100 protein-coding genes, 2 tRNA genes and 1 riboswitch (1 of these 103 running past the window's edge) are annotated in these 115343 nt (G+C 63.7%); of the genes, 59 read left to right on the top strand and 43 right to left on the bottom strand.

Annotation, left to right across the window (positions count from 1 at the left end; all coding sequences use genetic code 11):
* Positions 1-187: the beginning of an iron-sulfur cluster carrier protein ApbC gene (gene apbC / locus AAV94_RS05875; protein ID WP_046741388.1), read on the bottom strand. 899 nt of this gene lie to the left of the window's left edge; only the first 187 of its 1086 coding nucleotides appear in the window; it begins with the start codon at positions 185-187; its stop codon lies off the left edge, out of view.
* 210 nt (positions 188-397) lie between these two features.
* Between apbC and AAV94_RS05870 the strand changes: the two genes are divergently transcribed.
* Together AAV94_RS05870 and AAV94_RS05865 are read left to right on the top strand one after the other, a co-directional pair.
* On the top strand, positions 398-988 hold the full coding sequence (locus tag AAV94_RS05870; protein ID WP_046741387.1) for a restriction endonuclease: 591 nt from the start codon (positions 398-400) through the stop codon (positions 986-988).
* A gap of 134 nt (positions 989-1122) precedes the next feature.
* Positions 1123-2076: an aldo/keto reductase gene (locus AAV94_RS05865; protein ID WP_046741386.1), complete on the top strand. Its 954-nt coding sequence runs from the start codon at positions 1123-1125 to the stop codon at positions 2074-2076.
* 24 nt (positions 2077-2100) lie between these two features.
* Here AAV94_RS05865 and AAV94_RS05860 read toward each other — a convergent pair whose 3' ends face one another.
* Together AAV94_RS05860 and AAV94_RS05855 are read right to left on the bottom strand one after the other, a co-directional pair.
* Positions 2101-3465: a 3-deoxy-D-manno-octulosonic acid transferase gene (locus tag AAV94_RS05860; protein WP_331396793.1), complete on the bottom strand. Its 1365-nt coding sequence runs from the start codon at positions 3463-3465 to the stop codon at positions 2101-2103.
* A gap of 6 nt (positions 3466-3471) precedes the next feature.
* The gene (locus tag AAV94_RS05855) at positions 3472-4857 is read right to left on the bottom strand and encodes a phosphomannomutase/phosphoglucomutase (protein WP_046741440.1); all 1386 of its coding nucleotides are present in this window, start codon (positions 4855-4857) and stop codon (positions 3472-3474) included.
* 204 nt (positions 4858-5061) lie between these two features.
* Between AAV94_RS05855 and fumC the strand changes: the two genes are divergently transcribed.
* Entirely contained in the window at positions 5062-6450 is a 1389-nt protein-coding gene (fumC, locus tag AAV94_RS05850) for a class II fumarate hydratase (protein WP_046741439.1), read from the top strand.
* Between the two features lie 137 nt (positions 6451-6587).
* Here fumC and AAV94_RS05845 read toward each other — a convergent pair whose 3' ends face one another.
* Both AAV94_RS05845 and AAV94_RS05840 read right to left on the bottom strand, forming a co-directional pair.
* Complete coding sequence (locus AAV94_RS05845) at positions 6588-7076, bottom strand: peroxiredoxin (protein WP_046741385.1); 489 nt, start codon at positions 7074-7076, stop codon at positions 6588-6590.
* A 517-nt stretch (positions 7077-7593) separates the two neighbouring features.
* Entirely contained in the window at positions 7594-7971 is a 378-nt protein-coding gene (locus tag AAV94_RS05840; protein ID WP_046741384.1) for an Mth938-like domain-containing protein, read from the bottom strand.
* A gap of 136 nt (positions 7972-8107) precedes the next feature.
* Here AAV94_RS05840 and AAV94_RS05835 point away from each other — a divergent pair, with 136 nt between their 5' ends.
* From AAV94_RS05835 to AAV94_RS05810, 6 genes are all read left to right on the top strand, one after another.
* Positions 8108-9406, top strand: a complete 1299-nt coding sequence (locus AAV94_RS05835; RefSeq protein ID WP_046741383.1) for a pyridoxal phosphate-dependent aminotransferase — start codon at positions 8108-8110, stop codon at positions 9404-9406.
* A gap of 60 nt (positions 9407-9466) precedes the next feature.
* Complete coding sequence (locus AAV94_RS05830; protein WP_046741382.1) at positions 9467-10813, top strand: homoserine dehydrogenase; 1347 nt, start codon at positions 9467-9469, stop codon at positions 10811-10813.
* 14 nt (positions 10814-10827) lie between these two features.
* A complete protein-coding gene (locus tag AAV94_RS05825) occupies positions 10828-11553 on the top strand; it encodes a hypothetical protein (RefSeq protein ID WP_046741381.1) in 726 nt (241 codons plus the stop codon).
* Between the two features lie 106 nt (positions 11554-11659).
* Positions 11660-13105 carry a threonine synthase gene (gene thrC / locus AAV94_RS05820; RefSeq protein WP_046741380.1) on the top strand — a complete coding sequence of 482 codons (1446 nt, stop codon included), beginning with the start codon at positions 11660-11662 and terminating at the stop codon, positions 13103-13105.
* A 615-nt stretch (positions 13106-13720) separates the two neighbouring features.
* Complete coding sequence (locus AAV94_RS05815; protein ID WP_046741438.1) at positions 13721-14773, top strand: carboxynorspermidine decarboxylase; 1053 nt, start codon at positions 13721-13723, stop codon at positions 14771-14773.
* 77 nt (positions 14774-14850) lie between these two features.
* Positions 14851-16119: a saccharopine dehydrogenase family protein gene (locus AAV94_RS05810; protein ID WP_046741379.1), complete on the top strand. Its 1269-nt coding sequence runs from the start codon at positions 14851-14853 to the stop codon at positions 16117-16119.
* Positions 16120-16269: 150 nt separating this feature from the next.
* On the opposite strand, the gene AAV94_RS05805 is transcribed toward AAV94_RS05810, so the two are convergent.
* Positions 16270-16356, bottom strand: a tRNA-Leu gene (locus AAV94_RS05805).
* 170 nt (positions 16357-16526) lie between these two features.
* Positions 16527-16613, bottom strand: a tRNA-Leu gene (locus AAV94_RS05800).
* A gap of 43 nt (positions 16614-16656) precedes the next feature.
* On the opposite strand from AAV94_RS05800, the gene rnr reads away from it, so the two are divergent.
* Positions 16657-18981: a ribonuclease R gene (rnr, locus tag AAV94_RS05795; protein WP_231731254.1), complete on the top strand. Its 2325-nt coding sequence runs from the start codon at positions 16657-16659 to the stop codon at positions 18979-18981.
* 67 nt (positions 18982-19048) lie between these two features.
* Here the strand turns inward: rnr and AAV94_RS05790 are convergent, their stop codons facing one another.
* The gene (locus AAV94_RS05790) at positions 19049-19759 is read right to left on the bottom strand and encodes a glutathione S-transferase N-terminal domain-containing protein (RefSeq protein ID WP_197408017.1); all 711 of its coding nucleotides are present in this window, start codon (positions 19757-19759) and stop codon (positions 19049-19051) included.
* Positions 19760-19947: 188 nt separating this feature from the next.
* The gene (locus tag AAV94_RS05785; RefSeq protein WP_046741377.1) at positions 19948-20970 is read right to left on the bottom strand and encodes a microcin C ABC transporter permease YejB; all 1023 of its coding nucleotides are present in this window, start codon (positions 20968-20970) and stop codon (positions 19948-19950) included.
* 298 nt (positions 20971-21268) lie between these two features.
* Here AAV94_RS05785 and AAV94_RS05780 point away from each other — a divergent pair, with 298 nt between their 5' ends.
* From AAV94_RS05780 to AAV94_RS05765, 4 genes are all read left to right on the top strand, one after another.
* On the top strand, positions 21269-22297 hold the full coding sequence (locus AAV94_RS05780; RefSeq protein WP_046741376.1) for an amino acid ABC transporter substrate-binding protein: 1029 nt from the start codon (positions 21269-21271) through the stop codon (positions 22295-22297).
* A 215-nt stretch (positions 22298-22512) separates the two neighbouring features.
* Positions 22513-23697, top strand: a complete 1185-nt coding sequence (locus AAV94_RS05775; RefSeq protein WP_046741375.1) for an amino acid ABC transporter permease — start codon at positions 22513-22515, stop codon at positions 23695-23697.
* A gap of 13 nt (positions 23698-23710) precedes the next feature.
* Entirely contained in the window at positions 23711-24838 is a 1128-nt protein-coding gene (locus tag AAV94_RS05770) for an amino acid ABC transporter permease (protein ID WP_046741374.1), read from the top strand.
* A 35-nt stretch (positions 24839-24873) separates the two neighbouring features.
* Positions 24874-25641 (top strand): amino acid ABC transporter ATP-binding protein, encoded by a 768-nt coding sequence (locus tag AAV94_RS05765; RefSeq protein WP_046741373.1) that lies wholly within the window; start codon positions 24874-24876, stop codon positions 25639-25641.
* Between the two features lie 16 nt (positions 25642-25657).
* On the opposite strand, the gene AAV94_RS05760 is transcribed toward AAV94_RS05765, so the two are convergent.
* The gene (locus AAV94_RS05760; RefSeq protein ID WP_046741436.1) at positions 25658-26914 is read right to left on the bottom strand and encodes an MFS transporter; all 1257 of its coding nucleotides are present in this window, start codon (positions 26912-26914) and stop codon (positions 25658-25660) included.
* Between the two features lie 409 nt (positions 26915-27323).
* On the opposite strand from AAV94_RS05760, the gene AAV94_RS05755 reads away from it, so the two are divergent.
* Positions 27324-28031, top strand: coding sequence for a protein-L-isoaspartate O-methyltransferase family protein (locus AAV94_RS05755; RefSeq protein ID WP_046741372.1), 708 nt, complete (start codon positions 27324-27326; stop codon positions 28029-28031).
* 37 nt (positions 28032-28068) lie between these two features.
* Here AAV94_RS05755 and AAV94_RS05750 read toward each other — a convergent pair whose 3' ends face one another.
* The 6 genes from AAV94_RS05750 to AAV94_RS05725 all read right to left on the bottom strand — a co-directional run bounded on the left by AAV94_RS05750 (position 28069) and on the right by AAV94_RS05725 (position 34532).
* Complete coding sequence (locus AAV94_RS05750) at positions 28069-28866, bottom strand: 3'-5' exonuclease (protein WP_052754932.1); 798 nt, start codon at positions 28864-28866, stop codon at positions 28069-28071.
* A gap of 43 nt (positions 28867-28909) precedes the next feature.
* Complete coding sequence (locus AAV94_RS05745) at positions 28910-30844, bottom strand: DUF294 nucleotidyltransferase-like domain-containing protein (protein WP_046741371.1); 1935 nt, start codon at positions 30842-30844, stop codon at positions 28910-28912.
* A gap of 53 nt (positions 30845-30897) precedes the next feature.
* Positions 30898-31215: a pyrimidine/purine nucleoside phosphorylase gene (gene ppnP, locus AAV94_RS05740; protein WP_046741370.1), complete on the bottom strand. Its 318-nt coding sequence runs from the start codon at positions 31213-31215 to the stop codon at positions 30898-30900.
* An 85-nt stretch (positions 31216-31300) separates the two neighbouring features.
* Positions 31301-32578, bottom strand: coding sequence for an acyl-CoA dehydrogenase family protein (locus AAV94_RS05735; protein WP_046741369.1), 1278 nt, complete (start codon positions 32576-32578; stop codon positions 31301-31303).
* Positions 32579-32656: 78 nt separating this feature from the next.
* Positions 32657-33754, bottom strand: a complete 1098-nt coding sequence (locus tag AAV94_RS05730; RefSeq protein WP_046741368.1) for a phosphotransferase — start codon at positions 33752-33754, stop codon at positions 32657-32659.
* A 58-nt stretch (positions 33755-33812) separates the two neighbouring features.
* Complete coding sequence (locus AAV94_RS05725; RefSeq protein WP_046741367.1) at positions 33813-34532, bottom strand: Crp/Fnr family transcriptional regulator; 720 nt, start codon at positions 34530-34532, stop codon at positions 33813-33815.
* Positions 34533-34729: 197 nt separating this feature from the next.
* On the opposite strand from AAV94_RS05725, the gene AAV94_RS05720 reads away from it, so the two are divergent.
* Positions 34730-35836, top strand: coding sequence for a 3-deoxy-7-phosphoheptulonate synthase (locus AAV94_RS05720; RefSeq protein WP_046741366.1), 1107 nt, complete (start codon positions 34730-34732; stop codon positions 35834-35836).
* Between the two features lie 76 nt (positions 35837-35912).
* Here the strand turns inward: AAV94_RS05720 and AAV94_RS05715 are convergent, their stop codons facing one another.
* A complete protein-coding gene (locus AAV94_RS05715; RefSeq protein WP_046741365.1) occupies positions 35913-36098 on the bottom strand; it encodes a YqaE/Pmp3 family membrane protein in 186 nt (61 codons plus the stop codon).
* Between the two features lie 141 nt (positions 36099-36239).
* Between AAV94_RS05715 and purH the strand changes: the two genes are divergently transcribed.
* From purH to ybiB, 7 genes are all read left to right on the top strand, one after another.
* On the top strand, positions 36240-37847 hold the full coding sequence (gene purH, locus AAV94_RS05710) for a bifunctional phosphoribosylaminoimidazolecarboxamide formyltransferase/IMP cyclohydrolase (protein WP_197408016.1): 1608 nt from the start codon (positions 36240-36242) through the stop codon (positions 37845-37847).
* A gap of 223 nt (positions 37848-38070) precedes the next feature.
* Positions 38071-38886, top strand: coding sequence for a formate/nitrite transporter family protein (locus AAV94_RS05705; protein ID WP_046741364.1), 816 nt, complete (start codon positions 38071-38073; stop codon positions 38884-38886).
* A gap of 51 nt (positions 38887-38937) precedes the next feature.
* On the top strand, positions 38938-39726 hold the full coding sequence (gene cobA, locus AAV94_RS05700) for a uroporphyrinogen-III C-methyltransferase (RefSeq protein WP_046741363.1): 789 nt from the start codon (positions 38938-38940) through the stop codon (positions 39724-39726).
* Between the two features lie 25 nt (positions 39727-39751).
* Positions 39752-41017 carry a nitrate regulatory protein gene (locus tag AAV94_RS05695; RefSeq protein ID WP_046741362.1) on the top strand — a complete coding sequence of 422 codons (1266 nt, stop codon included), beginning with the start codon at positions 39752-39754 and terminating at the stop codon, positions 41015-41017.
* A gap of 319 nt (positions 41018-41336) precedes the next feature.
* The gene (nirB, locus tag AAV94_RS05690; protein ID WP_046741361.1) at positions 41337-43898 is read left to right on the top strand and encodes a nitrite reductase large subunit NirB; all 2562 of its coding nucleotides are present in this window, start codon (positions 41337-41339) and stop codon (positions 43896-43898) included.
* 4 nt (positions 43899-43902) lie between these two features.
* Entirely contained in the window at positions 43903-44286 is a 384-nt protein-coding gene (gene nirD, locus AAV94_RS05685) for a nitrite reductase small subunit NirD (protein ID WP_084824765.1), read from the top strand.
* 283 nt (positions 44287-44569) lie between these two features.
* The gene (gene ybiB, locus AAV94_RS05680; RefSeq protein WP_046741360.1) at positions 44570-45487 is read left to right on the top strand and encodes a DNA-binding protein YbiB; all 918 of its coding nucleotides are present in this window, start codon (positions 44570-44572) and stop codon (positions 45485-45487) included.
* Positions 45488-45826: 339 nt separating this feature from the next.
* Here the strand turns inward: ybiB and AAV94_RS05675 are convergent, their stop codons facing one another.
* Positions 45827-48127 (bottom strand): arginine/lysine/ornithine decarboxylase, encoded by a 2301-nt coding sequence (locus AAV94_RS05675; RefSeq protein WP_084824764.1) that lies wholly within the window; start codon positions 48125-48127, stop codon positions 45827-45829.
* Positions 48128-48373: 246 nt separating this feature from the next.
* On the opposite strand from AAV94_RS05675, the gene AAV94_RS05670 reads away from it, so the two are divergent.
* A complete protein-coding gene (locus AAV94_RS05670) occupies positions 48374-49186 on the top strand; it encodes a tyrosine-protein phosphatase (protein ID WP_046741359.1) in 813 nt (270 codons plus the stop codon).
* On the opposite strand, the gene AAV94_RS05665 is transcribed toward AAV94_RS05670, so the two are convergent.
* Positions 49161-50357 carry a sugar transporter gene (locus tag AAV94_RS05665; protein ID WP_046741358.1) on the bottom strand — a complete coding sequence of 399 codons (1197 nt, stop codon included), beginning with the start codon at positions 50355-50357 and terminating at the stop codon, positions 49161-49163. The two genes, AAV94_RS05670 and AAV94_RS05665, sit on opposite strands and share 26 nt — an antisense overlap.
* A gap of 214 nt (positions 50358-50571) precedes the next feature.
* Between AAV94_RS05665 and AAV94_RS05660 the strand changes: the two genes are divergently transcribed.
* The 6 genes from AAV94_RS05660 to dusA all read left to right on the top strand — a co-directional run bounded on the left by AAV94_RS05660 (position 50572) and on the right by dusA (position 56809).
* Positions 50572-51360, top strand: a complete 789-nt coding sequence (locus tag AAV94_RS05660; protein WP_046741431.1) for a YggS family pyridoxal phosphate-dependent enzyme — start codon at positions 50572-50574, stop codon at positions 51358-51360.
* Between the two features lie 122 nt (positions 51361-51482).
* A complete protein-coding gene (locus AAV94_RS05655) occupies positions 51483-51947 on the top strand; it encodes a PTS sugar transporter subunit IIA (protein WP_046741357.1) in 465 nt (154 codons plus the stop codon).
* Entirely contained in the window at positions 51916-52185 is a 270-nt protein-coding gene (locus tag AAV94_RS05650; protein ID WP_046741356.1) for an HPr family phosphocarrier protein, read from the top strand. Before AAV94_RS05655 ends, AAV94_RS05650 begins: the two co-directional genes overlap by 32 nt.
* 72 nt (positions 52186-52257) lie before the next feature.
* Positions 52258-54126: a phosphoenolpyruvate--protein phosphotransferase gene (ptsP, locus tag AAV94_RS05645; protein WP_046741430.1), complete on the top strand. Its 1869-nt coding sequence runs from the start codon at positions 52258-52260 to the stop codon at positions 54124-54126.
* Positions 54127-54171: 45 nt separating this feature from the next.
* Positions 54172-55689 (top strand): phospholipase D-like domain-containing protein, encoded by a 1518-nt coding sequence (locus AAV94_RS05640; protein WP_046741355.1) that lies wholly within the window; start codon positions 54172-54174, stop codon positions 55687-55689.
* Positions 55690-55870: 181 nt separating this feature from the next.
* Positions 55871-56809 carry a tRNA dihydrouridine(20/20a) synthase DusA gene (dusA, locus tag AAV94_RS05635; protein WP_231731252.1) on the top strand — a complete coding sequence of 313 codons (939 nt, stop codon included), beginning with the start codon at positions 55871-55873 and terminating at the stop codon, positions 56807-56809.
* Positions 56810-56885: 76 nt separating this feature from the next.
* Here dusA and dxs read toward each other — a convergent pair whose 3' ends face one another.
* The 3 genes from dxs to xseB form a co-directional block, all read right to left on the bottom strand.
* Positions 56886-58793 carry a 1-deoxy-D-xylulose-5-phosphate synthase gene (gene dxs / locus AAV94_RS05630; RefSeq protein ID WP_046741353.1) on the bottom strand — a complete coding sequence of 636 codons (1908 nt, stop codon included), beginning with the start codon at positions 58791-58793 and terminating at the stop codon, positions 56886-56888.
* A gap of 101 nt (positions 58794-58894) precedes the next feature.
* A complete protein-coding gene (locus AAV94_RS05625) occupies positions 58895-59818 on the bottom strand; it encodes a polyprenyl synthetase family protein (protein ID WP_046741429.1) in 924 nt (307 codons plus the stop codon).
* A gap of 235 nt (positions 59819-60053) precedes the next feature.
* Positions 60054-60290, bottom strand: a complete 237-nt coding sequence (gene xseB / locus AAV94_RS05620) for an exodeoxyribonuclease VII small subunit (protein WP_046741352.1) — start codon at positions 60288-60290, stop codon at positions 60054-60056.
* A 404-nt stretch (positions 60291-60694) separates the two neighbouring features.
* Between xseB and AAV94_RS05615 the strand changes: the two genes are divergently transcribed.
* The 7 genes from AAV94_RS05615 to AAV94_RS05580 all read left to right on the top strand — a co-directional run bounded on the left by AAV94_RS05615 (position 60695) and on the right by AAV94_RS05580 (position 72513).
* Positions 60695-61828 (top strand): aromatic ring-hydroxylating oxygenase subunit alpha, encoded by a 1134-nt coding sequence (locus AAV94_RS05615; RefSeq protein WP_046741351.1) that lies wholly within the window; start codon positions 60695-60697, stop codon positions 61826-61828.
* Positions 61829-61969: 141 nt separating this feature from the next.
* Positions 61970-62662: a Bax inhibitor-1 family protein gene (locus AAV94_RS05610; protein WP_046741350.1), complete on the top strand. Its 693-nt coding sequence runs from the start codon at positions 61970-61972 to the stop codon at positions 62660-62662.
* Positions 62663-62879: 217 nt separating this feature from the next.
* On the top strand, positions 62880-63743 hold the full coding sequence (gene pdxY, locus AAV94_RS05605) for a pyridoxal kinase PdxY (RefSeq protein WP_046741428.1): 864 nt from the start codon (positions 62880-62882) through the stop codon (positions 63741-63743).
* 290 nt (positions 63744-64033) lie between these two features.
* On the top strand, positions 64034-65161 hold the full coding sequence (gene asd, locus AAV94_RS05600; protein WP_046741349.1) for an aspartate-semialdehyde dehydrogenase: 1128 nt from the start codon (positions 64034-64036) through the stop codon (positions 65159-65161).
* 284 nt (positions 65162-65445) lie between these two features.
* The gene (locus AAV94_RS05595; protein ID WP_084824762.1) at positions 65446-67866 is read left to right on the top strand and encodes a membrane-bound PQQ-dependent dehydrogenase, glucose/quinate/shikimate family; all 2421 of its coding nucleotides are present in this window, start codon (positions 65446-65448) and stop codon (positions 67864-67866) included.
* A gap of 345 nt (positions 67867-68211) precedes the next feature.
* Positions 68212-70632, top strand: coding sequence for a FepA family TonB-dependent siderophore receptor (locus AAV94_RS05590; protein WP_269430761.1), 2421 nt, complete (start codon positions 68212-68214; stop codon positions 70630-70632).
* Between the two features lie 522 nt (positions 70633-71154).
* Positions 71155-72513: a class I SAM-dependent methyltransferase gene (locus tag AAV94_RS05580; RefSeq protein WP_052754931.1), complete on the top strand. Its 1359-nt coding sequence runs from the start codon at positions 71155-71157 to the stop codon at positions 72511-72513.
* A 14-nt stretch (positions 72514-72527) separates the two neighbouring features.
* On the opposite strand, the gene aroC is transcribed toward AAV94_RS05580, so the two are convergent.
* Together aroC and AAV94_RS05570 are read right to left on the bottom strand one after the other, a co-directional pair.
* Positions 72528-73607, bottom strand: coding sequence for a chorismate synthase (gene aroC / locus AAV94_RS05575; RefSeq protein WP_046741345.1), 1080 nt, complete (start codon positions 73605-73607; stop codon positions 72528-72530).
* A 51-nt stretch (positions 73608-73658) separates the two neighbouring features.
* On the bottom strand, positions 73659-74159 hold the full coding sequence (locus AAV94_RS05570; protein WP_046741426.1) for a TspO/MBR family protein: 501 nt from the start codon (positions 74157-74159) through the stop codon (positions 73659-73661).
* A gap of 266 nt (positions 74160-74425) precedes the next feature.
* On the opposite strand from AAV94_RS05570, the gene AAV94_RS05565 reads away from it, so the two are divergent.
* The 8 genes from AAV94_RS05565 to AAV94_RS05530 all read left to right on the top strand — a co-directional run bounded on the left by AAV94_RS05565 (position 74426) and on the right by AAV94_RS05530 (position 81817).
* The gene (locus AAV94_RS05565) at positions 74426-75622 is read left to right on the top strand and encodes an amino acid aminotransferase (protein WP_046741344.1); all 1197 of its coding nucleotides are present in this window, start codon (positions 74426-74428) and stop codon (positions 75620-75622) included.
* A gap of 134 nt (positions 75623-75756) precedes the next feature.
* Positions 75757-75896, top strand: a riboswitch (S-adenosyl-L-homocysteine riboswitch).
* A 106-nt stretch (positions 75897-76002) separates the two neighbouring features.
* Positions 76003-77454, top strand: coding sequence for an adenosylhomocysteinase (gene ahcY / locus AAV94_RS05560; protein WP_046741343.1), 1452 nt, complete (start codon positions 76003-76005; stop codon positions 77452-77454).
* A gap of 124 nt (positions 77455-77578) precedes the next feature.
* Positions 77579-77926 (top strand): phage holin family protein, encoded by a 348-nt coding sequence (locus tag AAV94_RS05555; protein ID WP_407927307.1) that lies wholly within the window; start codon positions 77579-77581, stop codon positions 77924-77926.
* Between the two features lie 12 nt (positions 77927-77938).
* A complete protein-coding gene (locus AAV94_RS05550) occupies positions 77939-78715 on the top strand; it encodes a TlyA family RNA methyltransferase (RefSeq protein ID WP_046741342.1) in 777 nt (258 codons plus the stop codon).
* Between the two features lie 70 nt (positions 78716-78785).
* Entirely contained in the window at positions 78786-79658 is an 873-nt protein-coding gene (gene metF / locus AAV94_RS05545) for a methylenetetrahydrofolate reductase [NAD(P)H] (protein WP_046741424.1), read from the top strand.
* Positions 79655-80332, top strand: coding sequence for a septal ring lytic transglycosylase RlpA family protein (locus AAV94_RS05540; RefSeq protein ID WP_052754930.1), 678 nt, complete (start codon positions 79655-79657; stop codon positions 80330-80332). The genes metF and AAV94_RS05540 overlap by 4 nt, the downstream gene beginning before the upstream one ends.
* Positions 80333-80441: 109 nt before the next feature.
* On the top strand, positions 80442-81533 hold the full coding sequence (gene dusB, locus AAV94_RS05535; RefSeq protein ID WP_231731250.1) for a tRNA dihydrouridine synthase DusB: 1092 nt from the start codon (positions 80442-80444) through the stop codon (positions 81531-81533).
* A gap of 23 nt (positions 81534-81556) precedes the next feature.
* Entirely contained in the window at positions 81557-81817 is a 261-nt protein-coding gene (locus tag AAV94_RS05530; RefSeq protein WP_407927306.1) for a Fis family transcriptional regulator, read from the top strand.
* Between the two features lie 109 nt (positions 81818-81926).
* On the opposite strand, the gene AAV94_RS05525 is transcribed toward AAV94_RS05530, so the two are convergent.
* The gene (locus tag AAV94_RS05525) at positions 81927-82148 is read right to left on the bottom strand and encodes a glycine zipper 2TM domain-containing protein (RefSeq protein ID WP_046741341.1); all 222 of its coding nucleotides are present in this window, start codon (positions 82146-82148) and stop codon (positions 81927-81929) included.
* 263 nt (positions 82149-82411) lie between these two features.
* Between AAV94_RS05525 and AAV94_RS05520 the strand changes: the two genes are divergently transcribed.
* The 7 genes from AAV94_RS05520 (at position 82412) to AAV94_RS05490 (ending at position 89195) form a co-directional block, all read left to right on the top strand.
* Complete coding sequence (locus tag AAV94_RS05520) at positions 82412-83413, top strand: TRAP transporter substrate-binding protein (protein WP_046741340.1); 1002 nt, start codon at positions 82412-82414, stop codon at positions 83411-83413.
* A 211-nt stretch (positions 83414-83624) separates the two neighbouring features.
* Complete coding sequence (locus AAV94_RS05515; RefSeq protein ID WP_046741339.1) at positions 83625-84131, top strand: TRAP transporter small permease; 507 nt, start codon at positions 83625-83627, stop codon at positions 84129-84131.
* A 37-nt stretch (positions 84132-84168) separates the two neighbouring features.
* Complete coding sequence (locus AAV94_RS05510) at positions 84169-85443, top strand: TRAP transporter large permease (protein WP_046741338.1); 1275 nt, start codon at positions 84169-84171, stop codon at positions 85441-85443.
* Between the two features lie 2 nt (positions 85444-85445).
* Positions 85446-86201: a leucyl/phenylalanyl-tRNA--protein transferase gene (aat, locus tag AAV94_RS05505; protein ID WP_046741337.1), complete on the top strand. Its 756-nt coding sequence runs from the start codon at positions 85446-85448 to the stop codon at positions 86199-86201.
* 128 nt (positions 86202-86329) lie between these two features.
* A complete protein-coding gene (locus AAV94_RS05500; RefSeq protein ID WP_046741420.1) occupies positions 86330-87079 on the top strand; it encodes an arginyltransferase in 750 nt (249 codons plus the stop codon).
* A 136-nt stretch (positions 87080-87215) separates the two neighbouring features.
* Positions 87216-88007: an IclR family transcriptional regulator gene (locus AAV94_RS05495; protein ID WP_046741336.1), complete on the top strand. Its 792-nt coding sequence runs from the start codon at positions 87216-87218 to the stop codon at positions 88005-88007.
* Positions 88008-88016: 9 nt separating this feature from the next.
* Positions 88017-89195: a hypothetical protein gene (locus AAV94_RS05490; RefSeq protein ID WP_046741335.1), complete on the top strand. Its 1179-nt coding sequence runs from the start codon at positions 88017-88019 to the stop codon at positions 89193-89195.
* A gap of 186 nt (positions 89196-89381) precedes the next feature.
* On the opposite strand, the gene ppk1 is transcribed toward AAV94_RS05490, so the two are convergent.
* A complete protein-coding gene (gene ppk1, locus AAV94_RS05485; RefSeq protein WP_052754929.1) occupies positions 89382-91730 on the bottom strand; it encodes a polyphosphate kinase 1 in 2349 nt (782 codons plus the stop codon).
* A gap of 244 nt (positions 91731-91974) precedes the next feature.
* Between ppk1 and AAV94_RS05480 the strand changes: the two genes are divergently transcribed.
* Positions 91975-92331 carry a hypothetical protein gene (locus AAV94_RS05480; protein ID WP_052754928.1) on the top strand — a complete coding sequence of 119 codons (357 nt, stop codon included), beginning with the start codon at positions 91975-91977 and terminating at the stop codon, positions 92329-92331.
* A gap of 27 nt (positions 92332-92358) precedes the next feature.
* A complete protein-coding gene (locus tag AAV94_RS05475; RefSeq protein WP_046741334.1) occupies positions 92359-93531 on the top strand; it encodes an alpha-hydroxy acid oxidase in 1173 nt (390 codons plus the stop codon).
* A gap of 8 nt (positions 93532-93539) precedes the next feature.
* Here AAV94_RS05475 and AAV94_RS05470 read toward each other — a convergent pair whose 3' ends face one another.
* Genes AAV94_RS05470 through AAV94_RS05445 form a run of 6 tightly spaced genes read right to left on the bottom strand, consistent with a single transcriptional unit; the run spans position 93540 to position 99575 of the window.
* Positions 93540-94589, bottom strand: coding sequence for an adenosine deaminase (locus AAV94_RS05470; RefSeq protein ID WP_046741333.1), 1050 nt, complete (start codon positions 94587-94589; stop codon positions 93540-93542).
* Positions 94590-94648: 59 nt separating this feature from the next.
* Positions 94649-95398 carry a 5-formyltetrahydrofolate cyclo-ligase gene (locus AAV94_RS05465; RefSeq protein ID WP_046741332.1) on the bottom strand — a complete coding sequence of 250 codons (750 nt, stop codon included), beginning with the start codon at positions 95396-95398 and terminating at the stop codon, positions 94649-94651.
* A 44-nt stretch (positions 95399-95442) separates the two neighbouring features.
* Positions 95443-97014 carry an ABC transporter permease gene (locus AAV94_RS05460; RefSeq protein WP_046741331.1) on the bottom strand — a complete coding sequence of 524 codons (1572 nt, stop codon included), beginning with the start codon at positions 97012-97014 and terminating at the stop codon, positions 95443-95445.
* Complete coding sequence (locus AAV94_RS05455; RefSeq protein ID WP_052754927.1) at positions 97011-97799, bottom strand: ABC transporter ATP-binding protein; 789 nt, start codon at positions 97797-97799, stop codon at positions 97011-97013. The genes AAV94_RS05460 and AAV94_RS05455 overlap by 4 nt, the downstream gene beginning before the upstream one ends.
* A gap of 7 nt (positions 97800-97806) precedes the next feature.
* A complete protein-coding gene (locus AAV94_RS05450; RefSeq protein ID WP_046741330.1) occupies positions 97807-98778 on the bottom strand; it encodes an ABC transporter substrate-binding protein in 972 nt (323 codons plus the stop codon).
* 11 nt (positions 98779-98789) lie between these two features.
* Positions 98790-99575 (bottom strand): 5-formyltetrahydrofolate cyclo-ligase, encoded by a 786-nt coding sequence (locus AAV94_RS05445; protein ID WP_046741416.1) that lies wholly within the window; start codon positions 99573-99575, stop codon positions 98790-98792.
* Positions 99576-99716: 141 nt separating this feature from the next.
* Between AAV94_RS05445 and AAV94_RS05440 the strand changes: the two genes are divergently transcribed.
* Positions 99717-100562: a MurR/RpiR family transcriptional regulator gene (locus AAV94_RS05440; protein WP_046741329.1), complete on the top strand. Its 846-nt coding sequence runs from the start codon at positions 99717-99719 to the stop codon at positions 100560-100562.
* A gap of 49 nt (positions 100563-100611) precedes the next feature.
* Here AAV94_RS05440 and AAV94_RS05435 read toward each other — a convergent pair whose 3' ends face one another.
* The 9 genes from AAV94_RS05435 to leuB form a co-directional block, all read right to left on the bottom strand.
* A complete protein-coding gene (locus AAV94_RS05435; protein WP_052754926.1) occupies positions 100612-101319 on the bottom strand; it encodes an ABC-type transport auxiliary lipoprotein family protein in 708 nt (235 codons plus the stop codon).
* A gap of 79 nt (positions 101320-101398) precedes the next feature.
* A complete protein-coding gene (locus tag AAV94_RS05430) occupies positions 101399-102361 on the bottom strand; it encodes an MlaD family protein (RefSeq protein ID WP_046741328.1) in 963 nt (320 codons plus the stop codon).
* A gap of 12 nt (positions 102362-102373) precedes the next feature.
* On the bottom strand, positions 102374-103201 hold the full coding sequence (locus tag AAV94_RS05425; RefSeq protein WP_046741327.1) for an ABC transporter ATP-binding protein: 828 nt from the start codon (positions 103199-103201) through the stop codon (positions 102374-102376).
* 1 nt (position 103202) lies between these two features.
* On the bottom strand, positions 103203-104342 hold the full coding sequence (locus tag AAV94_RS05420) for an MlaE family ABC transporter permease (protein WP_407927305.1): 1140 nt from the start codon (positions 104340-104342) through the stop codon (positions 103203-103205).
* Between the two features lie 580 nt (positions 104343-104922).
* Positions 104923-106242, bottom strand: coding sequence for a histidinol dehydrogenase (hisD, locus tag AAV94_RS05415; protein WP_046741325.1), 1320 nt, complete (start codon positions 106240-106242; stop codon positions 104923-104925).
* 12 nt (positions 106243-106254) lie between these two features.
* Positions 106255-106905, bottom strand: a complete 651-nt coding sequence (gene hisG / locus AAV94_RS05410; RefSeq protein WP_046741324.1) for an ATP phosphoribosyltransferase — start codon at positions 106903-106905, stop codon at positions 106255-106257.
* A gap of 73 nt (positions 106906-106978) precedes the next feature.
* The gene (locus tag AAV94_RS05405) at positions 106979-107944 is read right to left on the bottom strand and encodes a LysR family transcriptional regulator (protein ID WP_046741323.1); all 966 of its coding nucleotides are present in this window, start codon (positions 107942-107944) and stop codon (positions 106979-106981) included.
* 7 nt (positions 107945-107951) lie between these two features.
* Positions 107952-108596 carry an exopolysaccharide biosynthesis protein gene (locus AAV94_RS05400; RefSeq protein WP_231731248.1) on the bottom strand — a complete coding sequence of 215 codons (645 nt, stop codon included), beginning with the start codon at positions 108594-108596 and terminating at the stop codon, positions 107952-107954.
* Between the two features lie 63 nt (positions 108597-108659).
* The gene (gene leuB / locus AAV94_RS05395) at positions 108660-109727 is read right to left on the bottom strand and encodes a 3-isopropylmalate dehydrogenase (RefSeq protein ID WP_046741322.1); all 1068 of its coding nucleotides are present in this window, start codon (positions 109725-109727) and stop codon (positions 108660-108662) included.
* A gap of 315 nt (positions 109728-110042) precedes the next feature.
* Here leuB and AAV94_RS05390 point away from each other — a divergent pair, with 315 nt between their 5' ends.
* The 4 genes from AAV94_RS05390 to murA all read left to right on the top strand — a co-directional run bounded on the left by AAV94_RS05390 (position 110043) and on the right by murA (position 113451).
* Positions 110043-110987 carry an ABC transporter ATP-binding protein gene (locus tag AAV94_RS05390; RefSeq protein ID WP_046741321.1) on the top strand — a complete coding sequence of 315 codons (945 nt, stop codon included), beginning with the start codon at positions 110043-110045 and terminating at the stop codon, positions 110985-110987.
* 23 nt (positions 110988-111010) lie between these two features.
* Positions 111011-111790, top strand: coding sequence for an ABC transporter permease (locus AAV94_RS05385; protein ID WP_046741320.1), 780 nt, complete (start codon positions 111011-111013; stop codon positions 111788-111790).
* A 100-nt stretch (positions 111791-111890) separates the two neighbouring features.
* Positions 111891-112136, top strand: coding sequence for a BolA family protein (locus tag AAV94_RS05380; RefSeq protein ID WP_046741319.1), 246 nt, complete (start codon positions 111891-111893; stop codon positions 112134-112136).
* Positions 112137-112158: 22 nt separating this feature from the next.
* On the top strand, positions 112159-113451 hold the full coding sequence (gene murA / locus AAV94_RS05375; RefSeq protein WP_046741318.1) for a UDP-N-acetylglucosamine 1-carboxyvinyltransferase: 1293 nt from the start codon (positions 112159-112161) through the stop codon (positions 113449-113451).
* A gap of 50 nt (positions 113452-113501) precedes the next feature.
* On the opposite strand, the gene AAV94_RS05370 is transcribed toward murA, so the two are convergent.
* Both AAV94_RS05370 and AAV94_RS05365 read right to left on the bottom strand, forming a co-directional pair.
* Positions 113502-113912: a DoxX family protein gene (locus AAV94_RS05370; protein WP_046741317.1), complete on the bottom strand. Its 411-nt coding sequence runs from the start codon at positions 113910-113912 to the stop codon at positions 113502-113504.
* 212 nt (positions 113913-114124) lie between these two features.
* Positions 114125-115275 (bottom strand): IS3 family transposase gene (locus AAV94_RS05365; RefSeq protein WP_407927304.1). Its coding sequence is split into 2 segments (ribosomal slippage): positions 114125-115029 and positions 115029-115275, totalling 1152 coding nucleotides; the frame shifts between segments, so codons are not numbered across the junction.
* Positions 115276-115343 lie beyond the last annotated feature (68 nt).

The following is a 115343-nucleotide window of genomic DNA, read 5'->3' as shown; positions in this document are numbered from 1 at the left end:
CCTCCTGAAGCTGCGTCTGCCACTGCGGCTGCAGGGACTGCGCGGCATAGGGGACCTTGAGCTGCAGCCTTGCGTTGTGCGCATGCACTTCCAGCCCTACCAAACGCTTGGTATCCACCAACGGATCACCGGTAAAAATATCTCTTACACTCGCGAGTTCCGCGAGCAAAGCCTGCTGCTCTGGCATCGTCTACCACTAGTTGAATGAAAAAAAGAAGATGGCCCGTGCTGCCCTGCGGATCTCTGACCGGATGGGCTGGCCGACTCCGCGCCAGCTTGCAGCGGCGAGCCTGTGGCGCTGTGCTGCCTACTCAGGCGCTGCTGTGGCCCATTGCACGAGAATACATCGGCGCACGTTCATTGCAGCCAGCGCCGCACCAACGAGACTTCCAACGCCGTGAAATTCACCATTCCCCGCCATTCGCTCTTTGGCCTGCTGCTGCGTTCGCCGTGGTGGGTCAGCATTATGCTGGCGCTGGCCATTTCTGCACTGCTGGCAGCGTTAATACCGCGCGAATATGTGTTCTTTGCCATTGTCGGCACCTTCCCGCTTTTCGTTGTGGGACTGATTGCCGCCTGGCGCCAGCTGCGCACGCCCAGCGACGAGAAACGCGCCGCCGCGCTGGAGCAGGCCCGTCAGATGAACTGGGAGCAGTTCCAGAAGGCCCTGCGCGACAGCTGGCGCATCCACGGGGTGCACATCACTGCTGCCGAGCACCCTGGCGCGGACTGGCGCATCGCCCGGGAAGGCCGCTACACCCTGGTACATGCGCGGCGCTGGAAGGCATCGGTGCACGGACTGGAGCCACTGCGCCAGCTGGCCGCGGCCATGGACGCCGAGGAGATCGGCCAGGGCCTGTACATCGCCACAGGCGGTGAACTCAGCCCACCGGCACAGCGCTTTGCGCGCGAACACAACATCCAGATCTGGCTGGGCGATGCGCTGTCGCTGTTCCTGCTGGGAAAAATGCCTGCCGACGAGCTGTAGGCGCAGCCCGCCATCCTCCGCCCCTCCCCCCCTGCACGTTGGCCGCTGCCCTTCGGGAAACGCGGCGTTACAAGGCCCGCTGATCGATCAGGCTAGACTGTCTGACCTTTGATCAACACATCAGGAGGGCATACATGTTTGAAATGCGCACACTCGGAGCCAGTGGCCTGACGGTCTCGCCACTTTGTTTTGGCGGCAATGTCTTCGGCTGGACGGCGGACGAACGCATGTCGCACCGACTGCTCGATGCTTTCGTGGATGCCGGCTTCAACTTTGTCGACACGGCAGACATCTATTCCAACTGGGTACCCGGCAACCAAGGGGGTGAATCGGAAGTAATTCTCGGCAAGTGGCTCAAGACAGGCCCCCGCGAGCGCATCGTCCTTGCCACCAAGGGTGGCAAGTCAATGGGCCAAGGCAAGGCTGGCTTAAGTGCGCGCTATCTGCGCGAGGCAGTCGATGCGTCCCTCCTGCGGCTGCAGACCGACTATATCGACCTCTACTACACGCATGAGGATGACCCTGCGGTGCCGCTGGAGGAAACGCTGGGCGCCTTGCAGGACCTGGTTAACGCAGGCAAGCTCCGCGCCTACGGCGCATCCAACTACAGCGGCAGTCGCCTGCTGGAGGCAGGCAAGGTCGCCCAGCAAATGGGTATCCCGGGCTTTACGGTACTGCAACCCGAGTACAACCTCTACGACCGTCAGGCGTACGAGACCGACCTTGCGCCCGCCGTCAAGCAACTGGGGCTGGCCGTTGCTCCCTACTATGCGCTGGCCTCCGGTTTTCTTAGCGGCAAGTACCGCAGCGCGGCAGATGCAGCAAAAAGCCCACGCGGGCCGGCGGTAGTGGAGCGCTACCTCAACGAGCGCGGCCGCATCATCCTGGAAAAGCTCGACGAAATCGCCGACCGTTATGTGGCCAAACCCTCCCAGGTCGCGATTGCGTGGCTGCTGCGTCAACCCTCCGTGGCATCGGCGATTGTCAGTGCCAGCACGCCTGAACAACTGGATGAGCTGCTTTTTGCGGCAAGGCTCAAGCTTGACCCGGATGCGGTGCAGGAGTTGAGCATGGCCAGCGCTTACTGATTGCCCACCACGCGGTGGCGGGCATCATGCGCGCTCCAGCGCCCGCGCAATGGCGTCGACCGTCCTGCCCAAGGCGCCTTGATGGCTGACTGCGAAACTTGCGGCGCATGCGCGCATGGCGGCTAGGCGTTCGCCATCAGCCACGAGCGCCTGTGCGGTATCCACGGCCTGGCGCATATCCGCAACGCGCAGGGCACTGCCGCAGTGCTCGGCGTCCTGCGCCGCCTGTGCGAAGTTGAAGGTATGCGGGCCCATCACCACAGGGCAGCCGCAGGCGCAGGCTTCAATCAGATTCTGCCCGCCCAGTGGCAGGAAGGAGCCGCCCAGCAGCGCCACATCCGCCATGGCGTAGTACAGCGCCATCTCGCCCATCGAGTCGCCCAGCCAAATTGACCCATCCGTGGTCGGCGCATCCTGCCAGGCACTGCGCCTGGAGACCGCAAAACCGGCCTGCACGCAAAGCTGCGCAACCGCATCGAACCGCTGGGGATGACGCGGCACCACCAGCCACTGGATACCCTCCCTGCGCGTGCGCGCCTGCAACGCGGCCAGCCACTGGGCCTCTTCCCCATCACGACTGCTGGCGAGCATGACGATGGCGCGGCCGGTCTCGCCCTTGAACGCACCGGCCCATTGGCGTCCCTGCTGCACCTGCAGGGGATCGGGGCGGGCGTCGAACTTGATGTTGCCGCTCACCTGTCGCACCGGCGCGCCGACGGCGCGCAGACGCGTCGCATCTGCCTCCGACTGCGCCAGCACAGCGTCCAGGTGCCGGTAGGCGGGTCCCATCAGCCAGCGCGCCCGCGCAATGCGCTGGGCCGAGCGGGCGTTGAGTCGGGCATTGACCAGCCAGAGCGGCAGCCCACGACGCGCGCAGGCCTCCACCATGTTCGGCCAGACCTCTGTTTCCATCAGCAGGCCCAGCTGAGGCTGGAAATGCTCGAGAAAGCGGCGCACGGCACCAGGCGTGTCCCACGGCAGCCAGGTCTGCGCATCGCCCGCGCGCAAATGTCGGGTAGCCTCCTGCCAGCCGGTCGCGGTGCCGCTGGTCAGCACGAACCGGACTGCCGGAATGCGCTCGCGCAACGCCGCAATCAATGCCCCTGCGGCGCGGGTCTCACCAAGCGACACCGCGTGCAGCCACACCACGGGGTGGGCCGGATCGCCACGCTGCACAGTGGCTGTAGCGCCATAGCGCGCAAAGCGCTCGGGCAACGCATGGCCATAGCCGCTTTCTGCGCGCGCACGCCGGCGCAGCTTGCGCCGATACAGCGGCTGCACCAGCCACATGGCCGAGCTGTAGAAGGCCAGCGCGGCCCGCTCGATGCCAGTGAGGCGGCGCGCACGCCGCGAGCCAGTCGCGTCGGCGGCCTGAGCAGGATCGGCCATGCCGCGTCAGTGCGCTGCGGCCGCCACCTGCGCGTCAGGCTTGACGCTGCGCACCAGCGCAAGAAACTGCGCCTGGATGCGCTGCAGTGCCTCGGGCGTCTGCCCCTCGAATCGCAGTACCAGGACCGGGGTGGTGTTGGAGGCGCGTACTAGGCCAAAGCCATCGGGCCAGTCCACCCGCAAACCATCGATGGTGCAGACCTTGGCCGGCGCGTCGAACCGCGCGCGCTCAACCAGCTGGGCGACCAGCGCGTGGGGCTCGCCTTCGGCGCAGGCGATATTCATCTCCGGCGTGCTGTGGCTGCTGGGCAGGTCGTTCAGAACGACCGAGACGTCCGCGCTGCGACTGAGGATCTCCAGCAGCCGGCAGGCCGCATAGGTGCCGTCATCGAAGCCGTACCAGCGCTCCTTGAAGAAGATGTGCCCGCTCATCTCCCCACCCAGGGGCGCATCGGTCTCGCGCATGCGCGCCTTGATGAGCGAATGCCCAGTCTTGTACATCACGGGCTTGCCGCCCGCTGCCTCGATGGCTGGCGCCAGCTGCTGCGTGCACTTGACATCGTAGATGATTTCACCGCCCGGAACGCGCGAGAGCACATCCCTGGCAAACAGCATGATCTGCCGGTCGGGGAAGATGTTCTTGCCATCCTTGGTGACGATGCCAAGGCGGTCGCCGTCGCCATCGAACGCTAGGCCAAGCTCCGCATCGCTGTCGCGCAACGCGGCGATGAGGTCCTGCAGGTTTTCCGGCTTGCTGGGATCGGGGTGGTGGTTGGGAAAGTTGCCGTCAACGTCCGTGAACAGCTCGGTGACCTCGCAGCCGATGGCGCGCAGCACCTGCGGCGCGCTGGCGCCAGCCACGCCGTTGCCGGCATCGACAATGACCTTGATGGGGCGCGCCAGCCGGATGTCCGAGGCAATGCGCTGCAGATATTGCGGAAACACGTCCAGCTGCCGCACGCGCCCTGGCGCGCTGGCCTGCTGCCAGCCATCGGTCTCGATCAACGTGCGCAGCTGCTGGATTTCCTCGCCGTAAATGGCCTTGCCGGCCAGCACCATTTTGAAGCCGTTGTAGTCCCTGGGATTGTGGCTGCCGGTAATCTGGATGCCGCTGCGCGTATGGGTGGCTGCGGCAAAGTACAGCATCGGTGTGGTCACCATCCCGATGTCCAGCACGTCAACCCCCACATCCGTCAGACCGGCAATCAGCGCCGCGGACAGTTGCGGGCCGCTCAACCGACCATCGCGACCAACGGCGACTTCCCGCTCGCCTTGTTGCAGCGCCACCGTGCCAAAGGCGCGCCCCAGCGCACGGGCAATGTCTGGCGTCAGCGTGGTGGGCACGATGCCGCGGATGTCATAAGCCTTGAAGATCGAAGCGGAAACTTGCACGCAAACTCCTGAGTTGTTGCCGTCGCGGCGATTGTATGCGTGTGCGCCACATGCGTTGACGCGCGCCATCACCCGATGATGGATACCGACTAGAATGAATGGGAATTATTTTCAGCGTCTCACTTACGCGCGAATGCTGCTGCGCCGCCTGATGGTTGCAGCATGCTGGCTGCGTTTTTTAGTTTCACTTCTTACAGCATTGCCATGACTCAAACCCGCACGGAAAAGGACACTTTCGGCCCCATCGAAGTTCCAGCTGACAAACTCTGGGGCGCGCAAACGCAGCGTTCGCTGCAGAACTTCAACATCTCCGGCGAGAGGCAGCCGCGCGAGATCATCCGCGCGTTGGCGCAGGTCAAGCGCGCCTCTGCAACGGTCAACCACGCGCTGGGGCTGCTGGACGAGCAAAAGGCGCAGGCCATTATCGCTGCCGCGCAGGAAGTCATCGACGGCAAGCATGATGACGAGTTCCCGCTGGTAGTCTGGCAGACCGGCTCGGGCACGCAGACCAATATGAACCTCAACGAGGTCATTGCTAATCGCGCCAGCGAGTTGCTGGGTGGCGTGCGCGGCGAAGGCCGCCTGGTGCACCCCAACGACGATGTGAACAAGAGCCAGTCGTCCAACGATGTGTTTCCTACCGCTGCGCATGTCGCTGCGGTCGATGCGCTGACCAACCGGTTGTTGCCGGCGATCGACACGCTCAGACAGACGCTGGCGCAGAAGTCCGAGGCGTTCGATGACATCGTCAAGATCGGCCGCACCCATTTGCAAGACGCCACGCCGCTGACGCTGGGCCAGGAAATCTCCGGCTGGGTTGCGCAGCTTGAGCATGGCAAGAAGCACGTGCAGGATGCCCAGCCCCACCTGTGCGAGCTGGCGCTGGGCGGAACTGCCGTCGGTACCGGCCTGAATGCGCCCAAGGGTTACGCGCAAGCCGTTGCCGAGGAGCTGGCAAATATCACCGGCCTGCCCTTCGTGACAGCTCCCAACAAGTTCGAGGCGCTGGCATCGCAAGACGCGCTGGTGCATGCCCATGGCGCGCTCAAGACGCTGGCGGCCAGTCTCAACAAGATCGCCAACGATGTCCGCTGGCTCGCCAGCGGCCCGCGCAGCGGCATTGGCGAAATCAGCATCCCTGAAAACGAGCCCGGCTCATCGATCATGCCTGGCAAGGTCAACCCCACGCAAAGTGAGGCCCTGACCATGCTGGCCGCGCAGGTGATGGGCAATGACGTGGCCATCAACATCGGCGGCATGTCCGGCAACTTCGAGCTGAACGTGTTCCGCCCCCTGGTGGCACACAATTTCCTGCAGAGCGTGCGCCTGCTGGCCGACGGCATGCTCAGCTTCAACAACAACTGCGCAGTGGGCATTGCGCCCAACCGCGAGCGTATCCGGGAACTGGTCAGCAACTCGCTGATGCTGGTGACGGCGCTCAATCCGCACATCGGCTATGACAAGGCCGCCTTCATCGCCAAGAAGGCCCACAAGGAAGGCACGACACTGCGCGAGGCGGCTATCGCCTCCGGTTACCTGACCGCCGAGCAGTTCGACCAGTGGGTGGTGCCGGAGAAGATGATCGGACGTTGAGCGCGACGCACATGCAAGCATGGCTTGCATGGCTGCACACCATGCGCCAGACGACAAAAAGGAGCACGTGATGTGCTCCTTTTTGTGTGTGCCTGCGCCCAATTTGCGATCGGCGCCGGCTGACTCTGCAACAGCGCTCAGGCGACCTGCTTCTCCGCATTCTTGAGGGCCTTGACCGCCTTGAGCACTTCATCCACATGCCCGGGCACCTTCAGGCCACGCCATTCCTGCGCCAGCGTGCCGTCCGGCGCAACAAGGAAGGTGCTGCGCTCGATGCCCTTGACCTTCTTGCCGTACATGATCTTGTTCTTCACGACACCGAACATGTGGCACATCTTCTCCTCGGTATCGGCAATGAGCTCGAACGGCAGATCCAGCTTCTCCTTGAAGGCCTCGTGCGACTTCATGTTGTCGCGCGACACTCCAAATACCACCGCGCCGAGCTTGACAAACTTGTCGTACTTGTCTCGAAACTGCATCGCTTCGGTCGTGCAACCGGGCGTGTTGTCCTTCGGGTAGAAATAAAGAACAAGGATCTGGCCGAGGTGAGAAGTGTTGGTGACAGTGACTCCGCCGGTTGCGCAGGCTTCAAACTCGGGCAGTGGTTTGTTGACAACGATCGCCATGTTTTCAGGGTCTCTCAATCTAATGTGTCGTTGAAAAATGTCGAACCTGGCGCGAAAGTTCAAAAAACGCTTGACAACGCGAAACCGGCGCTCAAAGATGCGCACTGCCTCACCAGGATAGGCGAGAAGCGCCCATTGGCACAGGCTTTCTGATCTCTCGCTGCAGCAGTCGCTACACACTGCGCCGCCAGTCAACACCTTCTGCCCTGTTGCGCAATACATATTGCATATTCCCGGATAAAACCGGCCTCTAGACCATGCAGCGCTTTCGGCGTTGAGCGGGCGGTATTGCTAGTTGCAGGCCCGGCGCAATTGCCGATTATACTTGATTCGCATTTTCCAATCACGGCGTCGGCTTTGAGCCAGCCAGTGTGCGATGGCGCAAGCGCGGTGGCGCTCCATCTCTCGACCTGTTCCGGTTGTTTTCGTGCGCTGCGCAGCACCTGCGGCATGCGCCTGCATCTCCCTCGCCTGGCACGCCAACACGGCGCGTGCGCGGGCCGTGGTGAATAGATTCTCAGCGCTCGACGATCAGTGCTGCTACCACCTTGCGCCCTTCTCCTGCGAGCACGTTGAAGGTGCGGCAGGCGGCGGCGGTGTCCATGGACTCCAGACCGACCTGCATCGCCATGAAGGGGCGTAGCCACGCTGCCGGCGGAAACCGCGTGCGCTTGCCGCTGCCCAGCAGCACGACCTGCGCAGAGCGGGCCACCACCGCCAGATCCGCCATCTGCTGCTGCGTCAGCGCCTCGAAGCTGCTGCAAGCCCAGACGTGGTGCTCCCCGTCACTGGTCAGCAGCACGCTCTGCTCGTAGCGATGCTCGGGCAGTTGCAACCAGCCCTCGCCGTAGGCGATGATGGAGGTCGGTTGCGGAGTATCAGCTTGAAGTTTCATGGCGCGGCCTGCATTGGCGGCCGGCTGATTGGGAAGTCGCCGGCAACTGTGGTCAAATTATAGGTTTTGCGATTTGCCTGCGGGTGCAGCTACAAATTGCCTTTTGCCCATTGCACTTTTCAGCCCGAGGTTTGCCATGAAGCCCATCCACAAGTCCGCCAAGCTGGCGCACGTTCTCTACGACATTCGCGGTCCGATCGTCGAGCAGGCGCGTCGCATGGAGGAGGAAGGCCAGAAGATCATCAAGCTCAACATCGGCAATCTGGCGGCATTCGGCTTCGATGCGCCAGAGGAAGTGCAGCAGGACATGATCCGCAACCTGCCCGCCTCGGCCGGCTACTCCGACAGCAAGGGCATCTTCGCTGCCCGCAAGGCGGTGATGCACGAGACGCAGCGCCAGGGGATTGTCGGCGTCACGCTTGATGACATCTATCTGGGCAACGGTGCCAGTGAGCTGATCGCCATGGCCACCAACGCCCTGCTTGACGATGGCGATGAACTGCTGCTGCCCGCGCCGGACTACCCGTTGTGGACGGCAGTGACCAACCTCTCTGGCGGCACGCCCGTGCATTACCGCTGCGACGAAAGCAACAACTGGGCCCCTGACCTGGAGGACATCCGCGCCAAGATCACGCCGCGTACCAAGGGCATCGTCGTCATCAACCCCAACAATCCCACTGGCGTGATCTATCCGCTGGAAACCCTGGTGGCCATCGTCGAGCTGGCCCGCGAGCACAACCTAGTGTTGCTGGCCGACGAGGTCTACGACAAGGTGCTCTACGACGGCAACACCCACATCGCGCTGGCGAGTCTGTCTACCGATGTGCTGACGCTGACCTTCAACTCCCTGTCCAAGAGCTACCGCTCCTGCGGCTATCGCGCCGGCTGGATGATCGTCTCCGGCGACAAGGCCAACGCGCGCGACTACATCGAGGGGCTGGATATGCTGGCCAACATGAAGCTGTGCTCGAATGTGCCGGGCCAGTGGGCCATCCAGACCGCGCTGGGCGGTTATCAGAGCATCAACGAGCTCACCTGCGAGGGCGGGCGCCTGCGCCGCCAGCGCGATCTGGCCTACGAGATGATCACCGCCATCCCGGGCGTGAGCTGCGTCAAGCCTCAGGCGACGCTGTACATGTTTCCCAAGCTCGATCGCGAGATGTACCCGATCGAGGATGACCGCTTGTTCTTTCTCGAGCTGCTCAAGGAAACGCGGGTGATGCTGGTGCAGGGCACGGGCTTCAACTGGCCGGACCCCGACCATTTCCGCATCGTCTTTCTGCCGCACGAGCCGGATCTGCGCGAAGCCATCGAGCGCATTGCGCGCTTTCTCAAGACGGTGCGCGAACGGACCCAGCGCGCGCGGGCGCTGGCCACACCGGCCAATGTGCAACCGCTCAAACGCCCTGCCACCAAGGCAGCCGGCAACGCCTGAGACCCCGCACACGCGATCATCCGGCCTGCCTCAACGCTTTTCTTCCGACCTCTCTCGACCATGACCAACATCCGAATTGGCCTTCTCGGCATCGGCACCGTCGGTGCCGGCACATTTCAGGTACTCAAGCGTAATCAGCAGGAAATCAGCCGCCGGGCCGGACGCGGCATCGACATTGCCGTCGTCGCGGACCTGAACGCCGAGCGAGCCCGCCAGATCGTCGGCGACGACGTTGAGGTCGTTTCGGACGCCCGCAGCGTGGTGGCACGCCCGGACATCGACGTGGTCATCGAACTCATCGGCGGCTACGGGATTGCGCGGGAGCTGGTGCTGGCGGCCATTGAGAGCGGCAAGCATGTGGTCACGGCCAACAAGGCGCTGCTGGCCGTGCACGGCACCGAGATCTTCGCGGCCGCCGCGCGCAAGGGCGTCATCGTCGCCTACGAGGCCGCCGTCGCCGGAGGCATCCCGATTGTCAAGGCATTGCGTGAAGGGCTGGTGGCCAACCGCGTGCAGTGGGTGGCCGGCATCATCAACGGCACCACCAACTTCATCCTCTCGGAAATGCGCGACAAGGGGCTGGACTTCCAGGCCGTGCTCAAGCAGGCGCAGCAGCTGGGCTATGCCGAGGCCGACCCGACCTTCGATATCGAGGGCATTGACGCCGCGCACAAGATCACCCTGCTCAGCGCCATTGCCTTTGGCATACCGGTGCAGTTTGACAAGGCCTACGTCGAGGGCATCACCGCGCTGCATCGCCCGGACATCCGCTATGCCGAGCAGCTTGGCTACCGCATCAAGCTGCTGGGCGTTGCCAAGCGCACCGAACGCGGCGTCGAACTGCGCGTGCACCCCACGCTGATTCCGGCCAAACGCCTGATCGCCAGTGTTGAAGGCGCCATGAACGCGGTCGTCGTCAAAGGTGATGCCGTCGGCACCACGCTCTACTACGGCCAGGGGGCTGGCGCCGAACCCACGGCCAGCGCAGTGATTGCCGATCTGGTCGACATCGCCCGCCTGCAAGGCGCCGATGCCAGCCATCAGGTGCCGGCGCTCGCCTACCATCACGATTGTCAACCCGCAGAGGCGCCGCCACCTGTGCTGCCGATGGAGGACGTCGTCACCAGCTACTACCTGCGCGCGCGGGTCGCTGATCAGGCGGGCGTGCTGGCCACCATCACCAGCCTGCTGGCCGATGCAGGCATCAGCGTCGATGCACTGCTGCAGCGCGAGGCCGACGAAGTCACCGATTTCAGCGAAGGCCAGGCCAGCCAGCCCCAGACCGACCTGATCATCCTTACGCACGAAACCCGCGAAGGTACCTTCAACGCCGCACTGGAGAAGATTCAGCAGCTGCCCAGCGTGCTGGGCAGCATCGTGCGCATCCGCAAGGAAGAGCTGGACTGAAGAGGCCTGGCCGCATGACCGCCAACCCAGTGCCGCAACGCCACTCCGGGCAAGAAGAGATCAGCGCCTTTCCCTGCATGGAGGCGACCTCGGGCCTGCGACCGCTGCAGCTTGTCCTGCAAACGGGCTTCTGGTGCCTGATAATGCTGTGTACGGTCGGCGCTGGCATCAGCATCCTGATGGTGACGCTGGAAAGGCCTGACCTGTCGGCAGGAATGGTGCTGCTGATGGTCACGCTCTCGGCACTGTGTTTTGGCATCAGCTATGCCGTCGTGAAAATGGCCCGCAAAGCGTTCAAGCGTCGCTGCGTCAGTGTGGCGGTCGACGCACTGGGGTTGCATCGCCGCCTTGCCGACGGACACGTCGAGACCATCCGCTACAGCGATTTGCGGCCCGCGCCAGCCAGTGCCTATGACGTCTACATACAGACCGTTTACCGCAGGCCGTCGCGACTGAAGGTCCATATGGCGCAGCCAGGCCGTGCGCTTGCGCAGCCACACACGGTCAACTGTGCCCTCGACTTCAGGTTTACCATGAATCGCCTGACCCTGATCGGCCATTTCATCCGGGGCATCAGGACTTTTCGCCCCGAACTGCGCATCAGTGATACCGTCTACACCCATTTTTTTATTGACCCGCAAAGCCACCAGCCGCTTTACCGTCAACGGTTTATCTCCTACTGCATTGCGTGCACAGCAACGCTGGGGATCATGATGTTGATCATCTTCCTCACCAGCTAAGCCGTCAGGTTGCGCCACCATTATTCGTGTTGGAGACAGCCCTTTTCATTGACTGCACCGGTGAAGGTATCGGCCTCGCCGGCACTTTATCCCGCTCCTACCTGCCATGCGCTATCTCTCGACCCGCGGCCATGCCGACCCCAAACGCTTCAGCGACATCCTGCTCGAAGGGCTGGCGCCCGACGGCGGGCTGTACCTGCCGGAACACTATCCGCAGATAAAGACCCAACTGCCCCAACTGCGGCGCATCTACCGCGAGCAGGGCTACGCCGCGCTGGCGCACGCCCTGCTCTCGCTCTACATCGATGACATTCCCGCGACAGACCTGCGCGCGATCTGCGAGAAGACCTACACCAAGGCCGTATTCGGCACGCAAGCCATTACGCCGGTGCGCCAGCTTGAACCGGGCCTGTGGCTGCAGGGCCTGTCCAACGGCCCGACGCTGGCCTTCAAGGACATGGCCATGCAGCTGCTGGGCAACCTGTTCGAGTACGAACTGGCGCGCCGCGGCAGCGTGCTCAACATCCTGGGCGCCACATCGGGCGACACCGGCAGTGCCGCCGAATACGCCATGCGCGGCAAGCGCGGCGTGCGCGTATTCATGCTCAGCCCGCACGGGCGCATGAGCCCGTTCCAGCAGGCCCAGATGTTCAGCCTGCAGGACCCCAACATCCACAACATCGCCATCGAAGGAGTCTTCGACGACTGCCAGGACATCGTCAAGGCCGTGAGCAACGACCTGGCGTTCAAGCAGCAGTTTCACATCGGCACGGTCAACTCCATCAACTGGGCGCGACTGCTGGCGCAGGTGGTGTACTACTTTGCCGGCTACTTCCAGGTCACGGACAGCGACGCGCAGCGCGTGTCGTTCACGGTGCCAAGCGGCAACTTCGGCAATGTCTGCGCCGGCCATGTCGCGCGCCAGATGGGCCTGCCGATTGCGGAGCTGGTCGTGGCCACCAACGAAAACGATGTGCTCGACGAGTTCTTCCGCACGGGCATCTACCGCCCGCGCAGCGCCGCCGATACGCTGGAGACCTCCAGCCCGTCGATGGACATTTCCAAGGCCAGCAACTTCGAGCGCTTCGTCTTTGACCTGCTGGATCGCGATGCGAATGCACTGCGCACGCTGTTTGCGCAAACGCTGCCGACTCAGGGCTATTTCGACCTGAGCGGCGATGCGCGCTTTCAGCAATGTAGAAGCCGCTTCGGATTTACCAGCGGCGCCAGCACCCATGCCGACCGGCTTGCCACCATCCGCGATGTCTGGCAGCAGCATGGGCAAGAGATCGATCCACACACCGCCGATGGCGTCAAGGTCGCACGCGCGCACCGCAGTGGCGATGCCGCCGCAGTGCCAATGATCGTGCTCGAGACGGCGCTGCCTGTGAAGTTCAGCGCCACGCTGGTCGAGGCGCTGGGCCACGAGCCCGCACGCCCTGCTCGGTTTGACGGCATCGAGAGCCTGCCCAAGCGCGTGACGGTGATGCCCGCTGACGTGCAGGCCGTCAAGAATCTCATTGCCCAGCAGGCAGGCGCCGACACGGCATGAGTCACACCTGCGCGCAGTCTCGCTGCGGCGCCCGCAGCCCATGGCACGTGTCCATCACCGTCATCAGGCTGTCACGCAGGCACTGTAGGCGCAGGCTATAATCGCCCCCTCAATCCAAAATCGTTCTGCCCAGGCTGTGGTCTGGCAGTTCCTTGGTTGGTCGCAACCCCTTCCCCCATTACGAGGTTGATGAATCGCCATGACTTTTGCCTTGACCCCCGTCTATGGTTGCGCATGCCAGACTCCGGCACTGCGCAATGCCCGCGCCTATCGCATTCACCGCGCGCTGATCGTCTGGTAAACCACTTGGCGCGTCCACAGCATTCGTTTGACCGCGCCATTGCCCGGTTACGCTGATCGGCGGCCCTGCTGCCGATCAGGCTTCCAGGCATCCATTGGATGCCAGCCCCGACCGATTTCCCCAACCGGCACGTTAGAAGTGCTGCCGCGCAGCTGCATGGCCGCATGCACCCACATGTGACGTCAGTCGAAGCCAGCGGCACGCCAACGCGCCGGAACTTGGTTTTTTGTACAGGAGCCACCGAATTGCCCCCTGCCTCCGCCGAACTTGCCACACCCTACTACTGCATTGACGAGCAGGCGCTACTCGCGAACATGCAGCGCATCGAGCGCGTGCGTGCGCTCTCGGGCGCCAAGGCGCTGCTGGCGCTCAAGTGCTTTGCTACATGGTCAGTGTTCCCGTTGATGCGCCAATACCTCGACGGCACCACCTCCTCGTCGCTATACGAAGTCAAGCTGGGGCATCAGAAGTTCGGTGGGGAGACACACGCCTACAGCGTCGCCTTCGCCGACCATGAAATCGACGAGGTGCTGCAGCACAGCGACAAGATCATCTTCAACTCGCTGGGGCAGCTCACGCGCTTTGCGGACAAGACACGCGCTGCCGGCAAGCCCATGGGCCTGCGCGTCAATCCGGGCACCAGCAACTCGCCCTATTTGCTTGCTGACCCCGCCCGGCCTCACAGCCGCCTGGGCGAAGCCGACCCTGCCAGAATCGAGGAAGTGATCGAGCAGCTCAGTGGACTGATGTTTCACAACAACTGCGAGAACCGCAGTTTCGAGAGCTTCGATGCCATGCTGGGCCAGATCGAGCAGCGCTTTGGCCACCTGCTGGCCCGGGTGCAGTGGGTCAGCCTGGGCGGCGGCATCCACTTCGCCGAGCCCGGCTACCCACTGGAGGCTCTGGCTGCACGGCTGAAGGCGTTTGCGCAGCAGTACAACGTACAGGTCTATCTGGAGCCGGGTGAGGCCGCCGTCGCTGGCGCGGCAACGCTGGAAGTCTCCGTGCTGGACGTTGGCTTCAATGGCAAGCCGTTGGCCATCGTCGACAGCTCCACCGAGGCGCACATGCTGGATCTGCTGGTCTATGACCTGCCCGCGCGCATCGTGCCCGATGCGGGGCCGCACAGCTACCTGGTCTGCGGCAAGACCTGCCTGGCCGGCGATATCTTCGGCGAGTTCCGCTTCGCCGAGCCGCTGCAGGTTGGCGACCGCATCAGCATCCAGGATGCCGCAGGCTACACGATGGTGAAGAAAAACTGGTTCAACGGCGTGGCCATGCCCGCCATCGTGGTGCGACGCCTTGACGGCCATCTGGAAGTCGTACGGCAATTCGGGTTTGATGACTACGTCAACAGTCTTTCGTAGGCGCTAGCGTTATCTCTCGCTTGCGCGATGTTTGCCGCAGTATCGCGGTGCTTTTCTTACAGGGGGCTTTGTGCGAAATGAAGAAAAATGTCTTGATTATCGGCGCTGGTGGAGTTGGGCAGGTAGTGGCACATAAGTGTGCCCAGCACAATCGCCTGCTCGGCGACATCCATATCGCCTCACGCAACATCAACAAGTGCCTGGCCATCATCGACAGCATCCACGAAAAGGGCGCACTGCAAAACCGCAAGGGCGTGCTCAAGGCCCATCGGCTTGATGCGATGGACACGCACGCCACGCGCGAGCTGATCGAAGCCACGGGCGCGCAGATCGTCATCAACGTCGGCCATGCGTTCGTGAACATGTCGGTGCTGCAGGCCTGCATCGAGACCGGCGCAGCCTACATCGACACGGCCATTCACGAAGATCCCACCAAGATCTGCGAGACCCCGCCCTGGTACGCCAACTACGAGTGGAAGCGCAAAGCCCTCTGTGCAGAAAAAGGCGTCACGGCAATCCTGGGCTGCGGGTTCGACCCCGGCGTCGTCAATGCCTACGCGGCGCTGGCGGTGCGGGAGTATTTCGACCAGGTTGACTCCATCGATATCATCGACATCAATGCGGGCAGCCACGGCAAGTACTTTGCCACCAATTTCAATCCGGAGATCAACTTCCGCGAGTTCACCGGACAGGTGTGGTCCTGGCAGGATGGGCAATGGAAGTCCAACAAGATGTTCGAGGTCAAGCGCACCGACGACCTGCCAGTGGTTGGCCAGCAAACGGCCTACCTGACAGGGCATGACGAGCTGCACTCGCTGTCACAGCATCTGGATGTGCCCAACATCCGTTTCTGGATGGGCTTTGGCGAGCACTACATCAACGTCTTTACGGTGTTGCGCAACCTCGGCCTGCTGTCGGAAAAACCAGTCCGGCTGGATAACGGCCAGGAGGTGGTGCCACTGCAGTTGGTCAAGGCCGTGCTGCCCGACCCTGCCTCGCTGGCCCCCAGCTACGTCGGCAAGACCTGCATCGGCAACATTGTCAAGGGCACCAAGGATGGCAAGCCACGCGAGGTGTTCGTCTACAACGTCGCCGACCATGTCGAGGCCTATGCCGAAGTGGGCAGCCAGGGCATCTCGTACACTGCAGGCATTCCCGCTGCCGCAGCGGCGATCCTGATCGCCCAGGGCGTCTGGGACGTGCGCAAGATGGTCAACGTCGAGGAGCTGCCCTATCAGCCGTTCATCAACCTGATGAACGACATCGGGCTGCCCACGCAGATCCGTGAAAACGGCGAGGATGCACTGGTTTCCTTCAGCGACGAGGCACTGGCCGCGGCTGCCTGACGGATGACGCCAGCTGCATTGCAGCGCCCCGCCGGAGCCGATCCCCGCAATCTGCGGCGATCGGCTTTTTCACACCTGCCCCGCTGCGGACAAATGCAGTAAAAAACAAAAGGCCGCTTGAAAACAAGCGGCCTGCTGTTATATGTCAATTGGTGCCCAGGAGAGGACTCGAACCTCCACGGAGTTGCCCCCGCTAGCACCTGAAGCTAGTGCGTCTACCAATTCCGCCACCTGGGCACTTCAGGAAAGCGCGTATTGTAGCGGATATTTTTTGCCGCAAAGGAATTCGCGCACCTGCATTGAAAAAATAATCACGCTCCCGGCGCCAGTATGGCGCATCTGGGATGCCTTCGCAAAAAACGACAAAGCCGCCAACGCGGGCGGCTTTCTTCGTTAAACTCCGACTGTGGTGCCCAGGAGAGGACTCGAACCTCCACGGAGTTGCCCCCGCTAGCACCTGAAGCTAGTGCGTCTACCAATTCCGCCACCTGGGCACTTCAGGAAAGCGCGAATTCTAATGCAAAAAATGGACAACCATTGAATAAATCAAGCCTCATGCAAGAAATCACCGGCCTGGTGCAAGGCCGCCGCGAGGGACACGGTTTCATCACGCCGGACGACGGCTCCGACGACATCTACCTGCCACCGAGTGAAATGCACCATCTTGTGCACCGTGACCGCGTGCGCGCACGCATTGTTCGGCTGGACCGGCGTGGTCGCCCCGAAGCGCAGGTGCTGGAAATTCTCGAGCGCCAGACCAAGACCATCATCGGTCGGCTGCTGCAGGAAAACGGCGTCTGGCTGGTCGCGCCGGAAGACAAGCGCTATGGCCAGGATGTGCTGGTGCCGCCCAATGCCACCGCGCATGCCAAGACGGGCCAGATCGTCGTCGTCGAACTCACCGAGCCGCCCACGCTGCATGGCCAGCCGGTCGGGCGCATTGTCGAGGTACTCGGCGAGACGGACGATGCCGGCATGGAAATCGAAATTGCCGTGCGCAAGTACGAAGTGCCGCACGCCTTCTCGCCTGCCTGCGAAAAGGCGGCCGCCAAACTGCCCAGCACGGTGCGGCCCGCCGACCGCAGGGGCCGTGTCGACCTGCGCGACGTGCCGCTGCTGACCATCGATGGCGAGGACGCACGCGACTTCGACGATGCCGTCTACTGCGAGCCTGCGCGCGTAGGCCGGGGCAAGGGCTGGCGTCTGCTGGTGGCCATTGCCGACGTCAGCCATTACGTCAAATCGGGCGATGCCATCGATGGCGACGCCTTCGAGCGCGCCACCAGCATCTACTTTCCGCGCCGCGTTATTCCGATGCTGCCGGAAAAGCTCTCCAACGGCCTGTGCTCGCTCAATCCCGGCGTGGATCGACTGTGTATGGTGTGCGACATGCTGATCACAGCCAAGGGTCAGGTGCACGCCTACCAGTTCTATCCGGCCGTCATGCACAGCCATGCGCGCATGACCTATCAGCAGGTGGCCGACATCCTCGCCAACACCCGCGGCCCGCTGGCGTTGCAATACAGCGCCCTGCTGCCCGAATTCCTGCACCTGCACGGGGTCTATCAGGCGTTGCTGACCGCGCGCAAGGCACGCGGTGCGGTGGACTTCGAGACCACCGAGACGCAGATCCTTTGCGACGACAACGGACGCATCGCGCAGATTGTGCCGCGCGCACGCACCGAAGCGCACAAGCTGATCGAGGAATGCATGCTGGCGGCCAACGTCTGCAGCGCCGAATTCCTGCAGGCCAGCGGCCATCCGGCGCTGTACCGCGTCCACGAAGGCCCCACCCCCGAGCGGCAGAACACACTGCGCGCCTACCTCAAGGCGCTGGGTCTGAACCTAACGATCGGCGATGACCCCAAGCCACAGGACTTCCAGGCGATTGCCGAAGCCACCAAGGACCGCCCAGACGCCCAGCAAATCCACTCGATGCTGCTGCGCTCAATGCAGCAGGCCATCTACACCCCGCACAACAGCGGCCACTTCGGGCTGGCCTTCGAGGCCTACACCCACTTCACCAGTCCCATCCGTCGCTATCCCGATCTGCTGGTACACCGCGTCATCAAGGCGGTACTCAGCGATGGGCATTACCGCCTGCCGGCCGTCCCCGACGCCGGCCCTGCCACCGAGCAGTTCCGCAAGAAACTCGCCGCCAAGGTGGCTGCGCCCGAGCGCATGGGCAGTGACGATGCGCCATCCGCCACCGACAAGCGGCGCTCTCGCCGCGGCAGCAAACCGTCCGACCAGGCCGAACTGCAGGCTTGGGAGGCTGCCGGCCTGCACTGCAGCGCCAACGAGCGCCGCGCGGACGAGGCCAGCCGCGACGTCGAGTCCTGGCTCAAATGCATGTACATGCGCGAGCACCTCGGCGAGGTGTTTGCCGGCACCGTCACGGCTGTCACCTCTTTCGGGCTGTTCGTCACGCTGGACGCGATGTACGTCGAAGGGCTGGTACATATCACCGAGCTGGGGGGCGAATACTTCCGCTACGACGAGGCCCGCCAGGAACTGCGCGGCGAGCGCACCGGCACGCGGTACGCCGTCGGCTCGCGGCTGCAGATCCAGGTCAGCCGCGTGGATCTTGATGCACGCAACATCGATTTTGTGCCTGCGCGCGACGAGTTGGAGCGCGACACCGGCGAGGCCTCGGCAGCATCTGGCAACGGGCGCCACAATGGCAAAAACGGCCGCAACAGCAAGAGCAGCCAGCGCCGTGGGGGCACTCCCTCGGCGCGCACGCACAGCGAAGCAACGCCCTCCGCAGCCAGTGTCGAGCACAAGGGCAGCGCTGGCGGCAAGCCTGCCCAGACCAGCCCGTCAACGCCGACGCCGCGCCGCAAGGGCCGCAGGCGCTGAACCTCCGCCCAAGGGCGGTAGGCATCGCGCCGCCCTGGGCTGCGCCGCGCTAGGCGGCGTTACACGCTCAGGCCGGCACGGCCAACCCCTTCTGCACCGCAGGGCGCGCCTCGAAGGCAGCCAGCACCCGCTGCACTTCCCGAAAATCGTTATAGCCAACCAGTTCGGCCGCGCCGTAAAAGCCTACTAGATTGCGCACCCACGGCAGCACAGCGATATCGGCAATCGAGTACGCCTCCTCGCCCTGGCCCAGCAGCCAGTCGTGCCCGGCAAGTTGCCGGTCCAGCACGCCGAGGAGGCGGCGCGACTCCTTGGCGTAGCGTTCGCGCGGGCGGGGATCGGCAATCTCCCGGCCAGCAAACTTGTGGAAGAAGCCCAGCTGACCGAACATGGGCCCTACGCCCCCCATCTGCCACATCAGCCATTGCAGGGCCCGGTAGCGGTCCGCCGCATCACTTGGCAAAAGACGGCCCGTCTTGTCCGCCAGATACACCAGGATGGCGCCGGTCTCGAACAGTCCCAGCGGCTGTCCGCCGGGACCGTCCGGATCGATGATCGCCGGAATCTTGTTGTTGGGGTTGAGTGAGAGGAATTCGGGTGTGAACTGGTCTCCTGCCATGATGTCGATCTTGTGCGCTTCGTAGGGCAGGCCCAGCTCTTCCAACGCAATCGAAACCTTCACGCCATTGGGCGTAGCCAGCGAATACAACTGGATGCGGTCGGGATGACGGGGCGAGCATTTGCGGGTAATCGGGAACTCGTCCAGTGGATGCGTCATGGAAATATGCCTTCTATTCTTTGGAAACTTCATCACGATGGCGCCGTGCAAGCGCTGCGATACTCCAGCCCCACAGCGTCGACGGTTGCACCGCATCGGTCAGTGCAGACTAGCAACCGGAACCTTTGACACCGTGCCATGCACGGCAAAGATTAGTCGGCTTTCAATGCCCTTGCCAGGCGCAGCCTTCAGTCGAATCTGACCCGTGGGTCCACCCAGACATAGCACAGGTCGCTGACCAACTTGGTCAGCAGGCCGATCAGGGTGAACAGGTAGAGCGTGCCTAGCACCACGGGGTAATCGCGGCGAATGATGCTTTCATAGCCCAGCAGACCCAGGCCATCGAGCGTGAACAGCGTCTCGATGAGCAGCGAGCCAGCAAAGAACGCGCCGATGAACGCAGCAGGAAACCCCGTCACGATGGGAATCAGCGCGTTGCGAAACACGTGCCCCCACAGGACCTGGCCCTGCCCCAGCCCCTTTGCATAGGCGGTCAGGACGTACTGCTTGCGGATTTCCTCAAGAACGGCGTTCTTGGTCAGAAGCGCCGTCACCGCGAAGCTGCCTGCCACCATGGAGATCACAGGCAGCGTGAGGTGCCAGAGGTAGTCGATGATGCGCTGGCCCCACGACATCTCCTCCCAGCCCGGTGACGTCAGTCCGCGCAGCGGGAACCATTCCAACTGGCCGCCGAAAATCACCAGCAGGATGACGCCAAGCACGAATCCCGGCACTGCGTAGCCAACCAGCACCAACAAGGTCGTGACGAAATCAAAGCGGCTGCCGGCGCGCACCGCCTTGGCCACACCCAGTGGCACGGCCACCAGGTAGCTGATGAAAAAGGTCCACAGCCCCAGGCTCGCCGAGACCGGCAGCTTCTCCTTGATCAGCGTCCACACATCCTTGTTGTGCATGAAGCTGCGTCCCAGGTCAAAGCGCGCAAACTGCCCCAGCATCTGAAAGAACCGCTCGTGCGCCGGCTTGTCGAACCCATACAGCGCCTTGATCGCTTGCAGTCGCTCCTCATCAACGCCCTCGTTGCCGCGATAAGTCAGGGCTGCGCCCTCGCCGCCCAATCCGGCGCGCGACTCGGCCAGATACTGCTCGACCGGCCCCCCCGGCACGAACTGCACGATCACGAACGTGAGCAGCAGCACGCCCAGCAGCGTTGGCACCATCAGCAGCAGGCGTTTGGCAATGTAGGTAAGCATGGCAGCAATCGACGACTCAGTGCAACAACGGAGATGCAATGCATGCGGCCACATGCATGATCGATGGTGACAAGCCTAACACCATCCGTCCGCGCCGTGGCCATCCCATGCGCTGCTGTCGCCAGCATCGGCTGCCGTGAATGCCGCAGAACAGCGAATGTGAAGGATTGTCACCTGTTACCTGCCCATGCCGAACATGGCATGACGCTTGCTTGAAGTCTGCCACTTGCCACTGTCCGGCCACAGCATGGCTGGATTCGCAAGGGCTCCATTTCTTATGCAACAGGAGAGATTCTCAATGAAAGCAATCAAGACAACCGTAGCCGCCGCAGCCTTGGTCATGGGTTCGGGCATTGCAAGCCAGGCCATTGCCGGCCCGGTGCTCGATGGCGTGAAGTCCAAGGGGTACGTGCAATGCGGTGTCAGCGATGGACTACCTGGGTTCTCCTATACGGACGACGAAGGCACCTACCGCGGACTGGACGTCGATGTCTGCCGCGCTGTGGCCGCAGCGGTACTGGGCGATGCCACCAAAGTCCGCTTCAGCCCCCTGACGGCCAAGGAGCGCTTCACGGCACTGCAGTCTGGCGAAGTCGACATGCTCTCGCGCAACACGACGTGGACGAGCTCCCGCGATACCGGCATGGGCCTGACGTTCACCGGCGTGTCTTACTACGACGGCCAGGGCTTTCTGGTCAACAAGAGCCTCGGCGTCGCCAGCGCCAAGGAACTCGATGGCGCCTCCTTCTGCATTCAGGCAGGCACCACGACCGAGCTCAACCTGACGGACTATTTCCGCAGCAACGGCATGAGCTATACGCCCATCACCTACGACAAGTCGGACGAGACCGCCAAGGGGCTGGAAGCAGGCCGCTGCGACGCCCTGACCTCCGACATGTCGCAGCTGTACGCACAACGCACCAAATTGGGGAATCCGGACGATTACATCGTGCTGCCGGAAGTGATTTCCAAGGAACCACTCGGCCCGGCGGTACGCCAGGGTGATATCGAATGGTTCAACATCGTGCGCTGGGCCCTGTTTGCACAGCTCAATGCCGAGGAATTGGGCATTACCTCGGAGAACGTGGAAGAAATGGCCAAGAGCTCCACCAGCCCGGACGTGCGCCGGCTGCTCGGCGTGGAAGGGGAATTCAGCAAGGACCTGAACCTGGAGCCGAACTGGGCCGTCAACATCATCAAGCAGGTGGGCAATTACGGCGAGATGTTCGAGCGCAATGTCGGCCAGGGCAGTGAACTGAAGATCGCCCGCGGTCTGAATGCACTCTGGAATGCTGGCGGCATCCAGTACGCCCCGCCCGTGCGCTGACCGGACGGTTCTGCGCGGGGCAGCACCGAGGCGGCGCTAAACCGCCCCTGGCGCGCTGCCCGGGTCCTCCATGCACCATGCGCGGCTGCGGTGTTGTCCGGTCAACCGGATGCGCCGCAGTTGCTCGGGCATGGTCTTGCCGGCTTCGTCGTGTCCGTAAGCCACCGGCGCACGTGACGGTGGCCGTTCGTTCCACCCGACCTGCACTTCCGCCCATGTCCATTTCCTCCTCCCACCAGTCCAGCGGGCGCTCTCTCTGGACCGATCCCAAAGCCAGAGCGTGGCTGTTCCAGACTGTAGCCGTAGTGGCCGTCCTTTTCTTCGGCTGGACCATCTACCACAACACCCAGTCCAACCTCGCCAGCCGCGGCATCACGTCCGGCTTCGGTTTCCTCAGCAACACAGCCGGCTTCGGCATCCTGCAATCGCTGATCGATTACGCGCCAACGGATACGTATGGCCGCGTCTTCTGGATTGGCCTGCTCAACACTTTGCTGGTGTCGGCGCTAGGCATCGTGGCCGCTACCATCCTGGGCTTCATCATCGGGGTAGCCCGGCTTTCCACCAACTGGCTGGTACGCACGCTGGCGGCGGTCTACATCGAAATATTTCGCAACATCCCGCCGTTGCTGCAGATCTTCTTCTGGTACTTCGCCGTGCTGCGGGCCATGCCCAACCCACGCGACAGCTATGCGGTCAGCGACGTGCTGTTCCTTAACGTGCGTGGCCTGTATTTGCCCGAGCCGGTCAAGGCCGACGGTTTCATTCCCTTCGTGGTTGCCCTGCTGATTGCTGCCGTGGGCATCTTTTTTCTGCGGCGCTGGGCGCGCCAGCGCAAGGAGGCCACGGGGCAGAACTTTCCAGTGCTGTGGTGTGCGCTGGCTGCCATCGTGGGACTGCCACTGCTGAGCACACTGCTGTTCTCGGCACCATTTCACTGGAACCTGCCGCAGCTGCGCGGCTTCAACTTCGTCGGCGGCTGGGTATTGATTCCCGAACTGTTCTCGATCACGCTGGCCCTGTCCATCTATACCGCCGCTTTCATTGCCGAGACCGTGCGCTCGGGCATCCAGTCGGTCAGTCACGGCCAGACGGAGGCAGCCCGCTCGCTGGGCCTGCGTCCGGGCACCACCATGCGCCTGGTCATCATTCCGCAGGCGCTGCGCGTCATCATCCCGCCACTGACCAGCCAGTACCTGAATCTGGTGAAAAACTCGTCACTGGCTGCGGCCATCGGCTATCCCGATCTGGTTGGCCTGTTCGCAGGCACCGTGCTCAACCAGACCGGTCAGGCCATCGAGACCATCGCCATCACCATGTCTGTCTATCTCGCCATCAGCATCAGCATCTCGCTGCTGATGAATTGGTACAACAAGCGCATTGCGCTGGTCGAACGCTGAGGAAGGCGCCACCATGAGCCCACTACCCCAAGGACATCGCGGCAAGGTTCACCACTTCAAGGAGAGCCTGCCAGCGCCCCACTCCACCGTCGGCCCGTTGGCGTGGATGCGCAGCAACCTGTTTTCCAGCTGGTACAACACGCTGCTGACGCTGCTGTCGCTGTACCTGCTGTATCTGGTCATCCCGCCGCTGCTGCGCTGGGCCCTGGTTGACGCCGACCTCGCAGGCACCACCCGCGAAGATTGCGTCAGCGGCGGCGCATGCTGGGTGTTCATCAAGATGCGCTTTGCGCAGTTCATGTACGGCTTTTATCCGCAGGAGCTGCGCTGGCGCGTCGATCTGACGGTCATCCTGGCCATCGTCGCCGCCGTGCCGCTGTTTCTCAGGCAGTTCCAACGCAAGATGCTCTATGGCATCGGCTACATCGTGCTCTATCCCGTCATTGCATGGTGGCTGCTGTATGGCGGCGGCATCCTGGGCCTTGAGACCGTCCCCACCGCTCAGTGGGGTGGCCTGATGCTGACCTTGGTCATTGCCGCAGCAGGCATCACCGGAGCTATGCCACTTGGCATTCTCCTGGCACTTGGCAGGCGCTCCGACATGCCGGCCTTGCGGGTGATCTGCATCACCTTCATTGAATTCTGGCGCGGCGTGCCGCTGATCACGGTGCTGTTCATGTCATCGGTCATGCTGCCGATGTTCCTGCCAGAAGGCATGAACTTCGACAAGCTGCTGCGCGCGCTGATTGCCGTGATCCTGTTCGAGGCGGCCTACATCGCGGAGGTCGTACGCGGCGGGCTGCAGGCGCTGCCCAAGGGCCAGTATGAGGCCGCCGCCGCACTCGGTCTGGGCTACTGGCGCATGATGGGACTGGTCATCCTGCCACAGGCGCTCAAGCTGGTGATACCGGGCATCGTCAACACCTTCATCGCGCTGTTCAAGGACACCAGTCTGGTGATCATCATCGGGCTGTTCGACCTTTTCAACAGCATCCATCAGGCCACGGTCGACCCCGCCTGGCTGGGCATGTCGGTCGAAGGCTATGTGTTCGCTGCATTCGTCTTCTGGCTCTTTTGCTTTGGCATGTCCCGTTACTCGATACACCTGGAGAAAAAGCTCAACCGCGGCCACGCACGCTGACTCCCATCGCCTCGTTCAAACTAGGAACCGTTCTCATGAGCACCCAGACACACGCTGCTGAACACGCCCCCAAGGACATCATCCTGATGGAAGACGTCAACAAGTGGTACGGCGATTTCCACGTTCTCAAGGACATCAACCTCAAGGTCAGGCAAGGCGAACGCATTGTGCTGTGCGGACCTTCCGGGTCAGGCAAGTCCACCACCATCCGCTGCATCAACCGTCTGGAGGAGCACCAGAAGGGCCGCATCGTCGTCGATGACGTGGAGCTGACCAACGATCTCAAGCAGATCGAGAAAATCCGCCGCGAGGTCGGCATGGTGTTCCAGCATTTCAACCTCTTTCCCCATCTGACGGTGCTGCAGAACTGCACACTGGCACCGATGTGGGTGCGCAACCTCCCCAAGAAGGAGGCCGAGGAAATCGCCATGCATTTCCTGGAGCGCGTGCGCATTCCCGAGCAGGCGGGCAAGTACCCCGGTCAGCTCTCCGGAGGCCAGCAGCAGCGCGTGGCCATCGCCCGCTCCCTGTGCATGAAGCCGCGCATCATGCTGTTTGACGAGCCCACCTCGGCTCTGGATCCGGAGATGGTCAAGGAAGTGCTGGACACCATGGTCAGCCTGGCCGAAAGTGGCATGACCATGCTATGCGTGACCCACGAGATGGGCTTTGCGCGCACCGTCGCCGACCGCGTCATCTTCATGGACAAGGGAGAAATCGTCGAGATCGCGCCGCCCGAGCAGTTCTTCACGAATCCACAGTCCGATCGCACGATCGCCTTTCTCGGGCAGATCCTTCACTGATGCACAGCTGCGCCGGTCACGTCCGCTGAAACCGCGCCACCAGCGCCGCGCTCGCAACCAACGCCAACTGAACCAGCACCAGCCCCACCCATACTGCCTGCGGGTGGCCATGGTCCATCAGCCAGCCAAACAGCAGCGGCGCGCTGGCCTGCCCGATGTCCAGCCCGCTATAGACAACGCCATACACCCGGCCGCTGGCCTGCACCGGGGTGGACTGCTTGACCAGCATATCGCGCGACGGGCCTGCCAGCCCCGTGACAAACCCCATCAGCCCAAACACCGCGGGCACCAGCAACGTCGGCACGGGAGCGAGCGCTACCACCGCAGCAAACACTGCCGCCACAACAAAGCCGCCTGCCACGATGCGCTCGGCACGCAGCGCGCGCTGCACGAGAAAGCCGCCAACGAGCATGCCAACGGCATTGGCGACCATGTACACCGTTACGCATAATGCCACCCACGCCAGAGGCATGGCATGCAAATGCGCGGCAGCAGGACCGGCAAACGTCTGCACCACGCTCAAAACCATGGCGTAGAGGAAGAAAAACAGCATGCATATCCACACTGCAGGCAGCGCCAGAAAGCCCAGCGGCGAGGTCGCCGGCGACGGCATGACGGGCCGCACCTGCGCAGCGGGCTTCGCCCCCATCCTGCCCACGGGCAGCGCCTGAGAATCGAGCAAGCGATGGGCTGTCAACGCCATCAGCAGCACCACCGCCACCACGGCAGCTGCCGCCAGCAGGGCAACGCGCCAGCCTGCCAGCTGTGCCAGCGGCACCACCAGCACTGGCGCAAGGGCCCAGCCCAGACTGCCCGTGATGCCATGCACGCTGTAAGCGTGGCCAAGCCGACTGCTGCTGACCTTGCGATTGAGCAAGGTAAAGTCCACCGGATGGAACACGCCGTTGCCCACACCGGCCAGCACGGCAGCCGCCAGCAGCACGCCATAGGACGTCGCCGCTGCGAAGGCCAAAATCCCCAATGCCATGCAGGCCAGCCCCGCATAGAGAACCGGCCTGGGGCCCCAACGATCGACGATGAACCCCGACAGTGCCTGCATCAGGCACGAGGCAATGAAAAATACCGTCAGCACGGCACCAAGCGCAGCGTAGCTGACGCCGAAGTACGGCTGCAGCAACGGAAACAGCGGCGGCAACACCAGCTGCGTGAAGTGGCTGCTGGCATGCACCAGGCCCACAATGCCGATGACCTGGACATCCTGACGCAGGGGCGAGGAGGCGGGGTGTGCGCTGGATGCAGATACGGTGGACATGATGCAATGGCGCGGCATGTGCGCGCGGGAAGAAAACGGAACCAGCCACAGTGGCGGCTGCGCGATTATCCCCAAACCGGCCGAATCGCGCCGGCGGACATGCTCCCCGACCGGCCGTGTCGGCGCACCGTCCCTCTCAAGATTCCCGGGCCGAACAGGTTTCCGCAGCGACAAGGCGCGCACATCCTCGCGTCACCCCATGCAAGGCGAATGAAAGGCCACGCCGCCAAGCACCTGGGCAGAGGCACCGCTGCACTTGTGCACTGTGCAGTAACAGGCGGACGCCGAAAGTGCCTACAGCATCCGGAAAGCGAAGGCGTTGAAAGGACTGCGTCCAAGCACCATTAAAATCGCAAGAGCACGCCGCCATATCTTGCGGCGCCAATCCTTGGTTCAGGGAGTAACCACGATGACATTGCCACAAAACCGCCTTCAGGAATTTGTCCGTCCCGAGGATGTCGCGCGCTTTAACATGATCGAGCAGCAGATCCGCCCATGGAACGTTGACAACAGCATGGTGCTGGCGGTGCTGGCGCGCGTCAAACGGGAACGGTTCGTGCCACCGGCCTACTATTCACTGGCCTTCATGGACATCGCCGTGCCGCTGGTGCCCGAGGAACAACTGCTGGAGCGCCCGGATGCCGTCATGCTGCCGCCCAAGATTGAGGCGCGCATGCTGCAGAACCTGGATGTGCAGTCCCATGAGCGAGTCCTGCTGGTCGGTGCCGGATCGGGTCACTTCGCAGCGCTGCTGGCGGCCATGGCCCAGGAAGTCGTGGCCGTGGACATTGCGCCAGACATGGTCGCGATGGCCAGCACGAATCTGCGTGACAACGGCGTGGACAATGTCCAGGTCCTGCAACGCGACGCCGCTGTGGACGTGCCAGCCGGTGGCTTTGACGTCATCGCTCTGTCTGGCTCGGTGGCAGAGCTGCCGCAGCATCTTCTCGCCGCCCTCAACGATGGCGGACGCCTGATTGCCTGCGTGGGCGAAGATCCCATCATGCGCATACACGTCGTCACCAAGCGCGACGGTCAGTTCGACGTGCAAACGCCATGGGATTACAACCTGCCACGCCTGCAGAATTTTCCTGAAGCCAACGCATTCGAGTTCTGAGAACCTGAGTAACCGTCTTGAAAGTCAAGACGGTTACTCAGAACGCCAGCGGCGCCGTATCTCCCTGCCTGCGCTGCTTCGCCGCGGCAGCAATCACCTCGCTCCAGGTCGTCAGCCCACATGCCCTGGCACGCTGCAGTGCAATCAGCGCAAGCTCGGCGGTAGCCATCGCGTCCGCCACCGCGTCATGGCGCGCACTGTTGCCAAGACGCATGGCCTGCAGCCATGCATCCAGATCGCCCCCGCAGCGGGCATGCTCGGGCAGCAGTGCGGGCATGATATGCGCCAGATCATGCAGGCGCGGCAGCACCGCGGGCGACAAGCCTAGCCACTGGCCTGCCGCACGATGCAGCATGGCTTCGTCGAACCAGGCGTGCCAGGCCAGCCAGATTGCATCGTGCCCCCACTCCAGCAATTCCAGCAGTGCCTGGCGCGGATCGTCACCCTGTCGCAGATCCTCCTTCGTCAGGCTGTGAAACAGCTGCCCAGTAAGCGGCAACGCCGTCTCCACGTTGAGCACGCGCGCGAATGTCTTGCCCAGCACGATGCCCTGCGCCTCGATGCGGATGGCGCCTATGGAGAGCACCACATCGCGGCGACGGTTAAGTCCGGTGGTCTCCAGATCCAGCACAACGATAGGCTGCGCATCCAGGCGCTGGTCGGCAGCAGAGGCCAATGCCGGCAGCGCGGCCAGGCGCGCACGCATCTGCGCCGCATCTAGGCCTGCCGGCAATGACTGCGGCGCCAAGCCGCCGTTGTCAGCGCGGCCTGACAGCCGTGCCAGCCAGTGCTGCCACTGGCGCAGAAAACCGGTTCGTGCTCGCTTGCGTGCCATTGCTGCTCCAGATCACGCCAATCTGCGCGCTCTCAAAACCTGCTCATAGTTGGTAACGCAGCCGCAGCACATCCTGCAGACGCGCGGCTTCGACCAGAGCGCCGCGCAAAACGCGCTGCTCCAGCGTATTGAGGGTGGCCACGTCAATTCCGTTGTCCAGTGGCGCTGCGCGCAACGCCTGTTGCTGATGCTGGTGCAGGCGCAGTTGCTGCAGGTAGTTGAATGCTGTTTCACAGGCCTGCACGCGCGCGGGCGTCAGCGCGCCTTGCTGCCCCAGCAGCTGCAGGCGCCGCACCGTGGAGGCCGCGGTAATGCCATGCGCCAATGCCAGCACGCGTACGGCATCGACGAAAAGCGTGATGGCGTCCTTTTTAAGATCCAGCCGCTCCTGCCCCACCCCCATCACGTTCAGCAACTTTTTCCTGAGTCCCCCGACTGGCGGCGGCCTGCGTGCCAGCGCGTGGGTGGCCATCAATCGCTGAAAGACTGTTTCCTGCTGCACGGCATCGACCGCCAGGCGCTGCATCTGAGCGAAACCGCAGTCCTCGCCCCATACCAGCCTGGCATCGAAAAAGATGGTCGAATGCAGCACATCCTGCGCGCTGGACTCGCGCAGCATTTGCGCAAAAAAACGCTGCCACTGGAAATCGGCCCGGCACAGCGCCGGATTGCCGGCCATGATGTTGCCCGCGCACCAGTTCAGCCCCACTTCGTCCAGCGCTTGGTTGATGGCCTGTGCCAATGGCAACAATTGCGCTTGCAGGGTCTGCGCGTGCGCCTCGTTGTCAGCCCGGAAAATCAGACCGTTGTCCTGATCGGTCAGCAGCGTCTGCTCACCGCGCGCCTCGCTGCCAAACGCGATCCAGCCAAAGTCAACTTCCGGCTGGCCATGCGCTGCCAGCACGAGCTCGATCGTGCGGGCTACGGTGTGGTCGTTGAGCTGGGTGACGATACGCAGCACCTGCGCGGCGCTGCCGCCATGCGCCAGCATGGCGGCCACAAGCCGTGTCATGTCCTGCCGCGCCTGCTTGAGCGCAGGCATATCCGGTGCCGCACGGATCGCCCGCGCGAGATGCACGAGATCCAGACGCCGCAGCGCGAACAGATCACGCTCAGACACTACCGCCAACAGGCGGCCGCCTTCGACAACGCACAGATGCGAAATCTGTCTCTGCGCCATCACAAGCGTCGCATCGAACACAGTGGCCTGCGGCGACAGGCTCACGGGGTGCGGCGTCATGGCCTGCGTGATCGGCGCTTCCAGCTGCGGCTCATCGCGCACCACCACGCGCCGCAGGTCCCGCAGTGTGAAGATGCCCTGCAGCTGCATCTGCCCGTCTACGACCGCGATGCTGCTGGTGCGCTGCGCATCCATGATGCCGACCGCCTCACGAATGGTCGCACTCGGCGGGCAGGTGACCGGCTGGCGCAACACCAGTTCAGCCAGGGGCGTGTCCAGCGACTCTCCAGTACTGAGCGATTGCGTGGCGTTGGCCTGAAGCTGTGCAGCCACACGTCCAAGTAAAGTGCTGACGCCACGCAAGGCGTACTGCCGAAAGGGCTCGGACGCTTCCATCAGCCGGGCGAAATCAGCAACTGGCAACTGCAGGCAGAAGCTGTCCTCGGCTGCGGTGTAGGTACGGCGCGAAGCGCGTTCGCCAATGATGGCGGCGAAGGGAAAGCTGTCGCCAGGCAGCAGGTCCAGCGGCACGTCCGGTTCGCTGCCACTATCGCCACGTCGCGCAATGACATGGCCCTGGCGCACCACGTACCAGTGCGCCACCTTGCCATCGCCGGGCGCAAGGATGACCTGCCCCTGCGCGAAGAACACCAGGCGCGAATGCTCCAGCAGATACAGCACATGGACCGCGTCCATTTGGTCGAACGGCGGATACTGCTGCAGGAATGCCTGCAACGCCTGCAGGTTCTGCATCACCGCCTGCCTGCCCGCAGCCGTAGCGGTCCGGTTGCTTGCCATCGCCTGCCTCCTCGCCCAGAACTGACGGCGAGCGCAGTCAAGCGCCCGCAACTTCAGCCGTAATGACAAATGTAATGAAAAATTTCCGGCACTCGGATATTGAACCGGGCATTACCCGCAATCTGGAACGATTGGCCCGGCTCACAACGCAGCCAGGGGCCGCTCTCTTGAAGTTGGTACTCACATGCACCACCGACGCACTCCATCGTCTCTGGCGCGGCAGTGGCAAAGGTCAGTTGGGCCGGAAAAATCACTCCCACCGACTTGCGTTGTCCACCTGCGGTCAGCAGATCGTGGCTAACGCACTTGCCATCGAAATAGACATTGGCCTTGGTTGAGACGGAAGCAACGGGAAGGATTTCGGTAGGCATAGTGATCGGGCAAGTAAAAAGTGGCTGCGCAGAGCGCATACCCCATTGTAGTTGGCCCTGCCACCGCCATCCCTTCGGCGGCACGTCAACAACCCCGTGTCACGGGAGGCTCTGCATGGCGATCCAGTGTCTCCCCGTACTTGCCAAGTTCCCATTTTGCTATGGCATTGCGATGCACCTCGTCGGGCCCGTCGGCAAAACGCAAGGTGCGGGCATTGGCATAGTGGTAGGCGAGCGGGAAGTCCTCGCACAGGCCCCCCGCCCCATGCACCTGCATGGCCCAGTCGATCACCTGCAACGCCATGCTCGGTGCCACGACCTTGATCATCGCGATTTCGGTGCGCGCCGCCTTGTTGCCGGCCATGTCCATCATCCATGCGGCCTTGAGTGTGAGCAGGCGTGCCATGTCGATGCGGCAGCGCGCCTCTGCAATACGCTCCTGGGTCACGGTCTGCTCGGCCAGCGGCTTGCCAAACGGGGTGCGCGCCAGTGCCCGACGGCACATATATTCCAGCGCACGCTCGGCCTGGCCAATCAGGCGCATGCAGTGATGGATGCGGCCCGGCCCAAGGCGCCCCTGCGCGATCTCGAAACCGCGCCCCTCCCCAAGAAGAATGTGATCGGCCGGTACACGCACATTCTCAAACACCATTTCCATGTGGCCGTGCGGCGCGTCGTCGTAGCCAAACACCGTAAGTGGACGGAGTACCTTGACGCCCGGGGTATCTGCAGGCACGACAATCATGCTCTGCTGGGCATGACGTGGCGCCTGCGGGTCGGTCTTGCCCATGGTGATGTAGACCTGGCAGCGAGGGTCTCCGGCGCCGGAGATCCACCACTTGCGGCCATTGATGACGTAGCTGTCGCCATCGCGTTCGATGCGGGTTTCGATATTGGTCGCATCCGATGATGCGACTGCCGGTTCCGTCATCGCAAAGGCCGAGCGGATCTGCCCCTCCAGCAAGGGTTTGAGCCAGCGCTGCTTGATCGCATCACTGCCATAACGTGCCAGCGTTTCCATGTTGCCGGTATCGGGCGCGGAGCAGTTGAACACTTCCGAGGCCCAGGTCACGCGGCCCATGATCTCCGCCAGCGGCGCGTACTCCTGGTTCGTCAGTCCGGCGCCGCTGTAGCCCGACTGCTCGGCCGTATCAACGGGCAGGAACAGGTTCCACAGCCCAGCCTCACGAGCCTTGGGCTTGAGTGTCTCGATGGTCTGCAGCGGCATCCAGCGCTTACCGGCGACGGTATTGGCCTGGAGCTCCTGCTGGTAGGCGAGCTCGTTGGGGTAGATATGCGCGTCCATGAAGCGCAACAGCTTCTGCTGCAGTTCCCTGGTCCGGGCGGAATAGTCGAAATCCATGCGTACTCCTTGGTCGTGATGGGGCGGCAAATGCTGCGGGGATCGCTCGCCCAGGGACGGTGCGGGCGCGAGAAGGGTTCAGCGGCCAACGCTGCTTTGCTGGGCCTTGCGCCAAGCCATCTCCGCCAGCGGCGCGGCGTTCTCGCCCTGCAACTTGGCACGTGCGCTGCTGGCAAGCCCCTGCTCGGCGCGCTTGGCAATACCCTGCAGGATGGCAGCCAGGCGAAACATGTTGTAGGCGAGGTAGAAGTTCCAGTCTGCGGTCAGCTGCTCCACTGACGCAAAACCAGTACGTTCGCAGTAGCGGCGTATGTAACTCTGCTCATCGGGGATGCCCAGTGCGGGCAGATCCAGGTCGGCAATACCGCGGAACACCCCGCTCGGTATGTGCCAGCTCATGCAGTGATAGCTGAAGTCGGCAAACGGGTGACCGATGGTGGACAACTCCCAATCCAGCACAGCCACCACTGCCGTAGCATCGTGCGCAAACATCAGGTTGTCCATGCGATAGTCCCCATGCACGATGGCACTCAGGTCCGCATCGCTGGCCGATGCCGGAATATTGTCAGGCAGCCACTCCATCAGGCGATGCATGGCCTCGATGGGTCGCGTCTCGGAGGCCCGGTACTGCTTGCTCCAGCGCCCGATCTGGCGCTCGAAATAATTGCCGGGTCGCCCGAAATCGGCCAATCCGCTGGCACGGTAGTCGACGCTATGCAGCGCGGCGATGACGCGGTTCATCTCGTCATAGATGGCGGCACGCTCGCCCGCAGTCATTCCAGGCAACGCCTGGTCCCAGAGCACTCGCCCCTGCTTGAACTCCATGACGTAGAAGGCGCGACCGATGACCGCCTCATCCTCGCACAGTGCCAGCATGCGGGGCACCGGCACATCTGTGTCCGCCAGCGCACGCATGACGGCAAACTCACGCTCGATGGCATGGGCCGATGGCAGCAGCCTGGCGGATGGGCCAGGCTTGGAGCGCATAACGTAGCTCCGCGTCGGTGTGATGAGCTTGTAGGTCGGGTTCGACTGCCCTCCCTGGAACAGCTCCGCCGTCAAGGGTCCCTCGAAGCCCTCTAGGTTGGCAGTGAGCCAGCGTTGCAGCGCTGGCGCGTCGAAGGCGTGCTGCGTCGGCACTGCGCGGGTGCCAACGAAATGGTCAAATTCGCTCATCGCCGCTCCTGTCCACCGGTTGTCGCTCCATCCCACACGCCGACAGAAGCCAGCGTCGCTAATCCACCGCCTGCGTCACCCGCAGCAACGCGTCGCGATCGCGGATCACCAGCCCGCCCGTCTCGATGCGCAGAATGTCCTCGCGCTCCATCGCCTTGAGCTCCTGGTTGACGCGCTGGCGCGAAGCGCCCAGCAACTGGGCCAGCTCCTCCTGTGCCAGCTGCAGCCCAATGCGGATGTGGCTGCCATCGGCCAGATCGGCAATGCCGTAACTGCGCGCGAGATGGAGCAGTTGCTTGGCCAGCCGCGCGCGCAAGGGCAGCGTGTTGAGGTCCTCCACGAGCCCGAAGAGCCCCCGGATGCGTCGTGCATGCAGGCGCAAAATCGCGCGGTAGAACTCCACGTGCGTCTCCAGGATGCGAAAGAAATCGCTCTTGGAGACCTGCAGCACCGTCGTGTCGCCATGCGCATAGGCATCGTGCGTGCGCTTGTCGCCATCGAGCAGCGCCACATCGCCAAACCACACGCCCGGTTCCACATAGGTCAGGGTGATCTGCTTGCCGGTCAGCGAGGTCGAGCTCACCCGCACTGCGCCCTTGGCGCAGGCAATCCACTCCTCGGGCGTGTCGCCACGCGCGCAGATCAGGGCACCATCTTTGAAGCGTCTGACGTTGGCACATCGCAGAATGTCGTGTCGGAGTGTGGGAGAGAGGGTATTGAACCAGCGACCACCGTTGATCGCTTCACGTTCGTGCATGGTAAGAATGGGTTCGTCCATGGCCTGTCTTTTCGGTGACTGGAGAGGGGAGAGGGCGCTGCTGCAAGTGCACGCTGGAACTACAAATGATGCCCACTGGCCATGATGGCATGCCATCCTGCACTGCACCATCAGGGCATACGCGCACGCGCGTCAGACAAGCTGGAATAATTGCGCCCGTCGTTCCATTTCTCTGTCTGCACGCCAGCACTCCAACCGTGACCCCATCCAGACCCTCTTGCCTAGCGCCCGAAGCCAGCAACTCCGTTGAAGACACGCACATCAAGTCCATCCGGCCGTTGATCACCCCTGCCCTGTTGCGGGAGTGGTTGCCGGCGCCCGCAGCCACGCACGCGCTGGTCGCAGCCAGTCGCAGCGCATTGACCAATGTGCTGGAGGGCCGTGATGACCGGCTGATCGTAGTCGTCGGCCCCTGCTCCATCCACGACCATGCGCAGGCCATCGAGTACGCCACCCGGCTCAAACAACAGGCGGACGCCCTGGCCAAGGACCTGCTGGTGGTGATGCGCGTCTACTTCGAGAAGCCGCGCACCACCGTTGGCTGGAAGGGCTTCATCAACGATCCAAACATGGACGGCAGCTTTGCCATCAACGACGGACTGCAGAAGGCGCGCGCCCTGCTGCTGGAGATTCTTGCGCTGGGGCTGCCGGTCGGCACCGAGTTTCTGGATCTGCTGTCGCCGCAGTTCATCAGCGACCTGGTCAGCTGGGGCGCGATCGGCGCGCGCACAACCGAAAGCCAGAGCCACCGCCAGCTTGCCAGCGGCCTGTCATGCCCGGTCGGCTTCAAGAATGGCACGGATGGCGGCGTCAAGGTCGCAGTCGATGCCATCCTGGCTGCGCGCGCGCCGCACGCCTTCATCGGCATGACGCAGATGGGGCAGTCGGCCATCTTCGAGACCACCGGCAACCAGCGCTGCCACGTCATCCTGCGCGGTGGCAAGCAACCCAATTACAGCGCCGCCGATGTCGATGCCGCCTGCGCCCTGCTGCGCAAAGCCGGCCTGCGCGAACAGGTCATGATCGACGTCTCGCACGCCAACAGCAACAAGCAGTACTTGCGCCAGATCGATGTTGCGCAGGACGTGGCCAGCCAGATTGCCGCCGGCGATGCACGCATCACCGGCCTCATGATCGAGAGCCATCTCAACGAGGGCCGACAGGACATCGTGCCCGGGCAGCCGCTGGCCTGGGGCGTGTCAGTCACCGATGCCTGCATCAGCATGGAGCAGACGATCCCCGTGCTGCAGCAACTGGCTGACGCGGTGCGCACGCGGCGCCAGCGCAGCGGCACACAACGCTAAAAACGGCCCAGGCGCCATCTGTGCGACACCAGGCAATCGCACAGGCCGCGCCAGCTGAGAGGCACAGATGTGAGTCTTACTGGCCCAGAGAACGAATCTTCTTGTCGGTGTTGTACTGGCTCAACGCATACACCGCCCACAACGCAGCTGGCAGCCAGCCAATCAACGTAATCTGCAAAATCAGGCAGACGATGCCCGCAATCGGACGGCCAATGGTGAAAAACGCCAGAAACGGTAAAAAGATGGCAAGCAGCAAGCGCATCGAAACAATCCTCTCGAAAACAGTTCATGGTCATCGCGGACCAGGATGCAGTTTGCCACGGCCGCTGCGCGGCAGCGCGCATCTGATGAAGTTGCCCTACAACCTACAATGGCGGGTTTTCCCACCAACGCCCATTCAGCCATGGCTCTGACCGCTCTGATTTCCGTCTCTGACAAAACCGGCATTGTTGACTTCGCCCGGGCCCTTCACACGCAGCATGGCGTGCGCATTCTTTCCACTGGCGGAACCGCCAGACTGCTGGCCGAAGCCGGTATCCCGGCAACGGAAGTTGCCGAAGTCACCCAGTTTCCCGAAATGCTCGACGGGCGGGTCAAGACGCTGCACCCCAAGATTCATGGTGGACTGCTGGCGCGGCGTGACCAGCCCAGCCACATGGAAGCGCTCAAGGCGCACGGCATCGAGACCATCGATCTGCTGGTGGTCAACCTCTACCCGTTCGAGGCTACCGTGGCCAAGCCTGACGTGACGCTGGCCGAAGCCATCGAGAACATCGACATCGGCGGCCCCGCCATGGTGCGCAGCGCCGCCAAGAACTGGAAGGATGTTGGTGTCGTCACCGATGCCTCGCAATACGCGGCCGTGCTCGCAGCGCTGCAGCAGGGCGCACTGCCAACCAGGCTGCGCTTTGAACTGGCCGTGGCTGCCTTCAACCGCATCGCCCAGTATGACGCAGCCATCAGCAATTTCCTGTCTGCCCTGTCCTTCGATGACAGCCGTGCCAGCGACGAGCGCTATGCGCCCGAACGTAGCGACTTTCCAGCCCAGCTCAGCAGCAGCTTCGTCAAGCTGCAGGACCTGCGCTATGGCGAGAATCCACACCAGCAGGCGGCGTTCTACCGCGACCTGCAACCGGCACCCGGCTCGCTGGTGACGGCCGAGCAGTTGCAGGGCAAGGCCCTAAGCTACAACAACATCGCCGATTCCGATGCCGCCTGGGAATGCGTCAAGAGCTTCGACGTGCCCGCCTGCGTCATCGTCAAGCATGCCAATCCCTGCGGCGTGGCCATCGGAGCCGATCCATTGGAGGCCTACTCCAAGGCCTTCCAGACCGACCCGACCAGCGCCTTCGGCGGCATCATCGCCTTCAACCGGCCGTTGGACGGGCGCGCTGCGCAGGCCGTGGCCAAGCAGTTCGTCGAAGTGCTGATGGCACCGGACTTCAGCGCCGAAGCGCTGGAAGTCTTCCGCAGCAAGGCCAACGTGCGCCTGCTCAAGATCGCCCTGCCGCCCGGCGGCCCACGCCCATGGGACAACGGCCGCAACGCCCAGGAGGTCAAGCGCGTGGGCTCGGGCATTCTGGTGCAGAGCTCGGACAACCATGTCCTCAAAGCCAGCGACCTCAAGGTCGTGACCGAACGTCAGCCCACCGCCGAACAAATCGATGACCTGCTGTTTGCCTGGAAGGTGGCCAAGTTCGTCAAAAGCAACGCCATCGTCTTCTGCAAGAACGGCATGACCATGGGCGTAGGCGCCGGCCAGATGAGCCGGCTCGACTCGGCACGCATCGCCAGCATCAAGGCCGAGCACGCCAAGCTCAGCTTGCAGGGCACGGCCGTGGCCAGCGACGCGTTCTTTCCCTTCCGTGACGGCCTGGACGTGGTCGTCGATGCCGGCGCCAGCTGCGTCATCCAGCCCGGCGGCTCGGTGCGCGATCAGGAAGTCATCGACGCAGCCAACGAGCGCGGCGTGGTGATGGTGTTCTCGGGCGTGCGTCACTTCCTGCACTGACCCCCCAATCCGTGCACGCTGCACTGCGCTGGTGCAGTCACCTGCGCAGTGGCGGATTTTCCTTGGCATGCTTCCTGCTTGGAAAAAATGTCGGCCGCGGAGGCCGTCCTAACAAATTCATTCGTCAACTGGCAAAGGCGCCATGAACCCCGCGGGGTTCATGGCGCCTTTTGCTATCTGACGCTGCATCCTCCACCAATTCGTTGTCCGAAAGGAAACCTGCATGTCCTACATCGTCCCTGCCGAGTTCGTCACCAAAATGGTGGATGCCGGGGAGTCGAAGCTCTACATGGCCACGCGCGATGCCTTCATCCGTGCGGCGATGGCCGGTGCGATACTCGCCATCGCTGCCGTGTTTGCCATCACCGTGACGGCGCAGACGGGAATCCCGATCCTCGGCGCCGCACTGTTCCCGGTCGGTTTTTGCATGTTGTATCTGATGGGCTTTGACTTGCTCACGGGCGTGTTCATGCTTACCCCGTTGGCATGGCTGGATCGGCGTCCCGGCGTCACCGTCACGGCCATTCTCAAGCACTGGGGAATTGTCTTCGCCGGCAATTTCACCGGCGCGCTGGCCGTCGCCTTCATGATGGCTGTGACCTACACCTACGGCTTTACCAGCGATCCCGGGGACATGGGCGCGTTCATATCGCACATCGGCGAGAACCGCACGCTCGGCTATGCCGCGCATGGCGTCGGCGGATGGTTCACTATCTTCATTCGCGGCGTGCTGTGCAACTGGATGGTGTCGCTCGGCGTAGTCAGCGCCATGATCTCCACCACCGTCAGCGGCAAGGTCATCGCCATGTGGATGCCCATCATGCTGTTCTTCGGCATGGGGTTCGAGCACTCGGTGGTCAACATGTACCTGTTTCCGTCAGGAATCATGCTGGGTGGCAATTTTTCCATCATGGACTATCTGATCTGGAACGAGATTCCCGTGGTGCTAGGCAACCTGGTGGGAGGGCTCTCGATCACAGGCCTTTCGTTATACGTGACGCATCTGAAGACCGCGCCCCGCAAGCATGTGCTCGGCTGACCGCTGAACACTTGCTCGCGCTTGCCCACTTCGTGCTTGCCACATAATGCTATGCACCATATCGCAAAACCTCTGCCCGGCCACGATCAGGAGCCCGCTGTCTGGCTGGTAGGCGCAGGCCCGGGCGACCCCGAACTCTTGACCCTCAAGGCCGTGCGCATCCTGCGCGCAGCCCACGTTGTGCTGACCGACGACCTGGTCAACCCACGCGTCCTTGAACACTGCCCCCAGGCCCGCATCATCCATGTCGGCAAACGCGGCGGCTGTCGCTCAACGCCACAGGCATTCATTGAGCGTCTGATGCTGCGCTACGCGCGCCAGGGGGTGCGATTGGTGCGCCTCAAGGGCGGCGACCCATGCATATTTGGCCGAGCGGGCGAGGAAATGGCCCGCCTTGCCCGCCACGGCATTGACTGCGGCGTCGTCAATGGCATCACGGCAGGTCTGGCTGCGGCCACAGGGTGCGGCATCGCACTGACCATGCGCGGCATCACGCTGGGAGCCACGTTCCTGACCGCCCATACCGAGGACGGGCGCAGTCCCGACTGGCAGGCGCTGGTGCGCGCCGGAACAACCCTGGTCATCTACATGGGCGTCGCCACGCTGGCCAACACGCGCAGGCAGCTGCTGTCAGCCGGCATGGCAGCTGCCACCCCTGTCGCACTGATCGAGAATGCCAGCCTGCCGCAGCAGCGCCTATGCCGAACCACGCTCGCGCAGATGCAGGCCGATGCCACCGCCTTTGGGCTGCGCAGCCCAGCCATCATGATCGTCGGCGACGTTGTAGCCGCAGCACGCACGGCGCAGTCGCACGCGCCTCGCCGACGCCGGCAGGCATGACGCGATCTGCCACGGATTGGACGCCATGAACAAGACCCACGACAGAATCAGTCCGGGCGCGCTGACGCGCCAGTACATGCTCGCGGCACGCGCGCAGGAGCAACAGGCCCTTACGGAGCTGGCGCAGACCTGCGACTTCGTGGTGCTGACAGGGCAGCTCATCCACGCCCTGCAAAAGGAGCGCGGCTACTCCAACTTGCTGCTATGCCGCAGCGATGCCCAGCGTCTGCCTGCATTGGATCAACTCAGCGAAGGCGCCAGCCAAATCGAGGCACAGTGGCGCGCCATGCTCCAGCAACCAGCCCTCGCGACGCTGGGCATCTGGCGCAGTGCACGGCTGATGAACGCGATCGCGCATGCACTGTACAGGCTCGACGAGATGCCCGCCCTGCGCAGACGCGTTCGTCATCACGACATCGACGACGCGCATGCCTTCCAGCTGTTCAGCCAGAGCATTGCCAGCCTGCTCAATGCCGTTCTCGAGGCCATGGATGGTGTGACCGATCCCGACATCACACGGATGATGGTCGCCCTGCTGAATTTCATGCAAGGCAAAGAGCTGTGTGGCCAGGAACGCGCGCTGGGCGTGAGTGGCTTTGCCATGGGCAGCTTCAACAAACTGCAGCAAGCCACACTGCAAAACCTGCAGCAGGGCCAGGAGCGTTGCTTCGAAGGCTTCCAGCATTACGCGCCGACCTCGCTGCTGCAGCCATGGTCGGAGCTTCGCCAGGACGAGACCGCGCTGCAACGCATGCGCCAGCTGGTACTCGCCCCGCGCGGACCTCAGCCGCTCGACCCCAGCCTGGCAGACACCTGGTTTCATCTCTGCAGCGCGCGCATGGACGCCATGCACAGCCTCGAAGTCCGGCTTGCGGGTGTGCTGTCGGCCACCTGCCGCGAACACGCCCGCCTGCGCGGGAGAGCACCGGTTGCGAGCAGTCGGCCCGAAACGCCCGAGCCTCCCACCGCCGTGCTGTACAGCCTGCAGGGGCGCCCACTGGAATCCTCCTTGCCGGATGACGGCATCAATGCAGGCCTGTCGCGCTCGCTGCTGGATCTGCTGCAGGCCCAGGCGGCGCGCCTGCAGCAGGCAGACCAGGCACTGCTGCAGGCGCGCCGCGCACAGCAGGAACGTATTCGCATCGAACAGGCCAAGTGGCTGCTGGTGCGTCATGCGGGGCTGACAGAGTCCGCCGCCTACGAGCAGATGCAGCGCACCGCGATGGACCAACGCATGCCGCTGAGCGCTGTTGCCGAGCAATTGTTGGCCAACGCCCATCAACCAAAGTAGTGCATCCGCCCTACACCGACGCCGCAATGCACCAATTTAGTTCACGCATGGCGGCGAGGCACCGGCAGCGTTCTGCAGTTCCTGGCCCACGGCACCTCCCACATTCCGGCACAGAGTTTGCTTGACTGCCCGCATCACCTGCCCGTTTGGGCAAGTGACACAACAGCCAATCATTTGCGCTGCTGCGACGCACATCGCAGCAGCGCTTCAGGACAACGGCGTCCATTGCTCCCGGCCCCGCACCGCAGCGGCCGACAGCAATGGACGCCGTTTTGCATTTGCGCCTGCGCGAATGCCCTCATGCACAGGAACCATCACGATGAGCGACACAACGAAAATCCTGGTAATCGGCAACGGCATGGTCGGCCACTACTTTGTGCAGGAGATGGTGCGCCATCACCCTGACTTGCCCAATGCTGGCCTGCATATCACCGTACTGGGGGAGGAACCGCGCCCCGCCTATGACCGGGTGCATCTTTCGCGCTTCTTCAGTGGCACCACGGCCGAGCAGCTGTCCCTGGTAGAGCCTGGCTTCTACGATCGCCCCGGCCTGGAGCTGTGCCTTCAAGCCAGGTGCATCCGGATCGACCGTCGCCGCCGCACTGTCGCGCTGGCAGATGGCCAGACCCTGCACTACGACAAGCTAGTACTGGCAACCGGCTCCATGCCTTTCGTCCCCGCCGTGCCGGGCAAGGACCGCGCCGATTGCCTGGTCTATCGCACCATTGAAGACCTCGAAGCCATGCAGGCGGCTGGCGCGCGCTCGCGCAGTGGCGTGGTAGTGGGCGGCGGCCTGCTGGGGCTGGAATGTGCCAAGGCGCTCAGGGACATGGGGTTGCAGACGCATGTGGTCGAATTTGCCCCGCGCCTGATGGCCGTGCAGGTGGATGCCAATGGCGGCGCGGTGCTGCGCCGCAGGATCGAAGCACTGGGCCTGCAGGTCCACACCAGCCGCAACACCGTGCAAATCACCGATGGCGCGACGGCACGCCACCGCATGGTGTTTGCCGATGACACCTGGCTGGAGGCGGACATGATCGTGTTCTCCGCCGGCATCCGGCCCCGTGACGAACTGGCGCGCCAATGCGTGCTGGCCATCGGCCCGCGTGGCGGCGTCGTCATTGATGACCAATGCCGCAGCAGCGACCCCGCCATCTACGCCATCGGGGAATGTGCCAGCTGGCATGGGCAGACCTACGGACTGGTGGCGCCCGGCTACGACATGGCGCGCGTAGCCGCAGTCCATATCAGTGGCCAGGCCGATGCCGCGTTCCAAGGTGCAGACCTGTCCACCAAGCTCAAACTGATGGGGGTGGATGTCGCCAGCGTCGGCGATGCACACGGCAGCACCGCTGGCTGCCGCAGCTTTCACTTCACTGATGAGCTGCGCAACATCTACAAGAAAATTGTCGTCAGCGCCGATGGCAAAACCCTGCTCGGTGCCGTACTGGTGGGCGATGCGCAGGAGTTCGGCACCTTGCAGCAAATGGCGCGCAACGCCATGGCGCTGCCCGAGGATCCGCAATCGCTCATCCTACCTGCTGGTGATGGCAAGCCCAGGCCCGGCCTAGGCGCAAATGCGCTGCCAGACAGCGCCGTGCTGTGCTCGTGCAACAACGTCACCAAAGGCCAGATTGTCCTGGCGGTGCAGGACGGCGCCTGCACGATTGGCGCGCTCAAAGCCTGCACCAAGGCAGGCACCAGCTGTGGCGGCTGCGTGCCGCTGGTCACCCAGGTGATGAAGGCCGAAATGGCCAAGCGCGGCCTGGCCATCAACAACCACTTGTGCGAACACTTTGCCTACTCGCGCCAGGAGCTGTTTCACCTCATCCGCGTGGGTGCAATCAAAACCTTCGAGGAGCTGCTGGCCAAACACGGCAAAGGGTTGGGCTGCGACATCTGCAAACCCACTGCAGCCAGCATCTTTGCCTCCTGCTGGAACGAATTCGTGCTGAAAAAGGAGCTGGCCGGCCTGCAGGACTCCAACGACTACTTTCTCGGCAACATTCAGAAAGATGGCAGCTACTCGGTCGTGCCACGCATGCCAGGCGGCGAGGTCACGCCCGATGGGCTGATCGCGGTGGGCCGCATTGCGAAGAAGTACGGCCTCTACACCAAGATCACCGGCGGCGCACGGGTGGACATGTTCGGCGCGCGCGTCGAGCAGCTACCCCTGATCTGGGAGGAACTCATCGCGGCGGGCTTCGAGTCCGGCCACGCCTACGGCAAGTCGCTGCGCACCGTCAAAAGCTGCGTGGGGTCCACCTGGTGCCGCTACGGCGTGGACGACAGCGTCGGTCTGGCAGTGGAGCTGGAGAACCGCTACAAGGGCCTGCGTGCGCCGCACAAGATCAAGTTTGGTGTTTCCGGCTGCACGCGTGAATGCGCCGAAGCGCAAGGCAAGGACGTTGGCATCATTGCCACCGAAAGAGGCTGGAATCTCTACGTCTGCGGCAACGGCGGCATGAAGCCACGCCACGCCGAACTACTGGCCAGCGATCTGAGCAAGGCGCAACTGATTGCACTCATCGATCGCTTCCTGATGTTCTACATACGCACCGCCGACCGTCTGCAACGCACCAGCACCTGGCGCGACAACCTCGAAGGCGGTCTGGAGTATTTACAGGCTGTGCTGCTCGAAGACAGCCTGGGCCTGTGCGCTGAACTCGAAGCACAGATGCAGCATGTGGTGAACACCTATCAAGACGAATGGGAAAGCGCCATTCGCGATCCTGAAACACGCAAGCGCTTTCGCACCTTCGTCAATAGCGACGCGCAGGATGAAAACATCCGGTTTGTGCCCGAGCGCCGCCAGATCCGGCCTGCCAGACCAGAGGAAAAACATGCGACTGCCCTCGCGCAACCTGCTGTGACGAAGTAACGCCATGACCGCCGTAACCACCACACCCCCCATTCACACCGTAGCACCCGATCCCGGCACCGCCTCTGCCGGCTGGCAACCGATTTGCCCGCTGGCCGAGATCTGGCTCAACACTGGCGTGTGCGCACTGGTGCAGGGCCGTCAGATCGCCATCTTCCACCTCCCAGACGGACGTCTGTTCGCCATTGACAACTACGACCCCAAAAGCTGCGCCAACGTGCTCTCACGTGGCATCCTTGGCGACATCGCTGGCGAACCGGTGGTGGCATCGCCGATCTACAAACAACATTACCAGCTGCGCACCGGCACGTGTATGGAAGATGAGGCAATCACTCTACGCACATACACTGTGGAAGTACGCGACGGCGTGGTGTGGATAAACGTATAAGCGCCGTCCGCGACGCGCCCATAACCCCAACACGCCATACCGGATATGTTTCAGTCTGCGCCTTCGGCACTTTCCGACACGACGCATGATAAGTGGCCCCACAGCGACCCACACCGACGGCTGGCTAGTGCAGCCATAGAGGCGCAAATAGTGCGTGCTTTTGCGCAAGGCCGGACCTATCGATAGCACGACACCCGCGCTGCTGGAGTAACAAAACTGGCCTTTCATGCATTCGGCGCACCCCAACGAATCAAGGCGGCCCTGACCGCATCTTCCCCCATTCATGAGCATTCAAAAGTACATCAAGGAAATTGGTCGCGGCAGGGACGGAGCCAGAGCCCTCACGCGTGAACAAGCGACGGATCTTTTCGCACAGGTCTTAAACCGCCAAGCCACTGACCTGGAAATCGGCGCTTTCTGCGTTGCCATGCGCATAAAAGGCGAAACCGTCGCGGAGATGCATGGCTTCATGGACGCCGCCCGCGCCAGCATGGAGCTGATCGCGCCTTCCGCGTCGGGCTGCAGTACCGTGGTCATCCCCTGCTACAACGGCGCGAGAAGATACCCTGTACTTACGCCATTGCTGGCTCTGTTACTGGTGCAGCGCGGCGTGCGCGTCATCATGCACGGCGTCGTGCAGGAATCGGGGCGTACAACATCGGCACAGGTATTGGCGGCACTGGGAATTTCGCCATTGACGTCGATTGCGCAAGTATCCGATACGGGTGTCAACTTTCTACCGATTGAAGTGCTGGCACCCAGTTTGCATTGGCTGCTGCGTGTGCGCTACACCATCGGGCTTCGCAACAGTGCCCACAGCTTGGTCAAGCTGATGAATCCCTGCAGGAGACGCGCCATCGTCGTCGGCAGCTACACACATGCAGAGTACCGCGTCTTTATGGACGCCATGTATCGGCACTTGCAGTCCGATGCCATTTTGCTGCGTGGTCTGGAGGGGGAAGCAGTCGCAGACGCACGCCGCTTTCAGCAAATTGATGCCTACATAGGCGGGCAACATCGTTGCCTGCAGCAGGCCCAACAGGAGCGGATCTCTGCCATGCCCTCATGGCCAAGCGATGTTTCGGCCGGAGCCACGGCGCAATACATCCGCGAAATAGTGGCGGGCGCCCAAGTAGCGCCGCCTCCTGTGCTTGCGCAGGTGTCGCTGCTGGAGCAACTGTCGCAGCAGGTACCTGCCTGAGAACGTCCCAAAGAACACCGCACGCACCGTTCCTCTGGTAACGGGATAGTTGCTGCCTGCTCCCTGACTGCGGGTGAGGCCGTGCCGCTGCGCCACAACCGCCGCGATGATGAACAAGACCGCCGACCGCCAATGGCAATCGCGGCACCTGATCGAGCCAGGATCCGATCACCACGGCCCCTGTCCAGACCGGACACGTCGGCTATGCGCTTGACTACGACGCCATTAGCCCTGTTTTAGGCACCAGCGGCTTGCGAAAACACTGCATGCCCGCCCAACAGCGGGCTTGGCGAAGCACGCAGGACGCTCGTTAGTCACGATGTTATGCCGCGTGCCTGTTCAGTTATATGCCACGCAGTCAGCGAAGAAGCGCTTGTTGCCGTCCGCGTCCTTTTCCACGACCAGGCCGTGGATGTCGGTCTCGAAGCCCGGCAGCTGCTTGGCAAACTCGCGTGCGAACTTGAGATAGTCAACGATCTTGCGGTTGAAGACTTCACCGGGAATCAGCAACGGGATGCCCGGCGGATAGGGCGTGACCAGCCCGACGGTTATGCGGCCTTCTAAATGGTCAATTTCCACGCGCTCGGTCTTGCGGCGGGCGATGTGCGCATAGGCGTCGGCCGGGCGCATCGCAGGCGTCAGATCGGAGAGGTAGATCTCGGTAGTCAGGCGCGCAATGTCGTGCTTGGCATAGAGCTGGTGCACGTGCTGGCACAGGTCGCGCAGGCCCATCTTCTCGTAGCGACGGTGCTGCGCCGAGAATTCCGGCATCACGCGCCAGAGTGGATGGTTCTTGTCGTAATCGTCCTTGAACTGCTGCAGCGCAGTCAGCAGCGTGTTCCAGCGCCCCTTGGTGATGCCAATGGTGAACATCACGAAGAAGCTGTAGAGACCGGTTTTCTCGACCACCACGCCGTTTTCCGCCAGGTACTTGGTGACGATCGAGGCCGGCAGGCCGGTCTTGGCGAAGTTGCCGTCCAGATCCAGCCCTGGGGTGACGATGGTGGCCTTGATGGGATCAAGCATGTTGAAGCCATCGGCCAGGTTGCCAAAGCCATGCCAGCTGCTGGACGCCTTGCGGGACCGGCTGCCGTTGCCGCGGATAATCCAGTCGGCCGAGCGCCCTACCCCTTCTTCGGCCAACTTCTCGGGGCCCCAGACCTTGAACCACCAGTCGTTCTTGCCGAACTCCTCCTCGACCTTGCGCATCGCGCGTCGAAAGTCCAGTGCCTCCAGCAGGCTTTCCTCCACCAGTGCCTCGCCACCGGGCAGCTCCATCATGGCCGCGGCCACATCGCAGCTGGCGATGATGCTGTACTGCGGGCTGGTCGAGGTGTGCATCAGATAGGCCTCGTTGAACAGCGCGATGTCCAGCGCGCGTTCCTGCGAGTCCTGCACCAGCACGTGGCTGGCCTGGCTGATGCCGGCCAGCAGCTTGTGGATGGACTGCGTGGCATAGACCACGCTCTGCTTGGGCCGCGCGCGCTTCCTGCCCATGGCATGGTAGGTACCGTAGAACGGGTTGAAGGCCGCATGCGGAAGCCAGGCCTCGTCAAAGTGCAGGTTGTCGACGTAGCCATCGAGCATCTGCTTGATGGCTTCGGTGTTGTAGAGCACCCCGTCGTAGGTTGACTGCGTCAGCGTCAGCACGCGTGGCTTGATGTCCTTGACGTTGACTTCCTTGAGCAAGTCCTTCATCAGCGGGTTGGCCTTGATCTTCTTCTGGATGTTGGCCGGCTCGAACTCGCTTTTCGGGATTGGACCGATGATGCCGTAATGGTTGCGCGTGGGCTTGAGGAATACCGGGATCGCGCCGGTCATGATGATGCTGTGCAGTACCGACTTGTGACAGTTGCGGTCGACCACGACAACATCGCCCGGCGCGACATTGTGGTGCCAGACGATCTTGTTGGAGGTGCTGGTGCCGTTGGTGACAAAAAAGCAATGGTCGGCGTTGAAGATGCGCGCGGCATTGCGCTCGCTCTCGCCGATGGCGCCGTTGTGGTCGAGCAACTGGCCCAGCTCCTCCACCGCATTGCAGACATCGGCACGCAGCATGTTCTCGCCATAGAACTGGTGGTACATCTGGCCGATCGGCGACTTGAGAAATGCCACACCGCCCGAATGTCCCGGGCAGTGCCAGGAGTAGGAACCGTCCTCGGCGTAATCGAGCAGCGCCTTGAAGAACGGTGGCTGGATCGTCTCCAGGTAATTCTTCGCCTCGCGGATGATGTGCTTGGCCACGAACTCGGGCGTGTCCTCGAACATGTGGATGAAGCCGTGCAGCTCGCGCAGGATGTCGTTGGGCAGATGGCGCGCGGTCTTGGTCTCGCCGTGGATGTAGATCGGCACCTCCTCGTTGCGCCGCCGCACCTCGCCGATGAAGTCGCGCAGGCTCTGAATAACCAGTGGCTCGCTCTCATCACTGCTGGCCAGTTCCTCGTCGTCAATGGAGAGGATGAAGGCACTGGCACGGCTTTGCTGCTGCGCAAACTGGCTCAGGTCCCCATAACTGGTCACGCCAACGACTTCGAAGCCCTCCTCCTCGATCGCATGCGCCAACGCACGGATGCCAAGGCCAGAAGTGTTCTCTGACCGGTAATCCTCATCGATGATGATGATGGGAAAGCGAAATTTCATGGGGTTGCACTCCCGGCCCTGAGGCCAACGCAATGGCAAACGAGCAACCGCCCGCGCAACAGCGAACTGGGCGGGCGGTCAAAAGTCTGCGCAGTGTAAACAAATGCCCCGGCCTGCGTATGAAAAACGCGCAATCGCCCGCTCGCCGTCGCCTGTACGACACACCGTGCAGCGGTTTGGCAATACCTACATTCTGCGACGGGCAGCTGTCATACAGATGGCACCATCCCCGGTCACAATAGTGCCATGTCCTCACCTGCCGTCGACGCCCTGCAGCGCGCGCTTGCGACCGCGCCTGGCCAACCCTCCCGACACGTGCCCCTTGAGGGTGCGAGCAATTTCCGCGATCTAGGCGGCTACCGCACCGCCGCGGGCCAGCAGGTGCGCTGGCGTACGCTGTTTCGCTCGGACCGTCTCTCGGAACTGACCGCCGCGGACCAGGCCACGCTCGCGCAGCTGGCCGTGCGCCACAGCATTGACTTTCGCGGCGCTGACGAGCAGCGCACGCACGCCTACACCATTGCCACCTTGCAGCGCATCGCCATTCCCATCGAACCGCAGGTGGTGCAGGACATGCAGGCGCTGCTTGCCGCCGGCGACGCGCTCGACGCTGCCACCGCCCACCGGCTGATGCAGCAGACCTACGTCGCCTTCGTACACGAGAACACGGCGCAATACCGGCAGTTCTTTGAAGTGCTGCTGCGCCACGAGACGCCGCTGCTGTTTCACTGCACCGCCGGCAAAGACCGCACTGGCTTTGCCGCCGCCCTCCTGCTGGAACTGCTGGGCGTGCCGCGTGCCACCATTGAGGCCGATTACCTGTTGACCAATCTGCTGTATCGCCAGCCGCAGTTGCCCGACAACCATCTGCCCGCGCCGGTGCTCGACGTGCTCTGGCGGGTCCACCCGGACTTCCTGCATACCGCCTACCGCGAGATCGAACACGCATGGGGTTCGGTACAGAACTACGCTGCCGAGGCGCTGGGGCTGAACAACGCGGCGATCACCGAACTGCGTCACCGCTATCTGGACGTCACCCCTGCAACGCCCCGGCGCTGAACCCCGCGCGATAGCGGCGCAGTGCCCACAGGCTGGCGGCCAGTGCCAGCAGCGCAAACAGCGCCCCCACCAGCCCCACGTACTGCAGCCCCACGCCATCGCCGACACGGCTGCCCAGCAACGCACCCGCACCAATTCCCACATTGAACAGGCCGGAGTACAACGCCATCGCCACATCGCTGGCGTCACTGGCCAGCCCCAGCGTGCGCGCCTGCATGGCGAGCGCAAAGCACACAAACACCGCGCCCCAGACGACGGCCAGCACCAACAGCCAAAGCGGATGCAGCGCCACCGGCCACAGCAGCAGCAGGCAGACGGTCAGTGTCCCCAGCGCTCCCATCGTGAAGGCATTCGGGTGCCTCAGCCCCAGCCAGCCAAAGACCATGCTGCCCAGCAGCCCCGCGCCCCCAAACAGCAGCAGCACAACGGTAACCATATGCGCATCCTGGCGGGCAATGCCGAGAATGAATGGCTCCAGATAGCTGTAGGCCGTGAAGTGCGCCGTCACCCCGACAATCGTCAGTCCGTAGATGCTCAGCAGCGCCGGGCGCCGCAGCAATTGCGGCAGGCTGCGCAGGTCGCCACTGTGCAGGCTGGGCAAACGTGGCAGTAGCCGCAGCAGCACCAGCAGGATCAACACCGCCGCCGCGCCAATCATGGCAAAGGTCATGCGCCAGCCCAGCTGCTCGCCGATCATGCGGCCAAATGGGATGCCCAGCACCATCGCCAGCGACGTGCCCGTCGCCAGCATGCCCAGTGCCTGCCCCTTGCGGCCAGCTGGCGCAATGCGCACCACCAACGATGCCGTGATCGACCAGAACACCGCATGCGCACAGGCAATCCCCAATCGCCCCGCGACGAGCACCGCGAAATTCGGCGCTACTGCGCATACGACGTGGCTGAGCGCGAACAGCACGAACACCCACGCCAGCAACCTGCGCCGCTCGACGGCGCGCGTGGCCAGCATCAGCGGCAGCGAGGCCAGCGCCACCAGCCAGGCGTAGATCGTCAGCATCAGGCCAACCTGTGCCACTCGCATATCGAAGGAGGCGGCAATGCCGGTGAGCAGCCCGACCGGCACGAACTCCGTGGTGTTGAAAATGAAAGCGGCGGCCGACAGGGCGAGCACGCCCAGCCAGCGCGCCTGCACGCTCAGCGAGAGGTCGTTCATGGAAAATTTAAGGGTTTACCCGAATCAGGCAGGCGCGATTCTGCACCGTTTTTCAGGCAGATGTTGGGTGAGCGCGCACGCCACCATGTCCGCCACCGCACGTCCACTGGTTCCGATTACGGATAATGGCGCAAATGCTTTGGCCCTGTCACGCTTGCGCCGGCACACGACACATCCCATGCGCAAGCCGGCAGCGCTTGCCTACAGTACAACGATGACTCCGACTACGTCCCCACACTCCCCTGCAGTCACCCTAGAGACATTGCGTGCCAACATTGCCGCCATCGAACGTCGCATCGCTGCCGCCTGCGCGCGTGCAGGACGGCCTACCGATGCAGTGCGCCTGCTGCCAGTCACCAAGACGGTGGATGAAGCCACCCTGCGCCTGGCCTATGCCGCTGGTGTGCGCCAGATGGGCGAGAACAAGGCGCAAGAGGCCTATGGCAAATGGCAGGCCATGCGCGACCTCGCGGACCTGCGCTGGTGCGTGATCGGCCATCTGCAGACCAACAAGGCCAAGCTGGTGGCGCAATGCGCCGCCGAATTCCACGCACTGGACAGCCTGCGCGTGGCCGAGGCACTGGAGCGCAGGCTGCAAGCACAGGGCCGCTCGCTGGATGTGCTGGTGCAGGTCAACACCTCCGGCGAAGCGAGCAAGTTCGGCTTGCCACCACAGGACGTGCTGCCGTTCATGCGCCAGCTGCCTGCGTTTTCCGCCTTGCGCGTGCGGGGCCTGATGACACTGGCGCTGAACGCGCCCGATCCGGCGCGCGTGCGGCAATGCTTCGTACTATTGCGGCAACTGCGCACACAGCTGCAGCAGGACCTTGCATGGGGGGCGCAGCTGCACGAGCTGTCGATGGGCATGTCCGGAGACTTCGAATGGGCCATCGAGGAAGGCGCCACCATCGTGCGCATCGGCCAGGCGATCTTCGGCGCCCGGCCCGCCCCTGCGGCAGCCACCCCGCCTGCGCAAGCAGGTGATCGTCCTAGCCCCGGCTGAGATGGCCCTGGCTGCCACAGCTGCCCCCGTGCACCAGTAATCTTCCGCAGCGGACGGACACTTTATTTGCGTATGATTGGCCGCTCACCCTGAGCCCCTGAACCTGCCTTGCCACCATCTTCATGTCCGATTGCCGCATTCTCGTTGTTGCCCACGCGCCGCTGGCGGCGGCACTGAAGGCATGCGCCGTGCATGTATTCGGCGCACAGGCAGACGATGTGCTGGCGCTGGATGTGCGGCCCGAGCACGACGTCACGCACTGGCTGGCGCAGGCGCCACAGCTGCTGGGCGCCAGCCAGGCGCCGCTGCTGATCCTCACGGACGTCTTCGGCGCCACCCCGTTCAACGTGGCACGCGCGCTGGCCGACTGGAGCTGCGCGCGCGGGGTGCCTGCGCAGATGCTGACCGGCGCCAACGTGCCGATGCTGCTGCGCGCCATGACCTACCGCGATGAGAGCCTGCCCGAGCTGCTCGAGCGGGCCGAATCCGGCGCCGTGCAGGGCGTCATCCACGTCTCGCCCAAGCGGGGCGTACAACAAGCCAACCGACCCGCCCATGATCCAGGCCACCACCACCATCATCAATAAGCTCGGGCTGCATGCAAGGGCATCGGCCAAGCTCACCAAGCTGGCCAGTCGCTTTCCCTGTCAGGTCTGGATGACACGCAATGGCCGGCGCATCAATGCCAAGAGCATCATGGGCGTGATGATGCTGGCCGCCGGCAAGGGCAGCGAAGTGGTCATCGAAACCGATGGCGCACAGGAGCAGGAAGCGATGGACGCACTGCTGGCACTGATTGCCGACCGTTTCGGCGAAGAGGAATAGCCGATGTCCCCGGCGTGCCGCAGCAGTCTGTGCGGCGCACCCGTGGCACCGCGCAAACCGTTGGAGACAATCATGACGAACCAACGCATCAAGGGCATTGCCGTATCCCGCGGGATTGCCATAGGCCGCGCGATGGTACTGGGCCGTGAGGCGCTGCAGGTCAAGCACTATCTGGTAGCGCCCGCACAGGTCGAGGCGGAGCTGCAGCGCCTGCAACGCGGCTTCACCCTGGCTCTGGCCGAGCTGCGCCGCATCCAGCTGCGCATCGAGGGCGATCCCGCCTCGGCGGAGCTGCACGCCCTGCTGGACGTGCACGCCATGCTGCTGGAGGACGAGGCATTGCGCGAGGGCGCCGAGGCGGTAGTGCGTGCGCGGCGCTACAACGCCGAGTGGGCGCTGCTGCACCAGCTGGGCGAGCTGGCGCGCGAGTTCGATGCGATGGACGACAGCTACCTGCGCGAACGCAAGGCCGATCTCGAACAAATCGTCGGCTGGGTCGTGCGCTGCATGCGCATGCCCACTGACAGCCCTAGCGGAAGCACACCACCGCCCGGCCCGTTGGGGCAGGCACTGTCGGCAATGCAGCCGCCGCAGACAGCGCATGCGGATGCAGGCGACGGCGCGGCGTCCCCACCGGCTCAGCCGTTCATCGTCGTCGCCCACGACCTCGGCCCGGCGGACATGCTGCACTTTCGCCTCGATGCCTTTGCCGGCTTTGTCGCCGACACCGGAGGACAAACCTCCCACACGGCCATCGTCGCGCGCAGCATGGACATTCCCGCAGTCGTCGGCACCCGCGAGGCATCGCGGCGCATCCACCAAGATGACATGCTGATCGTCTACGCCGACGTCGGACTGGTCATCGTCAATCCTGACGCGCAGACGCTGCAGGCCTACCGCCTGCTGCAGGAGGAATTGGCACAGGTGCGCCAGCGCCAGCAGTCGCTCTTGCATACTCCGTCAGTGACCCGCGACGGCCAGGCGATTGCGCTGCTGGCCAACGTCGAACTGCCCGGCGACTGCACGGCGGCACTGCGCAGCGGCGCTGCCGGCATAGGGCTGTTTCGCAGCGAGTTTCTGTTCATGGGCAGGCACGGCGCCCTGCCCGATGAGCAGGAACAGTACACCGCCTACCGCGATGCCCTGCTTGCCATGGAGGGGCTGCCGGTGACCATCCGCACCGTGGACATCGGCGCGGACAAGGCGCTTGATGGCCATGCCGTCGCACGCCACCGTCAGGAGCACTCCGCGATGGGGCTGCGCGCCATTCGCTGGAGCCTGTCCAGCCCCGAGATGTTCCGCACCCAGTTGCGCGCCCTGCTGCGCGCCGCCGAGCACGGACCGCTGTCGATTCTCTTTCCCATGCTGGCGCAGCTGAGTGAAATCCGTCTGGTGCTGCAGCTGCTGGAGCAGGCGCGCCAGCAGCTGCGCGACGCACAGGTTTCCTTCGGGCCCGTGCGCGTGGGCGCCATGATCGAGGTGCCCGCCGCCGCACTGATGATCGAGCAGTTTCTGGAGCACTTCGACTTCGTCTCCATTGGCACCAATGACCTGACGCAGTACACCCTGGCCGTCGACCGCGCCGACGAGTCGGTGGCGCACCTGTTTGACGCCACCCATCCCGCCGTGCTGCGGCTGATTGCGCAGGTCATCGCCGCAGGTCGCTCCTGCGGCAAACCCGTCTGTCTCTGCGGCGAAATGGCAGGCGATCCGCAGCTCACGGATTTGCTGCTGGGACTGGGTCTGCAGTCGTTTTCGATGCACCCCGCGCAGCTGCTGGCCGTCAAGGAGCGCGTGCTGGCCGCGGACACTGCTGCACTGCAGGACTGGGCCCAGTCCGTGCTGCAGTCGCGTGAACCACAGTCGTTGCTGGCGCAGCACCAGAGCCCGTTGCCTGCTGCGCCCATGCCGGACGCCACGGCGCCTGCGGCGACCGACTGAGCCACCTCCCATCCGACATCCTTTATTCGCGCACTCGCACCAGCCTTGTACGCCTTACCCATTTCCATCGGCCATCTCAGCCTGATCTGCCTGGGACTGCTGCTGTATGTCGTGACCAGTCGCACCCACCATGCCCGGCGCTCATCCGGCACGGCCGTGGCCTGGGTGCTGGCGCTAGTGGCCTTCCCCTACCTGAGCATTCCGCTGTACCTGATGTTCGGCACCCGCAAGGTCACCAAACTGGTACGCAGCGACCTGCCCTGCGCCGATGCCACGCCGGCCGAGCGCGTCACGCCGGCATGGGCGCGTGACGTGCTGGCAGCCGTCCACGCACCGGCGCCGGTACGCGCCGATGCGCTGCACTTCGAGGCCGATGGCCGTGTGGCGCTGCTGGGCGTACTGGAGTTCATCGAGCGCGCTGAGCGGGAGTTACAGGTCTGCACCTTCATCCTGGCCAACGACGAGATTGGCGAGCGCGTCATGGACGCGCTGATCGTCGCGGCGCACCGCGGTGTACGCGTACGCCTGCTGGTGGATGCCATTGGCAGCCTGCGGCTGCGCAAGGCCAACATCCTGCGCCTTGAGCAGAACGGGGTGTCGCTGCGCCGCTTCATGCCGATCCTGCACAACACCGTCAAGGGCCGCGCCAACCTGCGCAACCACCGCAAGTACATGGTCGCCGATGGCTACTACGCCTGGTCGGGCGGGCGCAACTTTGCGCAGGAGTATTTCCTCGACACGCCGCTGCACCCGGCCTGGCTGGACCTGTCGTTTCAGGTGACCGGACCTTTGGCCTGCCACCTTGCCGTGCAGTTCGAGGCCGACTGGAGCCAGGCCTCCGCGCCGCTGCTGTGGGGCACGCGCAAGGTGGCCAGCGAGACGCTGGCCCACAGCACCATCGACGCCTTTTCCCGACTGCAGGAGACCTGGCATCGCGTCGCCGACACCGTGCTGACCAACGTGCTGGGCCAGGGGCCGGCCGATTCCGCCCAGCCGGGGCAGGCGCTGATTGCCGCGCCCATGGCGGACCAGACCGTGCAGCTGGTCGCCTCCGGCCCCGATCATGCCGACGACACACTGTATACGCTGCTGCTGACGGCCATCTTCCAGGCGCGCTGGCGCATCGTCGTCGTCACGCCCTACTTCGTGCCCGATGAGGCATTGGCCGCCGCCCTGACGCTGGCGGCGCGACGTGGCGTGCAGGTGGACATCTACACGCCGCGCCAGTCCAACCACCGCCTTGCCGACGTCGCCCGCATGCGCGCCATGCGTGAGGTGGCGGCCGCTGGCGCGCGCATCCATGCCATTGACACGATGTGCCACGCCAAGGTTGTGCTGGTGGACGAGGCGATGGCGCTATGCGGTTCGGCCAACCTGGACACGCGCAGCCTGTTTCTCAATTACGAACTGATGGTGGCCTTCTTCAGCCCCGAAGCCATTGAGGCTCTGCACGCCTGGGTGTGCCACATCCACACCCGCACCTCGCCCTATGCCCTGCAGCCACCGAGCGTGGCGCGTGACCTGCTCGAAGGGATCGTGCGCGCCATTGCTTTCGAGCTGTGACAGGCTGAACGCAGGCGCGTGCGGTGCCTGCCACTACAATGCCGCGCGTGTGAGCGCGTCGGCGCCGATCAAAGGGCGGCATGAGCGCCCTGCATTTTCTACATTGTCCATGCCCTCGACCAATCCCCCGTCTGACAACGCATCTGCCTTGCACAATCCCTGGCGCCTGTGCGTAGCACCCATGCTTGACTGGACGGACCGGGATTGCCGCTTTCTGCACCGGCTGCTCACGCGCCATGCGCGCCTGTATACCGAGATGATCCACGTCGGCGCACTGCTGCATGGCGATGCGGCGCGCTGGTTGCAGTTCGATGCCTGCGAACACCCGGTCGCGCTGCAGCTGGGCGGCAGCGATCCGCACGATCTCGCCAGCGCGGCTCGCTTGGCTGCGCAATGGGGCTACGACGAAGTCAATCTCAATTGCGGCTGTCCCAGTGAGCGCGTGCAGCGTGGCAGCTTCGGCGCCTGTCTGATGCGCGAGCCGCAGCTGGTGGCCGATGCCATTAAAGCCATGCGCGATGCCGTGACGATCCCGGTGACGGTCAAGCACCGCATTGGACTGGACCGCGACGAGGACTATGCGCCGGTGCGCGACTTCGTCGGCCTGCTCGCGCAGGCAGGCTGTGCGGTGTTCATCGTGCACGCCCGCAATGCCTGGCTCAAGGGCCTCAGCCCCAAGGAAAACCGCGAGGTGCCGCCGCTGCGCTACGAGGTCGTGCAGCGCCTCAAGGCCGACTTTCCCCGCCTGACCATCGTCGTCAACGGTGGCATCCGCGACAGCGCCCAGGTGCATGCCCATCTGCAGCAGGTGGACGGCGTCATGGTCGGGCGTGAGGCCTATCACAATCCATGGTGGCTCTCGCGCTGGGACGCCGAGTTCTTCGGCATGCCCGACAAGGCCCTGCGTGTCGAGGACGTGGAGCGCGCCTACGTCGACTACATGGACAGGCGCTTTCGGGAAGGCGCAGCAACCATGGGCATGGCCCGGCACATGCTGGGGTTGCGCAATGGTCAACCGGGTGCGCGCCGCTGGCGGCAGTTATGGAGTGATCACCGCCACAAGCATCTGCGTCCAAGCCAGATTCTCGCCATGCACCGCGACGGCATGACGCAGAATTGAGCTGGCACACTGGTGCGGCTGGCGGCAGCAATATGCACGCGGCGACATCCGGCAGGCCGGCGCCTGCGCCTGCGCATCACTGCCCTTGGCCTACGAAGGCGCGTATGCTCGCCTCGATGCCCGGCGCATCCAGCCCCTGCAGTGCCAGCAGTTTGGCGGGATCGCCATGGGCGATGAACACATCGGGCAGTCCCAGCTGCAGCACAGGCCTGATACAACGCAGGCGCTGCAGCGCCTCCAGCACTGCGCTGCCCGCGCCACCCATGATCGCCCCCTCCTCCACGGTTACCAGCCAGTCGTGCGACTGCGCGACGCGCTCCAGCAGCGCCTCGTCCAGCGGCTTGGCCCAGCGCATGTTCACCACCGTCGCATCCAGGGCCTCAGCGGCTTCCAGCGCGGGATACAGCAGGGTCCCGAAAGCCAGGATGGCAATGCGCGGCCCGTTCGCCTCGGTGGCGCGCTGGCGTCGGATCTCGCCCTTGCCATAAGGCAGGGGGTCAAGGCTCTCCAGCGGCGCCACGCCCACACCGGCACCGCGCGGGTAGCGCACGCAGACTGGACGATCCTGAGCATAGGCGGTCGAGAGCAGCTGCCGGCATTCGCGCTCGTCAGCCGGACAGGCCATGGCCATATTGGGAACGCAGCGCACGTAGGCGATGTCGTAGGCGCCCGCGTGCGTGGCACCATCGGCACCGACCAGGCCGGCACGGTCCAGCGCAAACACCACGGGCAGGTTCTGCAGTGCCACGTCATGGATGAGCTGATCGTAGGCACGCTGCAGGAATGTGGAATAGATCGCCACCACCGGCTTGAGCCCCTCGGTGGCCAGGCCCGCGGCAAACGTCACCGCATGCTGCTCCGCGATGCCGACGTCGTAGTAACGCTTCGGAAAGCGCTGATGGAACTCCACCATGCCCGAGCCCTCGCGCATGGCCGGCGTGATGCCGACCAGGCGCTCGTCGGCATCGGCCATGTCGCAAAGCCATTGCCCAAAGACCTGCGTGAAGGTGCGCTTGGGCGGCGTGCTGGGCTTGACGATGCCAACGGCAGGATCGAACCGGGATGGGCCATGGTAGGCAATGGGGTCGGCTTCTGCCAGCTCATAGCCCTGGCCTTTCCTGGTGACGACATGCAGAAACTGCGGCCCCTCCAGATGGCGCAGATTCTCCAGCGTCGGGATGAGGGAATCCAGGTCATGCCCATCGATCGGACCGATGTAGTTGAAGCCGAACTTCTCGAACAGGGTCGCTGGTACCACCATGCCCTTGGCCTGCTGCTCGAAGCGCTTGGCCAGCTCGAACAGCGGCGGCACGGGCTTGAGCACGCTTTTGCCGACGTTCTTGGCCGCCGCATAGAACTGGCCGCTCATGAGCTGCGCCAGGTAACGGTTGAGCGCCCCCACCGGGGGGCTGATGCTCATGTCGTTGTCGTTGAGTACAACCAGCAACTTGCCCTGCTCGGCCACGCCTGCATTGTTGAGTGCCTCGAACGCCATGCCTGCGGTCATCGCGCCGTCGCCGATGACGGCGACTGACCAGCGATCTTCGCCCTTGAGCGCGGCCGCCTGCGCCATGCCCAGCGCTGCCGAGATGCTGGTGCTGGAGTGCGCCGTGCCGAACGTGTCGTATTCACTCTCACTGCGCACCGGAAAACCGGAAAGCCCGCCGAGCTGGCGCAGCGTGGCCATGCGCTCGCGCCGCCCGGTAAGAATCTTGTGCGGATAGGTCTGATGGCCGACATCCCACACCAGCCGGTCATGCGGCGTATCGAACACGTAGTGCAGCGCGACCGTCAGCTCCACCGTGCCGAGATTCGAACTCAGATGCCCCCCTGTCTTGGCCACACTCTGCAACAGAAAGCTGCGCAGTTGCGCCGCCAACGGCTTGAGCTGCTCGCGCGGCAGACGACGCAGGTCATGCGGGCTGTCGATAGTCTTGAGCAGGCCGAACGGATCATCGTGGTGCGTGCTGTCGGTAGTCGTCATGGCTGATAGGTTTGTTCATGTTCAAGCACGGCCTGGCGCTGCACCAGCACCGATGCCCGGACCGGTCGCAAGCACAGCATCGCGGAGGAGGCACGCATGGCTTAGTGCGAGCGCTGCACGACCATGTCGGCCAGGCCCCGCAAGGGCGCACATGCCGCGTGGGAAAGGCCGCTGCGCTGCAGCGCCGCGATCGCCTGGGCATGCAGCTGCTCCGCGTAGGCGCGTGCCGACGCCACTCCCACCAGGGACACGTAGGTCGGCTTGTTGTCCGCCTCATCCTTGCCGGCAGTCTTGCCCAACGTTGCCGAGTCGGTCGTCGCATCCAGAATGTCATCCACCACCTGGAAGGCCAAGCCCAGCGCTCGCCCATAGGCAGAGAGTGCATCCAGGGTTCGGGCCGCTACGGCGGGCACGCAGTGCGCCCCCATCAGGACACTGGCATGCAGCAGCGCCCCGGTCTTGAGCTCATGCATGCGCTGCAGCGCCGCCCGGTCCATGGTCCTGCCGACATGGGCCAAATCAATGGCCTGGCCACCCGCCATGCCTGTGGGGCCCGATGCACGCGCGAGCAATCCACACAGCGCGGCCTGGACCTCAGGAACTATCGTCACGTCGCTGCCCGCTGCGGGCACCAACAGCTCGAATGCCAGGGCCTGCATGGCATCGCCTGCCAGCAAAGCCGTGGCCTCGCCAAACTGCACATGGACGGTAGGCTTGCCGCGGCGCAGCACGTCATTGTCCATACATGGCATGTCGTCGTGCACGAGCGAATAGGCGTGAATAAGCTCGACCGCGCAGGCACCGCGAATGGCCGCTGCACGCCACGCCGCAGCAGGCGAGGCCTCGCCCCACGCCACTGCCTGCTGGGCAGCCAGAACCAGCATGCCACGCAGACGCTTGCCACCACCCAGAACCGCGTATCGCATCGCGGCAGCCAGCTCCGCAGGTGCGCCAGGCGCCACGAAGGCATCCAGCGCAGATTCAATGACCCGCAGTTGCAGGCGCAGCCAGTCAGCAAACAGCACCGGCGCAGCTGCCGTCTCGCCGTGCGCGAGCGCTGGGGGTTTGGATTCAGAAGACGTCAAAACGGAAACTCTTTCAAAACTGGACTCTGCCCACCCGCACCAAGCACGCGCAAAGGAGCAGTGGCTGCAAAACTTTGCGGCATTGTAGGCAGCGGGCGCCGCCCGAGCGAGGCAGTGCGAGCGAGGCTGCATGCACCCGGCCACCACGGCAGGCCGTCAACATGCCCGACCCGGCTCACGCCTTGTCCGCCTGCGGCCTGGCCACCTCCCCCTCCAGCACAAGAATCTGCTGCTCGACCGCCTGCAGGCGGCTGCGGCAAAAAGCCAGCAGGTCGGCGCCACGCTGGTAGCCCTCCAGCAGCTGCTCCAGCGGGAGACTGCCGGCCTCGATCTGGCGAATCAGCGATTCCAGCTCCTCGACGGCTTGCTCGTAGGTGGCAGGTAAGGCTGCTTTGGCTTTCTTGGCGGGCATCGTGGCGGATATCCTGAAACGGTAAGGGGAAATGCCGGCGCCCATCAGGCAAGGCTGGCATGGCCTGAGAAAAGCAGACCGCAGCGCCGGCTCGCGCGTAAACGGTCGATTCTAATGGGCGCAGCCGGGCCATGCGCGTCAGTGCAGGCGCCGTGCCGATCCGGCTCGCCGCGGACTCCGCAACGCTGTCACTGCCGACCTTTGTGACAAATCACTGGCAGGCAGCTCAACCATTTACCTTCCGCTGCCGAGCGATTTCCACCCACTGGCTAAAATGCAGCCTCGAAACGTTAGCCGGCGATGCCTTGCGCATTGAGCCGGCTTGTTGTTTTTTTCACTGCGCCATCAGCTTCGGCGACGAAACGCGCGCCCCTGTGGGGGGTCTTTAGGTCAGGACAAACAGCATGTCTGATTTAAGTCTTCAACTGCAGCAGGCCACCAGCCAGTTACCGGTCTCCAGTTATTTCGACGAAGCGCTTTTCCGGCGCGAGATGGAGACCATCTTTCAAGCCGGGCCCCGTTATCTGGGGCATGCGTTGGCCGTTCCGGAACCGGGCGACTACTACGCCCTGCCGCAGGAGCAGCAGGGACGTGCACTGGTGCGCCAGCGCGACGGCAGCGTGGCGTTGATCTCCAACGTCTGCCGCCATCGCCAGGCAATCATGCTGCAGGGTCGTGGCAACCTGCAGCGCAACGGCAAGGGTCACGCGGCCGGCAACATCGTCTGCCCGCTGCACCGCTGGACGTACAGCGAGAACGGCGAACTGCTGGGCGCGCCGCATTTCCCACAGGATCCGTGCCTGAATCTGAACCGTTACACGCTGCGCGAATGGAACGGCCTGCTGTTCGAGGACAACGGCCGTGACATTGCAGCCGATCTGGCACGACTTGGTCCGCGCCATGCGCTCAGTTTCGAAGGCTTTGCGCTCGACCATGTGGAAATGCACGCCTGCAACTACAACTGGAAAACCTTCATTGAAGTCTATCTGGAGGACTACCACGTCGGGCCCTTCCACCCCGGTCTCGGCAACTTCGTGACCTGCGACGACCTGCGCTGGGAGTTTGGCAGGGAATACTCGGTGCAGACGGTCGGCGTGGCCAACGCACTGCAGCAGTCGGGCAGCGAGGTTTACCGCCGTTGGCATGACGTGCTGCTGCGCTACAACGAAGGCAAACTGCCGCAGCACGGCGCGATCTGGCTGACGTACTACCCGCACATCATGATCGAGTGGTACCCCCACGTGCTGACGATTTCCACGCTGCACCCCATCAGCGTGGACAAGACCATGAACGTGGTGGAGTTCTACTACCCCGAAGAGATTGTCGCGTTCGAACGCGAATTCGTGGAGGCGCAACGCGCTGCATACATGGAGACGGCCATCGAGGACGACGAAATCGGCGAGCGCATGGACGCGGGCCGCCGCGCCCTTTTCGAGCGCGGCGACAATGAGGTGGGGCCCTATCAGAGCCCGATGGAAGACGGCATGCAGCATTTTCACGAGTGGTATCGCCGCACCATGCAATACACCACGCGCTGACAGGTGGCTGACGCTCTTTTCCTGCCGATGGCGACAAGATCGGGGCAAAAACCTGATGGATCGTGGGACTTGTAAGCACGGATACACACCCCATATAGAATTTCAGGTATCCCGATTTTCACCCTACGAAGGAAGTTACGAATGAACCAACACCTAAACGCACGCGGCATGGACTATGGCGTGGTCAGTGCCGAGATGCGCAATCGCGTGTTGCGCAACTCCTACTGGCTGCTTGCCCTGTCCATGATTCCCACGGTCATTGGCGCCCTGGTTGGCTTGCAGCTCAATGCGGCAGCACTCCTGTCTGGCGGCGTGGGGCTGATTGTCTTCTTCGCCGGCGCCTTCGGTTTCATTTATGCGATCGAGAAAACCAAGAACTCGGGCGCAGGTGTAGCCGTGCTGCTGGCCTTCACCTTCTTCATGGGCATCATGCTCTCGCGCATCCTCGCCATGGTGCTGGGCATGAGCAATGGCACGCAGCTGATCATGATGGCCTTTGCCGGCACGGCCGCAGTCTTTGCCACGATGGCCACGATTGCCACCACGACCCAGCGCGATTTCTCCGGTGCCGGCAAGTGGCTGGTGACAGGCGCCATCGTCATTCTCGTGACGATGCTGCTGAACTTCTTCGTCTTCCAGTCCACTGCGCTGGTGGCAGCACTGTCGGCAGCTGCAATCGCATTGTTCAGCTTCTGGCTGATGTATGACATCAAGCGCATTGTCGATGGCGGCGAGACCAATTACATCAGCGCCACGCTGTCGCTGTACCTGAACGTCTTCAACATCTTCCAGAACCTGCTGGTGATGCTGGGCATCTTCGGCGGTGACGATTGATCGTTGCGCTGCGCGGCGCGACGCTGATGGCTCCCGGCCCCGCTTCATGCGGGGCTTTTTCGTGGCCGACTGTACCTCCTCTGCCGCCACCGATTTGCGCTGCATGCTGCGGTATTGCCGCACAATCGGCACGCGACTGCCTGCGCGCACCTGCATGTACGCCAGTGCCGCCGGTCCCCGATATCCCGCCCTTGCTCTCGTTGTCCTGATACTCGCCATGCCTCCCGTTGTTCTCTCGGTTCAATCCCATGTCGCCTACGGCCATGCCGGCAATTCCGCAGCAGTGTTTCCGTTGCAGCGCTTGGGCATTGAAGCGGTGCCGGTGCACACCGTGCAGTTCTCCAACCACACGGGATATGGCGCCTTCCGTGGTCAAGTATTCGATGCCCAGCATCTGCAGGACATCTTTGTCGGGCTGGAGGAGCGCGGAATCCTCGGGAGAATTGACGCTGTTCTCTCCGGTTACATGGGCGATGCCAGCATCGGTGACGCGATTGTTGCCATTGCCGATCGAGTGCGCCAACGCAACCCGAAGGCACGCTATCTGTGCGACCCAGTGTTTGGCGACGTCGGCCGCGGCATCTTCGTGCGGCCCGGCATTCCGGAATACCACCGCACCCATACCCTGCCCGCGGCAGACATCATCACCCCCAATCAGTTCGAATTCGAACAGCTCATGGGCGGCGCGCCTTTGCAATCCATTGCGCACACGCTGGAGGTCGCGCGGAGCTATATCAATGGCTCGGCAAAGACGGTGATCATCACCAGCGTGATGACACCCGATGTGCCATCCGGCACCCTGGCCACCCTGGCCATCACTGGCGAGCACGCCTGGACGGTCTACACCCCGGTCATCGAGCGCCAGCCGCTGCCGAACGGGATGGGTGATACCTTTTCGGCCATTTTGCTGGCCAGGCTACTGCTGGGGGAGAGTCTGCCGCATGCCCTTGCCCACGCGACATCCAGCCTGTTTGCGCTGGTCCATGCCACCTGCGATGGCAGCCGCGATCTGCCACTGGTTGCCGCCCAGGCGGAGATCGTTGCGCCGTCGCGGCCTTTCGACGTGATGGTCATCGACTGATGCTCGCAGACAGTCCCAGACAGAAACCGCTATACTCTGCGTCACTATGGCCGCGCAGCTCCTCGCTCCTCATCACACCGTCTCCGTTCGCGTTGCGGGCGGCGTACGCAGGGGCCGTCAGACTGCCTGGATATCTGCTGTAGCGGATGCTCAGGCGCGCGTTGCCATCACCACAAAGACGATTAAGGGCTGAAGCAGCTCCGGATCGTCGCGCCCGTCCTTCAACCGGCCAGACGAGCCGGGGCAGAAACAGGTTTTTCTGCAACATCTGAAGAAAGGGTAGCTCCATCATGGCAAAACTTACGGGATTGGTCGGCTGGCGTGGCATGGTCGGCTCGGTACTGCTTGACCGCATGCAGGCCGAAGGTGACTTCGACGTCATCGAGCCGGTCTTTTTCTCCACGTCCAACGCTGGTGGCCCGGCTCCCGCGCAGGCTCGCAACGAGACTACGCTGCAGGACGCCTATGACATCGAGGCGCTGCGCAAATGCGAGATCATCCTCACCTGCCAGGGTGGCGACTACACCAAGCAGGTCTACCCGCAACTGCGCGCCGCGGGCTGGCAGGGACACTGGATCGATGCCGCGTCCACTCTGCGCATGGACAAGGACGCCGTCATCGTGCTTGATCCCGTGAACATGCCGGTCATCAAGAATGCACTCGCCGCTGGCGGCAACACGTGGATTGGCGGCAACTGCACAGTCAGCTGCATGCTGATGGGCGTCGGTGCACTCTACAAGGCCGGGCTGGTGGAGTGGATGAGCACCCAGACCTACCAGGCCGCTTCCGGCGGCGGCGCGCAGCATATGCGCGAGTTGCTGACGCAATTCGGCACGCTCTATGGCGAGGTTGCCGCGCTGCTGCAAGATCCCAAGAGCGCGATTCTCGAAATCGATCGCACTGTCATTGCCAAGCAGCGTGCCCTCACCAGCGAGGAGACAAGCAACTTCCTCGTGCCGCTGGGCGGTTCGCTCATTCCGTGGATCGACTCCGATCTTGGCAATGGCACCAGTCGTGAGGAGTGGAAAGGCATGGCCGAGACCAACAAGATCCTTGGCCTTGGCGAAGCATTCGGCACCCCTGCCATTCCGGTAGACGGCTATTGCGTGCGCATCGGCGCCATGCGCTGCCACAGCCAGGCGCTGACCTTCAAGCTCAAGAAGGACGTGCCGCTTGACGAGATCGAGGAGATGCTGGCGCAGGACAACGCGTGGGTACAGGTGGTGCCCAACACCAAGGAAGCCACATTGCGCGATCTCACGCCAGTGGCCGTTACCGGCACCATGCGCATCCCGGTGGGGCGGCTGCGCAAGCTGAACATGGGGCCGGAATACCTTGGCGCCTTCACTATCGGAGACCAGCTCCTGTGGGGCGCAGCCGAGCCGCTGCGGCGCATGCTGCGCATTCTGGTGAACTGAAAGACCCGCCACGCTCGCCGACCCGGGCCACCGCAAGGTGGCCTTTTTGCGTCACGTACCCGCTGCCCCTGCGCGGCGCGAAATGGCGTATTGGCGCTCCCTCGAGGGCCGCCCGGCCAGGCGCGCCGCGCACGCCTCCGCCCGAGAAACCTGGATAGCGGCAGGGGCATGTCGTCAAAAAGTTACAGGCGTATCATGGCGCCGCTTTATGCCGGACCGTGTTTTGACCGGCACAGGGCATCAGAAAAGGCGAACCATCGCACGCTTATTTGAGGAACTTGACAATGACAACACACACATCTGGCGCTGGTGCAGCAGACAGACCGCGTTCATGGCCATTGCGCTTTTTTGGCGTGCTGCTGGCCCTGATCGGCCTGGTGCTAGCAGTCGGCGGCATTCAATTAGTCACGCTGGGAGGATCGTGGTACTACCTGCTGGCGGGTGCCGCCTTGCTGCTGTCTGGCATCTTGCTGCTGCTGCGGCACAAGCTGGGCGCATGGCTGTTTGGCATCACTGCCTTGGCCACCGTGGTCTGGGCGGTCGCCGAGGTAGGCCTGGACTTCTGGAAGTTGGTGCCCCGGCTGGCGCCTTTTCTGGTGCTCGGTTTCGTGCTGGCGTTGCTTCTGCCGCAGTTGGCAGGCATGCGCGCACGCCGCAGCGCGTATGTGCTGGCGAGCGTGCTGGGCGTGGGCCTAGTTGCCGGTGCGTTTGCGATCTTCCAGCCGCATGGGGTCATCCACACCGCTGCCGCCCCCAAACCGCTGGGGCCAGCCACGGCAACCCCGAGCGACTGGCAACACTACGGGCGCACCCCGGCCGGCACGCGATTCGCACCGTTCGATCAGATCAATCGCGACAATGTCAAACAGCTGGAGGTTGCCTGGACCTACCGCACCGGCGAGATCGCCGAAGGAGCTTCGGAGTTCCAGAACACCCCTATGCAGATCGGCGATACCGTGTTTGTCTGCACGCCGCTCAACAAGGTCGTGGCGCTCGATGCCGATACCGGGGCCGAACGCTGGAAGTTCGACCCCAAGGTCGAGGACCGCAAGACCTGGAACCGTTGCCGTGGTTTGGGCTACTACGAGCCGGCCAAGGTCAGCCAGCCTTATTCCTTTGAGGAAGATGCCGCATGGCATGCGGCCCATCCCGCCGGCAGCCCCGTGTGCGCCAGCCGTGTGGTCATGACCACCATCGATGCGCGCCTGCTGCAGATCGACGCCAAGACTGGCGAACTGTGCCAGGACTTCGGCCAGGGCGGTGTGGTCGATCTGACCGTTGGCATGGGCAAGGTGGATTACGACAACGTGCTGTGGTATTACCTTACCTCCGCGCCGACGGTCGTGGGCAACATGGTCATCATCGGCGGCTGGACGTTCGATGGCCGTTCGGTCGACGAACCCTCCGGCGTCGTTCGCGCTTTCAGTGCCGACTCCGGCGAACTGATCTGGGCCTGGGACATGGGCCAACCCGAGATCACCAAGCTGCCGCCCGAAGGCGGCTCCTACTCGCGTTCCACCCCCAATGTGTGGTCAACGCCTGCCTTCGACGAAGATCTCGGCCTGGTCTACCTACCGCTGGGCAACCAGCAACCCGACTTCTGGGGCGGCAACCGTCCGGAAACCACCGAGAAGCATTCCTCGGCCGTCGTGGCACTCGACATCCGTACCGGTCGCGAACGCTGGACTTTCCAGACCGTGCACCACGACATCTGGGACTACGACATCGCTTCGCAGCCGGCGCTCTACGACATTCCCGATGGCAAAGGGCAGACCATTCCGGCCCTGGTACAGCTGACCAAGCGCGGTCAGATATTCCTGCTTGACCGGCGCGATGGCACACCGATTGCCGAAGTCGAGGAGCGCGCGGTGCCGCAGACCGTCGCCGCTGGCGACTGGGTGGCAAAAACCCAGCCCTACTCCGTCGGCATGCCTGCCCTGGGAGCCGAGCCGCTGACCGAAGCGGACATGTGGGGCGCCACCTTCTTTGACCAACTCGTTTGCCGCATCGCATTCCGCAAGCTCAACTACGAGGGCGAATTCACCGCGCCATCGACCAAGCCGACGCTCATTTACCCGGGTTACTACGGCGGCTTCAACTGGGGCAGTGCCGCCATCGACGAGAACCGTGGCTACCTGTTCCTCAACGACATCCGCATTCCACAGGTGGTCACGTTGATTCCGCATGAGAACGTGGATGAAAGCAAGCTTGTGGCAGGCCACGGCGTGGGCAGCACCTATCCGATGCACGGCACGCCGTTCGTCATCGACCACGCGGCCTTCAACTCGCCGCTGGGCATTCCCTGCAATGCGCCGCCATGGGGCGTGTTCGCAGCCGTCGACCTCGAAAGCCGCGAGCTGATGTGGCAGGTCCCGGCCGGTACCGTCGAAGATGCGGTCGTCAACGGCATCCGGGCATCGCTGCCGGTGCCGCTGGGCATGCCAACGTTGGGCAGTGGTGTGGTGACAGCCTCTGGCCTGGTGTTCTACGGTGCGACCCAAGACTACTACATGCGCGCACTTGATGTCGCCACCGGCGAGGAGCTGTGGAAGTCCCGCATGCCCGTGGGCGGTCAGGCCACCCCGATGAGCTATGTCTCCCCCAAGACGGGCCGCCAGTACGTGGTCATGGCAGCCGGCGGCGCCCGCCAGTCGCCTGATCGCGGCGACTACGTCATCGCCTATGCCCTGCCCAAGACGCAGTGATTGGCACCCCGGGTGGGCCCCTGCCCACCCGTTGCCGAAACGGAGCAGACAACGCCACCTATCGTTGCTGCAAAAAAACATCCGGTGCGCGCCACGCTGCTTCGCACCAGCGCAGTCCACATCGCTACCTGCAGAAAAAAGGCCGCCACCAGGCGGCCTTTTTCATGGCGCCGCTTGACCCCACGCGCGCAAGGCAACCACGCCCGCACGGCGCGCCCCGGTGCCAAGGGAGCCGAGGAGCGACCGGCAGCCTTGCATGCACGTGCGCGCAGCCTGCAAGCAACGGGACGGGCGCCGCCTGCGCACGCTTGCATGGTTGGACCTGACGGCAACCAATCCGCACTCATGATGGGCGCCGCCTGCGCACGCTTGCATGGTTGTCACGCGCCGTCCAGGCTGCGTCTCGGGCATGGCGGACACCCTCTGCGGCGTAGCTTGATCGCAACAAATAGTAAAGACGAAATCTCAAATAATAGTTATTACCATTACACTAATATTTCACGATTTATCAACGGAACTTTTCTGACCGTCACTATGAACCCGTCCTCCTGCCATGCGCGCCTCTTCCGCCGTCACTTGATCGCGAGCGCCGCCGCCTGCACGTTGCTGGGCATGTCCGCACACGTTGCCGCACAAAGCACCGACTCCGAGAGTGCCGACGCTGATGCGGATTACCAGCTACAGGAAATCACCATCAGTGGCACCGCGGAAGAGCAGCTCAAGCAAGCTGTCGGCGTATCCACCATCACCAAGGAGGACATTGAGCGGCGCCCTCCCGCCAACGATCTGTCGGAACTGATCCGCACCATGCCCGGGGTGAACCTCTCGGGTGCCAGCTCTACCGGAGCATTCGGGAACCAGCGCCAGATCGACCTGCGCGGCATGGGGCCGGAAAACACCCTGATCCTGATCGACGGCAAACCCGTGCAGTCGCGCAACTCCTCCATGATGCGCCGCTCCGGTGAACGCAACACCCGCGGCGACAGCAACTGGGTGCCGGCCAATGCGGTCGAGCGCATCGAGGTGCTGCGCGGCCCCGCCGCGGCTCGCTATGGTTCAGGTGCAGCCGGCGGTGTGATCAACATCATCACCAAGCGCCCCACCAAAAAGCTGGAAGGGGAAGTCACGACCTACTTCCGCCTTCCGGAAGATGGCGATGAGGGAGATACGCGTCGCGCGGGCTTCAATCTTTCAGGCCCACTGTCGGAGACTTTTTCATTTCGCGTCTATGGCAATGTCGCCAAGACCGACCGCGACGCCGTTGACATCAATGCAGGGCATGGCTCACAGGCTGCGCCAGCAGCCGGGCGTGAAGGGGTGCGCAATCGCGACATCAATGGGCTGTTGCGCTGGGATCTGACGCCAGACCAGGTACTGGAGTTCGAGGCAGGCGTCAGCCGCCAAGGCAATATCTACAGCGGTGAACGCTTTGTGCAAGCGGACCTAAATCCCATCCAACGACAAATGGCCGACCAGGGGGCCGAGACCAACCGAATGCTGCGTCGCAACGTTGGCATTACGCATCGAGGGCGATGGGGCAGATGGGGTGACTCGCGCCTGATCTACCAATACGAAGAAACTGACCGCCGCTACGTCAACGAGGGCGCGGCTGGCTCTGTCGAGGGAGGATTCACGGACCCCATTACATGGAATAACTCGAACCTGAAAAACCATTTCCTCAACGGCGAGCTCTACATGCCGCTGACCACCGGCGCCGTCGGACACATGCTCACTGTAGGCGCGGAATACCGGCGCGAACAACTGCGCGATCCAGGTTCGCAAAACGCCAATCCTCCAGCCGGATTTGAACGCAGCGGAAACCCCGAAATCAGCGCCGACACCTGGGCCCTCTATCTGGAAGATAACATCGCCCTGACCGATGCGCTGGTGGTCACCCCCGGCTTGCGGCTGGACCACCACGACAAGTTCGGCAACAACTGGAGCCCGAGCCTGAACGCAACATACCAGTTGAATGAGCAGTGGGCCATCAACGGCGGGGTGGCACGTGCCTTCAAGGCCCCCAACCTCTACCAAAGCAACCCTGACTACTGGTATTACACGAGGGGTAACGGTTGTCCCATCGGTGTTGACAGAAATTGCTACATCCAGGGCAACCCGGACCTCGATCCGGAAACCAGCATCAACAAGGAAATTGGTCTGAGCTGGACCAACCATCAGGGCTGGGACGCCACGGTGGCCGTGTTCGACAACGACTACAAGAACAAGATTGTGGCGGACATGCCCTTTGCTCCTCCACCAGTTGGAGACGGTTATAACCGTTATCAGTGGTTCAACGCCGGCAAGGCCAAAGTGAGGGGCCTGGAAGGCAGCCTGAACGTTCCGCTACTGGGCGAGCATGGCGAGACACTCAAGCTGTTCAACAACCTGACCGTGATGGATCAGAACAAGAACAAGGATACGGGCCAGCCGCTGTCCATCATTCCCAAGTACACGCTCAACAGCACGCTCGATTGGCGCATCAATCGCGCGTGGTCCGCCGAGCTCAGCGCTACCCTCTACGGCAAACAAAAACCGCGCACCATCGGCGCGCGCGGGCAGGAGTTGACCACCGAGGGCCGCGGCTCCTACGCGCTGTTTGGCCTGCGCGCCAACTGGCAGATCTCGCGCAACCTGCGCGCCGGCTTCGGCGTGGAGAACCTGGCCGACAAACGCCTGTACCGCACCGCCAACGCCGAGGCGGCAGGGGCTGCCACCTACAACGAACCAGGTCGCGCCTACTACATCACGCTGACGGGATCCTTCTAAGAACCTGTTGACGATCTTTTCATGTACCGCGCAGTCAGGCCAAAGTGCGGCGGGCAAGGCGCCTGCCGCAGCCCAGACCGGTCCTCTGCGCAAGGCGGGCAACGCGGCCCGGTGTGCTTTTGCCCAGCTGCCCTTGGGAGTGCCTGGCCAAACGCGCGCTGCGGCGTTGCACATCCTCGTCGGGCCAGCAGAGCGACTGCGGTTTGCGCCTTGCATTGCGCATCGTCTGGTGAGGCAACGCGGTGCATTAAAACGATCGTCAACAGGTTCTAAGAGGCCATTCGGGCGCCTCCCCCCCGTGGCGCAGCCAGTGGCGCGCATGGGTTGCAACGTCTCGCCGGGCAACCTGCCCGGCTTGCGGTTTGCGCCCTGGCGCTAACTGCGCTGCGCCTGCTTGCGAAGACATGGACCTGCGTGCGCTCAAGGCCTTGCGCGCAGAAAGTTCAAGCCACTTCGGCAAATGCCGAAGTGGCTTTTATCATGGTCGCCCGCCCATCTCGATTCGCCCCGAATTATCAAGTCATGCACCGCTGCGACACCTACATCACCGATGTGCCCTACCCGGCCCATTTCCACCGGGAAATGCTGCCGGCGTGGCTTCACACCACGCTGACCGCAGCCGGGTACGCGGCGCCGACACCGAATGCCCCGTTTCGCATGCTCGAACTGGGCTGCGGCATCGGCATCAACACTCTGGTCAGCGCCGCCTGCCATCCGCAGGCCGAGACGATAGGCATCGATCTCAGCAGCCGGGAAGTGGCACAGGCACAACTTGTCGCCAGTGCCGCCGCGCTGACGAACGCCCGCTTCGAATGCGAAGACCTTCGCGACACCGCGCAGCGCGCCTTGGCACAGCCGGCCCCCGATTGCGACTACATCGTCTGCCACGGGCTCTACAGCTGGGTGGAACCCAACGTGCAGGACGCCCTTCACACCATCATCGCGCACCGGCTCAAGCCGGGTGGCATCGTCTACCTCGGCTACATGTGCCAACCGGGTTCTGCCGCGTTCGGCGCCGCGCAAAAGCTGATGCATCTGCATGCCGACCGCGCCTCCGGCGACAGTGCGCAGCGCGCCCGCAGCGCCGTGCAACTGGTGCAGGCTTTGGCCAGCGGCGGCGCCGGCTACTTCGTGGAACACCCGTCCGCACAGCGCGAAATCCAGCGCCTGACACAGGAGGACGACGCCTACCTCGCGCACGAGTTTCTCAACCGATCATGGCACGCCCACCACGTTGCCGAAGTCATGGCCCGGTTCGCGCAGTCCGATTGCGACTACACGGCAAGCGCCACACCCATCGAGAACATCGACGCAGTGTCGCTCCCGGCAGGCGTGCAGCCCATCATCGACGCCTTGCGCAGGCAAGGCGCCGGCACCCCGGAAATCGAGACGGCCAAAGACATTGCGCGCAACCAGAACCAGCGGCGTGACATCTACCAGAAACGCGAGCCGCAAGGCCATCGCGCCTGCCTCCTGTCTGCCCAACAGCATCGCCACGCCTTGCTGACCCAGCGCGTGGTGCTGCTGCCCTCGGCCGACCTGCAGCAGCTGCAAACGCGCGATCCCGCCGCAACACTGACGCTAGCGACCCGCATCGGCCCGGTGCAATTGCCACTGCACCATGTGAGACCGATGCTGCAGGCGCTGCGAGAAGGAGCGCGCACCTACGCGGAGCTCGCGCAACTTCCCAGCTACCAGGCCAACCCCGGTTTCATCAACCAGCTCCTGCAGGTGCTGGCATGGGCCGGATGGCTGCGTTTCGCGCACCACGACAACCCTGCCATGCCGGCACGCATGGCGCGCCTGACCCAGGCGTTGGAAGACCTCGTCCCCGCCTCAGTGCAGCAGCAGCTGAGCCTGTTGATGCCCCGCCCGGACTGATGCTTGCAAAGCCTTCACTCCATCGCCGGCAGACCCGCGTCGCCCATCAGGGCGCGCTGGCGCAACGCATGGTCCATCAACACCAGCGCCAGCAGTGCCTCGGCAATCGGCGCGGCGCGGATGCCCACGCACGGGTCGTGGCGCCCCTTGGTCACCACCTCGACGGGATTGCCCTCGACATCCACGGACTGGCGCGGCGTGAGAATGGAACTGGTCGGCTTGACGGCAATGCGCACATCGATGTCCTGGCCGGTGCTGATGCCACCCAGGATGCCCCCGGCGTTGTTGGTGGCAAAACCGTCTGGGGTGATGCTGTCCCCATGTTCACTGCCCAGCTGACGGGCGCTGGCAAAGCCAGCGCCGATCTCCACCCCCTTGACGGCATTGAGCCCCATCATTGCGTAGGCGATGTCCGCATCGAGCTTGTCGTAGAGTGGCTCACCCAGCCCGGCAGGCACCCCGCTGGCGATCACCCGGATCACCGCACCGCAGGAGTCCTGGCGCTTGCGCAGCGCATCCATGTACTGCTCCAGCTCCTGCGTGCGCGCTATGGGGGCGAAAAATGGATTCTGCCCAACGTATTCGAGCGATTCGAACGGAATCTCGATGCCGCCCAGCTGCGCCATGAAGCCATGGATGGCCACACCAAAGTGTTCGGCCAGCCATTTCTTGGCCACTGCGCCAGCTGCCACCGTCGGCGCCGTCAGCCGCGCCGAGGAGCGCCCACCACCGCGCGGATCGCGGATGCCGTACTTGTGCCAATAGGTGTAATCGGCATGGCCCGGGCGGAACTGCCGCGCGATTTCGCTGTAGTCCTTGCTGCGCTGGTCGGTGTTGCGAATCAGCAGGCCAATGGGCGCGCCAGTCGTGCGGCCGTCATAGACACCGGAGAGGATTTCCACGGTGTCGGGCTCGTTGCGCTGCGTGACGAAGCGACTGGTGCCAGGGCGGCGGCGATCCAACTCCTGCTGGATGTCCGCCTCGCTCAAGGTCAGCCCTGGCGGACAGCCATCAATCACACAGCCAATGGCCGGGCCGTGGGATTCACCAAAGTTGGTGACGCGAAATAGGGTTCCAAAGGTGCTGCCGCTCATAAGGCGCAGATTATCCGCGATCCGCCACCACCGCGCCCGCGCAGGGCTGCATCACAGCAGCGCCGGATTGCGCCACCAGATCGTGCCCGCCAGCACGGTGGCGAAACTCACCCAGGCCAGGTACGGCAGCAACAACACGGCGGCCAGGCGACAGGCACGGCAGAACACGGCCGCCGTCCATGCCACCAGCACGGCCAGCAGCGCCGCCAGCGCCGTTGCCTCTGCACCCCAGTGCCAGACAAAAAACAGCCAGCTCCACAACGCGTTGGCAGCCAGCTGGGCGCCGAACGCCAGCAGGCCCTGCCGCAGCCGAGCGCCCCGCGCCCTGCGCCAAAACAGCCAGCCCGACAGGGCCATCAGCACGTACAGCACCGACCAGACCGGCCCGAACAGGCTTGCAGGCGGCGCCCACAGCGGCAGATCCAGCTGCATGTAGAAGCTGCGCGCATGCACCGAGGCAAGGGCCCCGATCGCAGCGGCGACCAGCGTTACCGCAACGAACAGCAACAACGCAAGCGCCTGCGCGCCGGTGGATCTGGAGGACAACTGCATCTGGACAAACTGCCTGTGATGGATGAAAAAGGAAACCCGCCACCTGGCGCGTGGCAGCATGCATGCCGCGCGCAGGAACATGGGGACGCAAGCGCGATTGTGTCCGGAGCGGGTGCGCCGCCCTGTCAGCAAACAGGCCAAGCTGCACCGCGCCTGGGCGCGCCAGCGGCCCGTGTCCTGCAGCCTGCCGGGCAGTGGAGCCAACAAGCCTACAATAGCGCCCCGTCAATTCTTTTGCTTTCTCAACCACCGCAAGGACGTTTGCCATGTCACTGTTTTCCGCCGTCGCGCTGGCGCCCCGTGACCCGATTCTGGGCCTGAGCGAACAATTCGCCGCCGACACCAATCCCAACAAGGTCAACCTGGGTGTAGGCGTGTACTTCGACGAGAACGGCAAACTGCCCTTGCTGGACGCGGTCAGAAAGGCCGAGGCAGCGCTGCAAGCCAATCCCAAGCCACGCGGCTACCTGCCCATCGACGGCCTGGGCAGCTATGACCAGAATGTCAAGGAGCTGGTGTTTGGCAAAACCTCGGAACCCGTCACATCCGGTCGCGTCGTGACCGTCCAGGCGCTTGGTGGCACCGGCGGCCTCAAGGTGGGTGCCGATTTCCTCAAGCAGCTGCTGCCGGACTCCAAGGTGCTGATCTCCAACCCGAGCTGGGAAAACCACCGTGCCATCTTCACCCAGGCGGGTTTCGAGGTGGGCACCTACACCTACTACGACGCAGCACGCCGCGCCATCGACTTCGAGGGCCTCAAGGCCGATCTCGAGAGGGCCGAGCAAGGCACGATCGTGATCCTGCACGCATGCTGCCACAACCCTACCGGTTACGATCTGACCCCGGCGCAGTGGGACGAGATCATTGCCATCGTCAAGGCGCGCCAGCTCACGCCGTTCCTTGACATGGCCTACCAGGGCTTCTCGCAAGGATTGGCCGAGGATGGCGCAGTGGTAGGCAAGTTCGTCGCCGCCGGCCTGACCTTCCTGGTGTCTACCTCGTTTTCCAAGAGCTTCAGCCTGTACGGCGAGCGTGTCGGTGCGCTGTCCGTGCTGACGCAGGACAAGCAGGAGGCTGCACGCGTACTCAGCCAGCTCAAGGTCAAGGTGCGCACCAACTATTCCAACCCGCCCACCCATGGTGCCGCCGTGGTCTCGCATGTGCTGGCCGATGCCGAGCTGCGCGCCCTGTGGGAAGAGGAGCTTGGCGAGATGCGCACCCGCATCAAGGCCATGCGTCAGAAACTGGTCGACGGCCTGAAGGCCGCCGGCGTCAGCCAGGACGTGTCCTACATCACCACACAGGTAGGCATGTTCAGCTACTCGGGCCTGACCAAGGAGGAAATGGTGCGCCTGCGCGAGGAGTTCGGCGTCTACGGCACCGACAGCGGTCGTATCTGCGTCGCGGCGCTCAACAGCAACAACGTCGACTACGTCGCACAGGCTATCGCCAAGGTGATGTGACGGCTTCAGTCTGAAGAACCTGTTTTTCTCGGGAAAAAGCGCCTGGCTCATGCAGGCGCTTTTTTTCGCCTGCGCGCGGGCGCTGCGCCATGCAACCGGCAAGTCCCCCAATGCCGCTGCCCGTATAATCGCGCTGCTCCGAGGAGCGTTGCAGCGAACCGGTGGCCTGTTATCTGTCAGGCTGGTTTGCGAGGCTCGGACTTCATGCACGCGTGATGTGGCTTCGCCGTCTGGCGCCCGACACTCCATGCATTCGCAACGACGCTCATCCGCCCGGCGGCAGGGTGGTGGGCGCGAGGTCACGCAGTTCCACCACCTTCTGGTTTCCATCCGCCTGGCGGTTCAAGTCCCAAAGAAGCCATGAACTGAAGTTCTCTACCATGAACGCTCGCACTGATCTTCCCCTGGCCACGCACAGCGTGATCGCCAACCCCGAACTTGCCGGCTGGGGCCGCAAGGAAATCGCCATTGCGGAAACCGAAATGCCGGGCCTGATGGCCATCCGCGAAGAATACGCCGCCGCGCAGCCGCTCAAGGGCGCGCGCATTGCCGGCAGCCTGCACATGACGATCCAGACGGCCGTACTGATCGAAACGCTGCAGGCACTCGGCGCCACTGTGCGCTGGGCTTCGTGCAACATCTTCTCCACGCAGGATCACGCCGCTGCCGCCATTGCCCTGAATGCTGCCGAAGGCGGCAAGGGCACGCCCGTCTTCGCCGTCAAGGGCGAGACGCTGGAGCAGTACTGGGACTACACCCACCGCATCTTCGAATTCGGCCCCAAGGGCAGTGAGGCCGAAGGCCCGAACATGATTCTCGATGACGGCGGCGATGCCACGCTGCTGCTGCACCTGGGTAAGCGCGCCGAGCAGGATCCGTCCGTGCTGGCCCACCCCAAGAGCGAGGAAGAGCGGGTGCTGTTTGCCACCATCAAGGCCAAGCTGGCCGAGGACAGCACCTGGTACTCACGCAAGGCCGCCGGCATCATCGGCGTGACGGAGGAAACCACCACCGGCGTACACCGTCTCAATGAGATGTCCGCCAGAGGCGAGCTGCTGTTTCGGGCCATCAACGTCAATGACTCGGTCACCAAGAGCAAGTTCGACAACCTGTATGGCTGCCGTGAATCCCTGGTTGATGGCATCAAGCGCGCGACCGACGTGATGATCGCCGGCAAGATCGCCGTCGTCGCAGGCTACGGGGACGTCGGCAAGGGCTGTGCACAGGCCCTTGCCGCATTGCGCGCTCAGGTCTGGGTGACCGAAATCGATCCGATCTGCGCACTGCAGGCGGCCATGGAAGGCTATCGCGTCGTCACGATGGAGTACGCTGCCGACAAGGCCGACATCTTCGTGACCACCACCGGCAACAAGGACGTGATCCGCCACGAGCACATGGTGGCGATGAAAAACGAAACCATCGTCTGCAACATCGGCCACTTCGACAACGAGATCGACGTTGCCTCGCTGGAGCAGTACCAGTGGGAGGAGATCAAGCCGCAGGTCGACCATGTCATCTTCCCCGATGGCAAGCGCATCACCCTGCTGGCCAAGGGGCGTCTGGTCAACCTCGGCTGCGCCACCGGCCACCCCAGCTACGTGATGAGCTCCTCGTTTGCCAACCAGACGCTGGCGCAGATCGAGCTGTTCACAAAGAAGGAACAATACGAGGTCGGCAAGGTCTATGTGCTGCCCAAGCATCTGGACGAGCACGTGGCACGTCTGCAGCTGTCCAAGCTGGGCGCGCAGCTGACCGAGCTGACGGACGAGCAGGCGGCCTATATCGGCGTGCCCAAGCAAGGCCCGTACAAGCCCGACAGCTACCGCTATTGAGCGGCCGGGCCTTTCCGGCAGTGATGCCGGAGGCGGCCCTCGAATGGGCCCCGCACCTTCGCCGGCCGCCCCACGGGCGGCTCTTTCCGCAAGTCTGCCGACATGACTGACAAGGAGTCGCAAGATGATCGAACTGCTGTTGAACTGGGTGCTCAGCGCCTCCGCGCTGATGCTGGTGGCCTACATGCTGCCGGGCGTGCATGTCAGCAACTTCAAGGCGGCGCTGATCGCCGCCATCGTGGTCGGCCTCATCAACGCCCTGCTGCGGCCGGTGCTGGCGTTGCTTACGCTGCCGTTGTCGATCCTCACGCTGGGCCTGTTCTACCTGGTGCTCAACGGACTGTTGTTCTGGCTGGCGGGTTCACTGACCAAGGGCTTTCAAGTCAGCGGCTTCTGGGCCGGGCTGTTTGGCGCCATCCTGTACGGCGTGATCAACTGGGCCTTGGGCAGCATCGTCTTCTCGCTGCTGTGATCGCCTTGCTCCATGCGCGCTGATCAACGCGTCGTCGATGCTGGCCTCGCAGGCACTCGCTCCCTGGCACAGCGGCTGATCCGGGCTGGCGCAGTGGACTGGCGTCTGCCGGGCACCAGCTGGCAGCTTGTGCGCAAGAACGGCGAGACGCTGCCCGAGCCCGCGCAGCTGCGCCTGCGCGATGCCGCGCAGACCCGTTACGTCTCGCGCGGCGGTCTCAAGCTCGAGGGCGCGCTGCATGCCACGGGGCTGAACGTTGCCGGCTGGCACTGCCTGGACGTGGGCCAGTCGACTGGCGGCTTCACCGACTGCCTGCTGCAGCGCGGCGCCCGGCATGTCACCGGTGTGGATGTGGGCCACGGCCAGCTGCACCCAGCCATTGCCGGCGATGTGCGCGTACGCGCGCTGGAAGGCCTCAATGCGCGGCAACTGAGCCCGGCACTGCTGGCACCGCTGCCGCAGACCGGCTTCGATCTGATCGTTGCCGATCTCTCGTTCATCTCACTGACGCTGGTGCTGCCTGCCATGCGTGCCTGCATGGCCGCACACTCCCAGGCCCTGCTGCTGGTCAAGCCGCAGTTCGAGCTGCAGCCCGAGCAGCTGGGCAAGGGGGGCATCGTGCGTGATGCGGCGCTATATGCGCAGGTGCGCCAGCGCATTGCCTCTGCCTGCGCGCAGACGGGGCTGCAACTGCTGGACTGGTTCAACAGCCCCATCGAAGGCGGCGACGGCAATCGCGAGTTCTTCGTCTGGCTACGCCCGGGCGATGCCGGCAGTGCGCCCCCTTGACCGCCAAGCACGGACTTGCCTTTCCTCCAATCACGGCAACGGCTCCATGCCCCGTGCCACCCGATTTGCCATGACATCCAACCCCTCTCAGCCCTTTCCCCGCGTGCCGGTCAGCCTGGAATTCTTCCCCCCCAAGACGGAGACCGGCATCGAAAAACTGCGTGGCGTTCGCCAGCAGCTGTATGCGCTCAAGCCGCAGTTCTGCTCTGTGACCTATGGTGCGGGCGGCTCCACCCAGGCCGGCACCTTCGCTGCTGTCGGCGAAATTCTTGCAGAAGGCCAGCAGGCTGCCTCGCACCTGTCCTGCGTGGGCGCCACACGCGAGAAACTGCGTCAGGAGCTGGCGCAGCTGCAGGCCATGGGCGTGCGACGCGTGGTGGCACTGCGCGGCGATCTGCCCAGTGGTTACGGCATGGGTGGCGAGTTCCACTACGCCAGCGATCTGGTGGCCTTCATCCGCTCGGAGACGGGTACGCACTTTCACATCGAAGTGGCGGCCTACCCCGAGATGCATCCCCAGGCAGCCTCACCGCAAAAGGATCTGCAGGCGTTTGCCACCAAGGTCAAGGCAGGTGCGGACTCGGCCATTACCCAGTATTTCTTCAATGCCGACGCCTACCTGCGCTTCATGGACGAAATCCGTGCCATGGGCCTGGACATTCCCGTCGTGCCCGGCATCATGCCCATCATGGGTGCGACCCAGCTGCTGCGCTTTTCCGATGCCTGCGGCACGGAAGTGCCACGCTGGATTCGCACGCGCCTGCAGGCCTTTGGCGACGACACTGCATCGATCCGCGCCTTCGGGCTGGATGTGGTGACCCAGCTGTGCGAACGGCTGATGCGCGAAGGCGCACCAGCACTGCATTTCTACACCATGAATCAGAGCACGCTGGTCCTGGAGCTGGCGCGCCGCCTGCGCCTTCTGGAGGATGCACTGCCATGATCGGGCGCAGCCCCCGCGCAGCGCCCTCTGCCGCGGCAGCATGTCATCTGGCCCGCTCGGCCATTGTCGCGCTGACCATCCTGCTTGCAGCAGCCTGCACCACCCAGGGGCCACCGGAGCCCCTGCCCGAGCCGCTGGCCGCCGAGCGTGTCCTCGACCTTGAGGTCATGCCGCCTGTCTACGAACTGGTGACCCCCTCGCCCGCCATGCAGAGCATGCTCGGTCTGCGCCCCAGCGAGGAAACCATCAATGCGCGAATTATCCCCCCCCGCCTGCGCGAGAGTGATTTCAGCGTTCCACACGACCTGTTCCAGACGGGCCAGGCGTCATGGTACGGCGATCGCTTTCACGGCCGCCTCACCGCCAATGGCGAGCGCTACGACATGCATGCCATGACAGCCGCGCATCGCACTTTGCCGTTCGGCACCATGGTCTGCGTACGCGGCTTGCTCACCGGCAAAGAAGTGCTGGTACGCATCAATGATCGCGGCCCCTATTCGGGCCGCCGCATCATCGACCTCAGTCGCCGCGCTGCCGAGGAATTGGGCATGCTGGCGCAGGGTATCAAGCAGGTTGCCCTATGGATTCCCGATGAGGACAGCCCCCCGTGCGGCAACGGCAACGTCATACTGCACGGCAAGGGCGAGCCGCCACCACGCAATGGCAAGGGATGAGGACATCTTCACGTCTCCTGCAGCGCGCCGCAGTGTCGGGCACCGACCGCATCGGGCCGCGCCTGACGCAGCGACGCATGCAAAGCGTATGAACGGATTCTGACCCACGATGACAATGCAACCGGCCTGCACTGTTGCGCAGCGCGCACTGAGTCCCCTGCGCATTGGCCCCCACGTCCTGCCCAACCGGCTGTTCGTCGCGCCCATGGCTGGCGTGACGGACAGGCCTTTTCGCATCCTGTGCCGTCAGCTGGGGGCAGGCCATGCGGTCAGCGAGATGGTTACCTCTCAGCCGCATCTGTACGCCAGTCTGAAAACCTCCCGCCGCGCCAATCATGACGGTGAGCCCGGCCCGATCGCTGTGCAAATCGCGGGCACCGATGCCGCCATGATGGCCGAAGCCGCACGCTACAACATTGAACGCGGCGCGCAAATCATCGATATCAACATGGGCTGCCCGGCCAAAAAAGTCTGCAATGCATGGGCTGGCTCGGCGCTGATGCAGAACGAGCCGCTGGCCATCGCCATCGCCGAAGCGGTGGTGGCCGCATGCAGCCCCAGCGGCGTTCCTGTCACCCTCAAGATGCGCACCGGCTGGAACGCCGAGAGCAGGAATGCCGTCCGATTGGCTCGCGCGTTCGAGGCGGTGGGCGTGCAAATGCTCACCGTACACGGACGCACGCGCGAGCAGGGCTACAAAGGCCATGCCGAATACGACACCATAGCCGCCGTCAAGCAAGCCGTGCGGATTCCGGTGGTGGCCAACGGCGACATTACCGATGGTGTCAGCGCGCTGGCGGTGCTGCTGCGCACTGGCGCCGATGCCATCATGGTGGGCCGTGCCGCCCAGGGACGCCCCTGGATATTCCGTGAGATCGCTCACTACCTGACGCACGGACAGGCGCCTGCGCCTCCGGCTACCGAGGTCGTTCGCCAGGCATTGATTGCCCACCTGCACGAGCATTACGCACTGTACGGCGAATACACCGGCGTGCGCACGGCGCGCAAACATATCGCCTGGTACCTGCAGGACGTACCCGAGGGCAAGGCACTGCGCTGCGCCATCAACCAAGTGGACAGCAGCGCCGAACAGGTACGGCTGCTGGATGCCTGGCTCGCTCAACTGGCCCGGCGTCACCCGCGCTGGCCTGCTACTCAGGCGAGCGATGCAACGCAGCACCACGACGCGCTTGCGGTATAGTTGCCCATTGAACTATGGGCGCGATGGCGGGCTGCAACCGGATGACTACGAATATCGAAGATTGTGTGCGGGAAAGTTTGCGACAGTATTTCCGCGACCTGGACGGAATGGCGCCCAGCAATGTCTACGAGATGGTCATTCAGCGGGTTGAAAAGCCGGTTCTGGAAGAAATCATGGCCTGCGCGGAGGGCAACCAGTCCCGCGCGGCCCAGTGGCTGGGCTTGAATCGCAATACCTTGCGCAAAAAGCTGCTGCAGCACGGCCTACTTGATCCGCAGGCCTGAGAACCTGCGCTTGCGCCACAGTGCTCCGCTGCAACGTAGCGCCTCAGTGCATCTGGCAACCGCATCCGGTCACGCACGAGCATGCGGCTGGGGCGCTTGCGCGGGGGCGTCACTTGCCCAGCTGGTCACCAACGACGCCACCGATGGCTGCGCCCCCCACCGTTCCAAGCACGCTGCCACCACTGACGGCTGCACCGGCCACACCGCCAATTGCAGCGCCCCCGACAGTGCTGCGCTCGCGTTTGCTCATGCCATCCCACGTCGAACAGGCGGTCACGCCAAACGCCAGCGCGGTAACGGTGATGACTTGTACGGCCCTTTCTTTCAGCATCTAGGTCTCCAACACGGTTGTTGATATGCCGTCAGCTTAGCCTGCGTTTGGCATAGGGCGTGTCAGACAAGGCAACGGCCATGCAAAGACGTGTTACCAAGCTTGTCTGCGCATTTCACGCCACAAGTTGATTGAAGCGGCCCGCAATCCACAGTAAAGTCGGGGGCTTTTCACAACGCACGGACTTTGGCGTTGCGTAAAGTGCCCGGCCCCCTTCCAATACACACACAAACAGCGGTTTCCATGCCGCACAAGGAGTACAAATGCACACAATCGTTCACCGCCTCAAGCAGTGGCTCGTTCCCGGCCTGTTGGGTGCCGCATTCACTACAGCCGCACTGGTATCCACGGCGGCGAGTGCGCAGACACAAATCAAGCTGGCCTATGCGCTGTCTCAGCAATCGCACTACGGTGCCGCCGGCGAGGCGTTTGCCAGGACGCTGGAAGAAGGCAGCGGTGGCAAGTTCACGGTGCAGCAGTTTCCCAACAGCGCGCTGGGCGGCGAGCGTGAAGTGATTGAAGGACTGCAGCTTGGCACCATTGATGCCGCCGTGCTCTCCACCGGCGCCACAATGAACTTCGTGCCCAGCGCCGCGGTGTTCGACGTGCCCTTCTTGCTGCGTGACCTGGAGCATGCCCGCAAGGTGCTCGATAGCGAGATCGGCGAGAACATGCTTGCTGAATTCAGCAAGCGCGGCCTGATTGCGCTGGCCTGGGGGGAGCAGGGCTTTCGCCACCTCACCAACAATGTCCGTGAAGTCGCCACGCCAGCAGACGCCGCGGGGCTGAAGATTCGCACCACCGAAAACCAGCTGCACATTCAGGCGTTCCGGGAAATCGGCATCCTGCCCACGCCCATGGCCTGGCCCGAAGTGACCACTGCACTGCAGCAAGGCACTATTGACGGGCAGGAAAACCCACTGTCGGTGATTGTTTCGGCCAAGCTCTCGCAGCTGCAGAAGTACCTCTCGCTGACTGGCCACGTCTATGCGCCTGCAGTCATCATCGTCTCGCCCAGCGTCTACGAAGGTCTTTCCGACGAGGACAAAGCCTTGTTCCAGCAGGCTGGCAAGGCCGCTGGCCAGGCGATGCGCGCATACGTCTCGGAGGTGGAAGCCTCGGGGCTTGAGCAACTCAAGCAGGAGGGCATGATCGTTACCGAAGTGGACCGCGCGGCATTTGCCAAGGCCGTCGAGCCTGCCTACGCAGACTACAACAAACGTTTTGGCGCGGACCTGATCGAGAAGATTCGCAGCACCCAATAAATTCCATAGCTGCTCCAGACTGCGGCCGCTGCCACGGTCTGGACACACATAACGGGGCACCCTGCCCTGGGCAACACTGTCTCGCGGCTCCTAGCCTTATCCGCGCCAGCCGCCTGTGAAGCCGACTTTTGAGGCCATCCACGCACCTGCTTGGTCAGCCTTGCGCCGCACCGACTGCCGACTGTACTCCGTCACTCTTGCTACAGCCACCATGCCTTTCATCCTTCGCTTTGACCAGCTTGTGTTCCGCACGGTGTCCTGCCTTGCCCAACTGCTGCTGTGGCTGGCTGTGGCATCAGGCTTTTTCCAGGTCGTGTCCCGCTTCGTGCTGCACTCCCCGTTGGACTGGAGTGAGGTGCTCACACGCGCGGCCATCATCTGGGCGGTGATGCTCGGCACAGCCCTGGCATTTCGGCAGGGTTCGATGATTGCCGTGGAGTTCCTGCGTGAGCGCATACGCGGGCGCGCGCTGCAAGTGACCAACGCTCTCATTCACCTCGTCAGTCTGGGATTCATGGCATTTCTGGCATGGATGGGTGCACAGATGACCTATCGCGTACGCTTCCAAAGCATCGCAGGGCTGGAGGTCTCCATCTCCTGGGTCTATCTGGCCATACCGGCTGGAGCTGTGCTGGCATGCCTGGCCATCCTGCTGCGCTGGCTCTGCCCCGATGCACCCGCATCTCAAACGCCTGTGCGCAACGACGCGCAAGGCTGAACTGATGACCATCCAACGACTACAGGAATCTTGAACCATGGCCCAGCTGATGATCGTCACGATGGTGATCTTTTTTGCCCTGTCGCTGCCAGTGGCCGTGGCCATCGGCCTGTCCAGCGTCACCGGCATCGCGTATGCCGGCATCAACTGGCTGGTGATGCCGCAGCAGATCTTTGCCGCGCTGGACAAGTTTCCGCTGATGGCGATTCCGTTTTTCATTCTGGCCGGCAACCTGATGGAAGCGGGCGGCATCTCGCAACGGATGGTGAACTTTGCCAAGAGTCTGGTTGGCGGCGTGCAAGGCGGGCTGGCCATCACCTGCGTGCTGACCTGCCTGATTTTCGCGTCCGTGGCGGGCTCGTCCGTGGCCACGACGTTTGCGGTCGGGGCGATTCTGATTCCGGCCATGGTGCGCCATGGCTACCCGGCGCCTTTTGCCGCGTCGCTGCAGGCCACCTCGGCAGAGCTGGGCGTGATCATTCCTCCTTCGGTGCCGATGATTCTGTTTGCCGTCTCCACCGAAACATCCACGGGCGAGATGTTCATTGCCGGCGTGGTGCCAGGCCTGATGATTGCCGGCGTGTTGATGCTGTATGTCTGGCTGTACGCCAAGAGAACCGGCATGGGCAAGCAGGACGGCGCCGATCGCATGGCCGTGTGGCCGGCGTTCAAACGCTCTTGGCTGGCGCTGCTGATGCCCGTGATCATCCTCGGCGGCATCTATGGCGGCGTGTTCACGCCTACCGAAGCCTCGGTGGTGGCGGTGGTGTATGCGCTGCTGGTCAGCGTCTTCATCTACCGTACGCTCGGGCCGCGCTCGCTCGCGCCGGTATTTCATCGCTCTGTCGTCGGCACGGCAGTGATCATGTTCATCATCGCCAACGCCGGTGTCTTCAGCTTCCTGCTCAACCGCGCAGGCGTGCCGGACATGCTGGGCCAGTGGCTGGGCGGACTGTTCGAGAGCAAGCTGCTGTTCCTGCTGGGCGTCAACATCGCACTGTTTGTCATTGGCATGTTCATCGAGACCTCGGCCTCCATCGTCGTGCTGGCACCGCTGCTGCTGCCGGTGGCGGTGCAGTTCGGGGTCGATCCGGTGCACTTTGGCATCATCATGATCATCAATCTGGCGCTGGGCATGGTCACACCGCCGATGGGTGTGAACCTGTTTGCGGCCTGCGCCATCGCGCGCGTCTCGCTCGAACAGATGATCCGGCCGTTGCTGCCATTCGTGGCCGTGATCCTGGCCTGCCTGATGCTTGTGACCTACGTGCCAGGCATTTCGCTGTTCCTGCGTGATCTGGTCTATCGCTGAAGATGTCCGACCCTGCGCAACCGGCGTTTGCCTTTCTGCAACCAGGCGATGCCTTTCCGCCCTACGGCGCCGTCAGCGAGGCGCTTGGGCCCATTGCAGTGGGCGCAGACCTGACACCGGACACGCTGCGCGCCGCGTACCGGCGCGGCATCTTTCCCTGGTTCTCGACGCCGCCCATTCTGTGGTGGTCGCCCGACCCGCGCATGGTGCTCGAGGTGGCCAACTTCCGTCTGCATACCAGCCTGCGCAAGGAGATGGTGCGCCTGCTGCGCGCGCGCAGGCTGGCCATTCGCATCGACTCGGCCTTGCAGACGGTATTGAAGCACTGCGCCGGGGTGTATCGACCGGGCCAGGCAGGCACCTGGATCGTGCCGGAAATGCAGCAGACCTATCTGGAGTTTCACCGCGCTGGCCATGTGCACAGCGTCGAGACGTGGATTGACGGCGCATTGGCAGGCGGGCTGTATGTCGTCAACATCGGCAAGGCCGTTTTTGGCGAATCGATGTTTGCGCTGCGGCCCAATGCCTCGAAGATGGCGTTGGCTGCGCTGGTGGCGCACTGCCGTGCCCACGGTGTCGCGCTCATCGACTGCCAGCAAAACACCGCGCACCTGGCGTCGCTGGGCGCGCATGAAATCAGCCGAGCGGCATTTCTCGCGCAGCTGGCGCGCAGTGTGGACCAACCGCCACCGACATGGCAGTTCGCGCCCTGCGACTGGGCAACGCTGCACCCCGCGCTGGCGCAGGCCGCTGCCTAGCACTGCGGCGCGGACCGCAGCGGGCCCCTTGTTCATCCCACGAGCGACACCGGCGACGGCATGTCAGAATCGGGCCGTGTGAACCGGCCTGCATTTTCCGGCCTTGCTGCGGCAAAATGGGCACAGCCATGAAAGAATCTGCACGCATTCCCTTGCAGTTCTACGCAACTGCCCCCTATCCCTGCAGCTATCTGCCAGGGCGGACGGCGCGTTCGCAGGTGGCGTCACCCGGCGAGATGGTTGACAACGAGGTCTATGGCCTGCTGCTTGAGCGGGGTTTTCGCCGCAGCGGCCTGTTCACCTACCGGCCCCATTGCGATGCCTGCCAAGCCTGCGAGACCTTGCGCATCCCGGTGCAGGACTTCGTGCCCAATCGCAGCCAACGGCGCAGCTGGAAAGCTCATCGCGCGCTGCACACCCGCCTGCTGCCGCCAGTGCTGCTGCCCGAGCACTATGCGCTTTACCAGCACTACCTGCGCAGCCGCCACGCCAACGGTGGCATGGACAATGACAATCCCAGTGACTACGAGCAATTCCTGCTGCGCAGCCGTGTCCAGACGCGCCTGCTGGAATTTCGCCTGCCCCCCGATGCACAGCCGGCCGAAGGCGCTCTGCGCATGGTCAGCGTGGTCGACATCGTCGATCACGGCATCTCGGCCGTCTATACCTTCTATGACGACCGGACGGCGTCCGGGCTGGGCACCTACTCCATTCTCTGGCTGGTCGAATGGGCCAGGCAGCTGGGCCTGCCCTACGTCTATCTCGGCTATTGGATCGCCGCAAGTGCCAAGATGGCCTATAAGGCGCAGTTCCTGCCCCACGAGGTGCTGCGCCAGGGCCAGTGGCATCGCATCGAAAAACTCGCGGCGACGCGCTAAAACCTGTTCCAACCCGGTCGCAAACGAAGCAGAACCAGCCCCAACGACGCTGCCGGTCTGTGCGAAGCCGTCGGCAGCCCATATCGGCGTTAAGATCGGCCCATTCCATCCCTGTTCCTTTTGCACTGCACCACGCATGCGCCCCACCGACCCCGTCCAGCGCAAGACCCCCAGCGTCCAGGTCTTCGAACGCATGTATGCGATCCTGGACTTTCTGGCCGGGCACGCCCGCGCGGTCTCGCTCAAGGAAATCTCCGAGGCTACCGGCCTGCACCCCTCCACCACCCACCGCATCCTCAACGATCTGGTGATAGGGCGCATCGTCGAGCGGCCGGAGTCGGGTTCTTACCGCCTGGGCCTGCGCCTGCTGGAGCTTGGCAACCTGGTCAAGGCCCGGCTGAGCGTGCGCGAAGTCGCCCTGCCACTGATGCGCGAGCTGCACCGCGTCACCCAGCAGGCCATCAACCTCAGCATTCGTCAGGGCGATGAAATCGTCTACATTGAGCGCGCCTTCAGCGAGCGCTCGGGGATGCAGGTGGTGCGCGCCATCGGTGGCCATGCGCCCCTGCACCTGACCTCCACAGGCAAGCTGTTTCTCGCCGCGCAGGATCCACACTGGGTGCGCAGCTACGCCAACCGCACCGGACTGGCCGGCAACACCCGCAACAGCATCACCAAGCTCGACGTGCTTGAGCGCGAGCTGCACCGCGTGCGCCAGACCGGCGTCGCCCATGACCGGGAGGAGCTGGAGCTGGGCGTGAACTGCATCGCCGCAGGCATCTACGACGATCAGGACAAACTCATTGCAGGCCTTTCCATCTCCGCCCCCACGGGGCGGCTGGAGGACTCGTGGATTGCACGGCTGCAGGAGACGGTGCAGCAGATCTCCGCCGAGCTGGGAAATCCCAGGGCCATGGCCAAAGACTGACGGCGCCCCATGACAGGCCTGCGTTCGGGCGGCGAAAACTACCTGGACGTCTTGGCCGCGCAACGCCCCGAGCGCTCGGCGTTCTGGCTGCTGGATGCGGTGTATCGCAATCTTGAGCAGCACTACTCGCCGGCGCCGTCCGCACTGCCGGCAGTATGGCAACCGTGGTGGGATCTGCTGCAATTCTGCCTGGGTGTCAACCCGATCGCGCAGTGGCTGCGCACCGCGCCCGATGCGCTGCAGCGCATCCAGGCGCTGGCGGCGCTGGCTGGCGAGAATGCACTGGCGGACCATCTCGCGCACGCCCTGCAGGGACAGGCACTGCCCGCCATGGCCGTTACCTTCAGTCAACTGGGCGAGCAAGACCTGCACCTGCCGATCGGAGGACTGCCGCAGGATTGGCATGACGGACAGGACTGGGCGGCCTCCGATGCGGCGATCCAGCTGCAGCTCGATGGCTTCGCCCGCATCGTTGCCGACCTGCTCCTGCAGGAACGGCACGCGCTGCTCCTCCCAGCGCCTGCTCACAGGGGGTTGCCACGCCACAGCCTCCCCGGTCTGGCCCAGCCCCACGCCACAACACCTGCACAACAGATGCAACAGAGCCGCGCGGCATTTGCTGCCCTGCTGCAGCAGCCAAAGGCCCTGCAGGTGCGCACGCCGGGCCACGGGCAGCGCCACAGACTGCCTGTCACGCACCGCCTCCAGCCGGGCCTATCCGCGGAGCTGTTCGAGTTTTACCGCGTGCTGCTGCCGCAAGCTGCAGCACCTTTGCTGGCAGTAGCGCAACTGCACGATGGCGCAGACCTGTTCGTGCAGTGCGGCCCGGTCAGCGTTGCCATCGTGGGGCTGACCCTGTTTCCGGTGGGGCAGTGGTCAGCGCGCACGGCAGCGATGCACTCCTGCCTCAGCAATGAGGCCTGGCCGCAAGGCGAGCCGCCATGCTGGTGGGCGCAGAGCATCGCCTTTGCCCAGGGTGGCGCTGATGACGAGCACTGGCTGCTGGTCACCACCGGCCCGCAGGCCGGTGGCGTGACGCTGTCTGCCACCGATGCACCCCATGGCCGCGTCCGCTTCGCCAGCACCGCAGCCTTCTTCACGGCGTTGCAGCACCAGCCAGCGCGCGTGCTGGCCGCCAGTGGCCATCTGCTGTACGACTGCGCCGGCAGGCCATGCGAGCCGGTCTAAAAAAGGTCTGTCAAAATCCTGACGTCGCTCCCATGACCTGCGCCCCGGTGCTGCGCCGCGGGCCGCACGCTAGCGTTTGCGCAGCCAAAGCCATCACGACGCAGGTGACCGGGGCGGCCCGCCCGGAAAGCCACCGCCGCGACCGCTCAGGATATCGGTCAATGAGGCGCAACGCGGCGCCGCTTACTACCTGCGCTTGCGGTTGCGCGCCGCCTGCGTCAACTCGCGGGTGGAACTGCTGCGCGGGCGCGCCTTGACGGTCGGGGCGGTGCTGAAATAGTGCGCCAACATCTGTTGCGCACTGGCGCCGACAGTGTCACCTTCCAGGCGCCGGTAGGTGCCGTTTTCCAGCAGCACCCAGGCGTCCTGATCGTCCATCAGGTAGGCGACCAGGCACTCATCCATGATGCGCTGGCGCAGCGTGGCATCGGTCACCGGCCATGCCAGCTCAACACGTCGGGCCATGTTGCGATTCATCCAGTCGGCGCTGGAAAGATACAGATGCTCTTCCTCCCCGGCCTGGAAAAAGAATACGCGGGTATGTTCGAGAAAGCGCCCGACGATGGAGCGGATGCGGATGGCCCCGCCCTTGGGCGTGCTGTTGACTGCCGGCAGCACGCAGGCCGCACGCACGATCAGATCGACCTGCACCCCTTCCTGTGCCGCCACATAGACAGCCTCGGCCAGCCGCCAGTCGGTCAGCGCATTCATCTTCGCCACGATGCGTGCGGGCTTGCCCGCCTGCGCCGCGCGCTGCGCCTCGCCGATGTGCTGCATGAGGCTGTTCTGCAGCGTGAAAGGCGCCACCTGCAGGCGCTGCAGCTTGGGCAGCGGCGCCTGGCTGGCCAGCAGACTGAAAACCGCATCCATCTCGGCAGTCAGCACCTCGCTGGCAGTCAGGTAGCTGATGTCGGTGTAGAGCTTGGCCGTTCTGGGGTTGTAATTGCCGGTGGACAGGTGGCCGTAGCGCTTGAGTCCACGCGCCTCGCGGCGGGTGACCAGCAACATCTTGCCGTGCGTCTTGAGCCCGACGATGCCATAGACCACCTGCACGCCGATGGATTCCAGCGTCTCGGCCCAGTTGATGTTGTTTTCCTCGTCAAAGCGCGCCTTGAGTTCGACCACGGCGGTGACCTCCTTGCCCTTGCGCACCGCCTCGCGCAATAGCTCCATCATCACCGAGTCCGGTCCGGTGCGATAGACCGTCTGCTTGATGGCCAGCACGTCCGGGTCCTTGACGGCCTGGCGCAGAAACTCCACCACCGCATCAAAGCTCTCGAAAGGCTGGTGGATCACCACGTCCTTCTGACGGATGCGGGCAAACAGGTTCTCGCTGTTCTTGAGCGAGCGCGGCCATTGCGGAATCCAGCGCGGAAAAAGCAAATGCGGACGTTCGTCGTTGACCAGGTCGATCACCTGGCTGAGTCGCACCAGATTGACCGGCCCCTCAACCCGGTACAACGCCTGCACGGGCAAATCGAACTGCGCCAGCAGCAGGTTGACGGTGGATTCCGAGCAGCTTTTGGAGACTTCCAGCCGTGTGGCCTTGCCGAAGTGACGGTGCTGCAGCCCCTTGCGCAGCGCCGTACGCAGGTTCTGCACCTCGCCTTCGGTGACGGCCAGATCGGAATGGCGCGTGACACGAAACTGTGAGAACTCCACCACCGTGCGCCCCGGAAATATTTCGTGCAGATGTGCGCGGATCATGCTGGAAAGGCTGACCACGCCGATCTTGCCCTTGCCACCGGCCAGCGAGTCGGGCAGGCGCACAAAGCGCGGCAGCACCCTTGGCACCTTGACGATCGCCACCTCATTGCGGTTGCCAAAGGCATCCTCGCCATCGAGGCGCACGATGAAGTTCAACGACTTGTTGGCCACCTGCGGGAACGGGTGTGCAGGATCAAGCGCCACTGGCGTGAGCAATGGCCGGATTTCCCGGTCAAAGTATTCCTTGACCCAGCGGCGCTGGCCCATATTGCGCTTGCCGTGCGAGAAGATCTGGATGCCGTGTTCGGCCAGTGCCGGCAGCAACCGGCTGTTGTAGAGCTCATACTGGCGCTGCACCAGCGCGTGCGCCTTGGCGGATATGCCGGCGTAGCTCTCCACCGAGAACTCGTCGTCCTCCACGCCATCGCGCGCAGCCTCCAGGTGATCGGCCACACGCACTTCGAAGAACTCGTCAAGGTTGGAGGAAACGATGCCGAGATAGCGCAGCCGCTCAAGCACCGGCACGTCCTCGCGCTGTGCCCAGTCGAAGACCCGTTCGTTGAAGGCCAGGATGCTGTGATCCCGATCCAACCAGGGAATATTCGCAGGCCGCGCCAGATGCACGATCAGCTCGGCCTCTGCCTCGATCTGCTTGCGGTTCAGGCTCCAGGCCGAGCCGGTGCTGGTCTGCAGCGCCTTGGCCGTCTGCATGGCGCTGGCGACGCTTTCTGCATCGGCGCGGCGCAGCACCACATCATTGCTGCTGGAGACCGGCACCAGCGCACGGCCTGCCGCGGCTGGTCTGGCGGCCGCCTTGCGCGCGGCCATCTTCTTCGCGGTGGGCGCAACGTCCGCAGAAGGGGCCGCATTCGCGACGCTTGCATCAGGGGTTTTCGGATTGCGTTTACTTGGAGTTTTCTTCGGTGCCATCACGCCAACCATACAACTGTAACGGGGCAATATAGCAGCGCACAGCAGGAATTTGACGACATTATTGTGACAATGTCGGTCGGCCCGCTCGCAGCCAGCGCCCCGTCCTATAGACTTGCAGGCTTTACCTCGGAACCCGGTCATGGCCCCTGCTCCACCTGCCCCAGACGATCTGCCCTTTGCCGTCGTGCTGTGGCTGGGCGAGGAGATGCCGGCCGCGCAGCGGCGCGCCGCACAGGCTCGCTTTGCCGCCGCGCTGGTGGCAAGCCTTGGCGATGCACAGCTGGTGCTGCCTACCTACCGCGCCTACCTGCGCATCGTCGCCGCGCAGGGCACGGGCAGTGCCGAAGGCATCGACGCCGAACAGCTGCCCGATGACCAGCGCCACGTGTTCGAGAACTGGCGCATCGCCGAGCACGACGCGCTCACGGCCGTCTTCGGCCCGCACCGCCAGATGGGCGAAGCCCTCTATGAATTGCAGGACGTGCACACGTCCTGAATCGTTTTCCCTCCATCCGTCCAGACAATGACCGATCTGACCAAAATCACCTGCGTCGAAGACCTGCGCGTCATCGCCCGCCGCCGCGCGCCACGCATGTTCTACGACTATGCGGACACCGGCTCCTACACCGAATCAACCTACCGCGCCAACGAGGCCGACTTCCAGCGCATTCAGCTGCGCCAGCGTGTTGCGGTCGACATGTCCGGGCGCTCCACACGCACCCGGCTGCTGGGCAAGGAGTACGCCATGCCCGCCGCCACCGCGCCGGTCGGCCTGCTGGGCATGCAGCATGCCGACGGCGAGATCCATGCCGCGCGCGCGGCCAAGGCCATGGGCATTCCGTTCACGCTCTCGACGATGGGCATCTGCTCGCTCGAAGACGTGGCCGAAGCCACCGACCGCCACCCGTTCTGGTTCCAGCTCTACGTGATGCGCGACCGCGAATTCGCGGCCAATCTGATCGAGCGCGCGCGCGATGCCAATTGCGAGGCGCTGGTGCTGACACTGGACCTGCAGGTCATGGGCCAGCGCCACAAGGACATCAAGAACGGCCTGTCCACCCCGCCGCGCCCAACGCTGGCCAATCTGCTGAACCTGGCGACCAAGCCCCGCTGGTGCCTGGACATGCTGCGCACCAGGCGCCGCACCTTCGGCAACATCGTCGGGCACGCCAAGAACGTCACCGACGTCTCATCGCTTGCCACCTGGACGGCCGAGCAGTTCGACCCGCGCCTGAACTGGTCCGATGTCGAGCGCATCAAGCGCCAGTGGGGCGGCAAGCTCATCCTCAAGGGCATCATGGATGTCGAGGATGCCAGGCTGGCCGTTGAAAGCGGCGCCGATGCGCTGGTGGTGAGCAACCATGGCGGGCGCCAGCTCGACGGAGCACCGTCGTCCATCGCCGCGTTGCCCCCCATTGCCAACGCCGTGGGTGACAAGATCGAAGTCTGGATGGATGGCGGCATCCGCACCGGGCAGGACATGCTCAAGGCCCGCGCACTGGGCGCACGCGGCGTCATGCTGGGCCGCAGCATCGTCTACGGCCTGGCCGCAGCGGGCGAAGCGGGCGTCTACCGCGCGCTGGAGATCCTGCAAAAGGAACTGGATGTCAGCATGGCGTTCTGCGGCCACACGCACATCGATCAGGTCGGCCGGGACATCCTGATCCCCAAGTCCCTGCAGCACCTGCTGGACTGAGAACCTGTTCAGGCGGCGAAACGCGCGAAGGTCGCGTTGACCTCGTCACACCAGCGCCGCTTGGCCTGCGCATCAGCAAAACTGCCCGTGAAGCTGTTGGTGGCCAGCTGCCAGGCCTGGCGCGCGCCAAGGCCGGTGGCATCGAAGGTCTCGATGAAATTCTGGTTGAGATAGCCACCGAAATAGGCGGGATCGTCGGAGTTGATCGTGGCAACCAATCCTGCTTCCAGAAGCTGGCCGAGGTTGTGCTGGCGCAGGTCCTCAAACACGCGCAACTTGAGGTTGGAGAGCGGACATACGGTCAGCGGAATGCCCTCCTGCGCCAGCCGTCGCATCAGATCGGCGTCATGGATGCTTTGCACGCCATGGTCGATGCGCTCGACATGCAGCGCATCCAGTGCGCTCCAGACGTAGGCCGCGGGCCCCTCCTCGCCGGCATGGGCCACCAGTCGAAAGCCCAGCTGCCGGCAGCGCGCAAATACCCGCACGAACTTCTCTGGCGGATGGCCAAGCTCGCTGGAGTCCAGGCCAACGCCGATGAATTTGTCGCGCAGCGGCAGGGCCTGCTCCAGGGTCTCGAACGCCGCGTCCTCGGACAGATGCCGCAGAAAGCACAGGATCAGTGCCGCGTCGACACCCAGCTTCTCACGCGCGTCCTCGCAGGCGCGATGCAGGCCGTTGATCACCGTCGCCATCGCCACACCGCGCGCCGTGTGCGTCTGCGGATCGAAGAACAGCTCGGTGCGCCGGACGTTCTCCTCGGCGGCCTTGCGCAGATAGGCCCAGGCCATATCGTAGAAATCCTGCTCCTCAATCAGCACCGAGGCACCTGCGTAGTAGATGTCCAGAAAGCTCTGCAGATTGGTGAACGCGTAGGCGTCGCGCAAGGCCTGCACGTCCGGATAGGCCAGCGCCACGCCATTGCGCTGCGCCAGTGCGAAGATCAGTTCGGGCTCCAGCGAGCCTTCGATATGGATGTGCAGCTCCGCCTTGGGCATGGCGGCCAGCAGCTCGGGCAGCCGCTCACGAGGGATTCGGGCAAAGTCAGGCAGGGACATGGTGGATTGGAAAAACGAAGAAGAGAAAGACGCGGCGCTAGCGACTGACGGCGAAATTGCTAGAGCGGCGGCAGTTGCGGCTCCATGCGCTGCAGCTCCCGCAGCGGCGGGATGGTCGCCAGCATGGTTGGATCCAGCAGATCCCAGACGATACCGCAAGTCGGCTTATGCGGATCGGCCACCTCGATCGTACGCGTGGGCGTGAAGATCGCATCCACCACGGTATCGAACACCTCGGGGTACAGCGTCTCTGCCAGCACCTGGCAATCATGCACCACCGCCGCTGCCGGGGTTTCGGTGGTGATCTTGCCGATGCGATAGAGCATGCCCCATTCGGCATCGAAGAAGCCATGGCCCTTGCCAAAGCGCACACCGTCCTCATTGATGGCGCCGGTGCCCGTGACCATGTAGTCCACGCCGGGCAGCTCATCGCGAATCTGCGCCAGCGTCATCGGCCGGCCATGCCGCTCCATGCCGTCGAGCGTGGCGGCGTACAGCCAGCGCTCAGGCGCGATGGTGTCGGGGTCCAGCAGCCAAAAACCGCGCTTGATGGAGTAAGTCGTCATCAGAATGCGCTTGCCATCCTGCAATGCACGGTAGCGCAGCATTTCCAGGCAGTTGTCAGGCGTGATGAACACCACTTGCGCCTGCTGGTAGAAGCGGTGATTGACCAGCCGCTCAAGCGCCTGCTCGCTGCCCTGAAAGTCCGCAATGAACTCGCCGAAATCGAAGTGAAAGCGACTGTCGGCATAGGCAACCTTGCGCAATTGCCCAAACACGCGCTCGCGCACGGAACTCTTGTGATCCATAAAGGGGTCTCCAGTACAAAGGGGAAAATGGGCTGCCTGTCCCGTCAGGCCGGTGCCAGCGCAAAGCGGCGCAACAGCCGGCGCTCCGCAGCCACGGTCATCGCATGCAGGACAACTGCAACCAGCACCGCAACCACGGTCACGCTCCAGATCATGGCGTAGTCCATCTGACCACGCGACTCATTGAGCAAGTTGCCAAAACCCACGCCGGTGGCCAGCCATTCGGCAATCATCACGCCCAGAAAGGCACGCGGCGCAGCCAGGCGCGCGGCCGCGCACAGATACGGCAGGGACCAGGGCAGCGCCACATACTGCAGCCAGGCGCGCCGCCTGCCGCCGTTGGCGCGCACCAGGTCATCCAGCGTGCGCGGCACCAGTTGCAGGCCCTGCACAATCGTCACGAAGGCCGGGAAAAAGGTCACCGACACGGTGATAGCCAGCGTGCCGCCCCAATCGCGCCCGAAGATCAGCACGACCAGCGGCGCCAGTGCCACCAGCGGCATCGACTGCGTCACCAGCGACACCGGCAGCAGCGTATCGCCCAGGCCGCGCCAGAACGTCGTCACCACCGCCAGAACGAATGCGAATCCCAGACCCAGCACCATGCCCACCAACGCCGGCGGCAGCGTTTCCAGCAGCGCCATGCCAAGCACCTGCAGATGCTGTGGCGCCTGCTCAGAGGCCACCAGATGCTGCCAAAGCCCCAATGGATCGCGCAGCACCACCTCCGAAACCCCTCTTGCCCGCATCAGCCAGACGAACGCCCACCACAGCAGCACCGGCATGGCCACTGCCGCCAACAGCCAGGCCCAGTCCTGCAGGCGCCGCCGCGGTTGCGCCTGCACGCGGCCAAGCGGCACGCTCGCCGGCAGGCTGTCGCCGGCCACGCGGCGCGCCAGCAGTCCCACCGTTGCATAGGCCGCGGCGCTGATGAGCGTGGCCGTCAGGCCAATGCCCCACAGCCGCGCGGGATTGCCCCGTCCGAGCGAGCCAATCAGATACGTGCCAAGGCCCGCACTGCCACCGCTGCCGAACTCGGCCAGCAAAGACCCCAGCACGGCAGCCGGCGCCGCCGTGCGCAGACCGCTGAGCAGCGTCGGCAGGCCGCTGCGCCAGCGCACAAAGCGCATCACCGCCGCCCCGCGCCCGCCGTAGACGTGCACCAGATCGACCAGCCGCGGGTCCACCTGGGTCATGCCCAGCACCGTCGCCACCATGGTCGGGTAATACACCGACAGTGCTGCCAGCACCACGCGCGGCGTCTCGCCCGGCAGCGCGATGACCAGAATGGGCACCAGCGCGATCGTTGGCATCGCAAACAGTGTCACGTTCACGCCCGCCATCAGCCGCTCGGCACCGCGCCAGCGCACAAACGCCATGCCGCAGGCAATGGCGACGACGTTGCCGATCACGTAGCCGGCCAGCGCTGTGCGCAGCGTGCCCCACAGGTGTGCGGGGTAGTCGCCGCGGTCCGCCCACCACTGCAGCAGTACGGCGCTGGGCGCGGGCAGCGCCCCGCCTGCCACCCACTGGCCACGGCCGACCAGTTCCCAGAGCGCCAGCAGGGCCAGTAGCCCCCACCAGCGCGCGCTGCCATGGCTGCGCGGCACGCTCATGGATGCGCTCCGCCACGTTGGGCGTACAGCACCTCGGCCACCTGCTCCTCCAGCGCGCGAAACGCCGGCTCGACGAACAGCTGCGGTGCGCGCGGCCGCGCAAACGGCACGTCAATGACCGCCGCAACGCGCCCGGGATTGCCATGCATGACCACGATGCGATCGGCCAGGAACACCGCCTCGTCGATGCCGTGCGTGACCAGTACCGTGGTGGTGGGCCGCTCCAGCCAGATGCGCTGCAGCTCCAGATTCATGCTGCGGCGCAGGATCTGGTCGAGCGCGCCGAACGGCTCGTCCAGCAGCAGCACGTCCGGGCGCGTCACCAGCGCGCGGGCGATGGCCACGCGCTGGCGCATGCCGCCTGAGAGCTGTGCCGGCAGCGCCGCCTCGAACCTCTGCAGCCCCACCAACTCCACCAGTGCGGCAATGCGCGCGGCATCGCCCGCCTGGTACTGACCGGTGATGTCCAGCGGCAGCCGGATGTTCTGTGTGACCGTCCGCCACGGCAGCAGCGCCGCATCCTGGAATGCGATGCCAAGCCGTCCAGCCTTCTGCAGGCGCTCGGGATCATCTGCGGCCACCTTGACGCTGCCCGCATCCGGGCGATCGAGCCCGGCGATGAGCCGCAGCAGGGTCGACTTGCCGCAACCGGACGGCCCGATCAAGGCCGTGAAGGAGCCCGGCGCGCAGTGCAGGTTCACGTCCTGCAGCGCCACCAGCGGGGCCTGCGCGGCACGCGCAAAGTTGCGCTGCGCATGGGCGATGACAATCTCGGAGGCAGGCATGTGCAGCTCAGACTTCTGCCAGCAGGCTGGTGTCGAAATGGCTGGCATCGGCCGCCACCCCCACCGCATTGAGGGCCTGCACGCAGGCTGCGATGGCCGCATCGGTCATCGCAAAGACGCCCTGCTCGTGCGCGATCAGCGGTTTCTGCGCGTTGTTGAAGTAGACCTCGTTGGCAATGCTGCGCCCCGTGCCCTTGAACCAGCTCTGCGCAAACCGTGGCGGCCAGCCATCAACGTCACGGAAGTTCTCGTCCCAGCCCTGGCGGCTGGCGCGCAGAAAGCGCACCAGATCGTCGCGCCGCTCCTGCAGGGTTTCGCGCGTGACCACGACCACATCGTTGAACAGCGGCAGCTGGTGATCGGCCAACAGGAAGCTCACCGGCTCCTGCCCATGGCTCTGGATGGTGAACGGCACATTGGTGACGAAGTCCAGCGAGCCATCGATCTCGCCCTTGAGCAGCGGCGTCGGGTCATAGGCATAGGGCACGATGCGCACCTGTTTGCGCTCGATGCCGTTGAGCTTGAGCACGGCGTCGATGGTCAGGCGGTTGACTGGCGGCACGGCGATGGTCTTGCCGATCATGTCCGCAGGTGTACGGATGGGATTGCTTGCCAGGCTGACGATGCCAACGGGGCTCTTCTGGTACTGCGCGCCGATGATGACCAGCGGCGCCCCCTGCGCGGTGATGGCGCGAATGGCCGTCTCCACCGTGGCCAGCGCAACATCCGCGCGCCCAGACAGCAGGGAGGCTTCCGGAATGACGTCCGGCCCCCCGGGCAGATACGTCAAATCCAGCCCCTGCGCCTGGTAAAAGCCCTCCTCCAGGGCCACGAAGTAGCCGAGAAACTCTGCGTCATTGATCCAGGCGGCCTGCATCGTCAACGGACGCGCCGACTGCGCCATGGCGGCAAGCGGCAAACTGGCAGCGGCAGCCCCTGCGGCGGCGGCAGAGAGAAAGTGACGGCGGCTCAACGGCATGGAAAAACTCCTCAGGAAGATGGGTTTTGGGGGGCACTCAGACCCTGCGCCTGACGCAGTTCGCGCAAGGCCGGAGCGGCCTGAATCTGACTCTGGCTGATGCGTGCCCAGTCGATGCGGCGGGGGCGGGACTGCACGCGCGGCACCTGCAGCGTGCGCGAGGGCGTGCAGATGACGTCGACCGGAATGTCCTCCTCGGCAGGAAACAGCGGCTGCTCCAGCACCTGAACATCGTGCACCAGTGTGGCAATGGGCGTGCGCGCATCCACCAGGCCCAGTTCACCGAACAGGCGCCATTCCAGATCGAACCAGCCGTGACCGCGCCCGAACCGCACGCCCGAGGTGGCAACTGCGGCGGCACCTGTCACCACCCAGTCAAAGCGCCCCAGCGCCGCCAGTTCGGCCAGCGATACCGGCTTTGCGAAGTGCTCCAGCCCGTCGAGCCACGCGGCGTAGCGTGCCAGATCTCGTGGCACGCTGCCTGCGGGGAAATGGAAGAATCCGCGCGCCATGTCGTAACTGGAGACGACCACGCTAATGCCCGCCTCCAGGCAGCGCTGGCGCAGACCGGTCAGGCTGTTGTCCGGCGTCAGGAACACGTGCGTGGCCCGGGCAAAGTCGGGCAAGCACACCAGCCGCTCGACGGCATCGGCTGCGCCTGCGAAGTCGGGAATGAACTCGGTAAATCGCAGGTGAAAGCGCGAATCCGGCCGCGCCACCGCCGCCAGATCCTCCCAGACGCCATGGCGCAGCTGGGCATCGGCCACTTCCGTCTCGACTCGTCGTTTCTGCACCATGAGAATTGAATCAATCGTTTCCATAAATTGTATTACGGAAACTGCAGTTTCAACATCCGTCCTCCAATGCCCCTTGGGGACAGTCTCGTTGCGGCAGCTTTTGCCGCTCGAGCGCGTGTTGCTCGGCTATGCTCGCCACTCATGACAACGCGCCTGACCCTGGCCATCCAGGAACATTATGAACACCTCAGCCCCAGCGAGCGCAAGCTTGCGGCGCTGCTGCTCGACCGTGCGGAGGACCTGCTGGCCTACTCGGCGTCCGAACTGGCGGCGATGGCCGGCGTGTCCAAGGCCACGGCGGCACGACTGTTTCGCAGCCTCGGTTACAGCGATTTCAACGAGGTGCGCCTGCAGGCACGTCAGGAACGCAACCTCGCGCCAGCATTGCAGCGCCCGCCATCGCGCGCAGGCGCAGGCGGGCAGCTGGCGCAGTCCATCTCCAGCCACCTGCAAAGCGAGCAGGAAAGCCTTGCACGCACATTCGAATGGCTGCGCAGCGATCTGCTGCGCAGCGCCGCAATGACGCTTGCAAAAGCGCCGCACGTGTGGTTGCTCGGGCTGGGCGTTGACCGCGGTCTGGTGCAGTTCGTCGCCCCGCAATTTGCGCGGGTGCGGCCAGACGTGTTCGTGCTGGATGACCGGGCCGGTCAGTGGGCCGAATCGCTTGCCAACTGTGCGCCCAGGGATGCCCTGCTCATCGTGCAGACCCAACCGCGCACGCAGATGGCAGACCGGTTGATGGCGCACGCGGCCGCCTCCAGGATGGCAACGGTGGCGGTGGTGGATGTGCGCAACGTGGCCTGGGCGCGCCGCGTCGCAGGGCTGGTGCTGCCCTGCCACTGCGCCAGCGGCACGCATGCGTTCTCAGCGATGGCAGCTGCCAGCATGCTGCATCTGCTCGTGCAGCACGTGGCCCAGACATTGGGCGAGCGCAGCGTTCAGCGCATCGACATGATTGCCAACCTGCGCCGCGAGCTCGACGAATAGCCGAACGGCCCGTCACCTCGTGGTGCCTGGCGGCGGCGCCCACAGGCGATCACTCCGGGCCAACGCCACGGCCTGCCGGCAATACCGTATTCAGCCACTGGTCCAGCTGCGCGCCAAGCTGCTGCACCGCAATCGCCATCGCGCGCGTGCCGCCCGCGGCATCGGGCGTGGCGGCTGGCACACGCTGCGTGAATACCTGCTGCCCCAGCAGGCGATCGCCTCCTTCGCCCGGCGCCATTGCCGTGGCCCGCAGGCGCACCAGCGCCTCGCTCTCTTGGGCAGATACAAAGCGCTGCTCGAACTGCTCGATGTCCACCCGCAACACGAAAGGGATCTGGCCATCCGGCTGGCGCACCCGCACGCCCGGCTCCAGCACCGGCCCGCGCTGCGCCAGCTGCTGGCGCAGTTGTTGCGCCACCAGTTCCTCGACCGGACGACTCCAGCGCGCCTGCTGATAGGCACGCAGCGCATATCCATCCAGATAGGCGAAGCGATACAGCACCAGATCGCTGCTCGTGGGCAGCCCATTTGCCGTCACCTGTGCCAGCATCAATGGAGGGTGTGGTTGCTGTGGCGCCACCGCACTGGCCTGCTCGTACAGCACGCCGAAGTCGAACAGCTCCGGTGCAGGCGCTGGCGCTGGCAGTGACGCGCAGGCTGCCAATGCCAAAGCAGCGGCGCCCGATGCGATCAGACGCGTGCTGGCGCGCGTTACCGCACGTGCAAGGTTATGGGAACGAATCGTCGTGAAAGCCATCGCTGGAACTCCTGACATTGAGCTACGGTCGCGTGTGTTTAGAACCTGTTTACGATCTTTTCATGCACCGCGCAGCCAATCAGCGCCCGGGAGCGACATAGCCGGGCTCGCCAGGACCAGGTCGGGAAGTATCGGGGCCGAAGATGAACGACTGCGGATTCTGCTCGATGCCTCGCGCCAGCCGGGACAACTCGCGCATGGCCGCGCTGATGTCCTCCAGTGTGCGCTGCACGCGCGGCAATGTGGCAAGGTTGATCTCGCTGGCGGCAGCGGCAAACGAGGCGCTGGCCTCGCCCAGTTGGTCCACCGGCCCGTTCTCGGCACCGACGCGCGCCGTCAGCTGGGCGATTTCCCGCGACATGGCATCAATGCTGTTGGCGGCGCGCTCCATCGCCTGCATGTTGCTGCCAAGTCCGCGGCTGACCGCGTCGATGGTCGGACGGATCTCCTCGGCCCAGCTGCGGTTGATGTTCTCCACCAGCGATGCGGTGTTCTGCGCCGCCGCACCGATGTTGGCCAATGTCGCCACAAAAACTTCACGGTTTTGCGCATCCAGCAATGCGTTGATGCTGGCCATGGTCTGGCGCACATCGCCGATCACCTCCGGCCCCATGGCCGCCAACTGGCTGAGATTTGACGGCCGCATGGCCAGCCGCTTGTAGCCCCGCGACGATTGGCCAAGATCAGGAATCGGTCTGGGCGCATCATCAAGATCGATATAGGCCAACCCGGTCACACCCTGATAACCGAGTGATGCGTAGGTCGTCGGCTGAACCGGGGTGTCCTCACTGACGGAGATACGGATCAACACATTCCCCTCGCGTTCATCGTCAAAGCCGATGTACTCCACCCGCCCAACGGCCACCCCCTTGTAGCGCACCGGTGCCTGTGGCTGCAGGCCTGTCACGGCCTGTGGTGTGGATAGTTCATACGTCGCGTAGCTGCCGCGATCGGCCGTCAGCCACACCGCAAGAATCCCGAGCACAACGATCAGCGAGAGCACGAACACTCCCGCAGCGACGGCGTGTGACTTGTTTTCCATCTCCTGCCCCTTCTACTGTGCCGCCTGCTGCGGCAGCGGCTGCATGGCACGGCGTCCGCGCTCACCGAGAAAAAAGGTCTCGATGAACGGATGCTTGAACTGCACCACCTCTTCAGGCGTGCCAACGACAATGACTTTCTTTTCCGCCAGCACGGCCACGCGCGTGCTGAGCGCATAGAGCGTATCCAGATCGTGCGTGACCATGATCACAGTCAGGCCCAGTTCGCGCTGCACGTCAAGCAGCAATGCACAGAACTCATCGGATCCCAGTGGGTCCAGGCCCGCCGTCGGCTCATCCAGCAGCAGCAGCGGCGGATCCATGATGAGCGCGCGCGCAAGCGCCACGCGCTTGATCATGCCCCCCGAGAGATCGGACGGCATGCGCAGCGCATGCTCGGGCTTGAGGCCCACCATTTGCAGCTTCACCAGTGCGGCGTCACGCACGACTTCCTCAGGAAGGCTGTCCTGTTCGCGCAACGCAAAGGCAATGTTGTCCAGCACGTTGAAGGCGGAGAACAGCGCACCGTGCTGAAACAGCATGCCCATGCGTGCCGACGCCCCCTCGGTGGGCAATGCGCTGGCCTCCTGCCCGTCGATGCGCACCGTGCCACGACTAGGCCGGGTCAAGCCCAGAATATGGCGCAACAGCACCGTCTTGCCGGTGCCGGAGCCTCCCACGATGGTGAGAATCTCGCCACGGCGCACCTCCAGGTCCAGATCCTGGTGCACGGAAAAGGCCTTCTCGCCCTGGCCGAACACTGTCCATAGCTTCTCGATGCGCACCAGCACATCGTCCTGGGCCTTCTGCGCATTGCCTTTCACGGGGTTGACAGCATCCATCTCAGAACCCCACATTGCGGAAGATGATGGCAAACACCGCATCGATGACGATCACCGCCGTGATCGACGTCACCACCGAAGCCGTCGTGCCATTGCCCAGGCTTTCGGTATTGGGCTGGACCCACAACCCCCAATGGCAGCCAATCAGCGCAATGGCCAAGCCAAACACCACGGACTTGGCCATGCCCAGCCAGAGATTGGCAATGTTGACGGCATCGGGCAGGCTCTCGAGAAAGTAGGCGGGCGAGACACCCAAGGCAAAGTCGGACGCCCAGATGCCGCCCAGCAACGCGGCCAGTGTGGTCCACAGACTGACCAGCGGCATCGCAATGGCCAGCGCCATCGCGCGCGGCAAGACCAGACGAAATCCGTGCGCAATGCCCATGACCCGCATCGCGTCCAGCTCCTCGTTGACACGCATGACACCGATCTGCGCAGTGATGGCAGAACCCGAGCGGCCCGCCACCAAAATGGCCGCCAGCAACGGGCCAAGTTCGCGCGTCAGCGAGATGCCCAGAATATTGACGATGAACGCATCGGCACCGAACTGGCGCAACTGCAATGCAAGCAGGTACGCGATGACTACGCCGATCAGAAACCCCACCAGCGCGGTAATGGGCAGGGCCTGCGCCCCCATGCGAAACAGATGCGCACTGAAATCGTGCCAGGGGCCACGCAGCGGCTGACGCACTACCTTCAGCATATCGATCAAAAGCTGCCCGACCAGCGCAAGCATCTTGAATGCGTGGGTCATCCCATTGAGGGAGAGCTGGCCGATCTTCTGGAAACCCTTGAGCCAGGTATCGTCAGGATCGGCCAGAGGATCCGTCGGCGTAAAGCGTGCAACCCGTTCAAGAATGGCACGCTGCGCCTGGCTGGCCTGCAGGTCAGCCGGCTCCCTGCCCCCCCAGGCATACCAGAGCAACTGGGCTGCGATATGGTCAAAACGCTCGGCCTGCGTCAAGTCCCATGCAGCGGGGGTTTGGGCCGCATTCCGCAACGTACCGCGCAGCTGCCGCCAGACCTTGCGGTCACTGAGCATTGCGGCATCCCAGCAGCCAAGCAGGCGCCACGGCGCCCCCTGCCCTTCGGCATCCCTTTCCAGACTGGGGTAGTGCTGCTGCAAAAGAAACCTCGTCAAGACAATACCAACTTCAAATGCCAGGTCCCTACCTATTCAGGACGGCCCGCGTCGCCGGCGCGGTAATGCGCTGGCAAGTGTAACCACGCTTGTGGATGTCAATTCGTCGCTGCGTCGACCAGCAGGCATCATGCCATGCGGGCAATAAAGCTTAGGTAGGAAACGGCCCAACACGAAGCACCGCACAGGACAAAAAGATCGTGAGCCGCGTGCCGAAGCCGGGCTCGCATACCCAAACAGGGGAAACTACCAATACCCATCACGGTGCATGACGCCTACATTAAGTGCACTCGCAGCGCAAAACCTACCGGTTCTGTCGCTGACTGAGAAGGCCGAGGAGACATCAAGCCAGCCCGGCACGTACCGGCGGCAACTGCATAAAACCTATAACCAGCGGTATCCAAGAACAAGCATTGAAAAGGCACCTTCATGGTGCCTCTTTTTTTGCCCGCTCGCTGTGTTGTGCCTGAAACCTTGCGCCGACGCCTCCGTTGCCCGAACGCCTGCTGACACCGCTGGCAGGCACCACCCATGCATCAACGCCCTGGCAGGAGACGGACCGCGGCAATAGCTCGCCGATTCAGCGCCGTAGCCGCAGCAGCGCTGCCTGGCCATGCGCGTGCAGGCCTTCACCTTCAGCGAGGACATGGGCAATGCGCCCCAGTTGCTGTGCGCCCGATTCGCTAACTTCGATGATGGAGCTGCGTTTCTGAAAATCCATCACACCCAGCGGGGACGAAAACCGCGCAGTGCCACTGGTGGGCAGCACATGGTTGGGGCCGGCGCAGTAGTCGCCCAGCGACTCGCTGGTGTAGGCACCCAGGAAGATTGCGCCTGCATGGCGCAGCAGCGGTTCCCATTTGTGAGGATCGCTGCTGGAGACCTCCAGGTGCTCAGGCGCGATGCGGTTGGCGATCTCGCACGCTTGTGCCATGTCGCGCGTGTGGATCAGCGCACCGCGTCCATTCAGGCTCTTGGCGATGATCGCCGCGCGTGGCTGCTCGGGCAGCAGCCGGTCAATGGCCTGCTGCACCGCATCCAGATAGGCGGCATCGGGGCTGAGCAGAATGCTTTGCGCGAGCTCATCATGCTCGGCCTGGCTGAACAGGTCCATCGCCACCCAGTCGGCCGGGGTCGTCCCATCGGCCAGCACCAGGATCTCGCTGGGGCCGGCAATCATGTCGATGCCCACCAGCCCGAAAACACGCTTTTTGGCGCTGGCCACATAGGCGTTGCCTGGCCCGGTGATCTTGTCCACTTTGGGAACGCTCTGCGTGCCATAGGCCAGTGCAGCCACCGCCTGCGCACCGCCAATGGTGAAGGCCCGGCTGACGCCTGCAACGTAGGCTGCTGCCAGCACCAGCGGATTTCTCTCGCCACCGGGGGTTGGTACGACCATGATGATCTCACCAACGCCTGCGACCTGCGCCGGAATGGCATTCATCAGCACGCTGGAAGGGTAAGCCGCCTTGCCTCCTGGCACGTAGATGCCGACACGGTCAAGTGGCGTCACCTTCTGCCCCAGCAGGCTGCCGTCGGCATCGCGGTACGACCATCCTTGACCAGATGCCTTCTTCTGTGCTTCATGGTAGGTGCGAATGCGCGTTGCTGCTTGCTGCAACGCCTCGCGCTGTGCTTCGGGCAAGTGCTCAAAAGCTGCCTGCAGTTCATCCTGCGCCAGTTCCAGCGCTTGCATGGTCGGCGCGCTCAACCCGTCAAAGCGCTCCGTCAGCCGCAGCACGGCGGCATCGCCTTCGTGCTGGACCTCCTGCAGAATCTCGGCCACGCGTTGCTCGATCTGCGCATCGGTATCAGCCGACCAATGCAGCCTCTGCTGAAACAGGGCTTCAAAGTCAGGCTGCGTCGTGGAGAGCCGCAGGGGCTTGGCTTGCAATGTCATGGGCAGCGAAAATCAGACGAGGGCTTCGGGATGGCAGGCGCGGGCGAATACGTCCATGAGATGGCGCAGCGGCAGCTGCTTCAGGCGCAACGCAGCTTGATTGACCACCAGCTGGGAGCTGATCGGCATGATCTGCTCGACTTCCACCAGGTTGTTGGCGCGCAGCGTATTGCCGGTCGAAACCAGATCAACGATGGCGTCGGCCATCCCCGTCAACGGCGCCAGTTCCATACTGCCGTAGAGCTTGACCAGATCCACGTGCACGCCCTTGCGCGCAAAGAATTCGCGGGCAATGGCCGGATACTTGGTCGCCACGCGCAGCCGCGCACCCTGACGCACGGCGTGTGCGTAGTCGAACCCGGCCGGCACGGCCACGCTGACGTGGCATTTGGCAATCTGCAGATCCAGCGGCTGGTACAGCCCTTGGCCGCCGTGCTCGATCAGCACGTCCTTGCCAGCCACGCCGATGTCGGCACCGCCGAACTGGACATAGGTTGGCACATCGCTGGCGCGCACCAGCACCACGCGCAGCTCCGGCTGGTTGGTCGGCAGGATGAGCTTGCGGGATTTCTCCGGGTCCTCCAGCACTTGGATGCCGGCTTCGGCCAGCAGAGGCAGGGTCTCGTCGAAGATGCGCCCCTTGGAGAGGGCCAGTGTGATCATGCGGTTCTTTGCAATGGTGGTGAGGCCGGCAGCAGCGTGAAGGCCGGGCACTGCGGTCAGGCAAGCGGGCATTTTACGCCCGCTTGCCGGCCTTGCGCTCCATGTCCGCAAAGGCGGGCAGATCGCTCACGCGCGTCCACGGCACGTGCTCGAACAGTTCGGACAGCAGATTCACGACGGCGCGCACCTTCTGCGGCAGCTGCTTGCGGCTGGGATAGACCGCGTACATGCCCAGTTCGGGAAATGCGTAATCCAGCAGCAGCGGCTGTAGCCGGCCCTCGCGCAGATCGTCGCCGATCAGAAAATCCGGCTGGAGCACGATGCCGCCATCAGCCAGCGCAATCTGACGGCACGGATCGCCACTGTTGCTGAAGACGCGGCATTTGAGGCGCAGGCGCACGGGGTCCGAACCATCGCGAGGCGTGAAGGTCCACTCGTCGCGTCCCGGTCCCGTCCAGTTACGGTAAGCGATGATCTGATGGCGCAGCAAGTCCACCGGTGTCTGCGGCGTACCGTGCCGGGCCAGATAGCCAGGTGAGGCAGCCAGCACCACGTTGGTGGTGGCAAAGCGCCGACTAACCAGCGAAGAATCAGCCAGCTCGCCGATGCGCACGGCCAGGTCTACGCCCTCGTCGATCAGATCCACCACGCGATCGGTCAGCGTCAGATCGACCTCGATCTTCGGGTAGCGGTGCAGCACCTCGCGCCACACCGGCCCCATGTAGCGCACGGCAAACGAAACGGGGGCATTGATCCGCACCGTACCGGAGGGCTCCAGCACGCGGGACGTGGCCTCGGCCTCCGCCGCCTCGATCGCCGCCAGAATTTCCTTGCAGTGGTGGTAGAAGCCGTTGCCCTCCTCGGTCAGCGACAGGCGCCGGGTGGTGCGCTGCAGCAGCCGCACCCCCAGGCGCCGCTCCAGCGCATCGACATGGCGCGATACCGCCGCCTTGGACATTGCCAGCGCATCGCCCGCGCGCACGAAGCTGCCCGCATCGACGACGGCAACAAACACTTCCATCTCCAGCGCGCGGTTCATTGCCTGCTCAGCCGAGAAAATGCGCGCCAGTCTTCCATGCCGCCCAGCCCAGTGCGCCAAAGTAGACCACGGTGCCAAGCGTCATGAGATAGCCGCCCAGCACCAGCAGACCGTCACGCTGCGAGGTCCCCAGCGCCAGCAGCAGGATGGCCACGCCCGGCAGGGTGTTGGAAAACGGCACAAAGCTCAGCGGCAGCATCAGCAGCACCGCTGCGAACATGATGACCAGGCCATTGAGATTATCCATGGCACCGCCGGTGAGCGCTCGCATGCGCTGCGGACGCAACCATCGGTCCATCTTGCGCAGCACGGCTACACCGCGCTGCAGCACGGGCTTGAGCTTGGCGGCATCAAGCTGGCGATCCGCCACGAAGGCAGGCATCCACGGCAGTCGCCCCACACTGATGGCCACGGCAATCAGCAAGATCGCCAGTCCGAACACGGTGGAGACGCCGGGAATCGACACCGGGAACAGGAACGGTAGCGTCAGCAGCGCGCACAGCATCAGCAACCCCTGTTCGCCAAGCAGCGCCATCAGTTCGCGCACGGTAAAGAAGGGCTTGTCCATGCGCGCGAGCAGGTGCGCGATGACCTCGCTGGCAGACAGTTCGTCCGCTGCTGCGGGTGAGGAGCCGGAGGGAGTAGGTGTCACGCGGGCAATCTGCTGATGAGAAAACGCTCGGATACGGGCAATGGTCAGAAACCGCTCGGGCGCTCAGAGCGCCGCCACCACGGCATCCCCCATCTCCACGGTCCCGACCTTGCGGGTGCCTTCACTGTAAATGTCGGCCGTACGCAACCCGCTGGCCAGCACCTTCTTGACGGCCCGCTCAATGCGATCGGCCGCCTCAGGCTTCCCAAGCGAATAGCGCAGCATCATCGCTGCCGAAAGAATTGTTGCCAGCGGATTCGCAATACCCTTGCCGGCGATGTCCGGCGCACTGCCGTGGCTGGGCTCGTACAGCCCCTGATTCTTCGCATTCAGGCTGGCCGAGGGCAGCATGCCGATGGAGCCGGTCAGCATCGCCGCCTCGTCGCTGAGGATGTCTCCGAACATGTTGCCTGTGACCAGCACGTCAATGTTCTTGGGCGCCTTGACCAGCTGCATGGCGGCGTTGTCGACATACATGTGCTCCAGCGTCACGTCCGGATACTGCTTGTGCACCTCGTTCATCACGTCGCGCCAGAACTGGAAGGTCTCCAGCACGTTGGCCTTGTCCACCGACAGCAGCTTCTTGCCGCGCTTTTGTGCCGCCTGAAAGGCCACATGGGCGATGCGCTCAATCTCCGGGCGTGCGTAGCGCATGGTGTCAAAGGCTTCGTCGGCACCAGGAAAGTGCCCGTCGCTGGCGGTGCGCCGCCCGCGCGGCTGGCCGAAGTAGATGTCGCCAGTCAGCTCGCGAATGATGAGGATGTCCAGCCCGGCCACCAGTTCGGGCTTGAGGCTGGAGGCATGCGTGAGCTGTTCGTAGCAGATGGCCGGGCGGAAGTTGGCGAACAAGCCCAGCTCCTTGCGCAAGCCAAGAATGGCCTGCTCCGGGCGCAAGTGGCGTTCCAGATTGTCGTACTGAAAGTCCCCTACCGCGCCAAACAGCACGGCGTCCGCTTGCTTGGCGAGCTTGAGCGTCGCATCCGGCAGCGGATGGCCATGGGCAGCGTAGGCCACACCGCCGACGTCGGCAAACTCCATTTCAAAGGAAAGGTCCAGGGCCTTGAGCACCTTGACAGCCTCGGTGACGATTTCGCGACCGATGCCGTCGCCGGGGAGAATGGCAATTTTCATGAGCGTCTCAATTATTGGAATGCAAACGCCAGCAAGCGGCAAAGCCGCAGCGCGCTAGCCAGTGCGTGCATTGTATCGGTCCACCGCAGCCTTACCGGCACGGCCAGCGCGCTGGCGCGTGCGCGCCTACAATCTGCGCTTCCCACGATATACCTCGGCCTTGCTGATGGGGACAGCCCCTGTTGCACCGCCAAATCTGGCCGGGCCCTGCAAGGCCTGCACCGCGCGTACGCACGCTTCGCGCCGTGCCACAGAGCCCGATTTCGCGCAGCTGCGCGGGTTACCCCAAGCCACCTCACGGCCTCTCCGACTGCCATGCCCAAACCTGCCGTCTCCTTTCAGTCCGTCAGCAAGATCTACCCTACCGCCCAGGGCGGATTCAAGGCGCTGCACGAGGTCAGCCTGGATATCCGCGAAGGCGAATTTCTCGGGCTGCTCGGCCCCAATGGAGCCGGCAAGACGTCACTGATTGCGATCCTGGCCGGCCTGGCCACGGCGACCTCCGGCACCGTGAAGGTACAGGGCTACGACGTGCGCAAGGACTACGCGCAAACCCGCCAGCGGCTGGGCATCGTGCCCCAGGAGCTGGTTTACGACCCTTTCTTCACAGTGCGCGAGATGCTGCGCTTTCAGTCAGGCTACTTTGGCATCAAAGGCAATGACGCCTGGATCGACGAGCTGCTGCACGAGCTGGGGCTTGCCGACAAGGCCGAGGCCAATATGCGCCAGCTCTCTGGCGGCATGAAGCGGCGCGTGCTGGTAGCGCAGGCGTTGGTGCATCGCCCGCCGATCATCGTACTGGACGAACCGACCGCCGGCGTCGATGTCGAGCTGCGTCAGACACTGTGGCACTTCATCGACCGCCTCAACCGGGAGGGTCACACCGTGCTGCTGACCACGCACTACCTGGAGGAAGCCGAAGCACTGTGCCACCGCATCGCCATGCTCAAGCGTGGCCGTATCGTCGCGCTGGAGGACACAACGACGCTGCTCAGTAGCGCCAGCCACAGCGTGCTGCAGTTCAAGACCGACGACGCCCTGCCCGATACGCTGGCCAGCCAGGCACGCGTGACCGGGCGCGTGGTGCAGATCCCCGCTCGCGAGGCAGGCGACGTCGAGCGCCTGCTGGCCGCGTTGCGCGAAGCGGGCGTGAAGGTGCAGGACATGGAGATCCGCCGCGCCGACCTGGAAGACGTGTTCGTAGCCATCATGGGAGACGACGCCGCGCCCCAGGCAACCTCCGCACCCGCTTCCCGATGACCCCTCCCCTCTCTGTACGCCCCATGCAACCGCAATCCCACTCCTCCTCACACGGCTGGCAGATGCTGTTCATCAAGGAGGTCAAGCGCTTTTGGCGCGTGGCCTTCCAGACCATCGCTGCGCCGGTACTCACCGCCCTGCTCTATCTGATGATCTTCAGCCATGTTTTGGACGGCCGCGTGACCGTCTACGGCGCGCTGAGCTACACAAGCTTTCTCGTGCCCGGGCTGGTCATGATGAGCGTGCTGCAAAACGCGTTTGCCAACAGCTCCTCCAGCCTGATCCAAAGCAAGATCACCGGCAACCTGATCTTTTTGCTGCTCACGCCGCTGTCGCACCGCGACTGGTACATCGCGTTCGTTGGCTCCTCCATCGTGCGCGGCATTGCCGTGGGCGTGGGTGTGATGCTGATCACCATGTTCTTCGCCCGGCTGCACCTGGCGCACCCGGTCTGGGCACTTCTATTTGCGATTGTCGGCGCAGGCCTGCTGGGGACCCTGGGCGTGATCGCCGGGCTGTGGGCCGACAAGTTCGACCAGCTCGCGGCGTTCCAGAACTTTCTCATCATGCCGATGACATTCCTCTCAGGCGTGTTCTATTCCATCCATTCCCTGCCGCCGCTGTGGCAATTCGTCAGCCATCTCAATCCGTTCTTCTACATGATCGACGGCTTTCGCTATGGCTTTCTCGGCCAGAGCGACTTCTCGCCGTGGCTGAGCCTGAGCATCACGGCGGCAGCCTGGGCCATTGCCAGCTGGCTGGCGCTGCATCTTCTCAAGATCGGCTACAAGATCCGCAGCTGAGTGCGCCAGGCAACGCAGCTTGGCTACACTTCACGCCACGCGAGTCCTGGCCGGGACTGCCCTATGACACCTTGATCGACGGCCTCACGCCGCACTCCCCATGACCGCCGAAGAACTTCAGCAACTGATCCAGCAAGGGCTGGACTGTCATCACATCGAACTGCAGGGCGACGGTCGCCACTGGTTCGCCACCATCGTCTCGCCGGACTTCGAAGGTCTGCGCCTCATCCAGCGCCACCAGAAAGTCTACGCCACGCTGGGCCAGCGCATGCACACCGACGAAGTGCACGCACTGTCGATGAAAACCTTCACGCCACAGGAGTGGCAGGCCAATGCCTCGCATTGAGCACACCGCAAGCGCATCTGCTATGGATCAACTGAAAATACTCGGCGGCCGCCCGCTCAATGGCGAGGTCCCCATCTCCGGCGCCAAGAACGCGGCGCTGCCGCTGCTGTGCGCGGCACTGCTGACCGACCAGCCCGTGACGCTGCGCAACGTACCGCGCCTGCAGGACGTGCGCACCATGCTCGATCTGCTGGCCTACATCGGCGTGCAGACCCGGCATGACGAGTACGGCGCGGTGCATCTGCACGCCGACCGGCTCGGCGAACCGGAAGCGCCCTATGAGCTGGTGCGCAGCATGCGCGCCTCCATCCTTGCACTGGGGCCACTGATGGCGCGCATTGGCTATGCCAAGGTCGCCCTGCCCGGCGGCTGCGCCATCGGCTCGCGCCCGGTCGACCAGCACATCCGCGGCCTGCAGGCCATGGGCGCTCAGACCCTGGTCGAGCACGGCAACATCATCGCCACCTTGCCGCGCGGTGCCAGCCGCCTCAAGGGCGCGCGCATCACCACGGAAATGGTCACGGTCACCGGCACCGAAAACCTGCTCATGGCCGCGGTCCTGGCCGAAGGCGAGACTGTGCTGACCAACGCCGCGCAGGAGCCGGAAATCGTGGATCTGGCCGAGATGCTGATTGCCATGGGCGCGCACATCGAAGGCCATGGCACCAGCACCATCCACATCGAAGGGGTTCAGGCCCTGCACGGCTGCGACCATGCCGTCGTTGCCGACCGCATCGAGGCCGGCACGTTCCTGTGCGCAGTCGCTGCTACCGGCGGGGACGTGTTTTTGCGCCATGCGCGTGGCGAACATCTGCAGGCGGTCATCGACAAACTGCGCGCACTGGGTGCTGACATCTCCTGCAACGGCGATGGCGTGCGCATCCAAAGCCCTGGCGCGGCCTCCGGCAAACTGCAGGCGCAGAGCTTTCGCACCACGGAGTATCCGGGCTTTCCCACCGACATGCAGGCGCAGTTCATGGCGCTCAACTGCGTCGCGCACGGCACCTCGACGATCACGGAAAACATTTTCGAGAACCGCTTCATGCATGTGGGCGAGCTCGCACGCCTGGGCGCCAACATCCAGGCCGACGGGCGCGTCGCCGTGGTCGAGGGCGGCGCGCAGCTGACCGGCGCAGCGGTCAGCTCCACCGACCTGCGCGCCTCCGCGTGCCTCGTCATCGCCGGTCTGGTCGCCAGCGGCGAGACGCTGGTGGGGGAGCTGCAACATCTGGACCGCGGCTACGACGGCATCGAAGTCAAGCTGCGCGGTCTGGGTGCGGACATTGCACGCATCCCCTGCCAGAGGGCGCAGTAGAAGCCTCCCTTCCGCGGTAGCGGCGGCGCGTGCGAGCCGCCGACAACGGCTCAGCGCGAGCGCAGCGTCCAGCGGCCATCGCCAATCAGAAACAGCACCACCAGCAGTGCGGCCCAGACCGCGGGGTACTCCCAGCCACCTCCTGGATTACCGAATCCGAAGCCATTGGCACCGTGCACCGTGACAATCGTGCCCAGCAGCAACGGGACCCCCAATAATCCGAACCATCGAGCATAGAAACCTACGATCAACGCCGCGGCGATAACAAGCTCAGCCGCCATCGTGATGTAGGCCAATGGCCCCGGCAATCCCAATGACTGAAAGAACGCAGCCGTACCGGCCGGTGTGAACACCACCAGCTTGATCGCGACGTGCACGAGAAACAAACCGCCAAGCATGATGCGGAGCAAGGCCGCGCCATAAGACGCCGTGGGCTGCAGAGCCCGTGAAGAAGAACGCATGAAAAACTCCCGTTGACTGAAGCCCTGCCGATCAGCGCCATCATTACCGGCAGTCTATTAAACATTTATTCCGGCACAAATAATAAAAATATAAAATAATTGATCCTATATTCGGCACAATCAACTTCGCCAGGCAGGCTTGTGCTGCCACCCTGCCGCCGCAGCCAATCCGCACTTCAGCAACGTTGACCTGCCCCCTCCAGCCATACCAATCAGTTGGAGAGAGGTCCAAGGGTATGTAGGTTAACTGATCCTGCCTCGGTGGTTGATGGGTTGGGATTGCGGTGTTTGGCGGCGAACTCAGCCGGAGAAATCCGGCCAATCGTTCCGTGCGGTCGGACCTCGTTGTAGTCCTGGCGCCAGATGGCGATGACCTCGCGGGCTTGGGCCAGGGATTCGAACCAGTTCTCATTGAGGCATTCATCCCTGAACTTGCCGTTGAAGCTCTCGATGTAGGCGTTTTGAGTTGGCTTGCCTGGCTGAATCAGGATGTGCTGTATGCCTCGTGTCTGCATCCAGGCTATGAATGCTCGGCATGTGAACTCTGGGCCGTTGTCGGTCCTGATGGCCTCTGGGTAGCCCCTGAATCTTGCAGCCCGCTCGAGGATGCGAGCGACGTATGCCCCAGGCATGGAAAGGTCCACAGCGATGTCGACGCACTCATGGGTGAAGTCATCGGCGATAGTCAGGCATTTGATGCGGCGCCCGTTGGACAGCGAGTCGCTGACAAAGTCCAGGCTCCAGGTTTGATTGACCCGGGCAGCGGCCACCAAAGGCGTGCGCTCACCACGGTACTTCTTGCCCTTGTTGCGCTTACGAACGGCCAAGCCTTGCTCGCGATACAGGCGAAACACCTTCTTGTGATTGGTGCCTGGAAACTCTTTGCGCAGCATGTCGTGCACACGACGATACCCAAAGCGCCGGCGCTCCATGGCCACTGCATGAATGCGTTCGTTCAGACGCATCGTGTGCTCATCGAGCTGCGGTGGATGGCGCCAGGCGTCGCGCGACAGCCCCACAAGACGGCAAGCCCTGCGCTCGGAGATCTGGGTCTGCTCCAGCATCCTGGCGATGACCTTGCGCTTGTCTTGCGGGGCTAGCGCTTTACCCCGAAGCCGACCTTGAGCGCCTCAAGGTCGAGATGAGCTTCTGCCAGCAACTTCTTGAGCCTGGAGTTCTCGACCTCCAGGTCCTTCAGGCGCCGGGCCTCATCGGCTTCCATGCCGCCGTACTTGCTTCGCCACTTGTAGAACGTGGGCTCGCTGAACCCACCTTGACGGCAGACCTCCTTGACCGGCAGGCCTGACTCGGCCTGCTTCAAGAACCCAATGATCTGCTGCTCGGTAAATCGACTCTTCCTCATGTCCGTCATTCTCCAAGTTGACGGACCTCACTTCCATTCGATTGGTACGGCTGTGAGGGGGCAGGTCA

The sequence above is a fragment of the Lampropedia cohaerens genome (assembly GCF_001005215.1).
GTDB classification, from domain to species: Bacteria; Pseudomonadota; Gammaproteobacteria; order Burkholderiales; family Burkholderiaceae_C; genus Lampropedia; species Lampropedia cohaerens.
Note: the sequence above shows the minus strand (reverse complement) of the source record. Positions and strands in the feature narration are given on the sequence as shown.

Bases quoted from the DNA above. Each gene is read 5' to 3' on its own strand.
- AAV94_RS05865 (WP_046741386.1), top strand. From the start codon at position 1,123: ATGTTTGAAATGCGCACACTCGGAGCCAGTGGCCTGACGGTCTCGCCA.
- AAV94_RS05860 (WP_331396793.1), bottom strand. From the start codon at position 3,465: ATGGCCGATCCTGCTCAGGCCGCCGACGCGACTGGCTCGCGGCGTGCG.
- fumC (WP_046741439.1), top strand. From the start codon at position 5,062: ATGACTCAAACCCGCACGGAAAAGGACACTTTCGGCCCCATCGAAGTT.
- AAV94_RS05845 (WP_046741385.1), bottom strand. From the start codon at position 7,076: ATGGCGATCGTTGTCAACAAACCACTGCCCGAGTTTGAAGCCTGCGCA.
- AAV94_RS05840 (WP_046741384.1), bottom strand. From the start codon at position 7,971: ATGAAACTTCAAGCTGATACTCCGCAACCGACCTCCATCATCGCCTAC.
- AAV94_RS05835 (WP_046741383.1), top strand. From the start codon at position 8,108: ATGAAGCCCATCCACAAGTCCGCCAAGCTGGCGCACGTTCTCTACGAC.
- AAV94_RS05830 (WP_046741382.1), top strand. From the start codon at position 9,467: ATGACCAACATCCGAATTGGCCTTCTCGGCATCGGCACCGTCGGTGCC.
- AAV94_RS05825 (WP_046741381.1), top strand. From the start codon at position 10,828: ATGACCGCCAACCCAGTGCCGCAACGCCACTCCGGGCAAGAAGAGATC.
- thrC (WP_046741380.1), top strand. From the start codon at position 11,660: ATGCGCTATCTCTCGACCCGCGGCCATGCCGACCCCAAACGCTTCAGC.
- AAV94_RS05815 (WP_046741438.1), top strand. From the start codon at position 13,721: ATGCAGCGCATCGAGCGCGTGCGTGCGCTCTCGGGCGCCAAGGCGCTG.
- AAV94_RS05810 (WP_046741379.1), top strand. From the start codon at position 14,851: ATGAAGAAAAATGTCTTGATTATCGGCGCTGGTGGAGTTGGGCAGGTA.
- AAV94_RS05790 (WP_197408017.1), bottom strand. From the start codon at position 19,759: ATGACGCATCCACTGGACGAGTTCCCGATTACCCGCAAATGCTCGCCC.
- AAV94_RS05785 (WP_046741377.1), bottom strand. From the start codon at position 20,970: ATGCTTACCTACATTGCCAAACGCCTGCTGCTGATGGTGCCAACGCTG.
- AAV94_RS05780 (WP_046741376.1), top strand. From the start codon at position 21,269: ATGAAAGCAATCAAGACAACCGTAGCCGCCGCAGCCTTGGTCATGGGT.
- AAV94_RS05775 (WP_046741375.1), top strand. From the start codon at position 22,513: ATGTCCATTTCCTCCTCCCACCAGTCCAGCGGGCGCTCTCTCTGGACC.
- AAV94_RS05770 (WP_046741374.1), top strand. From the start codon at position 23,711: ATGAGCCCACTACCCCAAGGACATCGCGGCAAGGTTCACCACTTCAAG.
- AAV94_RS05765 (WP_046741373.1), top strand. From the start codon at position 24,874: ATGAGCACCCAGACACACGCTGCTGAACACGCCCCCAAGGACATCATC.
- AAV94_RS05760 (WP_046741436.1), bottom strand. From the start codon at position 26,914: ATGTCCACCGTATCTGCATCCAGCGCACACCCCGCCTCCTCGCCCCTG.
- AAV94_RS05755 (WP_046741372.1), top strand. From the start codon at position 27,324: ATGACATTGCCACAAAACCGCCTTCAGGAATTTGTCCGTCCCGAGGAT.
- AAV94_RS05750 (WP_052754932.1), bottom strand. From the start codon at position 28,866: ATGGCACGCAAGCGAGCACGAACCGGTTTTCTGCGCCAGTGGCAGCAC.
- AAV94_RS05745 (WP_046741371.1), bottom strand. From the start codon at position 30,844: ATGGCAAGCAACCGGACCGCTACGGCTGCGGGCAGGCAGGCGGTGATG.
- ppnP (WP_046741370.1), bottom strand. From the start codon at position 31,215: ATGCCTACCGAAATCCTTCCCGTTGCTTCCGTCTCAACCAAGGCCAAT.
- AAV94_RS05735 (WP_046741369.1), bottom strand. From the start codon at position 32,578: ATGGATTTCGACTATTCCGCCCGGACCAGGGAACTGCAGCAGAAGCTG.
- AAV94_RS05730 (WP_046741368.1), bottom strand. From the start codon at position 33,754: ATGAGCGAATTTGACCATTTCGTTGGCACCCGCGCAGTGCCGACGCAG.
- AAV94_RS05725 (WP_046741367.1), bottom strand. From the start codon at position 34,532: ATGGACGAACCCATTCTTACCATGCACGAACGTGAAGCGATCAACGGT.
- AAV94_RS05715 (WP_046741365.1), bottom strand. From the start codon at position 36,098: ATGCGCTTGCTGCTTGCCATCTTTTTACCGTTTCTGGCGTTTTTCACC.
- purH (WP_197408016.1), top strand. From the start codon at position 36,240: ATGGCTCTGACCGCTCTGATTTCCGTCTCTGACAAAACCGGCATTGTT.
- AAV94_RS05705 (WP_046741364.1), top strand. From the start codon at position 38,071: ATGTCCTACATCGTCCCTGCCGAGTTCGTCACCAAAATGGTGGATGCC.
- cobA (WP_046741363.1), top strand. From the start codon at position 38,938: ATGCACCATATCGCAAAACCTCTGCCCGGCCACGATCAGGAGCCCGCT.
- AAV94_RS05695 (WP_046741362.1), top strand. From the start codon at position 39,752: ATGAACAAGACCCACGACAGAATCAGTCCGGGCGCGCTGACGCGCCAG.
- nirB (WP_046741361.1), top strand. From the start codon at position 41,337: ATGAGCGACACAACGAAAATCCTGGTAATCGGCAACGGCATGGTCGGC.
- nirD (WP_084824765.1), top strand. From the start codon at position 43,903: ATGACCGCCGTAACCACCACACCCCCCATTCACACCGTAGCACCCGAT.
- ybiB (WP_046741360.1), top strand. From the start codon at position 44,570: ATGAGCATTCAAAAGTACATCAAGGAAATTGGTCGCGGCAGGGACGGA.
- AAV94_RS05675 (WP_084824764.1), bottom strand. From the start codon at position 48,127: ATGAAATTTCGCTTTCCCATCATCATCATCGATGAGGATTACCGGTCA.
- AAV94_RS05670 (WP_046741359.1), top strand. From the start codon at position 48,374: ATGTCCTCACCTGCCGTCGACGCCCTGCAGCGCGCGCTTGCGACCGCG.
- AAV94_RS05665 (WP_046741358.1), bottom strand. From the start codon at position 50,357: ATGAACGACCTCTCGCTGAGCGTGCAGGCGCGCTGGCTGGGCGTGCTC.
- AAV94_RS05660 (WP_046741431.1), top strand. From the start codon at position 50,572: ATGACTCCGACTACGTCCCCACACTCCCCTGCAGTCACCCTAGAGACA.
- AAV94_RS05655 (WP_046741357.1), top strand. From the start codon at position 51,483: ATGTCCGATTGCCGCATTCTCGTTGTTGCCCACGCGCCGCTGGCGGCG.
- AAV94_RS05650 (WP_046741356.1), top strand. From the start codon at position 51,916: ATGATCCAGGCCACCACCACCATCATCAATAAGCTCGGGCTGCATGCA.
- ptsP (WP_046741430.1), top strand. From the start codon at position 52,258: ATGACGAACCAACGCATCAAGGGCATTGCCGTATCCCGCGGGATTGCC.
- dusA (WP_231731252.1), top strand. From the start codon at position 55,871: ATGCTTGACTGGACGGACCGGGATTGCCGCTTTCTGCACCGGCTGCTC.
- dxs (WP_046741353.1), bottom strand. From the start codon at position 58,793: ATGACGACTACCGACAGCACGCACCACGATGATCCGTTCGGCCTGCTC.
- xseB (WP_046741352.1), bottom strand. From the start codon at position 60,290: ATGCCCGCCAAGAAAGCCAAAGCAGCCTTACCTGCCACCTACGAGCAA.
- AAV94_RS05615 (WP_046741351.1), top strand. From the start codon at position 60,695: ATGTCTGATTTAAGTCTTCAACTGCAGCAGGCCACCAGCCAGTTACCG.
- AAV94_RS05610 (WP_046741350.1), top strand. From the start codon at position 61,970: ATGAACCAACACCTAAACGCACGCGGCATGGACTATGGCGTGGTCAGT.
- pdxY (WP_046741428.1), top strand. From the start codon at position 62,880: ATGCCTCCCGTTGTTCTCTCGGTTCAATCCCATGTCGCCTACGGCCAT.
- asd (WP_046741349.1), top strand. From the start codon at position 64,034: ATGGCAAAACTTACGGGATTGGTCGGCTGGCGTGGCATGGTCGGCTCG.
- AAV94_RS05595 (WP_084824762.1), top strand. From the start codon at position 65,446: ATGACAACACACACATCTGGCGCTGGTGCAGCAGACAGACCGCGTTCA.
- AAV94_RS05590 (WP_269430761.1), top strand. From the start codon at position 68,212: ATGATGGGCGCCGCCTGCGCACGCTTGCATGGTTGTCACGCGCCGTCC.
- AAV94_RS05580 (WP_052754931.1), top strand. From the start codon at position 71,155: ATGCACCGCTGCGACACCTACATCACCGATGTGCCCTACCCGGCCCAT.
- aroC (WP_046741345.1), bottom strand. From the start codon at position 73,607: ATGAGCGGCAGCACCTTTGGAACCCTATTTCGCGTCACCAACTTTGGT.
- AAV94_RS05570 (WP_046741426.1), bottom strand. From the start codon at position 74,159: ATGCAGTTGTCCTCCAGATCCACCGGCGCGCAGGCGCTTGCGTTGTTG.
- AAV94_RS05565 (WP_046741344.1), top strand. From the start codon at position 74,426: ATGTCACTGTTTTCCGCCGTCGCGCTGGCGCCCCGTGACCCGATTCTG.
- ahcY (WP_046741343.1), top strand. From the start codon at position 76,003: ATGAACGCTCGCACTGATCTTCCCCTGGCCACGCACAGCGTGATCGCC.
- AAV94_RS05555 (WP_407927307.1), top strand. From the start codon at position 77,579: ATGATCGAACTGCTGTTGAACTGGGTGCTCAGCGCCTCCGCGCTGATG.
- AAV94_RS05550 (WP_046741342.1), top strand. From the start codon at position 77,939: ATGCGCGCTGATCAACGCGTCGTCGATGCTGGCCTCGCAGGCACTCGC.
- metF (WP_046741424.1), top strand. From the start codon at position 78,786: ATGACATCCAACCCCTCTCAGCCCTTTCCCCGCGTGCCGGTCAGCCTG.
- AAV94_RS05540 (WP_052754930.1), top strand. From the start codon at position 79,655: ATGATCGGGCGCAGCCCCCGCGCAGCGCCCTCTGCCGCGGCAGCATGT.
- dusB (WP_231731250.1), top strand. From the start codon at position 80,442: ATGACAATGCAACCGGCCTGCACTGTTGCGCAGCGCGCACTGAGTCCC.
- AAV94_RS05530 (WP_407927306.1), top strand. From the start codon at position 81,557: ATGGCGGGCTGCAACCGGATGACTACGAATATCGAAGATTGTGTGCGG.
- AAV94_RS05525 (WP_046741341.1), bottom strand. From the start codon at position 82,148: ATGCTGAAAGAAAGGGCCGTACAAGTCATCACCGTTACCGCGCTGGCG.
- AAV94_RS05520 (WP_046741340.1), top strand. From the start codon at position 82,412: ATGCACACAATCGTTCACCGCCTCAAGCAGTGGCTCGTTCCCGGCCTG.
- AAV94_RS05515 (WP_046741339.1), top strand. From the start codon at position 83,625: ATGCCTTTCATCCTTCGCTTTGACCAGCTTGTGTTCCGCACGGTGTCC.
- AAV94_RS05510 (WP_046741338.1), top strand. From the start codon at position 84,169: ATGGCCCAGCTGATGATCGTCACGATGGTGATCTTTTTTGCCCTGTCG.
- aat (WP_046741337.1), top strand. From the start codon at position 85,446: ATGTCCGACCCTGCGCAACCGGCGTTTGCCTTTCTGCAACCAGGCGAT.
- AAV94_RS05500 (WP_046741420.1), top strand. From the start codon at position 86,330: ATGAAAGAATCTGCACGCATTCCCTTGCAGTTCTACGCAACTGCCCCC.
- AAV94_RS05495 (WP_046741336.1), top strand. From the start codon at position 87,216: ATGCGCCCCACCGACCCCGTCCAGCGCAAGACCCCCAGCGTCCAGGTC.
- AAV94_RS05490 (WP_046741335.1), top strand. From the start codon at position 88,017: ATGACAGGCCTGCGTTCGGGCGGCGAAAACTACCTGGACGTCTTGGCC.
- ppk1 (WP_052754929.1), bottom strand. From the start codon at position 91,730: ATGGCCGCGCGCAAGGCGGCCGCCAGACCAGCCGCGGCAGGCCGTGCG.
- AAV94_RS05480 (WP_052754928.1), top strand. From the start codon at position 91,975: ATGGCCCCTGCTCCACCTGCCCCAGACGATCTGCCCTTTGCCGTCGTG.
- AAV94_RS05475 (WP_046741334.1), top strand. From the start codon at position 92,359: ATGACCGATCTGACCAAAATCACCTGCGTCGAAGACCTGCGCGTCATC.
- AAV94_RS05470 (WP_046741333.1), bottom strand. From the start codon at position 94,589: ATGTCCCTGCCTGACTTTGCCCGAATCCCTCGTGAGCGGCTGCCCGAG.
- AAV94_RS05465 (WP_046741332.1), bottom strand. From the start codon at position 95,398: ATGGATCACAAGAGTTCCGTGCGCGAGCGCGTGTTTGGGCAATTGCGC.
- AAV94_RS05460 (WP_046741331.1), bottom strand. From the start codon at position 97,014: ATGAGCGTGCCGCGCAGCCATGGCAGCGCGCGCTGGTGGGGGCTACTG.
- AAV94_RS05455 (WP_052754927.1), bottom strand. From the start codon at position 97,799: ATGCCTGCCTCCGAGATTGTCATCGCCCATGCGCAGCGCAACTTTGCG.
- AAV94_RS05450 (WP_046741330.1), bottom strand. From the start codon at position 98,778: ATGCCGTTGAGCCGCCGTCACTTTCTCTCTGCCGCCGCCGCAGGGGCT.
- AAV94_RS05445 (WP_046741416.1), bottom strand. From the start codon at position 99,575: ATGGTGCAGAAACGACGAGTCGAGACGGAAGTGGCCGATGCCCAGCTG.
- AAV94_RS05440 (WP_046741329.1), top strand. From the start codon at position 99,717: ATGACAACGCGCCTGACCCTGGCCATCCAGGAACATTATGAACACCTC.
- AAV94_RS05435 (WP_052754926.1), bottom strand. From the start codon at position 101,319: ATGGCTTTCACGACGATTCGTTCCCATAACCTTGCACGTGCGGTAACG.
- AAV94_RS05430 (WP_046741328.1), bottom strand. From the start codon at position 102,361: ATGGAAAACAAGTCACACGCCGTCGCTGCGGGAGTGTTCGTGCTCTCG.
- AAV94_RS05425 (WP_046741327.1), bottom strand. From the start codon at position 103,201: ATGGATGCTGTCAACCCCGTGAAAGGCAATGCGCAGAAGGCCCAGGAC.
- hisD (WP_046741325.1), bottom strand. From the start codon at position 106,242: ATGACATTGCAAGCCAAGCCCCTGCGGCTCTCCACGACGCAGCCTGAC.
- hisG (WP_046741324.1), bottom strand. From the start codon at position 106,905: ATGATCACACTGGCCCTCTCCAAGGGGCGCATCTTCGACGAGACCCTG.
- AAV94_RS05405 (WP_046741323.1), bottom strand. From the start codon at position 107,944: ATGAACCGCGCGCTGGAGATGGAAGTGTTTGTTGCCGTCGTCGATGCG.
- leuB (WP_046741322.1), bottom strand. From the start codon at position 109,727: ATGAAAATTGCCATTCTCCCCGGCGACGGCATCGGTCGCGAAATCGTC.
- AAV94_RS05390 (WP_046741321.1), top strand. From the start codon at position 110,043: ATGCCCAAACCTGCCGTCTCCTTTCAGTCCGTCAGCAAGATCTACCCT.
- AAV94_RS05385 (WP_046741320.1), top strand. From the start codon at position 111,011: ATGCAACCGCAATCCCACTCCTCCTCACACGGCTGGCAGATGCTGTTC.
- AAV94_RS05380 (WP_046741319.1), top strand. From the start codon at position 111,891: ATGACCGCCGAAGAACTTCAGCAACTGATCCAGCAAGGGCTGGACTGT.
- murA (WP_046741318.1), top strand. From the start codon at position 112,159: ATGGATCAACTGAAAATACTCGGCGGCCGCCCGCTCAATGGCGAGGTC.
- AAV94_RS05370 (WP_046741317.1), bottom strand. From the start codon at position 113,912: ATGCGTTCTTCTTCACGGGCTCTGCAGCCCACGGCGTCTTATGGCGCG.